Genomic DNA, 112,181 nt, shown 5'->3' on the forward strand with positions numbered 1-112,181 from the left:
GAGCGGTTGTTCCAGGAGCAGCTGGGCACCTCGCCGGTGCGCTATTACCTGGAGCTGCGCATCACGGAAAGCCGCCGCCTGCTGCAGCATTCGGACCTGTCGCTGGTGGAGGTGGCGTTGGCCTGCGGTTTCGTTTCGCCCAGCCATTTCAGCAAGTGCTACACCTCGTTCTTCGGCCATTCGCCGTCGAAGGAAATGCGCTTCGGTTGCGTGCGCTCCGCCAAGTAACGCAGGCGCCCGACGAGTCAGTCTGCGTGCCCGCAGTGCCTTGTCGATGGTGTTCCTCGCGCAGGTCGGCTGGTTAACTGGCCGGACGTGCAGAGAACAAGAGCGAGGAACAGGACGTGATCTTTCTTTACAACGCCGAACCCGAACACGCGGAAAAATGGCGGGCCCTATTGGCCGCCCAGGTGCCGGACCTGGAGTTCGTCGAAGGCTTCGAGGCGGTCGACCCGGCGCGTGTCACCTACCTGCTGACCTGGAAGGCGGTCGCCGATATCGAGCGTTACACCAGCCTGCGCGTGCTGTTCGCGGCCGGCGCCGGGGTGGACCAGTTCGACCTGTCGAAGATTCCCGAATCGGTGGCGCTGGTGCGCATGGTCGACGAGTCCCTGGCGGACATCATGGCCGAGTTCGTGGTGATGTCCGCGCTGGCGCTGCATCGCGAGATGCCGGCCTACCGCGCCGCGCAGGCGGCGCAGGTGTGGGAGCCGCTGAGCATCCTCCCGGCCTCGACCAGCCGGGTCGGCGTGATGGGCCTCGGCCAGTTGGGCCAGGCATGCCTTGCGCAACTGCGCCACCTGAAATTCCAGCTGCTTGGCTGGAACCGCTCGGAGCGGAGCATCGACGGAGTGAAGACCTACACCGGTCCCGAGGAGCTCGCAAGCTTCCTGTCCCAGTGCGACATCCTGGTCAACCTGCTGCCGCTGACCGACAGCACCCGCGGCATACTCAACCGCGAGACGCTGGCGCAACTGCCCAGGGGCGCCGGACTGATCAACGTCGGCCGGGGCGAACATGTGGTGGAGGCCGACCTGGTCGCGGCACTGGACGCGGGGCAGATCGGCGCGGCGATTCTCGACGTATTCCAGCAGGAGCCGCTGCCCGAAGGGCATCCGCTGTGGTCGCACGCGCGGGTGTGGGTCACTCCGCACATCGCCAGCACCATGCAGGTGGAAGGCGGTGCGGCGGTCGTGGCGAAGAACATCCTGCGGGATCTGCAAGGCAGCGAATTGCTGCACACCGTGGATCGCCAGGCGGGCTACTGAGGCGTTTCGCTTATCGCTGAAATAGCCGGCGTGCGCTGTTTGCCGTGGGCGGCACTTTCGATACTGGCGGCTCCCAACCGTCGTTCAGGAAGTGCCGTTCATGGACCAGGAACCGCTGCAAGCTCGTGACTTCGCCTTCATCCATTTCGCTGCCGTCGCTCTCTGCGGCTCGCTGATCGTCGCCCTGGCGCTGTTCCTGGCGCGGCTGGGCGTGCTCCTGCACTAAGGTTCAGGCAGTGATGGCCTGGCTCAGTGCGCCGATCAGCGCGCGCGTCTGGGCGTCGCGATGGGCGCAATAGAGCACCACGTCGCGGGGTGGCAATTCAGGCAGGCCGAAGCGTTCGCGTACATCGACGCAGCCCGCCGGCGCCATGCGCTCGACCATGGCGCCAATGCCGATACCAGCCGATACCGCCGCACCGATAGCCAGAATTCCCGAGCCGACAAAGGCTTCGCTCCAGTTGCGGTTCTGCCCCTGCAGCGCGCTGCTGACCATGCTGCGCATGCCGCAGGGCGCCGGCTGGATCGCCAGTGGCAGCGGTGCGCCATCGTCCAGTTCGAACGACTCGGCGGCCATCCAGCCGAAGCGTTCGCTGCCGATTACCTCGCCGTCCTGGCGGCGGTTGTCGTGGCGCAGGATCAGTGCGATATCCAGCGCGCCTTCCTCGTAGCTCTCCAGCATCTGCCGCGAAGTGCCCAGGCTGAAGGCGACGATCACCTCCGGATCGGCTTGCGCCAGACGCTGGAGCCAGTGGCTCAGGTCCGCCCCGAGGATGTGATGGCTTACGCCGATGCGCAGGGTACGGCGCGGCGCGTCGAAGCAGCGCAAGGTGTCGTCGTAGCTCTGCAGCAGGCGGCGTGCGCTGGCAATGAACACCGAGCCCTGGGCGGACAGGGTGACGCGGCGCGGTGTGCGCTCCAGCAGCGCGCGGCCGAGGGATTCCTCCAGGCGCTTGATCTTCAGGCTGATCGCCGCCTGGGTGGTGCCGGCGACCTCGGCGGCGCGGGTGAAGCTCTTCAGGTCGGCGACCAGCAGGAAGGCGCGGATGGCTTCTATATCGGGGGTTTTCATGGCAGCGAATCGTCCTTGGGGCTATCGCCAGTCTGGCAGCTGGGCCGACACAACCCAAGCCCCGGATGCGCTACAGTGCCGCCTTCGCCACTGACGAGGAATCGCGATGCTGACCCAGGCCTTCGCCTACAAGTGCTGGTCGGACCTTCGGGCACTGGACTCCATCGCCCAGATCGACGCCGGGCGCTTCCCCGAGGAGCATGCCTTCGCGCTCCAGCAACTCAACCACATGGCCATCGTCGAGGACCTGTTCCGCGCACGGCTGAAGGGCGAAACGGACCCGCATCCGGCCACCAATACCCAGGTGGTGCCCGGTTACGACGAGCTGCGCGAGCGCCTGCTGACCTCCGGCCAGTGGTACGTCGAGCAGCTCGCCGCGCTGACCCCGGAGCAGGGGCGCGAAGTCATTCACTTCCGCTTCACCGACGGCCGTAGCGGCAGCCTGACCCGCGAGGAGATGTTCTTCCACATCCTCAACCACGCGACCTACCACCGCGGCTCCATCGCCCGCGCACTGGGCCAGGCCGGCGTGGCGCACCCGGCTGACACCTACACGGTGTTCGTGCACGCTACGCAACCGGAGCGCCGCGAGAGCTGAGGGCTCAGCAGGCCACTTCGTCGATGATGATCTGCAGCGTCTGGCGTGAACAGCGCTCCACTCGTGCCTGTACGCCGTAGACGTCCCCGAAGAGTTGCGGAGTGAGGATGCTTTCTGCGCCGCCAGCGGCGACCAGCCGGCCCTGGTGCAGCACCGCCAGTTGGTCGGCGTAGCGAGCGGCGAGGCCGATGTCGTGCAGCACGGCGATGGCGATCAGGCCGTGGCGGCGCACTTCCTCCTGCACGCATTGCATGACCCGCAGCTGGTAGTTCAGGTCCAGTGCGCTGGTGGGTTCGTCCAGCAGCAATACCTGCGGGCGTTGCGCCAGCAACTGGGCCAGGCTGACCATCTGCCGCTGGCCGCCGGAGAGACGGTCCAGGCGCTGGTCGCGCAGGTGCAGGATGCCGACCCGGCGCAGCGCTTCGAGGGCAGCGGCCAGTGGATCGGCGCGGCGCAGTTCGGTGTCGAACGGGTTGACCCGCAGGCTCGCCAGCAGTGCATCGAGTACGCTCAGGGCGATGCCGCCGGGCAGGTGCTGCGGCATGTAGGCGATTCGCCGGCTGCGTTCGCCGACCGACAGCGATGTCAGGGATTGGCCGTCGAGACTCAGCTCACCGCGTACTCGCTCCAGGCCCGCGAGACCGCGCAGCAGGGTCGACTTGCCCGCGCCGTTGGGGCCGATCAGCGCGGTGAGGGTGCCGCGTTTCAGTTCCGGCAAGGTCACCTCGTGGACCACCGCATGGCGGCGGTAGGCGACCGTCAGATTCCGGGCGAGCAGGCTCATGCGTGGCGTCCTCCGCGGCAGACCAGCACGACGAATACCGGTACCCCGACCAGTGCGGTGACGATGCCCACCGGCACGATCAGCCCCGGCATCAGCAGCTTGCTCGCCACCGACGACAGCGACAGCAGCAGTGCACCGACCAGGGCACTGGCCGGCAGGTAGAAGCGCTGGTCCTCGCCGATCAGCAGCCGTGCGATGTGCGGGCCGACCAGGCCGATGAAACCGATGGTGCCAACGAAAGCCACCGCACAGGCCGACAGCAGGCAGATGCGCAGCAGGGCGAAACGGCGCAGGCGGCGCACGTCCACGCCCAGGCTGCGGGCGCGGTCCTCGCCCATGCGCAGCACCGTGAGCTTTGACGCGGCGGCCTGGGAGAAGGGCAGGCACAGGGCAAGCACCAGGGCCAGCGCGCCGGCCTTGTGCCAGTCAGCACGGGCGAGGCTGCCAAGTGTCCAGAACACCAGCTGTTGCAGCACGTCTTCGCTGGCCATCATCTGCAGCAGGGCGACCGCCGCATTGCAGCTGAATACCAGGGCGATGCCGAACAGCACCAGGCTTTCCACGCCGCCGCCACGCAGGCGCGAGAGCGCTTGCAGCACGACCAGCGACAGGCAGGCGAAAACGAAGGCGGCCAATGAGACGGCCGTGTTGGCCGACAGCCAGGCGTTGCCCAGGTGAAAGAAGATTGCCAGCGAAGCACCCAGCGCGGCGGAGGACGACACACCGAGGGTGAAGGGGCTGGCCAGTGGGTTGTCGAGGATGGTCTGCATCTCCGCGCCGGCCAGTGCCAGCGCGCCACCCACCAGCAGCGCCATCACCGCGTAGGGCAGGCGCACGTTCCAGATGATCACCCGCTGGCTCGGCTCCAGATCAGCCGGGTGAAGCAGGCCGTGGAGCAGGGCGGAAGGCGTCAACCCGGACGGCCCGCTGAGCAGGTCCCAGGCCACGGAGCCCAGCAGCAGGGCGAGCAGGACGACCAGCACCGCTCCCCGGCGGCGCAGTTGCAGCTGGCGCTCACGGCGTGCCAGCTGCAGGTCGATAGTGTCCACGGCGACGTTCATTCAGGCTTGCCAGCATCGACCCAGTAGGTGCCGTCCAGGCCGATGCGCAGGAAGTCCTGGTTGATCTGCGCCTGGGTCTGCGCCGGGTCGAGGCCGGCGAAGCGTTCGGGATGAACCCAGCGCGCCATGGCCTCGATGGCGAGGATGTTGAACGGCGAGTTGTAGAAGTCGTGCCAGAGGCCGTGGGCCTTGCCGTTGCGGATGGCGTCCAGGCTGGCGAACTCGGGGCGCTGCAGGACCTTGCCCAGGCTTTCGCGGGCCTGTTGCTGGCTGACACCGGCGCCGAGGATCAGCCCCGGCTGGCGGTTGCCGGTGGCGATGTACAGGTCCGGTTTCGCCGACAGTGCGTATTCCACGCTGATGTCGCCCAGCGCGCCGGGTACCACGCCGGCGGCGATGTTGCGACCACCAACGGCGTCGATCACGCTGCCCAGGCCGCTCTTGCCGGTGGTGTGCCCCGGTGCCTGCCAGACGCCGGCCAGCAGTTCGAGGAACACCGTCGGTTTGTGCGCCTCATCCAGCCCGGCCACGCCATCGCGGATGTACTTGAGGTGGGCATCGTAGAACTTCAGGTACTGGTCAGCCTCGGCCTGGCGACCGAGCGCCGCGCCCAGCGCGGTAAGGCTGGTGCGCACGCCCTCGATGGGGTGCACGCGGAAGTCGACGAATACCACCGGGACGCCGGCGGCGGCGAGGATATCGGCGATCGGGCTGTGCTGGGTCGGGCCTTCGCCGGCGATGCTGAACACGGCGAGGTCCGGCTTCAGCGCGAGGATCTGCTCGGCGCTGACGCTCTGCTCAGAGGCCTGGCCGATCAGCGGGATCTGCTTCACCTGGGGGAAGCGCTGGGCGTAGACGTCGAAGGTGTGCGGGTCGAGCAGGCGCACGTCGTTCTGCCAGCCGACCACGCGCTGGAAGGGATTGTCGCGGTCGAGCAGGGCGAGGGCGAAGAACAGGCGGCCTTCACCCAGCACGACGCGCTGGGCATTGCCACTGACTTCGACCTTGCGCCCCAGCACGTCGGTGACGGTCAGCGCTTCGGCGGGCACGGCGAGGCCGAGCCAGCCCAGGCAGAGCAGGGCGAGAGTGGCGAGGGAGCGGAGCAGACGGGAGCGGGACGACAGGAAGGGCATGCGGAACGACCTGAGCATGAAGTAGAATTAATCGCATTTGCAATCCACTCTACCGCTGCCGCCGCGGGCGAGCCGGGCGGCAATGTATCGGATCGGCGTGAAATCCCGCGCCACAACAATCCATTACATTTGCGCCGTGCAACCCGTGTCGCCAGCCCGTATCGATAGCGCCCCGCCGCGAGTTTTCCGATGTCCAGGCCAGACCACATCCTCGTCGTCGACGACGACCCCGAGATCCGCCAGTTGCTGGCCGACTACCTCAAGGGCATGGGCTACCAGGTGTCCGTCGCCGCCGATGGCCGCGAAATGCAGCGCCAGCTGGAGGTACAGCCGGTGGACCTGGTGGTGCTCGACCTGATGCTGCCCGGCGAGGACGGCCTGACCCTGTGCCGCGACCTGCGCGCACGCAGCGACGTGCCGGTGATCATGCTCACCGCGCGGGGCACGCTGATCGACCGCATCATCGGCCTGGAGATGGGCGCCGACGACTACCTGCCCAAGCCCTTCGACCCGCGCGAATTGCTGGCGCGGATCAAGGTGGTGCTGCGCCGGGTACAGAGCTTCCCGCAGCGCGCCCAGGTGGATGAGGCGGCGACGCTGCGCTTCGCCGGCTGGGAGCTGGATACCCGCGCCCGCCATCTGCGTTCGCCCGCCGGGCTGAGCATCGCCCTGGCCGGCTCCGATTTCCGCCTGTTGCGCCTGCTGCTGCAACATCCCAATCGCCCGCTGGGCCGCGACTTCCTGCTGCGCCAGGTGTTCGACAAGGAACGCCTGCCGTTCGACCGCGCCATCGACGTCTGCGTCAGCCGCCTGCGCCAGCACCTGGAAGACGATCCGAAGGCGCCGAAGCTGATCCGCACGGTACGCAACCAGGGCTACATGCTCACCGCCGAAGACGTGGTCAGCGCCTGATGCGCCTGTGGCCGCGCACGCTGTTCGGGCGGCTGGTGGTGATCCTGGTGGGTGGGATGATCGCCGCCCAGGTGCTCACCGGCAGCATCTGGTACGACGTGCGCCACACCCAGGCGCTGGAGATTCCGCTGCGCCTGGCGGCGGCGCGGCTGACCGACCTGCAGCACCTGCACCAGCGCCAGCCGGCGGATTTTCCGCAGGCGCTGAGTGCACTCGACAGGCCGGGATTCGAAGCGCGCCTGGTCGATGCGCCGGAGGACCCGGACGGCTCCTCCGACCCGGCGGCAGAACGGCTGTTGCGCCGTGCCGTGCACGACCAGGGCGGCGATGCCCAGGGCTTGCGCTTGTTGAGCGTGGAGTTGCGCGATGGTGCCGGCGAGCGCAGTGGGCTGAGCGGATTGTTCACCGGCAATGGAACGAAGGCGCATCTGTTGCTGGCGGCGCCACTGGGCGAAGGCCGCTGGCTGCGCATCTCGATGGTCGAAGGGCAGGGCTGGAGCAGCCAGTCGACCCTCGATGTGGCGCTGGATTACCTGCTGCGCCTGTACCTACTGCGCATCCTCGTCGTCGTGCTGCTGGCGTTGCTGGCGGTGCGGCTGGCCATCGGCCCGCTGGACAAGCTGGCCCGCGCCGCCGAAGCCCTGGGCAAGGACATCCAGCGCCCACCGCTGGCCGAAGAGGGCCCGCTGGAAGTGCGCCGGGCCGCCCGCGCCTTCAATGCCATGCAGCAGCGGCTGATCCATAACCTTGGCGAGCGCATGCGCTTCCTCGCCGCCGTGTCTCATGACCTGCGTTCGCCCATCACCCGCCTGCGCCTGCGCACCGAGATGCTCGACGACGACACTGCACGGCAGAAGCTGCGCAAGGACCTCGACGACATGGAAGGCATGGTCACCGCGACCCTGGATTTCATCAGCGGCAGCGACCTCGACGAGGCGCGGCAGAACCTCGATGTGAACGCGCTGCTGCAGAGCCTGCAGGCGGATTTCGAGGAGCAGGGCGCGACGGTTTCGGTTGCCGGGCGTGCGCTGCAACCGCTTCCGGGGTATCCGCTGAGCCTGCAACGGGCCTTGTTGAATCTGCTGGAAAACGCCGTGCGCTACGCCGGTGGCGCCGAGGTGCAGGTCGAGGACAGTGCGCAGGCGCTGCGTATCCGCGTGCTGGATCGCGGGCCGGGAATTCCCCCGGAGCAATTGGCGCGGGTAACCGAACCCTTCTACCGGCTGGAGCCGTCGCGCAATCGCTCCACGGGCGGCTACGGACTGGGCTTGAGCATCGCCCAGACCATCGCGGCGGCGCACCATGGCCGGCTGCAATTGCTCAACCGCGAGGGCGGTGGGCTGGAAGCGACGCTGCTGTTTGACCGCGGTGCCTGAGCGATAGGGTCTCTTTGTAGGAGCAGGGATTGGGTCGCGAGCCTGTCCGCCGGGTTTCCGGGGAGGGAGTCCTGTTGGTGGACAGGTTCGCGGTTGAACGTGTCGTGCCACCGCTCGGAATCATGCAGCGCCTGTAGGAGCGAGCTTGCTCGCGAACCACTTGGCACCGTGCCATGCCGGTTCGCGAGCAAGCTCGCTCCTACAAGGGAAACATCGCAAAGGGAAATATTGCAGCGGGGATTGGGGCGCGAACCTGTCCGCCGGGTTTCCGGGGAGGGAGTCCTGTGGGTGGACAGGTTCGCGGTTAAACGTATCGCGTCACCGCTCGGAATCATATGGCGCCTGTAGGAGCGAGCTTGCTCGCGAACCACTAGGCAGCGTGCCGTGCCGGTTCGCGAGCAAGCTCGCTCCTACGAAGAGCCGATCGGAGCGGCCGGTTGGTTAGAACGAATAATCCGCACTCAGTACCGCGCCGCGGCTTGCGCCCGGCACGCCGTAGCCGCGGCCGTTGTATTGGCTCCAGTAGTGCTTGTCGAACAGGTTGTTGACGTTCAGGCGCAGCTGCACGTCCTGGGTCGCCTGCCAGCTGAGCATGGCGTCATGCACCACGTAGCCGGGCACGGTGGTCTGGCCGGCGCGGGTCAGGGTGGAGCCCAGGCCCGGATAGATCTTCACATCGTCCACGTAGCGCACGCCGTAGCTCAGCGCCAGGTCGTCCGGCAGTAGCCAGGTGCTCCACAGGCTCAAGGCATTCTGCGGAGTGTTGGCCAGTTGCACGCCCTTGTCCGAGCCGTTGTAGGGCTTGATCAGCTTGCTGTTCTGGTGCACGTAGGCGGCGTACACCGACCAGTTTCGGGTGATGTTGCCGCTGGCCGACAGTTCGATGCCGCGCACCCGCTCCTCGCCGCCGGTGTAGGCGGAAAGCTCCTCGTCATCGATGTAGGTCAGCTGGCGCTTGGTCTCGAACACATCGCCATTGAGCGCCAGCTGGCCGTCGAGCAGTTCCCATTTGCTGCCCACTTCATAGGTCTTGCCGCGGTCGCCCTTGGTCGAGGCGATGCTGCCGGTCTGCGCCACGGCGAGCACGCCGGAAGGCTGCTTGGCGTTGGCGTAGCTGACGTAGAGGCTGCCGTTCTCCACCGGCTTGTAGGTGAGCGCGGTGTGCACGCTGGTGAGCTTCTCGTTCTGCGAGGAGCTGCCCTTGTCGACCCAGGCGGCACTCTGGCTGGCGCGGGTTTCGCTGTCCAGCACGCGGGTATTGAAGTGGTCCTGGCGCGCGGCCAGGTGCAACTGCCAGTGCTCGTCGAACTTCAGGGTGTCGAGCAGGTAGAAGGCCTTGTCGATCTGTTCCACCGACTGCTTGGCCGAGGTGTAGGTATCCAGCGCATAGGGGTACTTCGACCAGTCGTTGCTGGCCACCGGCAGGTTGCCCATGGCGGTGCGGCTGGCGGCGCTCAGGGCGCCGGTCTTCGAATCCAGCGTCTGCTTGCTCAGGTCGACGCCGCCGACCAGGGTGTGGCCGATGTCGAAGGTGTCGACGCGCCAGGTCAGGTTGGTCTGGTTGCTGTAGGTGTCGTTGGTCTGCTCGCGCAGCGGCGTATTGATGTTGCGCCGGTAGATGCCCTTGCCGGCCTGGATGCCCGGCGCGCCGGCGTTCGGGTCGCCGCCGGGGGTGGTGACGAAGAAGTCATGGTCCAGGTGGAACCAGGTGAAGCGGCTGTCCAGGCTCAGGGCATCGTTGAAGTCATGGGCGAACTTCAGGTTCACGCGGTGCGATTCGTTGTTCTCGTAGTCGAGATTGCGCCAGCCCCAGTAGCTGCTCCAGCTGGCGCCGCCGGCGCGGTGCGGCGAGCTGCCGTTGCTGCCGTTGACCGTGGGGATGCCGTAGTCGGGCGTGGCGTTGTCATGCAGGTATTCGTAGGCCAGGGTGACGCGGGTGTCGGTACCCAGGCCCAGCGCCAGGGACGGGGCGAAACCGTAGCGCTCGTCGCCGACCCAGTCGCGGCCATCGGTGCCGGTGTTGGCGCCCATCACGTTGACACGGAACGCCGCGCCTTCGCCGAGGCCGTCGATGCGGTGGTTCACGTCCAGCGTGCCGCGCTTGAAGTTGGCCGTGCCGACGCCGCCGCTGAGCAGGTTGAAGTCATCCAGCTGCGGGGTCTTGGTCACCAGGTTGACCGCGCCGCCGACGGCGCCGACGCCCCAGGCCGCAGTGCTGGAGCCCTTGAAGACCTCCACGCCCTCGGTGTTGAAGAAGTCGTCGCGCGAGTACTTGGCGGGGTCGCGCACGCCGTCGCGGTAGATGTTGCCGTCGGCATTGAAGCCACGGATGGTCAGGCTGTCACCCACACCACCGCCGCCTTCGCCGGAGTTGAAGGTGATGCCCGGCACGTTGCGCAGGGCGTCCTTCAGGCTCTGGGCGTTCTGCTCCTTGAGCAGCGTCTCGGAGAGCACGGTCACGCTCTGCGGGGTATCGCGCAGCGGTTCGCTGTATTTCGCCGAGCTGGCGTGGTCGACCTTGTAGGGCGACTCCTGGGTGGCCTGCACGGTGCTGTCGGGCAGGGCCAGGGCGTCCTGGTCGTCGGCAGTGGGCGGCTGATCTGCCCAGGCACTCAGCGGGATCGCCATGAAGGTGGCGAGGCCGACGATGGGGGCGAGGGTGAGAGGTGCGTCGGAACGGGTAACGGGAGTGAGGTTCAAGCGGGGCGACATGGACGGAAAGCTCTCCGGCAAATGCGAGTTATTTGCATTGCGGAAAGGCTAACAGTGATGGCCCGGTGCCCAGGCAGCGCAAATGTATCGCCGCCGAAGCGCCGGGCGCTTTACAACAATCCATTACATTTGCCCGGGCACGAACGGCCGGGCGAAGGGTCCGCCGCCGGCCCGGGGCCGGCGGCAGCGGTTGGTCAGGCCTTTTTCGCGGCCGGTTTTGTCGACGGCAGCAGGATGGTGATGCAGCCCATCAGCGGCAGGAACGAGCACAGCGTGTAGACGTACTCGATACCGTGGATGTCGGCCAGGTGACCGAGGAACGCCGCGCCGATGCCGCCGAAGCCGAACATCAGGCCGAAGAACACCCCGGCGATCATGCCGACGTTGCCCGGTACCAGTTCCTGGGCGTAGACCACGATGGCAGAGAAGGCCGAGGCGAGGATGAAGCCGATCACCAGGCTCAGCACGCTGGTCCAGAACAGGTCGACGTAGGGCAGCGCCAGGGTGAAGGGCGCAACGCCGAGGATGGAGAACCAGATCACCGCCTTGCGGCCGATTCGGTCGCCCACCGGGCCGCCGAAGAAGGTACCGGCGGCCACCGCGCCGAGGAAGCCGAACAGGTAGAGCTGCGAGCTGGCCACCGAGAGGTCGAACTTCTCGATCAGGTAGAAGGTGTAGTAGCTGGTGAAGCTGGCCATGTAGAAGTACTTGGAGAACACCAGCAGCGCCAGCACCACCAGCGAGGCGGTCACGCGGCCCTTGGACAGGCCATGGGTGGCCACGCCGCCGGCCTTGAGCTTGAACAGGCTGAGGTGGTTGCGGTACCAGCGGCTCAGGCCCCAGAGCACGCCGACGAGGAACACCGCGAACAGGCCGAAGTAGGCCACGTGGCCCTGGCCGTACGGGATGATGATGGCCGCCGCCAGCAAGGGACCGAAGGCGCTGCCGGCATTGCCGCCGACCTGGAAGGTGGACTGCGCCAGCCCGTAGCGCCCGCCGGAGGCCAGCCGCGCGATGCGCGAGGTTTCCGGGTGGAAGGTCGAGGAACCGATGCCCACCAGCGCCGACGCCAGCAGGATGGCGTGGAAGCTGCCGACGAAGGCCAGCATGAGGATGCCGATCAGCGTGCAGACGCTGCCCAGCGGCGCCAGCCAGGGTTTGGGGTGGCGGTCGGTGTGGTAGCCGACCCAGGGCTGCAGCAGCGAGGCGGTCAGCTGGAAGGTCAGGGTGATCAGGCCGACCTGGGTGAAGCTCAGGCCATAGTTGGCCTTGAGCACCGGATAGATCGACGGCAGCACGGCCTGGATCAGGTCGTTGGTCAGGTGGGCGAGGGCGCAGGCGCCGATCACGCGCATCACCAGTGGGCTGGCCTGGCTGGCCACGGTCGGCGTGGCCAGGGGGGAAGCAGTGGTAGACATGGGACTCCGGGGCAGCAAGGTAGGGCGCCAGGGCAGGGCGCCGGGTTCTTCGAATTGGGTGGCCTATGCTAGGCGCGCGGCTGGCAGCTGTCTCACGCGATCCGGACGACGAATATCGCGAAACGGCCAAATCGGCCCGTCGTGCGCCGGATCGGCTATGCTCGCAGCCCTTCCCGAGGTCCATTCCGCCAGGTCTGCTGCATGTCGTCACCCGTCCCTTTGCGTGTGCCCTTCCAGGGGCGCGAACTCCACGCCGATACGCTGAGCGGCGACTCGCCGCTGCACCTGTTCGGCATTCACGGTGGCGGTGCCAGCAACCGTTCGGTGTGGGATGGCCTGCGTCAGTCGTTGTGGCAACGCGGCGTAGGTTCGACGGCGCTGGACTGCGTCGGCCACGGCCAGACCGGCGGGGTCTTCGCCGAATCCTCCCTGCAACGTCGCAGCCACCAGGCTCGCTCGGTCATGGCCAGCGCCGGGGTACGTCCCACGGCGCTGGCCGGCATCAGCATGGGCGCCTACAACGCCCTGCGCCTGAGCGAAGAACTGGACGTGCAGGCGCTGATCCTCATCGTCCCCGGCATCTACACCCCCGAAGCACACGAGGTGCCGTTCGGGCCGGACTTCTCGGCGATCATCCGTCGACCGCGCAGCTGGGTGGACAGCGACGCCTGGGACATCCTCGGGCGCTTCCGTGGCCGCCTGCTGGTGATCGCCGGCGAGCAGGACAGCGTGATCCCCCTGGAAATCCCCGAGCGCCTGCACGCCGCCGCCACCCGCGCCAGCCGGCGCGAGCTGCTGGTGGTGCCGGGGGCCGGGCACAGCGGGTTGTTGCCGGTGCTGCTGGACAACCCGCAATGGCACGCATCGCTGCTGGAGTGCGTTGGTCTGGAGGCCTGAACGGCGCAGTCCGGGCTGCTAGGGTGACAGGGTCAACCCGGTCTCCAGAGGAGCAGCAGCATGGACAAGATCACCGGCGGCTGCCTGTGCGGCAGCGTGCGCATCGAAGCCTTCGGCCGGCCTTACCGGGTTGGCATCTGCCATTGCCTGGACTGCCGCAAGCACCATGGCGCGCTGTTTCACTCATCGGCAATTTTCCCCGAGAGCGCCGTTCGTATCGAAGGCGACACGCAGGAGTATCAGGGACGCTGCTTCTGCCCGCGCTGCGGCTCCTCGGTGTTCGGCCGCAGCGGCGACGAAGTGGAGGTGAGCCTCGGCGCGCTGGATGAGCCGGACCGCTTCCAGCCCACCTATGAGCTGTGGACCTGCCGCCGCGAGGCCTGGCTCCCGGCATTCCCCCTGCGCCATCGTTACGAGCGCGACCGTGAGTCGTCCGAGCGGCGCGAGGATTAGAGAAAAGCGTCGATCACGGACAGAAAACGCAACCCGCGGACAGATCGCGCCGGCATTTCCCTTTGCTGCAGGATTGTCATATTCGCGGTCGAAAACCCTGCCGATAGTAGCCCCGCCAACAAAGCTCAAAGAGGCTACATCGTGTTTCATCGTGCTCTGCTTTCCCTGTCCCTGCTCAGTCTGTCCATCGCCTGCGCCAACGCGGCCGAGACCTACACACTGGACACCCCACGGCTGACCGGCATCGACAACTTCCGCGACATCGCCGGTACCACCACTGCCTACACCACTGCCAACGACGGGGTGATGCGCTCTGGCGTGTTCTATCGCTCCAACGCGTTGACTCCCAAGGGCACCGACCTGGCGGTACTGAACAGCCTGGGCATCAGCAACGTCTACGACCTGCGCACGCCCGTCGAGGCGGCTGCCACGCCGGACACCCTGCCGGCCGGGGCGGTTTACCAGAACATCGACATCATCGGCAGCACCACCTCGGGCGCCAACATCACCAATGTCTCCTTCACCAGCGCGGCCCAGGCCGTGGCCATGATGGAGGAAACCAACCGCGCCTTCGTCAGCGACGCCGGCATGCGCAGCCAGTTCACCGTGCTCTTCAACGAACTGGCCGGTGCCGATGGCGCCGCGCTGTTCCACTGCACCGCCGGCAAGGACCGCACCGGCTGGACCGCCGCCGTGCTGCTGAGCATCGCCGGGGTGGACAGCCAGACCATCATGGAAAACTACCTGGCCACCAACGACTACACCGCCGCCCGCATCAAGGCGACCCTGGCGATGATGCCGGCCAGCATGGCGGCCATCTACGAGCCGCTGATCGGCGTGCAGGCCAGCTACCTGCAGGCGGGCCTGGACGAAGTCACCGCCCAGTACGGCAGCATGGACAACTACCTCAAGGAGGGCCTCGGCCTGTCCCAGGAAACCATCTACGTGCTGCGCGGCAAGATGGTCTACTACAACAGCCTGCCGGGCACTCTCGGCCTCTCGGGCAACGCCGCCGCGGGCGCGCAGCTGCTGACCCAACTGCAGAACAGCGGCCTCTCCGGCGCCTACACCGCGTACAACTACTACCTGCAGTCGGCCATCGATGCCGGCACGCTCGGTGGTGTCGAGTCCACCGTCGGCGGCCAGGTGCACGCCGACGCAGCCAGCTACCTGCTGCGCCAGGATGCGCTGATCGACCGCGCTGCCGCGCCCTACGCCAGTGGCGTCGACCTGAAGACCGGGCAGACCCGCCTGTGGACCACGGCGCTGGCCGGCTACCAGGGCAACTCCGCGACCTCCAACGCCGAAAGCAGCAACGAACACACCCAGGGCCTGATGGTCGGCGTCACCCAGCGCTTTTCCGAGCAGCTCAGCGGCAATGTGGGCTTCGGCTACAGCAAGGGCAGCGTCGGGGGGGCCGGCGGCGATGTCGACACCGACCTGACCTTCGTCCGTGGCGGTGCGCGCTTCGCCCTCGATGGCCTGGAACAGGGCCTGTTCGTCGACGCCGACCTCAGCTATGGCTGGCTCGACTACGACAGCAAGCGCGATATCGGTGGCGGCCTGGGCAAAGCCAAGGGCGACACCAGCGGCAACCTGAGCGGCGCCAGCGTTGCGCTGGGCTACCGCACGGCGGTGTCCACCGTGACCCTGGAGCCGAGCATCGGCCTGCGCTACAGCCACCTGGACCTGGATGGCTTCCAGGAAAAGGGCAGCGAGCTGGCGCTGGACGTCGACGATATCAGCGAGAACCGCCGCAGCGCCTACGCCAACCTCAAGGCCTCATTCGCCCCGGTGGCCCTGGGCAGTGGCTGGCAGATGGTGCCGGGCCTGGAGGTCGGCTACGACCATGCGCTGGGCGACTACAAGGTCGACAGCGATGGCCAGCTGCTGGGCTTCGACGTCTCCCAGCGCGCCGCCTTCGACAACCGCGACCAGTTCAGCGGTGCGTTCAGCCTCACTGTCAGCCAGGGCGAGTTCAGCGTCGGCGCCGAAGTCGGCGCGCTGGGCGGCAGCGGCAGCCACGGTGCCAGTGGCAGCCTGAAGGCCAGCTACCAGTTCTGATCGGCGTTGCCATGGGCAAACGGCCTGTCGCGGAATACGCGGCGGGCCGTTTTTCTGTCAAGAGTGGAGCGAGCACTTGCGGACTATCTGGTAGCACGACCGGACTATGGACGCGCGGAAATAACCGGACGCGTAGGAGCAACTGTCTTTCACAAGGTCTCTCTTCGCCAGCAGGTACCGTCTCTGGCCATGGCGTTTAGCCGCACGGTCAGCACGCGCATGCAAGCCACCAGCGCGACCTTGTCGCGGAAGCCCTGATATCGAAGAGCAATATCCTGCTGGTAGCGAATGACCAACCAGGTTGTCATGTGCAGGATGCGTCGAATCATGCTATGCCCCCCCCGGATACGGCGTTGCCCTGACTTCTGCCCGCTGTCGCTGTTGTATGGCGCCAAGCTAACCAGAGCAGCAATCTGGCGACGATTGAGCTGCCCCGGCTCAGCAGGCCGGCGACAGTCACCGGGCCCACGCCCTTGATCTGGCTCAGTTGCTCTGCCTGCTCGCCATGCACGACAACCATCGCTTTGGCAATGTACCTGTCAAAGCAGCGAATCCTGTTGTTCAGCTCCTGGATGGCGTCGCTCAGGCATTGGCGGACCAGGGCGACGCTGGCCTGCGGCAAGCGTCGATGCTCATCGTCGCGCTGACTGACCAATTGCTCCCGACCCCGCACCAATGAGCGCAGCCGTTCATGCTGCGGCGAAGGCACACGGTGCTGGGAGCTTCCTGCAGGGGTTGCGCCAGATGGGCCCGTGCTGCGGCATCGATCGGACCGGTCTTGGCCAGTTTGCCCATGGCTGTGGCAAAGGCCCTGGTTCGCGTGGGATTCACGTTAGATACGGCATGGCCGGCGCGGGACAAAGTGTGCAGGACGGCACGCTCATAACCGCCAGTTGTCTATAGCACGATGCGCTCAGGTTTCTACTCAGCGAAACGCCTGAGCAGTTGCTGATAGCCCTCGTCATCATTGCTAACGCTGAAGCTTTCCCCTTGTGGCCTCAGTCAAATTGCCAACGAGTCCTTGGCCACATCAATACAAACCCAACACGTCATGATGAGACCCTCGTGCACTGAAGGGTAAGAGCACTCCGTCTGCATACGTTTGTGGTACGAGTTCTGACTCGTTCAACTATTCGGCCTCGGTCGGAGGACGGTGGGAGGCAGCTTTGGGGCTTACTCCTGCTTGCCAACACTGCGGACCTGCAGCTTGCCTCCCGTCGCTCTCACCTCTGATCTTATCTAGCTGCGAAGACACAAGCTGACTCCGTCCGCGATCGGTTCCACATCGCGCCGGATACCATCGCGGATGGAGTCCGCTCCTACGAGATGCCTCTGCGCTTGGGCCGGCCCTCACCCTAACTCTCTCCCAGGGGGAGAGGGGATCGTTCGGTGCAGGTTGAAACAGTTGTGTAGCTCCCTCTCCCTTCGGAGCGGGGTGCGTAGCCAGGTCGGGGGGAGCGGGCCGAGGTGCGCAGGATTATCCCGACGGAGCCTCGGGGCTCGGTCGTACTTCAATCGGCGAAGGCCGGCTCGCTCTCCATCAGCATCTCCCGCAGCGCCGCGAAATGCCGCTCGGCGAAGCCCGGATACTCCAGCCACTGGCGCATGGTCTTGCGCGCTACCTCGTCGCTGGCGATGCGCAGCGGGCGGCCGGTGCCCAGGGCGGTGAGGTAGACCTCGCAGGCGCGCTCGAAGTAGTACAGGTCATCGAAGGCCTGGGCCACGCTGGGTGCGGCCACCAGCACGCCGTGGTTGCCCATCAGGAGGATCGGCTTGTCGCCCAGCAGGCGGCTGACGCGCTCGGCCTCATCGCCCAGGCCCATGCCGTCGAAGCCCTGGTCGATGGCCACCCGCTCGAAGAAGCGCATGCTGTTCTGCTCGATCGGCGGCAGCCGTGAGTCGGCCAGGCAGGCGAGGGCGGTGGCGTATTTCGAATGCACATGCAGGATGCAGCGTGCCTGCGGGTTATTGCGGTGCAGTGCGCCATGCAGCGCCCAGGCGGTGATATCCGGCGCGTCCGGACGATTCAGCGCATCGGGGTCGTCGGCGTGCAGGCGCAACAGGTCGCTGGCGCGCACCTGCGAGAAGTGCCGGCCGTAGGGGTTGATAAGGAAGTCGCGGCCATCGGCGGACAACGCCAGGCTGAAGTGATTGGCGATGGCCTCGTGCAGGTTCAGGCGCGCGGTCCAGCGGAAAGCGCAGGCGAGGTCGATGCGGCCCTGGCGTTCCAGACCGGTGTCGAGGGTGCGGCTGGCAAGCGTTGGCATGGCGGCTCCGGGAGCGATGCCCGTGCCGGGCTGGCCGGGCCTGGCTTCCGAGTCTAGGGGCGTAGCGCCGCTGGACTTGATGCGGAACGACCGGGCGTGCCGCTCGGTCGTCGAATGCGCTGCCAGCCCTAGACGAACTGCGCCGCCGCGTAGCCCGAGGCCCAGGCCCACTGGAAGTTGAAGCCGCCCAGGTGGCCGGTGACGTCCAGCACTTCGCCGACGAAGTACAGGCCGGGTGATTTCAGCGACTCCAGGGTCTTGGACGACACCTCGCGGGTATCCACGCCGCCCAGGGTGACTTCCGCCGTGCGGTAGCCCTCGGTGCCGGCGGGCACCAGTTGCCAGTCGCCCAGGCGCTCGGCAATCGCCTTGAGCTCGCCGGGCGTGTACTGCTTCATGGGCTTGGAGACGAACCACTGTTCGGCCAGCAGGCCGGCCATCTTCTTGGTGAACAACTCGCCCAACAGTGTCTTCAGCTCGCTGTTGGGGCGCTCGCGCTGCTGCTCGGCGAGCCAGACGGGCAGGTCGATACGCGGCAGCAGGTCGATGCTGATGGTGTCGCCGGGCTGCCAGTAGGAGGAAATCTGCAGGATCGCCGGGCCGCTGAGACCGCGGTGGGTGAACAGGATGTTCTCGACGAAGCTCTGGCCGTTGCAGCTGACGCGGCAGTCCTCCACCGAGGTGCCGGACAACTCCGTGCACAGCGCCTTGAGCTGCGGGTCGGTGAGGGTGAAGGGCACCAGGCCGGCGCGGGTCGGCAGCACGTTGTGGCCGAACTGGCGGGCGATCTGGTAGCCGAAGCCGGTGGCGCCGAGGGTCGGGATGGACAGGCCGCCGGTGGCGATCACCAGGGATTCGCAGCGAGCGAGGCCGAGGCTAGTCTGCAGCTGGTAGCCGCCTTCGTCGAGGCGGGCGATCTCGGTGACCGAGGTGTCCAGGCGCAGGTCGACGCCGGCCTGGTCGCATTCGTCCAGCAGCAGGCCGAGGATGTCGCTGGACTTGTTATCGCAGAACAGCTGGCCGAGCTTCTTCTCGTGGTAGGGCACGCCGTGCTTGGCCACCAGGGCGATGAAGTCCCACTGGGTGAAACGCGCCAGTGCGGACTTGCAGAAGTGCGGATTCTGGGAGAGGAAGTTGACCGGCTCGCAGTACATGTTAGTGAAGTTGCAGCGCCCGCCACCGGACATCAGGATCTTCTTGCCGGCCTTGTTGGCGTGGTCGATCAGCAGAACCTGGCGACCGCGCGCGGCGGCGCTCATGGCGCACATCAGTCCCGCGGCGCCGGCGCCGATGATGATGACCTGGGATGTGAGCACGATGGTTTCCTTCTGTACGGGGTAGCGGGCGCTTGAGGCGGCGCATCTTACCCGAAGCACGGGTGCGCCGGCTGCCGGCAGTCGACCGCGCGTCGACTGCACATCACCGGCCGGGCCAGGTTTCCCGACCGGCGCCGACCACGTCGGGATATCCCCGCGGCGCTTTTGTCCGGATAATGCCGGCCAGTTCGCTTTCTACTTTTTCGTGGTAATGCCCGCATGGAAATCAAGGTCAATTTTCTCGACAACCTCCGACTCGAAGCCAAGTTCGACGACTTCACGGTGATTGCCGACCAGCCCATCCGCTACAAGGGCGACGGTTCGGCCCCCGGTCCGTTCGACTACTTCCTGGCTTCCTCGGCGCTGTGCGCGGCTTACTTCGTCAAGCTCTACTGCCAGACCCGCGACATTCCCACGGACAATATCCGCCTTTCGCAGAACAACATCGTCGACCCGGAAAACCGCTACAAGCAGATATTCAAGATCCAGGTGGAACTGCCGGCGGACATCTCCGAGAAGGACCGTCAGGGCATCCTGCGCTCCATCGACCGCTGCACGGTGAAGAAGGTGGTGCAGACCGGCCCGGACTTCGTCATCGAGGAAGTGGAAAACCTCGACGCCGACGCCCAGGCGCTGCTGATGCCGAGCACCGACGCCGGCGCCAGCACTTATATCCAGGGCAAGGACCTGCCGCTGGAACAGACCATCGCCAACATGTCGGAAATCCTCGCCGGCCTGGGCATGAAGATCGAGATCGCCTCCTGGCGCAACATCGTGCCCAACGTCTGGTCGCTGCACATCCGCGATGCGCAGTCGCCGATGTGCTTCACCAACGGCAAGGGCGCCACCAAGGAAAGTGCGCTGGCCTCGGCGCTGGGCGAGTTCATCGAGCGGCTGAACTGCAACTTCTTCTACAACGACCAGTTCTGGGGCGAGGAGATCGCCAACGCGCCGTTCGTGCATTACCCCGACGAGCGCTGGTTCAAACCCGGCCCCAAGGACGCGCTGCCGGACGAAATCCTCGACGAGTACTGCCTGGAGGTCTACAACCCGGACGGCGAACTGCGCGGCTCGCACCTGTACGACACCAACTCGGGCAACACCGAGCGCGGCATCTGCTCGCTGCCGTTCGTGCGCCAGTCCGACGGCGAGACGGTGTACTTCCCGTCCAACCTCATCGAGAACCTCTACCTCTCCAACGGCATGAGCGCCGGCAATACCCTGGCCGAGGCGCAGGTGCAGTGCCTGTCGGAGATCTTCGAGCGCGCGGTGAAGCGCGAGATCCTCGAAGGTGAGCTGGCGCTGCCAGACGTGCCGCAGGAGGTGCTGGCCAAGTACCCCGGCATCCTCGCCGGTATCAAGGGCCTGGAGGAGCAGGGCTTCCCGGTGCTGGTCAAGGACGCCTCCCTGGGCGGCGAGTTCCCGGTGATGTGCGTGACCCTGATGAACCCGCGCACCGGTGGCGTGTTCGCCTCCTTCGGCGCGCACCCCAGCCTGGAAGTGGCGCTGGAGCGCAGCCTCACCGAGCTGCTCCAGGGCCGCAGCTTCGAGGGCCTGAATGACCTGCCGCGGCCGACTTTCGAAAGCCAGGCAGTGACCGAGCCGAACAACTTCGTCGAGCACTTTATCGACTCCAGTGGTGTGGTGTCGTGGCGCTTCTTCAGCGCCAAGGCCGATTTCGAGTTCGTCGAGTGGGACTTCTCCGGCCACGGCGACGATTCCAATGTGCAGGAAGCACAGACCCTGTTCGGCATCCTCGAAGAGCAGGGCAAGGAGGTCTACATGGCCGTGTACGAACACCTGGGCGCCACCGCGTGCCGCATCCTGGTGCCGGGCTACTCGGAAATCTACCCGGTGGAAGACCTGATCTGGGACAACACCAACAAGGCCCTGGCGTTCCGCGCCGACATCCTCAACCTGCACAGCCTCAACGTCGTCCGCCTCAAGTCGCTGCTCAAGCGCCTGGAGAGCTGCGAGGTGGACGACTACACCGACATCACCACGCTGATCGGCATCGAGTTCGACGACAACACGGTCTGGGGCCAACTGACCATCCTTGAGCTCAAGCTGCTGATCAACCTCGCGGTGAAGCGCTTCGAGAACGCCAAGGAACTGGTGGAGATGTTCCTCCAGTACAACGACAACACCGTCGAGCGCGGGCTGTTCTACCAGGCGCTCAATGCGGCGCTGGAAGTTCAGCTGGACGAGGAACTGGAGATGGCCGACTTCGAGGCCAACTTCCGCCGCATGTTCGGCAACGAGCGCATGGACGCGGTGCTGGGTTCGCTGGACGGCAGCGTGCGTTTCTACGGCCTGACACCGACCAGCATGAAGCTCGAAGGCCTGGACAAGCACCTGCGCCTGATCGAGAGCTACAAGAAGCTGCACCAGGCTCGGGCCAGGGCAGTGGCGCGCTGATCCGGCGGGGTATTCAGCGGATACCGCTCGGTTCCACGCCCCTGCCAGGAGTATGGCCGAGCGACGTTTGTAGGATGGGTGGAGCGTAGCGATACCCATGCTGTCCGTGCATTGGCATCGATGGGTATCGCTGCGCTCCACCCATCCTACCGATCCTACGCAAGAGGCACCTTCGGGTGCCTTTTCCACTTCCAGAACTCCTGATCCGCCAGACTGGTATGCCGCTCGACCGGTCGTCCGGTAAGGCGCGAAAGTCCGCCTAGACTTGTCGATTCCGTCGTCGCCCAGGCGACCAAGCTGCATGCCGGTCACGCCGACCGCGCGAGAATCAGGAGAGTCACCATGTCCAGCCTGCAACGCGTCACCCCCTGCCTGTGGTTCGACGGCAAGGCCGAGGAAGCGGCCAAGTTCTACACCGGGATATTCCCCAACTCGCGGATCGTCCAGACCGCCTACTACCCCGAAGCCGAGAAGGACCGCCACGGCGGCGTGCCCGGCTCGGTACTGACGGTGGAGTTCGAACTCGACGGCCAGACCTTCATTGCCCTGAACGGCGGGCCGGCGTTCAACTTCACCGAGGCGCTGTCGCTGCAGGTGATGTGCGACAGCCAGAAGGAGATCGACCACTTCTGGGACAAGCTCGGCGCCGGCGGCCCGGTGGAAGCACAGATCTGCGGCTGGCTGAAGGATCGCTATGGGGTGTCCTGGCAGATCTGCCCGCGCCACGTCGGCGACATGGTCGCCGACCCGGACAAGGCCAAGGCCAGCCGCACGCTGCAGGCGGTGATGGGCATGAAGAAGCTGGACATGGCCGCCATCGAGCGCGCCCACGCAGGTAATTGAGGCCGGCACGGAAGAAGAGGGCGCGCGACATGTTCAGCCATATCACCGTCGGCACCAACGACCTGCCGCGGGCCATTGCTTTCTACAGCAAGCTGCTCGAGCCGCTGGGGATCGCCCTCAAGGCGCACCGCCATGCGCCGGAGCGGGCGATCTACGCCCATCCGGACAGCGACGTGGTGTTCTGCGTCTACGAGCCCATCGACGGCCAGGCGGCGAGTGCCGGCAATGGCAGCCTGGTGGCCTTCGAGGCGCGTACGCGGCATCAGGTGGACAGTTTCCATGCTCGTGCCATGCAACTGGGCGGCATCGATGAAGGGCCGCCGGGCCTGCGTCTGCATTATTCGCCGACCTATTACGGTGCCTATGTGCGCGACCTGGATGGCAACAAGCTGTGTTGCGTCTGTCATCTGCCGGAGTGAGCAGCGTGCGAGGGCGCTAGAATGCGCACTTGCCATCCTGTCGACGAGAATGCCCATGACCGCTGCCAGCACCTTCGCTCCGCTGCTTTCCGTGGCCCTGTTGTGGGCCGTGGCGGTGGTCACGCCGGGGCCGAACTTCTTCACCACGGCGCGCATCGCCGCCGTGCATTCGCGCCGCCATGGACTCATCGCCGCCCTGGGAGTTGCCTGCGGCACGGTGATCTGGGGGCTTGCCGGCGGCCTGGGAATCAAGTCGCTGTTCAGCGCCGCGCCCGCGCTGTACATGGGCTTCAAGCTGGCCGGTGGCGCCTACCTGATCTATCTCGGCATCAAGCTGCTCAAGCGCAGGACGCTGGCCGAGAGTGGAGAGAGCCTCGCTGAAGTCAGCCGTGAACGCAGTGCCTTCTCGGCGTTCCGTCTCGGCCTGCTGGGCAACCTGACCAATCCCAAGACCGCGCTGTTCGTGGCGACCCTGTTCGCCACCGCCATGCCGGCTGCGCCCTCGGCTGCATTGCTGGGCATGGCTATCGCGCTGATGGTGACGCTGTCGTTCAGCTGGTACTGCTGCGTGGTGCTGGTCTTTGCCAGCGAGCGCATGGCGGGCGTCTACCGCCGCTTCCGCCGGGCGCTGGATCGCTTTGCCGGCTGCTGCTACCTGCTGTTCGGCGCGCGGATGGTAGCGACCCACTGACGGTCGCATCTGGCAGATATTTCGAACCTCAGTGCGTAGCGGCCCGTCCAACTCCCTGAGCGCCACAGTCAACCGGCACGCACCGTTCGCCCGACTGCGGCACCGCCAAGCGGCGAGGGTGCGCTCGCCGGACAGGGAGAATCTGCGATGGTCACTCATTACAAGGTCAAAGGCCACCTGGCTTGCGGGCATGCGGGCAAGCACCTGGAATCCACCACCGAGCTGAACCGGGTGAAATGCCGGAGCTGCCGTAACACCGACGTTTACAAGGAGGCCCGCCGCGATGCACGCAACGCCGCGCGCCGTGCCCAGCGCAAGGCTCGCGCAGAAGCCGTGCACAACGACTGGCGCAGCTTCTGGGAGAAACGCCTGGCCGCGATGCCTGGCACCCAGCGCCTGCCGCGTGGGTTCCAGGACCAGGCATTCGTGGGTGCTGCTGCCGGCGCTCCTGTAGCGGCTGCCGCTTGAGCCGGGCCTGAGGGGAGGGTTGGCCGGATGCATGTCCGAGCATTGCGCTCGGGCAAGTCGTGCTAGCATCTGCTCCGGCCCCGAATCCTCCTGCGGCGCTGGCAACCCGCCAGCGCCGCCATCCCTCACAGAAGGACCCAAGCAATGGCTCAAGTCACCCTCAAGGGCAACCCGGTATCCGTCGACGGCAAGCTGCCGCAGAAAGGCGAGCAGGCTCCGGCCCTGTCGCTGGTCGCCGGCAACCTGTCCGACGTCACCCTGGAAACCTACGCCGGCAAGCGCAAGGTGCTGAACATCTTCCCCAGCGTCGACACCCCGACCTGCGCCACCTCCGTGCGCAAGTTCAACGCCGAGGCGAGCAAGCTGGCCAATACCGTGGTGCTGTGCATCTCCGCTGACCTGCCGTTCGCCCAGGCGCGCTTCTGCGGCGCCGAAGGCCTGGAGAACGTGGTGAACCTGTCCACCCTGCGTGGCCGCGAGTTCCTCGCCAACTACGGCGTAGCCATCGCCGACGGCCCGCTGGCCGGCCTGGCTGCCCGCGCCGTGGTAGTGCTGGACGAGCAGAACAAGGTGCTGCACAGCGAGCTGGTAGGCGAGATCGCCGACGAGCCGAACTACGCCGCTGCCATCGCCGCCCTGGCCTGATGACGCTGCTGCTTTCGTAAGAAAGCCGGGCCGACCCGCCAGGGTCGGTCCGTCAGGTCGGGAACCCTTCCGGCCAATCCGGGTCGCAATGCCCCGGACTTTCGTAACTCCCAGTAAATCAAAGGTAAATAGCGGGTAAAGAGACTTTGCCTGTGACGCGGCTGTGCTTATCGTTCAGCCTCGCTATTCTCACTTTTTGCGTGAAGCCCTCTTTTCAACAAGACAGAGCCCCATGACTGCAAGCAACGGATCGCCCTCCAAACTCCGCAAACTGCGCCCCTGGCTTATCACGGCACTGCTGTTCGCCGCCGTGGTGGGGCTGATCATGTGGCTGCACTCGACCTCCACTGGCGCACCGGCGGCCCAGGGCGGGCGCGGCGGCCGGCCGGGGCCGGGGCAGATGGCCACGGGGCAGGGCGGTACGGCGGTGACCGTCAGCGTCGCGCCGGTGGTCAAGGGCGACCTGCCGGTTCACTACCATGCATTGGGCACGGTGACTGCCTACAACACCGTCAACGTGCGCGCGCGGGTCAGCGGCCAACTGGTCAAGGTGCCGTTCCAGGAAGGCCAGGAAGTGAAGGCCGGCGATGTGCTCGCGGTGATCGACCCGCGTCCGTTCCAGGCCGCGCTGGACCAGGCCCAGGGCACCCTGCTGCAGAACCAGGCGCAACTGAAGAACGCGCAGATCGACCTCGCCCGCTACAAGGGCCTGTACGCCGAGGACTCCATCGCCAGGCAGACCCTGGACACCCAGGAAGCCCAGGTGCGCCAGTACGAGGGCACCCTGAAGACCAACCAGGGCCAGGTCGCCGACGCCAAGCTCAACCTCGAATTCACTCAGGTGCGCGCGCCCATCGCCGGCCGCGTCGGCCTGCGCCAGGTGGACGTGGGTAACCTGGTCACTTCCGGCGACACCACGCCGCTGGTGGTCATCACCCAGGTCAAGCCGATCTCCGTGGTCTTCAGCCTGCCCCAGCAGCAACTGGGCACCGTCGCCCGCGAACTCTACAGCGGCAAGCCGGTGCCGGTGGAAGCGCTGGACCGCAACCAGAACCAGACCCTCGCTACCGGTGTACTGAAGACCCTGGACAACCAGATCGACACCACCACCGGCACGGTCAAGCTCAAGGCCGGTTTTGAGAACGACGACCACAAGCTGTTCCCCAACCAGTTCGTCAACGTGCGCCTGCTCGCCGAGACCCTGCCGGGCGTGCTGACCATCCCGGCCAACGCCGTGCAGCGCGGCAACGACGGCACCTACGTGTACCTGGTGGGCGAGGAGAACAAGGCCAAGCGCCAACTGGTCACCCTCGGCACCAGCGAGAGCGAGCGCGTGGTGGTTACCGAGGGTCTTAAAGAAGGTGACCGCGTCGTCGTCGAAGGCACCGACCGCCTGCGCGAAGGTACCCGCATGACCATCGCCGCCTCTGCCGAGAAGGCCCGCGCCGCTGCGGGAGAGGAAGCCGACAAGTCCACCGCCAAGCCGTTCGGCTCGGATGCTCCGGTCCAGGACAGCGGTAAGAGCGAATGAACCCGTCCCGCCTGTTCATCCTGCGGCCGGTCGCCACCACGCTCCTGATGGTGGCGATCCTGCTGTCGGGGATCATCGCCTACCGGTTCCTGCCGATCTCGGCGCTGCCGGAGGTGGATTACCCGACCATCCAGGTGGTGACTCTGTATCCCGGCGCCAGCCCGGACATCATGACCTCCTCGGTGACCGCGCCGCTGGAGAACCAGCTGGGGCAGATTCCCGGCCTCAACGAGATGTCCTCCACCAGCTCCGGCGGTGCTTCGGTGATCACCCTGCAGTTCAGCCTGCAGATCAACCTGGATGTGGCCGAGCAGGAAGTCCAGGCGGCGATCAACACCGCGCAGAGCCTGCTGCCCAAGGACCTGCCGAACCAGCCGGTGTACAGCAAGGTGAACCCGGCGGATGCGCCGATCCTGACGCTGGCGGTGATGTCCCCGGACATGCCTCTGCCGCAGATCCAGGACCTCGTGGACACGCGCCTTGCGCAGAAGATTTCGCAGATTTCCGGCGTCGGCCTGGTCAGCATCAGCGGCGGCCAGCGCCCCGCGGTGCGCATCCGCGCCAACCCCGGCGCGTTGGCGGCAGCCGGCCTGAGCCTGCAGGACCTGCAGACCACCGTCACCAACAACAACCTAAACGGCCCCAAGGGCAGCTTCGACGGCCCGACTCGCTCATCGACCCTGGACGCCAACGACCAGCTCAAGTCCGCCGACGCCTACCGCGACCTGATCATCGCCTACAAGAACGGCTCGCCACTGCGCGTGCGTGACGTGGCGAGCGTGGAGGACGACGCCGAGAACGTGCGCCTGGCTGCCTGGGCCAATACCTCGCCGGCCGTGGTGCTGAACATCCAGCGCCAGCCGGGCGCCAACGTCATCGAGGTGGTGGACAGCATCAAGAAGATGCTCCCGCAACTGCAGGCAACCCTGCCCGGCAGCCTCGAAGTGTCGGTGCTGACCGACCGCACCACGACCATCCGTGCTTCGGTGGCGGACGTGCAGTTCGAGCTGTTCCTCGCCGTCTGCCTGGTGGTGATGGTCACCTTCCTGTTCCTGCGCAATATCTCCGCGACGCTGATCCCCAGCTTCGCCGTGCCGCTGTCGCTGATCGGCACCTTCGGCGTGATGTACCTGGCCGGCTTCTCGATCAACAACCTGACGCTGATGGCACTGACCATCGCCACCGGCTTCGTGGTGGACGACGCCATCGTCATGGTGGAGAACATCGCCCGCTACCTGGAGCAGGGCGACCCGCCGCTGGAAGCCGCGCTCAAGGGCTCGAAGCAGATCGGCTTCACCATCATCTCGCTGACCTTCTCGCTGATCGCCGTGCTGATCCCGCTGCTGTTCATGGGCGATGTGGCCGGCCGACTGTTCCGCGAATTCGCCATCACCCTGGCGGTGGCGATTCTCATATCGGGCTTCGTTTCCCTGACCCTGACGCCGATGCTCAGCGCCAAGCTGCTGCGCCACGTCGAGCCGGAGAAGGAAGGGCGCTTCGCCCGCGCCGCCGGGCGCTTCATCGACAACCTGATCGAGCGCTACGCGGCGGCCCTGCGTGTGGTGCTGCGTCACCAGCCGCTGACCCTGCTGGTAGCCATTGCCACCGTGGTACTCACCGCGCTGCTGTATATCTTCATGCCCAAGGGCTTCTTCCCGATCCAGGACACCGGTGTGATCCAGGGCATCGCCGAAGCGCCGCAGTCGATTTCCTTCCAGGCCATGGCGGGCCGCCAGCAGGAGCTGGCGAAGATCGTGCTGCAGGACCCGGCGGTGGAAAGCCTGTCGTCCTTCATCGGCGTCGACGGCACCAACGCCACGCTCAACACCGGGCGCCTGCTGATCAACCTCAAGCCCCACGCCGACCGCGACGTGACCGCCAGCGAGGTGATCCACCGCCTGCAGCCGGAACTGGACCAGATCACCGGCATCAAGCTGTACATGCAGCCGGTGCAGGACCTGACCATTGAGGACCGCATCGCCCGGACGCAGTACCAGTTCACCCTGCAGGATGCCGACCCGGACGTCCTCGCCGACTGGGTGCCACGCCTGGTGGATCGCCTGCAGCAATTGCCGGAGCTGGCCGACGTGGCCACCGACTGGCAGGACAAGGGACTGCAGGCCTATATCAACATCGATCGCGACACCGCCTCGCGCCTGGGCGTGAGCCTGTCGAACATCGACAGCGTGCTGTACAACGCCTTCGGCCAGCGGCTGATCTCCACCATCTTCACCCAGGCCACGCAGTACCGCGTAGTGCTGGAAGTGGCGCCGGAGTTCCAGATCGGCCCGCAGTCGCTGGAGAACCTCTACGTGCCATCCAGCGACGGCACCCAGGTGCGCCTGTCGAGCCTGGCCAAGGTGGAGGAGCGCCACACCCTGCTGGCGGTCAACCACATCGCCCAGTTCCCGGCGGCGACCATCTCCTTCAACCTGGCTAAGGGCGTCGCCCTGGGTGAGGCGGTGCAGGCGATCCGCGACGTCGAGGCGCAGATGGAAATGCCCGTCAGCCTGCAGGGCAGCTTCCGTGGCGCAGCGCAGGCGTTCGAGGCCTCGCTGTCCAACACCCTGCTGCTGGTGCTGGCGTCCATCGTCACCATGTACATCGTGCTGGGCATCCTCTACGAGAGCTTCATCCACCCGGTGACCATCCTTTCCACGCTGCCCTCGGCGGGCGTGGGCGCGCTGCTGGCGCTGATGCTGTCGGGCCAGGACATCGGCATCGTCGCGATCATTGGCATCATCCTGCTGATCGGCATCGTCAAGAAGAACGCGATCATGATGATCGACTTCGCCCTGGACGCCGAACGCAACGAGGGCAAGCCGCCCCATGAAGCGATCTACCAGGCGTGCCTGCTGCGCTTCCGGCCGATCCTGATGACCACCATGGCCGCGCTGCTCGGCGCACTGCCGCTGATGCTCGCCGGCGGCGCTGGCGCCGAACTGCGCCAGCCGCTGGGCATCACCATGGTCGGCGGCCTGCTGGTCAGCCAACTGCTGACACTGTTCACCACGCCGGTGATCTACCTGTACTTCGACCGCCTCGCCGCGCGCTGGGCAGCCTGGCGTGGCCGTCACGGCCTCGACGTGAACAGCATCGACCCGGCGGAGCGCACCTGATGGGCGGCCTCTCGCGCCTGTTCATCCTGCGCCCGGTCGCCACCTGCCTGCTGACCCTGGCGCTGATGCTGGCCGGCGCGCTGTCGTTCAGCCTGCTGCCGGTAGCGCCGCTGCCCAACGTCGACTTCCCGACCATCATGGTGCAGGCCACCTTGCCGGGCGCCAGCCCGGAGACCATGGCTTCCACCGTGGCGACGCCGCTGGAGCGCTCCCTGGGACGCATCGCCGGGGTTACCGACATGACCTCCAGCAGCTCCCTGGGCAACACCACCATCATCGTGCAGTTCGACCTGTCCAAGGACATCGACGGCGCGGCGCGCGAGGTGCAGTCGGCAATCAACGCGGCGATGAGCCTGCTGCCCACCGGCATGCCGAACAACCCGACGTACCGCAAGGCGAACCCGTCGGACATGCCGATCATGATCCTCACGCTGACCTCGGACACCTACACTCGCGGCGAGATGTACGACCTGGCCTCGACCATCGTCTCGCCCAAGCTCGCGCAGGTGAAGGGTGTGGGCCAGGTGAGCATCGGCGGCTCATCGCTGCCGGCAGTGCGCGTCGATGTGAATCCGGACCAGCTCAGCCACTACGGCATCTCGCTGGATACCGTGCGCAACGCGATCAACAACACCAACGCCGACGGGCCCAAGGGCTCGCTGGAGTTCGGCGAGCGCCATTGGCAGGTGGATTCCAACGACCAGCTGCGCAAGGCCAGCGAGTACGCCCCGCTGATCGTCCACTACAACGCCGAAACCGGCGCGGCGGTGCGCCTGAAGGACGTCGCCAAGGTCACCGATTCGGTGGAGGACATCCGCAACGCCGGCTTCTCCGACGACCTGCCGGCGGTGCTGCTGATCATTACCCGGCAGCCCGGCGCGAACATCATCGAAGCCACCGATGCCATCCACGAGCAGTTGCCGATCATCCAGGATGTGCTCGGCCCGCAGGTGAAACTGTCGGTGATGGACGACCGCAGCCCGTCGATCCGCTCCTCGCTGGAAGAGGCCGAACTGACCCTGATCATCTCCGTGGTGCTGGTGATCCTGGTGGTCTACCTGTTCCTGCGCAACGGCCGCGCCACGCTGATCCCCAGCCTCGCGGTACCGGTGTCGCTGGTGGGGACCTTCGCGGTCATGTACCTGTGCGGCTTCTCGCTGAACAACCTGTCGCTGATGGCGCTGATCATCGCCACCGGCTTCGTGGTGGACGACGCCATCGTCGTGGTGGAGAACATCGCCCGGCGCATCGAGGAGGGCGACCCGCCGATCCAGGCCGCCATCCGCGGCGCACGGGAAGTGAGCTTCACCGTGCTGTCGATGACCCTGTCGCTGGTGGCGGTGTTCATCCCGCTGCTGCTCATGGGCGGCATCACCGGGCGGCTGTTCCGCGAGTTTTCGGTGACGCTGGCGGCTGCAATCCTGGTGTCGCTGGTGGTCTCCCTGACGCTGACGCCGATGCTCTGTGCGCGTCTGCTCAAGCCTGTCGAGCGAGGGCCGAAGAAGGCCTCGGTGGAGCGCCAGAGCAACCGATTCTTCGTCGCCTTCATGCAGCGCTACCGCGCCAGCCTGAGCTGGGCGCTGGAGCATTCGCGGCTGATGGTGGTGATCATGCTCGGCTGCATCGCGCTGAACCTCTACCTGTTCGTGGTGGTGCCCAAGGGCTTCCTGCCGCAGCAGGATTCCGGGCGCCTGCGCGGCTTCGCGGTGGCCGACCAGAGCATCTCGTTCCAGGCGCTGGACAAGAAGATGGCGCAGTTCCGCAAGATCCTCTCCGAGGACCCGGGCGTGGAGAACGTGGTGGGCTTCGTCGGCGGCGGCAAATGGCAGTCGAGCAACACCGGCTCGTTCTTCGTCACACTCAAGGACATCACCGAGCGCGACTCCGCCGAAACCATCGTCAACCGGCTGCGCAAGAAGCTGGCGCAGGTGCCTGGCGCCAACCTGTTCCTGGTCGCCGGCCAGGACGTGCGCATCGGCGGCCGCCAGGGCAACGCGCAGTACGACTTCACCCTGCGCAGCGATGACCTGAACCTGCTACGCGAGTGGGCGCCGAAGGTCGAGGCAGCGATGAACAAGGTGCCGCAGATCGTCGACGTGAGCAGCGACGCCCAGGACAAGGGCGTGCAGAGCCGCCTGGTGATCGACCGCGACCGCGCGGCAAGCCTGGGGGTGAACGTCGCCGAGGTGGATGCGGTACTGAACAACTCCTATGGCCAGCGCCAGGTTTCGACCATCTTCAACCCGCTGAACCAGTACCACGTGGTGATGGAAGTCGCCCAGCCGTACCAGGAGACGCCCGAGGAGCTGCGCCAGGTCTACGTGATCAACAGCGAGGGCGAGCGCATTCCGTTGTCGGCCTTCACCCACATCGAGCCGAGCCGTGCGCCGCTGGAGGTCAACCACCAGGGCCAGTTCGCCGCGACGACCTTCTCGTTCAACCTGGCCCAGGGCGCGCAGATCGGTCCGGCCCGCGACGCGATCCTGGCGGCGGTGGAACCCATCCACCTGCCGATGGAAATCCAGGCCACCTTCGAAGGCAACGCCGGCGCGGTGCAGGACACGCAGAACGACATGCCCTGGCTGATCCTGCTGGCGCTGGTGTCGGTGTACATCGTGCTGGGCATCCTCTACGAGAGCTATGTTCATCCGCTGACCATCCTCTCGACGCTGCCCTCGGCAGGCGTCGGCGCGCTGCTCACGCTGATGCTGTTCCGCACCGAGCTGTCGCTGATCGCGCTGATCGGGGTGATCCTGCTGATCGGCATCGTGAAGAAGAACGCCATCATGATGATCGACTTCGCCCTCGACGCCGAGCGCAGCCTCGGCCTGTCGCCGCGGGACGCGATCCTGGAAGCGGCGATGAAGCGCTTCCGGCCGATCATGATGACCACCCTGGCAGCCATCCTCGGCGCGCTGCCGCTGATCTTCGGCATCGGCGGCGATGCCGCGCTTCGCCGCCCGCTGGGCATGACTATCGTTGGCGGCCTGATCGGCAGTCAGTTGCTGACCCTCTACACCACCCCCGTCGTCTACCTCTACCTCGACCGCCTGCGCCATTGGGTCAACAAGAAGCGCGGCGTGCGCACCGATGGCGCCCTGGAGACACCCGTATGATCCGCTCCCGTTCCCTTCTTTCTCCGATGGCGGCCCTGGCGCTGGCCGTGGCCCTGGCCGGTTGCGCCATCGGCCCGGACTACCAGCGCCCCGAGCTGACGGTGCCCGCCAGCTTCAAGGAGGGCGAGGGCTGGCAGCTGGCGAAGCCGCAGGACGGCTTCAACCACGGCGCCTGGTGGGAGCTGTACGGTGATGCCACGTTGAATGACCTGCAGACCCGCCTGGTCGCCGCCAACCAGACCCTGGCGCAGTCGGTCGCGTCCTACCGCCAGGCCCAGGCGCTGGCCAAGGGAGCGCGCTCATCATTCTTCCCCACCATCAGCGCAGACGTCGGCAAGACCCGTTCCGGGCAAGGCACCGGCAGCGGCGGCAGCGTGCGGCTGCCGGACGGTTCCACCGTCAGCAGTGGCGGCGGCAGCAGTTCTATCAGCAACAGCTACTCGGCAAGCCTCGGCGTGAGCTGGGAGCTGGACCTGTGGGGCAAGTTGCGTCGCCAGTTGGAGGCAGACAATGCAAGCATGGACGCCAGTGCGGCGGACCTGGCCAATTCGCGACTTTCGCTGCAGTCGCAGCTGACCCAGAACTACCTGCAACTGCGCGTGATGGACCAGCAGATCAAGCTGCTCAACGACACGGTCACGGCTTACCAGCGCTCGCTCAAGCTCACCGAGAACCAGTACAACGCCGGCATCGTCACCAAGGCCGACGTCGCCCAGGCGCGCACCCAGCTGAAAAGCACCGAGGCCCAGGCCATCGACCTGAAATACCAACGTGCGCAACTGGAGCACGCCATTGCCGTGCTGGTCGGCGTGCCGCCGGCGCAGTTCAGCCTGGCTGCCGTGGATGCGGTGCCGAGCCTGCCGAATGTGCCGGCGCTGCTGCCGTCGGAGATACTGCAGCGCCGCCCGGACGTGGCCTCGGCCGAGCGCCAGGTGATCTCCGCCAACGCCAAGATCGGCGTGGCCAAGGCTGCCTGGTTCCCCGACCTGACCCTCACCGCCGCTGGCGGCTATCGCAGCGGCAGTTTCCAGAACTGGATCGAGACGCCCAACCGCTACTGGTCCATTGGCCCGCAGTTCGCCATGACGCTGTTCGACGGCGGGCTGATCGCCTCCCAGGTCGAGCAGGCCGAGGCGAGCTACGACCAGACGGTGGCCAACTACCGTCAGACCGTGCTGGACAGCTTCCGCGAGGTCGAGGACTACATGGTCCAGCTCAAGGTGCTGGAAGAGGAGAGTGGCGTGCAGCAGGAAGCGCTGGACTCCGCCCGCGAGGCGCTGCGCCTGACCACCAACCAGTACAAGGCCGGAACCATCGACTACAGCAACGTGGTCACCACCCAGACCAGCGCGCTGTCCAACGAAAGGACGCTGCTGACCCTGACCGGCAGCCGTCTGACCGCCAGCGTGCAGCTGATCGCCGCGCTCGGCGGCGGTTGGGATGCGGCGAAGATCGCCGAGGAAGGGCAGGCGACGCGGGACTGAGCCCGCGTCAGTCTTCGATCAGTGCGCTGAGGGGGATCCGGAAGCGGTTTTCCCCATCCAGCGACTTGATTCCACGAGGTTGGGCGGTGCTGACCAGGGCCGTGCCATCCAGGCGCTCCAGCACTTCGCAGTCGATCTGGCCCATGGCCGGGAGACGATCATCCTGGGCGGGCGTACGCAGGCGCGCCCGTGGTTTGAGAAAGCGCCAGTCGCGCCCGCACGCGTCGATCAGACGACATTCCGCCCATCCCGGAAAGCACTCTTCGGTGTAGCGCACTATTTCGACCAGCAGGCTGGGCATTGTTGTGGAGGTCCTGTGGTGGAAATTGAATGTCAACCGTTGAAGCGGCGGGCGGTGGTGAAGCTGCGTTCCCAGTAGTCGTTGTTCAGTGAGTCCATGCGGATTCGCTCGCCAGTGCTCGGGGCGTGGATGAACAGGTTGTTGCCGATGTACAACCCGACGTGGTTGACATCGCCCCGCCCGTTGCGGTTGAAGAACACCGCATCGCCGGGTTTGAGCTCGCCACGGCTGACCCGCTTGCTGCCACTCTCGATCATTTCACCGGTGGTTCGCGGCAGTTGCATGTCCGCCTCGGTACGGAACAGGTAGACCAGCAGGCCGCTGCAGTCGAAGCCGCTGGCCACGCTGGTGCCGCCCCAGCGGTAGGGCATGCCGATCAGTTCGCGGGCACGCGTGACCACACGGGAATTGGTGCTCACCCTGGCCTTGTACGGGCTGGCGCTGGGTAGCCGTTTGGCTCCCGTGTGCAGGCGAACGACATTGCGATTGGGCAAATTGCTGTGCGCGGCGTGAACGAGCTTCGCACTGGCTTTATGGGGTGGCGTGCTCTTGGCGTCGCGGGCCGAGGCCAGCGGAGAGGAGAGGGCGAACAGCAGCGCTGTGCTCAGGAGAATCAGGGGGCGCATGATGGGGCACGTCAGATGACTGGTAAGCGAAACGGGGCGCTATCTTAGGAATCTCCCTGAATGGATGAACGTGGGGATACTGCAAAGTGCCGTAAGGTTTTTCTGATTAGGTGATCCTGAGTGACTCGGTTCTGCAGTGCCACGCGTTACCCGCTGAAGCGTCGCGCAGTGGTGTAGCTGCGGCTCCAGTAGCTGTTGTCCAGTGAGTCGATGCGGATGGTCTTGCCGGTTCGCGGCGCGTGGATGAAACGGTCGTCGCCGATGTACAGGCCCACGTGGCTGGCGCTGCCGCCGCCGTTGTGGTTGAAGAACACCGCGTCGCCGGGTTGCAGTTCGTCGCGGCTGACTTCGTTCTGGCGCTGGGCAATCATTGAGTGGGTGGTGCGCGGCAGCTTGCGGTTGGCGATGCTGCGGTAGAGATAGACGAGCAGACCGCTGCAGTCGAAGCCGTTTTCCTCGCTTTCACCCCCCCAGCGGTAGGGCGTGCCGATCAGTTCGTGGGCGCGCTCGACGATGCGCGAGGTGTCTACCGGGCTGAATTGCCGGCTGCCCCTGTCGTGCGCACGGGAGGCCAGGGCCGCGGCGCTTCGTTGGTGCATCTGTGAGAATTCCCCGCTGCGCTGCAGGCGATGGACCACGCCGCGCTGCTCGTCGTCGCGCGAAGCGTGGCCCGCGGGCGAGAAGCTCCGGTCGATGGCGGCGTTTTCGTAGCGACGCCAGTCCGGGGCGTCGTACTCATCTGCCAGGGCGATGGACGCACCCAGGGTGCAGAACAGGTAAAACGGAAGCCAGCGGATGGGGCGCACGTCGGGTCACCTCAGGGTGATGCAGTGGAGACGGGCGTTATCCTAGGAACTGGCTGTCAGGTGCTATGTAGGAGATTTCCACATGGCATGAAGGCGATTTCCATGCCTGACCAGCGGTCAAGAAGCGAACAGCTGGCCGATATCCTTGAACGACTTGAACTCCAGGGCATTGCCGCAAGGGTCGAAGAAGAAGAACGTCGCCTGTTCGCCCACCTGCCCCTGGAAGCGCACGTGGGGCTCGATGACGAACTGCGTGCCGTGCTCGCGCAGGCGTTGCGCCAGGCGCTCCCAGTCCTCCCAGTCCAGCACCACGCCGAAGTGCGGCACTGGCACATCGTGGCCGTCCACGGCATTGGTGTGCGCGGCTGCCTGGCTGGCGGTGCGTGGGTGCTGGTGGATCACCAACTGGTGGCCGAAAAAGTCGAAATCCACCCACTGCGCACTACTGCGACCTTCGCCGAGGCGCAGTACTTCGCCATAGAAGCGCCGTGCCAGCGCCAGGTCGTAGACGGGGATGGCCAGGTGGAAGGGCGATAGGGCCATGGACGTGCTCCTTGTCGGGCTCAGGCCGGTACGGCCAGCAGGCGGGTGATGGTGGCCTTGGCCGCGCTTATCTGGCCTTCGCGGGCGAGGCGGGTGAATTCCAGCAGGGCATGTTCGTGCTCGGCGAGCTCATCGAGGATGTCGCGGTCATCGTCGTCGCCATCATCGGCCAGGCTGTCATAGCGCTGGACGTAAGGCTCCACCAGCACTTCGAGTTTCTCCAGGGTCTGCGTCCAGTCGAGCCCGAGCCAGTCGGCGGCGCGTTGCCGGCCCTGGGCGGCGGCGTGGGCGGTATCGCCCAGCGGCAGGCCGTGGCGCTGCAGCAGGCGCGCCATGCGCAGGCCGGTCTGGCGCTCCAGTCGCGCCAGCAGGAGCATCGAGGATGCCCCCTCCGGCAGTTGCTCGGCCAGGCCGAGGAAGAAGTTTTCGCCGCGGACTTCGCCCAGGTAGGCGGCCTGCAGTTCACTGGCTTGTCGGTGCATGCGTCGGTCCCCCTTTGCTGAATGGGGACCAGCCTAGACGATGTGTGCGGGGCATCGAACCCGGCATGTCGTGTCTGGGCCAGAACGGGTCGCTCAGCGTTCGAAACCGTACTCGCGCTCGACCCGGCTGATGCGCACGCGGAAGGCGCTGTACCAGTCGCGGCGGCCGGCCTGCTGCGCCATGCGGTGCTCACCCTGCTGCTTCCAGCTGCGGATGGCGGCTTCGTCGCGCCAGTAGGACACAGTGATGCCCAGGCCATCGGCACCCCGTGCGGACTCTACGCCGAGGAAACCGTCCTGCTGCGCCGCCAGTTCGAGCATGCGCTCGGCGGTGGCGCCGTAGCCTTCGTCCAACTCGGTACGGTAGGAAGTGAAGGTTACGGCGTAGTACGGCGGTTGCGGTGTGCTGGCGATCATGCGGGACTCCCGATTCGGCTGGATTGATGGCGGAACGCGGCGGACAGGAGCGCCTCGGCCAACGGTACGGCGATGCCGGCCAGGGCCTTGCGCTCGGGTTGGAACAGGGTGGCGACGAAAAACGGATGGTCGGCGGCTTCCAGCGCGCGGATGCTGTCGTCCTCGCCGTGGGCGCAGGCGCGTAGCGAGCCGCCGAACAGGGCGTCCTGGAACTCGGGGTTCACGCCGTAGCTGCAGCGGTAACCTTCACGAATCTCCGGCAGCCCATAGATGGCCGCCAGGTTCGAACCGGGCGTGAGACGAATGGTCTCGCTGACTTCCAGCAGGGAGCAGGGCAATGCATGCACTACCTGTTGCGCTGCCTCCGGCTCCAGTTCGCCATGGGCCGCGTCGCTCCAGCCCAGTACATGGCGAGCGCGCTCCAGCAGGGCGTGCTGGAAGCCACCGCAGGTGCCGAGGAAAGGCACCTCGCGTTCGCGGGCAAAGCGGATCGCACGCAAGGCACCTTCGGTATTCAGGTAGGGGCTGCCGGGGATGCACCAGAAGCCCGAGTACGCTTCCAGTTCCAGGCCTTCGGCGAGGCGCGGGGTATCCAGCCAGTCCACGCGCAAGGTGCCCGAGTGCGGCAGCAGCGATTGCTGCAAGGCCAGGGGTATCGCCCAGTGGGCAGTGACGCGGCTGTTGCGGTCGCCGATCAGGCCGATCCGCAGTGTTTTGCGACGTTTTCCCATCTGTTGTTCCCCCCGGCGTCGTGGCCCATTGGCGGGCCCATGGGAGGCAATTTATAGTTGCGCAGGCGCAATCGAAAATGGGCGGTTGCGCAACCTTGGAGTGCGTCGATGCAATACCGTCTGGAATACGCCGATCTCGCCCTGGTGCTGGCGCTGGTGCGCGGGGGCAGCCTTGCCCGTGCCTCGGAATTGCTCGAGGTAGACGTTTCCACCGTATTCCGTGCCGTGCGCAGGCTGGAGAAGGCGTTGGGTACCGCGTTGTTCGAGAAGGGCCGCAACGGCTACCTGGCGACCGCCACCGCACAGCAACTGGCGACCCAGGCGGAACTGGCCGAGCAGGCGCTGGAAGCGGCACGCCTGGGGCTGGAGCAGGGGCATGACGTGCTCAGTGGCACCGTGCGCCTGACCTGCTCCGACACCGTGCTGCAGGGCCTGCTCCTGCCTGCCCTGGCGCGCTTCATGAAGCGCTACCCGGCACTTAACCTGGAGCTGACCACCTCCAACGCCTTCGCCAACCTCAGTCGCCGCGATGCCGACATCGCCCTGCGTTTGACCAATGCGCCGCCGGAGCATCTGGTGGGACGCAAGCTGGGTGAGGTGCATTACGTCCTCTGCGCCCATCGCGATTACCTGGCCGAGCAGGGCGAACGTCCCTGGCAGGAAATGAGCTGGATCGCCCCGGATGACTTTCTACCCGACCACTCCAGCGTCGCCTGGCGCCGCCAGGCTTACCCCTCGGTGCTGCCGGCCTACCGCTGCAACAGCATGCTGTCGGTGCTGGACCTGTGCCGCGCGGGCCTGGGGTTGGCGGCGCTGCCGGCGTTCCTGCTGCGCCCGGACGACGGTTTGCAGGTGCTGGAGCCGGAACTGCCCGGCTGCAGTATCCATCTCTGGCTGCTGACCCGGCCGGACTGTCGCGCCTTGCGGGCGGTAGTGACGTTGTTCGAGGAACTGGCCGGCAGCATTCGCCTGCCGGCCTGAATGAAAGACCCCGCCAGGAGGCGGGGTCTTTTGTCTGTAATAGCCATTACCAGTGACGGTAGTGTCCCGGCGGGCCGTAGTAGCCAGGGCCGTAATAGCGTGGCGGACCATAGTAGCGGGGCGGCCCGTAGTAACGCGGGCCCGGAACCACCACCACCGGGCGGTAGACCGGCTGGTAGACGGGTTGGTAGACCGGCGCCGGTTGGTAGTACACCGGCTGCGGCGGGTAGTAGGCCACCGGGGGCGGCGGAGCGTAATAGGGCGCTGGCGCGGGTTGCGAGCCGGCAACCACTGCACCCCCGACAACGGCACCGACCACGGCGCCGATGGCGGCGGCATCAGTGTTGCTGTTGGCCGCGGCCTGACCAGCGAGGGCGAGGCCAGCGCAGAGCAGGGCGATCTGGGGGAGACGGTGAAGCATGATGCACCTCCTGAGGAACCCGGCGAGGATCCCGGTATCTATGAGACATCTGCCCCGAGAGTTTTGTAACGGCTCTGGTGTAAAGGTTGTGTAAATGGCACTGCGTGGCTCTGCGACGGGCTTTGCGTGCAGCAGCTTGCAATACATCCACGCGCCGCCTCGGCCTCACGGCTGGTAAGGTGGCGGTTTTTCGCGCTTAGAACAGAACAGGGAGACCATTCATGCCCTCGAACCCCAGATCCTTGAACCGCGCTCTGCTGGCGCTTCTGGCGGCAGCCGCGCTGGCCGGCTGCAGCTCCAAGGATGCTTCGTCCGATGCCGCGCAGCCGGCGGCGGACAATCCGCCGGCCCTGACCGGCACCTGCAACGCCAAGGCGGTGCAGTCGATCGTCGGCAAGGTCGTCACCCCGACCCTGACCGAGGAAGCCCGCCGTGACGCGGGCGCCAGCGTCGCCCGTGTGCTCACCCCGCACCAGCCGGTGACCATGGAATACAACTCGCAGCGCCTGAACATCGACGTTGATGACAACCAGGTGGTGAAGCAGGTCTCCTGCGGCTGATTGCATTCCAATGGGTTGTACCCATGAAAAAGCCCCGCCTAGGCGGGGCTTTTCGTTTCCGGCCGCGATCAGCGGTTGGCCGGCTTGTGGATCACCCGCAATGCCTGGGTGGTCTGGTTGACGCATTCCTCGTAATTGCCAGCCTTCTTCGCTTCCTCGGCCTTGGCAATGTACTCGTGGACCACGTTCACCTTGACGCCGGTGGCGTTGGTGCTGGCGGTCTTGAGGAAGTCGTTGAGTTGCTGCAGGTTGCCGTCGCACAGCGCGCTATCGGCGAATGCCGGGACGGAAAACACCATGGCCAGGAGCAGAGCGTACTTTTTCATGCAGGTTCTCCTTGCATCTCGAATGTCGAATCGAAGAAATTCGAAATTACGTTAGCTTGCTAACAATCGACAAGCGTTTACCCCGCGAATTCATTTCATTTCTGACGCTAGTCAGGAAAAGCCCGATCGTCCGTGTCGTCGGTCAGATGGCGCTGAACTTCCGCTCCAGGCCCTGGCTGCGAAAATGCTCGATCACGTAGTCGACGAATACCCGAGTCTTCGCCGGCAGCAACTTCTGGGCGGCGTAGTAGAGCGCGGTGTTGCCAGCGTCCACGTACCAGTCCGGCAGCACGCGCACCAAACGGCCGCTATCGAGGTACGGCACCGCGTGCTGCATGCTTACCAGGGTGACTCCCAGGCCCATCAAGGCGGCCACGCAGGCGGCTTCCGGGTCGCTGAAGGTCATGCGCTCCTTCAATGAAATCGGTGCCTGGGCCTGCTGGCGGTTGGTCAGTGGCCAGGGGCGCACGCGGCCGGTCTGCGGCGAGCGGATGCGGATGCCGTCATGGCTGGGCAGGTCCGAGGGGTAACGGATCGCCGGGCGTCCGTCGAGGTAGGCGGGCGCGGCCAGCAGCACCAGGTGTGCCGGGCACAGCTTGCGCGCCACCACGCCGGGCGGCAGCTCGAAGCCGCCGCCGATGGCTGCGTCGAAGCCTTCGGCGATGAGGTCGACCTGGCGGTTGTCGAAGTGCCAGTCCGGACGTATCGCCGGGTAGCGGCCGAGGAAGTCCCCCAGCAGCGGCAGGATGTAGTCGCGGCCGAACACCAGTCCCATGCTGACTTTCAGCGCCCCGCTGGGCTGGCCATCGGCGCTGGCCAGGTTGGCGATGGCGCTTTGCAGGCTGGCCAGGCCGCCGCTGGCTTCCTCGAGAAAACGCTCGCCGGATTCGGTCAGGGTCAGGCTGCGGGTACTACGCTGGAACAGCCGGACGCCCAGGTTGTTCTCCAGCCGCGCCACGTTCTTGCTCACCGCCGCCGGCGTGAGCCCCAGGCGTCGCGCGGCGGCGGCAAAGCTGCCGGCCTCGGCGCTGCGGACGAAGCATTCGATACTGATCAGGCTTTCCATGGGTGGTATTCCGGACGTTTGGTATCGACTGAATATAGCGATTACTGGCTACCGGGTCAGGAGTGCGAGCGCGAAACTGGCCCTGTCGAACTTACTCCCCCACTGATTCCTGGAGACACGAAATGACCACCACTCAAACCCTCGCCGGCAAAGTCGCTTTCGTACAGGGCGGCTCCCGCGGCATTGGCGCCGCCACCGTGCAGCGCCTGGCTCGTGAAGGCGCTGCCGTGGCCTTCACCTACATCAGCTCGGCGCAGAAGGCCGAAGACCTCGCCGCCAGCATCGAAGCCGCCGGCGGACGTGCTCTGGCGCTGCAAGCCGACAGCGCGGATGCCGCGTCCGTGCAGCAGGCCATCGACACCGCCGCCCAGCGCTTTGGCGGTATCGACATCCTGGTGAACAACGCCGGCGTACTGGCCATCGCCCCGGTCGAAGAGTTCAGCCTGGAAGACCTCGACCGCACCCTGGCGGTGAACGTGCGCAGCGTTTTCGTCGCCACCCAGGCCGCCGCGCGGCACATGGGGCAGGGCGGGCGCATCATCACCATCGGCAGCACCAACGCCGACCGCATGCCCTTTGGCGGCGGCGCCGTCTATGCCATGAGCAAGTCGGCTATCGTCGGCCTGACCAAGGGCCTGGCCCGTGACCTCGGCCCGCGCGGCATCACCGTGAACAATGTGCAGCCCGGCCCGGTGGACACCGACATGAACCCGGCCGACAGCGACTTCGCGGCATCCCTGATGGACCTGATGGCGGTCGGCCGTTATGGCCGTGCAGAAGAAGTCGCGGCCTTCGTTGCCTACCTGGCGGGCCCGGAAGCCGGCTACATCACCGGCGCCAGCCTGACCATCGACGGCGGCTTCGGCGCCTGATGGGCTCCTGGTCACCGCAGCGCGGCCAGGCTCAGGCCCGGTCGCGGCTCTGGATGTTCCAGTGTTCGGAGGTGCTGGCGAGTTTTTCCGAGAGCATCTCCACCTGTTCGTAGAGGCGCAGGGTCAGCCAGTAGAAGCCCTGCTTCTCGAAGGAGTCGGTCAGGTTGTGCGGCCGCGCCGGCAGGTTGTCCAGGCCCTGGCAGGCCTGGACCAGCTTGCTGGTGCGGCTGAACTTCAGGGCGTGGGCCGATTGCAGCAACAGGCGTCCGATGATCTGCCGGTGCGTGTCGAGGCTGGCAGGTACCGGTTCTATCTCCCCGGCCTGGGCCGCGAACTGCCGCGAGGCGATCAGCGATTCCAGGGTGCCCATGATGGCGCGATGGATGCGCTGGAGGATCTCCAGCTCGCGCAGTGGCATGCCGGTCTCCCGAGATACTGGCCCCAGGTGGGCACGCGAAGCCACGAGTCGATGGTCCAGCTCTTCCAGCTGGCGGGCGAAATGCTCGGCGGTAAAGTCGTGGTTGGACGATAACTGTCCGTACATCTGCGCGCAGGCGCGCAGGTTGTCCGAGAGCAGGTAGCGCCAGACGTAGACCGCCCGCAACGGGTAGATCTGCGAGAAGACCAGGGCCACCGCGACACCGATCAACACGTTGGCCGAGCGCCACAACCCTTCGGTAAAGCCGGTCTCGCCGGGGCCGGCGACAATGCACATGGTGATCCCCGCCAGCAGCGCGACGTAGCCGGGACGGCGGATCGCGTAGAAGGCCGAAGCCGCGCCCAGCACCGACATCACCAGGTAGGTGAGGGTGAGCGAGCGCGTGCGGTCGTAAACCGCGATAACGCACAGACCCAGTGCCGCACCAGCCAGGGTGCCGAGCACCCGTTCGTAGGACTTGCCGCGGATCGTCCCCTGGTGCACCAGCCCGCCCATCACCACCAGCACTGTCACCGAGGCCCAGAGTCCATGTGGCAGTTTCAGCGCGCTGGTCAGCAGCATCGAGGCGAGCAGGGCGAGGCCGACGCGCACGCAATGGATCCAGGCGGCGTAGCGATAGCGGGTGTAGGGATTGGCCAGGCGGCGGAACGGCAAGGTCAGGATCGAGGGTTGCTTCGCCAAGGGAAGCGGCTCCTGTGCGGACGGCGGCGATGCAGCAAGGTTAGCCGGTCCCGGCCGGAACGGCCGGCCCTGGGTCAATCATCTCGAGGACTGCTGGCCGACGAAGTAGTAGTCGCGTTCGCCCACTCGGAAGTGCTGCAGCACGCTCAGCGGCGCCTGTGGCACGGTTTGGCTTTCCAGCAGGGCGATGTGTTGGTCGGGTTGGCCGAGGAAGGTCGTCAGTTCCTCGCTGGTCTGCAGGGCCGGCAGCAGGCTGCGGCTGTAGAACACGCCGGCGCCGGCCAGGCGCTCGCTGGGCTGGTACAGCGCCACTTGGCGCCCGAGCATCTGGTACTGGTGAATCTGCTCGGTCAGCGGCAGGAAGGATTCCTTCAGATCGGCGCGGGGTTCGACCCATATCGCGTACCCCAGGTAGCAGGCGGGTACCAGCAACGCCAGGGACACGGCGGCACGGCGCATCCACTGCGAGGCCCGGGCATGCCAGCGCGTTAGCAGGAGGTGACCGAACTCGGCGGCGATCACCGCCGCTGCCGGGGCCAGCGCCATCAGGTAGACCATGCGCTTGCTGGAGGCGAAGCTGAGCAGGGCGAACTGTGCCGCCAGCCACAGGCAGAAGAATAGCAGGTAGCGGTCCCGCGCCAGGCGTTTGCGCAGGTGCCAGAGCCCGAGGTAGAGCAGGATGTTCCACGGCAGAAAGGCCTGCGGCAGACGCACCAGGTAGTAGTAGAAGGGTTCGAAATGCCCGGCTTCGCTGAACGAGCCGCTGAAGCGGCCGACGCTGTTGGTCCAGAGGATTTCCTGCAGGGCCGCAGACCCGCCATCGTGATAGAGGAACAACAGCCAGGCCAGCAGCGGAAGCAGGCCCGGCAGTGTCCACAGCAGCGGTCGCAGCCAGGTGGAAATTTCCAGGCGGCGCCGCGCCAGGCTGTCCCACAGCAGGCAGGCGAAGATCACCACCCCCGGCAGCGCCAGGCCCAGTACGCCCTTGCTCAGGGTGGAGAGGGCGATCCCCGCGGCGAACGCCAGCCAGTGCCCGGTGCGCCCCGGTGGCCTGAGCCAGGCCTGCAGGAAGGACAACAGCGCCAGGGTTACGCCCAGCGTGAGCAGGGCGTCTTCGCCCACCTGGCGTGCATTGGCCCAGAAACTCGCCAGGGTCATCAGCATCAGCGCGGCGAGCAGCGCGAGCGTCGCGGGCCGGCCGATGCGCCGGAGTGCGCCGTAGAGCAACAGCACGCAGAACAGCCCGGCAAATGCCGAGGCCAGCCGCACGGACAAGGTGGTCGGACCGAACAGTTGGATGGCGGCAACGTCCAGCCACAGGCTCAGTGGCGGCTTTTCCAGGAACGGCTGGCCGTTCAGGCGCGGCGTCACCCAGTCCTGATCCAGGTGCATTTCCATCGCGATGCCCGCCACCCTGGGTTCGGTGGAGCCCTGCAGCTGGTGGTTGCCCAGCGCGCAGAAAAACAGCAGGCCGCCCAGCACGAGCAGGAGGAGTAGATGGCGGCGCTGGTACATGGCGGATCCCGGGCAGGGGGTTTGAGCCTGCATGTATAGGCGACATTTCGTTAACGCGAAATTAACCTTCTCGGTGTTTCACTGCGCCCTTCACCCGGTACTCCCCTGGGGGGTCGCCATGTCCGCTCGCCTGCCTGGTTCCCGCGTTACCCCGGCCCCTCGTTTGCGCCGGCGTTATCTATTGCTGGCTTTGTTGGTGCTGATCGTCGTGGTCGGCTGCCTGGCCGGCTTCATGGTGCTGGTTCCACCGCCGCCCTATACGCCCCTGCCGGGCCAGAACCCTGCACAGGTGACCATGCTCGCTCTGGGCGACCAGGGCAGTGGCGACCTGCAGCAATGGCGCGTGGCCGAGGGCATGGAGCGTGTGGCGGAGAGTGAAGGCGGGGTGAACATGGTCCTGCTGCTGGGCGACAACTTCTACGGCAAGGCGTTGAGCGGTGTCGACGACCCGACCTGGCAACTCAAGTTCGAACGCGTCTACCACGGCCACTGGCTCAGCCATGTGCCGTTCTACGCGGTACTGGGCAATCACGACTACCCGGCCTCCGCCGCCGTCGAACTGGACTACGCCCGCCAGCGCGCGGGCTCCGGCCGCTGGCAGATGCCCGCTCCCTTCTATACGCGCGATTTCGGCGAGGCAGAGGGGCGCCCGCTGTTACGGGTCGCGTTCCTGGATACCAATGCCGACGCCGCCGGCCGCCAGCGCCAGGCAGATTTCCTGCAGGCGGCCTTCGCCCGGCCGGGGCCCGCACCGCTGTGGAAGATGGTGGTGGCACACCACGCGATCCGCAGCAGTGGCGGCAAGCACGGCGATGACGACGCATTGTTGCAGCAGTTGCTACCGGCGATGCAGCGCAGTGGGGTGGACCTCTACCTGTCCGGCCACGAGCACAACCAGGAGGTGATAGTCCGCCCTGGCGAGCCCGCCTGGCTGGTCTCCGGTGGCGGCGGCCAGACGCTCGACGGCATCAGGCCCGGTGTGCCGGCCGATGGCACCCTGTTCGCGGTCGAACAGCACGGTTTCGCACGGTTGGCCTTCAGCGCGGATCGGCTGCAGCTGGCCTACTACGACCCGCAGGGAAACCGCGAGCAGGGCTTCCTCTGGGCGCGGGCCTGCCCCTGGCTGGCCCAGGGCTGCCTGAAGCAGAACGATGTTGCCCGGTTGGCGACGAGCAGGGCCACTGGCCAGTAGTTGAGCCCTGGGGGTTTTCGCTAGAATCCCGGACTTTTGCGCGCATGGACCGCGTGCGGCCATCAGCGCTTGAGTCCATTAGAGAGCCCCCATGCTTACCGGTAGTTACGATCCCGCCCTCGTCCTGATCTCGCTGTGCGTCGCCATGCTGGCGTCCTACACCGCCCTGGACCTGGCCGGGCGCATCGCGACGACTCGCGGCTGGCCCGTGCTGCTGTGGATCGGCGGTGGCGGAGTGGCGATGGGCATCGGCGTCTGGTCGATGCACTTCATCGGCATGCTCGCTTTCAGCCTGCCGATCCCGCTGGGTTACGACCTCACCCTGACCCTGCTGTCGCTGGCCATCGCGGTGCTCAGCTCAGGCTTCGCCCTGGCGCTGGTCAGCCAGGACCGCCTGCCGCTCTGGCAACTGGTCTGCGGGGCGCTGGCCATGGGCGCCGGGATCAGCTGCATGCACTACCTGGGCATGTACGCGATGCTGATGCAGCCGGGCATCGACTACGCCCCGGCACTGTTCGGGCTTTCCCTGGCGATCGCCGTGGCGGCGTCCGGCGCCGCATTGTGGATCGCCTTCAAGCTGCGGCAGAACACCCCCTATGTGCGTCTGGCTCGCGGTGGCGCAGCGCTGGTGATGGGCCTGGCGATCGTCGGCATGCACTACACCGGCATGGCTGCGGCGCGCTTCCCCGAAGGCAGCTTCTGCGGCGCAGCCCCCAGCGGGCTGAACAGTGACTGGCTGGCATTGCTGATCATCATCGTGACCCTGGCGATCATCGGCATTGCGTTGCTCACCTCAGTGCTGGATGCGCGCCTGGAATCGCGCACGGCGCAGCTCACCTCGTCGCTGGCCCAGGCCAACCAGGAACTGACCCAGCTCGCCCTGCACGACAACCTCACCCGGCTGCCCAACCGCATCCTGCTGGAAGACCGCGTCGAACAGATGATCGGCAAGGTCCAGCGCAACGGCGGCTACTTCGCGCTGATGTTCCTCGACCTCGATGGCTTCAAGCCGGTCAATGATGCGTTCGGCCACCATGTCGGCGACCTGCTGCTCAAGGATGTGGCGCTGCGCCTGTGCGGCAACCTGCGCAGCGACGATACCGTGGCGCGCATCGGCGGCGACGAGTTCGTGGTGCTGGTGGAACTGGCCGAGGCCGAAGACGCGGTGACCGTCGCCAGCCAGCAGGTCAACCTGCTGGCCCAGCCGTTCCAGGTGGCCGGGCAGGAGCTGCGCATCGCCGCGAGCATCGGCATTGCGCTCTATCCGGGCGACGGCGGCAGCCAGCAGGAACTGCTGCGCAACGCCGACGCGGCGATGTATCACGCCAAGGGCAACGGCAAGAACGGCTACAGCTTCTTCGAGCAATCGATGAACACCAATGCGCGCAACCATCTGCAGCTATTGCACGACCTGCGCGCGGCCCTGGACCGTCGCGAGTTCATCCTGCATTACCAGCCCAAGTTCGCCGCCAGCGGCGAACCCATCGGTGCCGAGGCGCTGCTGCGCTGGCAGCATCCGCAACGCGGGCTGCTGATGCCCGATACCTTCATCGCCCTGGCCGAGCGCACCGGGCTGATCATCCCCATCGGCGACTGGGTGCTCGACGAGGCCTGCCGGCAGATGCGCGAGTGGTACCTGCAGGGCCACGAAAGCTGGCGGGTGGCGGTGAACCTCTCGGCCCTGCAGTTCTGCCATGCGGCGCTGGTGCAGTCGGTGGCCGATGCGCTGCAGCGCCACCACTTGCCGGCGCGCTGCCTGACCCTGGAAATCACCGAGACCACGGCGATGCGCGACGCCGATTCCAGCCTGGAAATACTGGGCAAGCTGTCGGAGATGGGCGTGGACCTGTCCATCGACGACTTCGGTACCGGCTACTCCAGCCTGCTGTACCTCAAGCGCCTGCCGGCCAACGAGTTGAAGATCGATCGCGGTTTCGTCCGCGACCTGGAGCAGGACAGCGACGACGCCGCCATCGTCTCGGCCATCGTCGCCCTGGGCCAGGCGCTGGATTTGCGCATCGTCGCCGAAGGGGTGGAAACCTCCGGCCAGCAGAACTTCCTCACCCGCCTGGGATGCGATTCGTTGCAGGGCTTCCTGCTCGGCAAGCCGGTGCCGGCCGAGCAATTCCTCGAGCGTCTCGGCGCTCCGGCCTGAGCGGCTCAGTACTCCGCTGGCAACGCTGCCAACTGCGTACACAGCTCACGCAGTTGTTCGCACAGGCGGCGCCCGGCGCTGCCCAGTTCCGGGCGTGCGTAGAGCGCCAGCTCCAGCCCCTCGATGGGCGCAAACCCCTCTTCGGCGGTCAATACGCGGTGGCCTTCGTGGCGCCCGCGCAGGGGCAGCAGGCTGACGCCCATGCCGGCCGCCACGGCCGCTGACAGGCTGGCCAGGCTCGCGCTGCTGTAGCTGATGCGCCAACGCCGGCCGCTGGCTTCCAGGGCGTGGATCATCTCCTGGCGGTACAGCGCGCCCAGCGGGAAGACCACCAGTGGCAGCGGATCACGGGCGGCGGCCGGAGTGGCGGCGCTGTCCTGCCAGGCCAGCGGTTCGGGCCAGTGCGCCAGGCAATCGGCATCGGCGCCCCATTGCTTGACCAGCGCCAGGTCCAGCTCGCCGCTGCGGTACTGGCGCAGCAGCTCCTGGCTGAGACCGCTGGAGACCTCCAGGCGCAGCCGCGGGCGCTCGGCGCTGAAGGCCGCCAGCAGCGGCATCATCCGCTCGCCGGCGAAGTCTTCCGGCATCCCCAGGCGCAGCACGCCTTCACTGTGCTCGCTGCTCAGCGCCTCGCGGGCCTCCGAGCCCAGCTCGAGGATGCGCCGCGCATAGCCCAGCAGCCGTTCACCCTGTTCCGTCGGCAGTACCTGGCGCTGGCTACGGTCCAGCAGGCGGCAGTCCAGGCTCTGCTCCAGGCGCAGGATCTGCTGGCTGACGGTGGACTGGGTCAGGTGCAGCAGTTCGGCAGCGCGGGTGAAGTTGCCGGCGTCCACCACCATCACGAAGCTGCGCAGCAGATTGGGGTCAAGCATTGCGATTCCCACTGAAACTCATGTTTCTATTTAATTTCAGCATAGAACATCCCTTTGTCATACTGCGACTGCTCATTGATCGAGAGTGATTCGAGGCACGACAGCCATCACGGGGGAGCGCCCATGGACATGCCAACCATCCAGACCGAGGACGTGCGCAGCCGCGCCGCTGCCGACGCGCTGCTCAGCGCCGCCAGCGATGGCCGCGAACACGATGTGGCGACGTTGCTCAAGCGTGGCGTACCGGTGGACGTCACCGACGGACAGGGCAACACGCCGCTGCTCCTGGCCACCGCGCACAACCGAGTTGCCGTGGCGCGCCAGCTGGTCGCCGCCGGTGCCGACGTCAACCAGCAGAACCGCATCCACGACAGCGCCTACCTGCTGGCCGGCGCTGCCGGGCGCCTGGAAATCCTCCAGCTGACACTGGCCCATGGCGCCGATCTGCGCAGTACCAACCGCTATGGCGGCACGGCGCTGATCCCGGCCTGCGAGCGCGGCCATGTGGACGTAGTGGCGACGCTGCTCAAGGCCGGTGTCGATCCGGACCATGTCAACAAGCTGGGCTGGACCGGGCTGCTCGAAGCCATCCTGCTCAGCGACGGCGGCCCGCGTCATCAGGCCATCGTGAAACAACTCATAGAAGCCGGGGCGAACCTGAACCTGGCCGACAACGACGGCATCACGCCGCTGCAACACGCCCGCCAGCGCAACCAGACCACCATCGCCAGGATGCTGGAAGTCGCCGGCGCGCATTGAACCGATTGATTTGCTGGAAACTGCCATGTCACACGAAGTCTTCATGCGCGAGGCCCTGCAACTGGCCCGCGACAACATCGAGGCCGGCGGCCGCCCGTTCGGCGCCGTACTGGTCAAGGATGGCCGGGTGATCGCCCGCGCCGCCAATTCCATCCACCTGGATTTCGACCCTACCGCCCACGCCGAGCTGCTGGCGATCCGCCGCGCTTCGGCCGTGCTGGGCATGTCGCGCCTGGACGGCTGCGTGATCTACGCCAGCGGCCACCCATGCCCGATGTGTCTGGCGGCCATGCACCTGTGCGGCGTGGAGGGCGCCTATTTCGCCTATTCCAATGACGACGGCGAGCCGTTCGGGCTGTCGACTTCCGCCGTGTACCAGCAGATGACCCAGCCGCCGCAATGGCAGGCGGTGCCGCTGCGCCCGTTGCGCCCCAATGGCGAAGAGGGCTTGTACCAGCACTGGCAGGAGCAGCGCTCGTGAGCCGGGGCATGGCCATGCCGGTCGAGGAGAGCAGCAGCCACGCCGGCTGGATCGGCCTGCTGGTGATCGTCGCGCTGGGCATCAACCTGCGGCCGATCCTTACGTCCATCGGCCCGTTGCTCGCGGATATCCACGATGCCACCGGCCTGGGCTTCCAGGGCCTGTCGATGCTGACCGTGCTGCCCGTGCTGTGCATGGGCCTGTTTGCGCTGGGCCTGCCCTGGGTCGGCCCGCGCCTCGGCGAGAGCCGAGGCATGGTGTTCGGCCTGCTGGCCATTGGCGCGGCGTGCTTCTGGCGGTTGCTGCTGGACAGCGGCATCGCGCTGATTGCCAGTGCGGTGCTGGCGGGCTGCGGCGTGGCGGTGATCCAGGCGTTCGTGCCGGGGGTGATCAAGCGCTGGTTCCCGCACAAGGTGCCCTCGGCGATGGGGCTCTACTCGGCTTCGCTGATGGCTGGCGGCGGGAGCGCCGCAGTCCTGGCACCGGTGGTTTCGGAGCACTTCCATCGCTGGCAGGACGGTCTCGGCGCCTGGCTGCTGCTGGCCATTGTCGGCCTGCTGCTCTGGGCCGTGGCCCGCCCGCGGGAGGCGCCGGTGGCGGCACCGCCCCGGCAGAAGGCGCAGCACTATTTCGGCAGCCGTCGCGCCTGGCTGCTGGCGCTGTACTTCGGCTTGATCAACGGCGGCTACACCAGCATGGTGGCCTGGTTGCCGGTGTATTACCGCCAACTGGGCTGGACGGCTCAGGCCAGCGGGCAACTGATCGGCCTGATGACCATCTTCCAGGTAATCGCTGCGCTGACCGTCCCCTTGCTGATCCGCCGTTCGCCGGACCGTCGCGGCTGGCTGTGCCTGTGCCTGCTGATTCAACTGGCTGGCTTCATCGGGCTGATCTCGGCGCCGCTGCACCAGCCGGGTATCTGGGTGGCGATGATCGGCTACGGCCTGGGCGCCTGTTTCGCCCTGAGCCTGACGCTGACCCTGGATCATCTCGCCGATGCCGGCGCAGCCGGTCGGCTGGCGGCCTTCGTGCAGGGCATCGGCTTCATCGTCACCGGCATCGTGCCCTACGTCACCGGCTGGCTGCGTGACAGCACCGGGAGCTTCCAGGCTTCGTGGATCCTGCTGGCGGTGTCGGTGGTGCTGATGCTGGGCGTGACGTTGCGCTTCTCGCCCAAGGGATACGCGCGCGCGATGCAGCGGTAGCGGGGATTCGGAGTGGCCGGAGGCCAATCGCGGACAGAGTCCGCGATCGTTTTCAGGCGGGTGGGATGGCTAGACCGACGTCGCGATGTAGATCCGGTAGGTGATGATCGACAGCATGCTCAGCACGCCGATCCACATGAGGAACACACCGACCGGACGATGGCGGATGGTGAAGCCGATCCCCAGCATGAACATGCCGAAGACGAGGATGCCGAGGGTGACGAAGAGGGACGTGGGGTCCAGGGGGATGAAATGAGCGGTGGCGTCCATGGCGAATCCTTGTCTGAAAATTCCGATATAGAAATTCTAGGCCAGGGCGAGGGCGAACTCTTTTGATCCCTGGCAAGTCGCGCCGGATCATAACGGCACAAACCGCCCAGCCCAAGGCTCAGCTCTGCGCCAGACGCTGCCCCTGCTTCGTCAGCACCAGTTGCAGGCCGCGGAACTCGGCCAGCCGCAGGTGCACGAGCCATCTTTTCAGCGCAGGGTGAAAGACATCGCCGCGCCGCACGCCTCGTAGGAGGTCGTGCAACTCGTTACCGCGGCGAGGGGCTGGGATTCTGGTTTCATCGGCGTCGGACACTGAGCGGTATTCCTTATACCTGGTGTCAGTGGATTCTGAATTCGAACAGGCTTCAGCTTATTTTCTATTGCTATCAGAAAATACTGATCGGCATCTGAGTATCTGACAGATTTCGGAACTTGCATGCCAATAGCTAGGAAGCGCCTCGGAAACACGGCCATAAAAAAGCCCCGCGGTCCGGAGCGTCAGACCGCAGGGCCAGAACGGTCGAGAAATTCTCGACCGGGGAGGACCGATCAGGCCGCCGGTGTCGGCTGCCAGCCGCCGCCGAGGGCCTTGTAGATAGCCACGATGCCGCGATACACGTCGACTTCCGCCAGGGCCTGGGCGTCCTCGGCGGCGAGTTGCTCGCGCTCGGCGTCCAGCAGGTTGAGGAAGTCCACGGTGCCTTCGCGGTACTGCAGGCCGGCTTGCTGTGCGGCATTGCGGCTGGCTTCGGACTGGCGCACCAGCGACACCAGGCGCTGCTGGCGCTTGCCGTAGTCGCTGAAGGCGTTCGACGACTCTTCCAGGGCCAGCAGGACCTGCTGCTCGTAGGTCGCCAGGGCGCCATCGGCGTCGGCCTTGGAGGCGCGCAGGCGGGCCCGCACGCTGCCCAGGTCGAAGGCCGCCCAGGTAATGCTCGGGGCGACGCCCCAGGCGCTGGCGGCGGACGAACCGATCTGCGAGCCACGGCCGGCGGTGTAGCCGAGGAAGCCGCCGAGGCTGACTTTCGGGAACAGGTCGGCGGTGGCCACGCCCACATCCGCGGTGGCCGCAGCCAGGCGGCGTTCGGCGGAGGCCACGTCCGGCCTGCGACGCAGCAGCTCGCTCGGATCGCCGATCGGCAACGCCTTGGCGATGGCCGGGAGTTTCTTCGGCGACAGGTCCACGGAGAGCGCGTCCGGGCGCTGGCCGAGGAGGGTGGCGATACGGTTGCGCTGGCGCACTTCCTCGGCCTGCAGTTGCGGCACGCTGGCTTCGGTGGAGGCCAGGCGCGCTTCGGCGCGCTGCACGTCCAGCTCGCTGCCGACACCGGCGTCACGCAGCTGGATGGTCAGGTCGCGGGATTCGCGCTGGTTCTCCAGGTTGCTCCTGGCGATGCTTTCGCGCAGTTGCGCACCGCGCAGCTGCCCATAGGCATCGGCCAGTTCGGCGATCAGGCTGACCTGCAACTGCTGCAGGTCGGCCACGGTGGCTGCGCTCAGCGCGTCGCTGGACTCCAGCTGGCGGCGCACGCGGCCGAACAGGTCGACTTCCCAGATCATGTCCAGACCCAGGTCGTAGCGCTCCTGGTTAACCCGGTCCTCGGTCTGGCCGGGCACCTGGCCCTTGCCGACCTGGCCTTCGGCGCGGCTGGTGACCGTGGGGAAACGGTCATTGGCGACGTCGTCGCGGATCGCCCGCGAAGCCAGCACGCGGGCATAGGCCACGCGCAGCTCGCGGTTTTCCTTGAGGGACTGGTCGACCAGCTGGGTCAGCACGGGGTCGTCGAACTGCTTCCACCAGGCGTCTTCGTAACGGCTGCGGTCGTAGTCCCTGGCCTGCGCGTTGGCGTCCAGTTGGGCCGGCGCGGTGTCCGGCTTCTGGTAGTCGGGGCCGACCATGCACGCGCTGAGGGCCAGCGCGAGCAGGGAGGGGACGAACAGTTTCACGGCACTCTTGCTCACAGCATTGATGGTCATGACGCTCATGCCTGATGGGCCTCGTTATGGTTCGTGTGGCTCAGGGCAGCACGCGCCTGCTTCTTCGCTTCACGGGCTTCCATGAAGCGGCGGATCAGCACATAGAAGACCGGGGTCAGCAGCAGGCCGAAGAAGGTCACGCCGAGCATCCCGGAGAACACCGCGACACCCATGGCATGGCGCATTTCGGCGCCGGCGCCGGACGACAGCACCAGGGGCACCACGCCCATGATGAAGGCGATGGAGGTCATCAGGATCGGTCGCAGACGCAGGCGGCAGGCCTCCAGCACGGCACTCAGGCGGTCCATGCCTTCGTCCTGTTTGTCCTTGGCGAACTCGACGATCAGGATCGCGTTCTTGCACGCCAGGCCCACCAGTACGATCAGGCCGATCTGGGTGAAGATGTTGTTGTCGCCACCGGACAGGATCACGCCCGCGATGGCCGACAGCAGGGTCATCGGCACGATCAGGATCACCGCCAGCGGCAGGCCCCAGCTTTCGTACAGCGCGGCCAGCACGAGGAAGGCGAGCAGCACGCAGAGCGGGAACACGTAGATCGCGGAGTTGCCGGCGAGGATCTGCTGGTAGGTCAGCTCGGTCCACTCGTAGGTCATGCCATTGGGCAGCTCCTGCTTGAGCAGGCGCTCGATGGCTGCCTCGGCCTGGCCGGAGCTGTAGCCCGGTGCGGCGGCGCCGTTGATCTCGGCGGTGATGAAGCCGTTGTAGTGCATCACGCGGTCGGGACCTGCGGTGTCGCTGATCTTGATGAAGGTCGCCAGCGGGACCATTTCACCCTGGTTGTTGCGCACCTTCAGCTGGCCGATCTGCTCGGGTTCGAGACGGAACTGCTGCTCGCCCTGGACGTTCACCTGGTAGGTGCGGCCGAAGCGGTTGAAGTCGTTCGCATACAGCGAGCCCAGGTAGACCTGCAGGGTGTCGAAGATGTCGCTGATTGCCACGCCGTGGGTCTTGGCCTTCTCGCGGTCGATGGCAGCGTCCACCTGCGGCACGTTCACCTGGTAGCTGGTGAACACCGACATGGGGTTCAGTTCCGGCAGCGCGCGGGCCTTGTTGAGGATGTTCTGGGTCTGTGCGTAGAGCTCCTCGTAACCGGCGTTGCCGCGGTCCTCGATCTGCAGGCGGAAGCCACCGATGGTGCCCAGCCCCTGTACCGGCGGCGGCGGGAAGATCGCGATGTAGGCGTCCTGGATATCCGCGAACTGCTTGTTCAGCTCGGCGGCGATCTCGTTGGCCGACATGCCCGGGCCCTTACGCTCGCTGAAGTCCTTCAGCGGGGTGAAGACGATGCCGCTGTTGGGGCTGTTGGTGAAGCCGTTGATCGACAGGCCGGGGAACGACACGGTGTGCTCGATGCCCGGGTGCTTACCGGCAATTTCCGACATGCGCTTGATCACCGCTTCGGTGCGGTCCAGCGTGGCGGCGTCAGGCAGTTGTGCGAAGGCCACCAGGTACTGCTTGTCCTGTTGCGGCACGAAGCCGGTCGGGGTGCTGGAGAAGCCCAGGTAGGTCAGGCCGATCAGGCCTGCATACAGCAGCAGCGCGATGGAGCTGCCGCGCAGCACGCGGGTAACGGTGCCGACGTAGCCATGGCTGGCGCGGTCGAAGAAGCGGTTGAACGGACGGAACAGCCAACTGCCCAGCAGCTTGTCGAGGATCACCGAGAAGCGGTCCTTCGGCTCGTGGTGCCCTTTGAGCAGCACAGCGGACAGCGCCGGCGACAGGGTCAGCGAGTTGAATGCGGAGATCACCGTGGAGATCGCGATGGTCAGCGCGAACTGCCGGTAGAACTGCCCGGTGAGGCCGGAGATGAACGCGGTCGGGATGAACACGGCGCACAGCACCAGCGCCGTGGCGATGATCGGCCCGGTCACTTCCTTCATGGCGCGCTTGGTCGCCTCGACGGGAGTGAGCCCCAGCCCGATGTTCCGCTCGACGTTCTCCACCACCACGATGGCGTCGTCCACCACGATGCCGATGGCCAATACCAGGCCGAACAGCGACAGCGCGTTGAGCGAGAAGCCGAAGGCGTGCATCACCGCGAAGGTGCCGATCAGCGAGACCGGTACGGCGGCCAACGGGATGATCGAGGCGCGCCAGGTCTGCAGGAACAGCACGACCACCAGCACCACCAGGATCAGCGCTTCGAACAGGGTGTGCACCACCGCTTCGATGGAGCCGCGGACGAAGATGGTCGGGTCATAGACGATGGAGTAGTCCACGCCCTGCGGGAAATCCTTCTTCAGCTCGGCCATCTTCTCGCGCACCAGGTTGGAGATGGCGATGGCATTGGAACCAGGGCGCTGGAAGATCGGGATGGCGACCGCCGGCTGGTTGTCCAGCAGCGAACGCAGGGCGTACTGGCTGGAGCCGAGCTCGACGCGGGCGATGTCCTTCAGGCGGGTGATCTCGCCGTCGGGGCCGCTGCGGATGACGATGTTCTCGAACTCTTCTTCGGTGACCAGGCGACCCTGGGTGTTGATCGACAGCTGGAAGCTGGTGTCGCTCGGCGCCGGCGGGGCACCGAGGGAGCCGGCGGCCACCTGGCGGTTCTGCTCGCGGATCGCCGCGACCACGTCGGTGGCGGTCAGGTTGCGCGAGGCGACCTTGTTCGGGTCGAGCCACACGCGCAGCGAGTAGTCACCCATGCCGAACAACTGCACGTCACCCACACCGTCCAGGCGCGCCAGCTCGTCCTTGATGTTGAGGATGGCGTAGTTGGACAGGTAGAGCATGTCGTAGCGGTTATCCGGCGAGGTCAGGTGCACGACCATGGTCAGGTCGGGCGAAGCCTTGTCGACGGTGATGCCGATGCGTGTGACTTCCTCGGGCAGCTTGGGCTGCGTACGGGTCACGCGGTTCTGCACCTGCACCTGCGCATTGTCCAGGTCGGTACCCAGGGCGAAGGTGATGGTCAGGGTCATCTTGCCGTCGGCGGTGGACTGCGAGGACATGTAGAGCATGTTCTCGACGCCGGTGATGGCCTGTTCCAGCGGCGCGGCGACGGTCTCGCCGATCACCTTGGGGTTGGCGCCGGGGAAGTTGGCGCGCACCACCACGGTGGGCGGCACCACTTCGGGGTATTCGCTGATCGGTAGCTGGAACAGCGAGATGGCCCCGCCGATCAGGATGATCAGCGAGAGCACGGCGGCGAAGATCGGCCGCTGGATGAAGAATTGCGAAAAGTTCATGGCTGGTTCCTGTCGCGAACGCTGCGGTTCGCCAAACCCGGGACAAAGGTCACCCAAGGCCCTGGTGGGACAGGGCCTGGTACATCAATCGTTTAAGACAGGGGGTGGTTCGGTCAGAGAGTGCTCAGCCGCGCGGCGCGCCCGGCTTGGCGGATTTCTCGGCCACCTTTGGCGCCTCGAAGCTCTCCAGCGCACGACGCTGGTTTTCGAGGTTGGCGAGGGTTGACTGGCTGGCCATCTCGACACCCTGGGCGTCGACCTGGGCGCCGGGGCGAACCCGTTGCAGGCCGTTGACCACGATGCGGTCACCCTTCACCAAACCGCTGCGGACGATGCGCAGGCCTTCCAGTTTCGGGCCCAGTTCGATGCCGCGGTACTGCGCCTTGCTGTCCTTGTCGACCACCAGTACGAACTTCTTGCCCAGGTCGGTGCCGACCGCTTCGTCCTTGATCAGCGCGGCGGGGTAGGTGCCGCTGCCGACCAGCTTGATGCGGGCATACAGGCCGGGGGTGAACTGGTTGGCGTCGTTGTCGAACACCGCGCGACCGCGGATGGTGCCGGTCTTCGGGTTGACCTGGTTGTCGAGGAAGTCCAGGCGACCCTGGTGGGGGAAGCCATCCTCGCCGGTCAGGCCCAGGTACACCGGGCTAGTGCCGCGCGCATCCGGGCCGCCCTTGCGGGCGAGGTCGACGTACTTCAGGTAGACGCGCTCGTCGGCGTCGAAGTAGGCGTAGACCTTGTCGGTGGACACCAGGGTAGTCAGCAGGCTCTGGCCGCTGTTCACCAGGTTGCCGGCGGTCACTTCGGCGCGCGAGACGCGGCCGTCGATGGGCGCGGTGATCTGGGTGAACGACAGGTTCAGCCGGGCGTTGTCCAGTTCCGCCTGGGTCGCGGCGACCACGGCTTTCGCCTCGGTGGCGGCGGCGGTGCGGGCGTCGGCCAATTCAGCGGAGATGGCGTTGGTGGCACGCAGGCGCACACCACGAGCATCTTCATTGACGGTACGGGTCTGGTTGGCACGGGCTTGTTGCAGCTGGGCTTCCAGGCGATGGACCTCGGCCTGGAACGGCCGCGGGTCAATCTGGAACAGCAGGTCGCCTTTCTTCACCAGGGCGCCTTCACGGAAGGCGACGCGGTCGATGTAGCCGGAGACGCGCGGACGCAGTTCGACGGATTCCGGAGCCTCCAGGCGGCCGGTGAATTCGTCCCATTCGTTGATTGGCTGTTCGATGACGTCCGCCACGCTGACCTTGGGGGCGGCCATGTTCTGTGCCGCCTCCTGGCCCTTGCCGCAGGCGCTGAGAACCAGCACGGCGGCCAACGCCAACGGAATACGCAAGGTGTTCAGATTTCGCTCCATGGAAAAGACTCCGGCGTTCTAATTGGTTTATGGATTTCTAATGGAGCGGAGTCTGCGTGCGCGGGGGGTTGGGAACTAATCGAACGAGAGAATTTTGATTATCACGTGGAGTGATAAAAGCCTTTGCACTATTCGTATGAATAGATAGATAGAAGAGCGCGCACCAATAGATTGAAGAAGTGAGTACGGCATATGCACTCGCCGACACGTTCAGGATGGGCGCTCGGTACCCCCTCACCTTAACCCTCTCCCAGCGGGAGAGGGGACCGTTCGGAGCAGGGGAACGCTGCAGTTTCAGCCGGCACGGTCGGCTCCCTCTCCCTCAGGGAGAGGGCTGGGGTGAGGGAAGGATCCCACTCCGATGCGTCGGCGAAGTGGCTCGCTCTTGCAGGGGTACACGCTATGGAACTCAGTGCGTAGGGCGCATAACGCCCTCGGCGTTATCCGCCATGGCGGATAACCCGTTCCGGGTTATCCGCCCTACAGGTGGGGAATGGGAGGGGGGTGCGTCAGAGACTGTCCGGATCACCCACGAACATGGTGATCCGCGAACGCAGCCAGCGCTCGGCCGGGTCCTGGTCCTGGGCGCCGCGCCAGACCATCGACAGCTCGGCCAGGCGGGTGGGGAAGGGCGGGTCTTCGGCGCGCAGGCCGCCGGCGGCGGTCAGGGCCAGGGCCACGTATTCGGGCACGGTGGCGATGATGTCGGTGCCGGCCAGCAACTGGGCGAGGCCGACGAACTGCGGCACGGCCAGCACCACCTGGCGCTTGCGCTCCATCTCGGCCAGCGTCTGGTCGACGAAGCCGTCCAGGTCGCCCGCATAGGACACCAGCGCGTGCGGGCGCGCGCAGTAATCATCGAGGGTCAGCGCACCGGGAATCGAATCGGCCCGCAGGATCTTCCAGGTGCTGCGGCGCAGGGTCTTGCGCTTGGCATTGGCCGGCAGCTCGTCGGTGTAGCTCACGCCCACGGAGATTTCCCCGGACGACAGCAATTGCGGCATCAACAGGTAGTTGGCGCGGCGCACCACCAGGGTGATGCCCGGTGCTTCCGAGCGCAGGCGGCGCAGCAGCGGCGGCAGCAGGCCGAACTCCACGTCGTCGGACAGGCCGATGCGGAACACCGCCTTGCTGGTGGCCGGGTCGAAGTCGGCGGCGCGGCTCAAAGCCGTGGAGATGGAGTCCAGCGCCGGCGAGAGGTGGCCGAAGATTTCCTGGGCCCGCGCGGTGGGTTCCATGCTGCGTCCGGTGCGGACGAACAGCGGATCGTCGAACAGGCCGCGCAGGCGCGCCAGGGCTGCACTGATCGCCGGCTGGCCGAGAAACAGCTTCTCGGCGGCGCGGGTCACGCTGCGTTCATGCATCAGCGTCTCGAAAACGATCAACAGGTTGAGGTCAACCTTGCGAAGGTCGTTGCGGTTCATGGGGACTCCCTGGCGATGGGGGAAAAGTGAGGCCGACCGTGTCCTGAGTCAAGTCTGTCAGATAAGTCCTTGATCAATTTCTACTTTTTTAAAGAGAATCACGCCCCGGATGCGTGGTCAGAGTTTGTAAGGTACCGACCTCCACGCACGGTCGCGCAGACCCGCCGCAGAGCCTCCGGGCCGCGCCGGACAAGCATTTCACCGCGTGCCGAATCATCGCCGTTTATGTCCATTATCAATGGCGAACGGTGGCGTCACCCGGAAAGCCCGGATAGAGTCCGTGGCTATGAAGCACTACAAAGGCGAGGTATGTGATGTCCCGCATGATCCGTTTCCACCAGTTCGGTGACGCCTCGGTCCTGAAGATCGAGGAAATGCCGACCCCGCAACCGGGGCCGGGTGAAGTACTGATCCGTACCCAGGCACTGGGCGTCAGTTGGCGCGACGTGCTCTGGCGGCAGAACCTCGCCCCGGATCAGGCCAAGTTGCCGGCGGGCATCGGCTATGAACTCTCCGGCATCGTCGAAGCCGTGGGCGAGGGTGTGGAAGACCTCGAGCCTGGCGTGGCGGTGGCCAGCTTCCCGGCGAACTCGCCGAACCTGTATCCGGCCTGGGGTGACCACGTCATCCTGCCGCGCACGTCGCTGACCCGCTATCCGGATGTCCTGACCCCGGTCGAGGCGGCGGTGCACTACACCGGCCTGATGTACTCCTATTTCGCCCTGGTGGAGCTTGCCCAGATCAAGCCCGGCCAGCGCGTGCTGATCACCGAGGCCGGCCATTGCCTGGCCCCGCAGGCGGTGCAGCTCGCCAAGGCTCTGGGCGCCCAGGTAATCGCCACCACCAGCCACGAGGAAACCCGCGAGTTCCTCAAGGGCCTGGGGGCGGACAAGGTCATCTATACCGAGGAACAGGACCTGGTACTGGAAGTCGAGCGCTTCACCAAGGGTGAAGGCGTCGAGATCGTCCTCGACCAGTGCGCCGGCCCGCAGATGAAACTGCTGGGTGACGTGGCAGCCCCGCGCGGCAAGCTGATCCTGTACGGCATCAACGGCGGCAACGATGCAGCCTTCCCGGCCTGTGCGGCCTTCAAGAAGCACCTGCAGTTCTTCCGCCACTGCGTGCTGGACTTCACCGGGCAGCCGGAGATCGGCCTGACCCGCAACGACGAAGCCGTGCAACGGGCGCTGACCGCGATCAACCAGATGACCGCCGACCAGTTGCTCAAGCCGAGCATCGACCGGGTGTTCGATTTCGCCCAGTACCTGGACGCCAACACCTACATGGAAACCTGCCCGGGCGGCGGCCGTGTAGTGATCAGGATGCCGGAGTGATCCTGCATCCATGAGGCGAGAAAGCCACTCTTCGGAGTGGCTTTTTTGTGCGCGCGGGATTCCCGGTATCCCTGTAGGAGCGTGCTTGCTCGCGAACAGAGTTTCCGGCCACACCAGCGTCAAGCGGGTTCGCGAGCAAGCTCGCTCCTGCAGACAATCACGCAGGACGCTCCGAGCGACCATCCTGCGCAGAATCAGGCAAGCCTCCAGAGAACCAGGCAAACCGCTCGGCGTCTTCCTCGCGTATCGTCGCGGCACAGGCCGGCGCTTGCGCCTAGGCTGAATCCATTGCGTGCCGAAGCCCGCGTGCTTCGCCCCATTCCATCACCCGCAGAAGAGGTGAAACCCCTGATGATTACCGTGAACCTGAACGGCAAGGACCACCAGCTCGACGCCCCCGGCGAGATGCCGCTGCTCTGGGCCCTGCGCGATGTCGCCGGCATGACTGGCACCAAGTACGGCTGCGGCATGGCGCTGTGCGGTGCCTGCACCGTGCATGTCGACGGCCAGCCGACGCGCTCCTGCGTCACCCCGCTGGCGGCGGTGGCCGGCAAGAAGATCACCACCATCGAGGCGGTGGCCGAGCAACCCGCCGGCAAGGCCGTGCAGGACGCCTGGCGCAAGCTCGACGTGGTGCAGTGCGGCTACTGCCAGTCCGGGCAGATCATGTCGGCCACTGCGCTGCTGGCTTCGAACAAGGCGCCCAGCGATGCCGATATCGATGCAGCGATGAGCGGCAACATCTGCCGCTGCGCCACCTATGCGCGGATCCGCGCGGCCATCCACGACGCCGCCCAGACCCTGGCCTGAGGACCGACACCATGCTCGAACCCCGTATCGACCAACTGCCGGCCGAGGCTGGCAGCATCCTCAACGTCAGCCGCCGCAGCTTCCTGCGCGGCGCCGGTGGCCTGGCCCTGGGCATCTATTTCGCACCGCTGCTGGGCAAGCTGGGAGATGCCCAGGCAGCCAGCGACTTCGAACCGAATGCCTTCGTGCGAATCGCCCCTGATGGCACCGTCACTGTGATCGCCAAACATGTGGAGATGGGCCAGGGCAGCTACACCGGCCTCGCCACCCTGGTGGCGGAGGAGTTGGATGCCGACTGGAGCCACGTGCAGGTCGAAGGCGCCCCAGCCGATGCCAAGCGCTACGCCAACCTGGCCTTCGGCAACCTGCAGGGCACTGGCGGCAGCAACGCCATGGCCAATTCCTTCGAGCAGATGCGCAAGGCCGGCGCCAGCGCCCGCGCCATGCTGGTGGGCGCGGCGGCGGAGCAGTGGAAGGTGCCTGCGGAGCAGATCGAGGTGCACGACGGCGTCGTCAGCCACGCGGCTTCCGGACGCAAGGCCGGCTTCGGCGAACTCGCGGAGGCGGCGGCGAAACAGCCGGTGCCGGCGGACGTGAAGCTCAAGGATCCGAAGGACTTCAAGCTGATCGGCCAGGTGCAGCTGCCGCGCAAGGACAGCCCGTCGAAGACCGACGGTACTGCGCAGTTCACCCAGGACGTGCACCTGCCGGACATGCTGGTGGCCGTGGTCGCCCACCCGCCGCGCTTCGGCGGTGTGCCGGCGAAGGTCGATGCGAGCAAGGCCAAGGCCGTGCCCGGCGTGGTGGACGTCGTGCAGTTCCCCGGCAGCGAGCGGCGTTTCGCCGGTGTCGCGGTGCTGGCGAAGAATACCTGGGCCGCGCGCCAGGGCCGTGATGCGCTGCAGGTCGAGTGGGACGAGAGCAAGGCCTTCAAGATGGGCAGCAAGGAAATCTTCGCCCAGTACCGCGACATGGCCAGCAAGCCGGGCCTGGTGGCGCGCAACGACGGCGATATCGCCAAGGCGCTGGAGAAGCCGGCGCACCTGATCGAGGCGGAATATCAGTTCCCCTATCTCGCCCATGCCGCCATGGAACCGCTGAACTGCGTGGTATTCCTCAAGGAGGACGGCTGTCAGATCTGGAACGGCGAGCAGTGGCAGACCGGCGATCAGATGTCGGTGGCGCAGTTGCTGGGCATGCAGCCCGAGCAAGTGAGCATCACCCAGTTGTACGCCGGCGGCAGCTTCGGCCGCCGCGCCAACCCGCACTCGGACTACGTGCTGGAAGCGGCGGCGATCGCCAAGGCTGCCCGCGAGCAGGGCGTGAAGGTGCCGATCAAGATGGTCTGGACCCGCGAGGACGACACCCGCGCCGGCTATTACCGCCCGGCCTTCCTGCACCGCGCGCGACTGGCGGTGGATGCCCAGGGCAACCTGGTGGGCTGGGAGCAGCGGCTGGTGGGGCAATCCTTTATCGTCGGGACGCCGTTCGAGAAGTTCATGGTCAAGGACGGCATCGACAAGATCGCCGTGGAAGGCGCCGCCGATCTTCCCTACGCCGTGCCCAACCTGCGCGTCGAGCAGGCGCTGGCAGACAATGTGACGGTTCCGACCCAGTGGTGGCGCTCGGTGGGCCATACCCACACGGCGTTCTCCACTGAAACACTGGTCGACGAAGCAGCTGTCGCCGCCAAGCAGGACCCCTACGAGTTCCGCCGCAAGCTGCTGGCGGAACACCCGCGTCACCGCGGTGCACTGGAACTGGTGGCGCAGCGCGCCAACTGGCTGGCGCCGCTGGAGAAGGGCAAGGAAGGCGAGCAGCGCGGCCGGGGTATTGCCGTGCACGAGTCGTTCGGCAGCTTTGTCGCCCAGGTAGTGGAGGTGACCTACAAGGCGGACAAGAGCTTCAAGGTGGACCGCGTGGTCTGCGCGGTGGATTGCGGCTTGGCGATCAACCCGGACGTGATCAAGGCGCAGATGGAGGGCGGCATCGGCTTCGCCCTGTCGGCGGCGCTGCACAGCGCCATCACCCTGACCGACGGCAAGGTCGACCAGTCCAACTTCCACGACTTCCAGGTATTGCGGATCAACGAGATGCCGGTAGTGGAAGTGCACATCGTGCCATCGGCCGAGCCGCCCACCGGCGTGGGTGAACCGGGGGTGCCGCCGCTGGCGCCGGCACTGGCCAATGCGCTGTTTGCGGCGACCGGCAAGCGTATCCGCACCCTGCCGATCGGCAATCAGCTACAGGCGTGATGCCCGGCTGGTAACACAAATGCCCCGCACGAGCGGGGCATTTGCTTGGCAGGGTCTAAACTTTCCCGAGATCAGGCAACCAGGGCCTGCTGTTCGTGCCCTTCGCAGATCAGCTCGCGCAGCACCCGGCGTTCTTCGGGCAGGGTGGCGGCGTTGTGCAGCGCCAGGCCGCCTTCGTCGTCGGGCACGGCGATCTGGGTCTCGAAGTGCAACTGCACTTCGTCCAGAGTGATGTAGGTGATGCGGTAAGCCGCCTCTGTGCTGTGCATGGTCGCAGGCTCGGTGTGGGAGGGCGCAGGCCCGATGGAGGCATCGTCGCGCCGGGCGGGCAAGGGCGGAAGTGAAACACCGTGATGGTGAACATCACCAAAGGCGATGGTGCCGGCGAGATTTTCCGGCATCTGTCATGCAGGACAGGTATCCTGCGCGGGCGTGCCCAAAACGGGCATTTTGTAAATCGAATTGGAGCAGTGACATGAGCCGCGACAAGCAGCTTTTCCCGGAAGACGAAATCGGCGATGCCCTGTGGGCCCTGCAGGAAGACGGCGAAGACCTCTCCCTCGAGCATGAGGTGGAGTTCGCGGTGATCTTCCCGGACGAGCAGTCCGCCCTGGACTTCGCCATCATGCTGCTGCAGAACGGGCAGAAGGTGGCGTACTCCGAGTACGACGGCAACGACAAGCTGCCCTGGCAGGTCCTGGCCTACCCGGTGATGGAGCTCAGCCACGAGCACATCAGCGGCTATGCCGCACTGCTGTCCGAGCACTCCGCCGACCTCGGTGGTCAGATGGACGGCTGGTCGGCGCTCTGATCGGCTGATGCCTCATGAAAAACGGCGCCTTCGGGCGCCGTTTTTCTTTGAGCGGGCGCTTCACGCCGTGTCGCTGGAATCTGCAGCTTAGAGGGCTTCCAGCGGATTCGGCTCCTTGCCGGGGGCAGATTTCTCGCGCTCGTGGAGATGTCGTACTTCTGCAATAGCCGTTTCCCGCGAGTACGCATTGGCTTTTCCCCTATGACGACCAGGCAAGGCGCGGCAATCATTAGTCTCCACTCATTCGATTGATTGCAGAGGTTACCTATGGGATTGCCGGTCAGGGAGGTTATCGACCTTGTGTCGTTTGAAAAAGCCGACATCAGGGTTGGGCAGATTCTGGCGATTAGTGAAGTGGAGGGTTCGCGGAAGTTGCTACGTTTCACGGTCGATTTTGGCAGTTTCAGTCGCGAGATCTTGTCGGCGATCAGGAAAGAGAGGGAGTCCTTCAGCAGTCTGGTCGGCAAGCAGGCGCTTTTTCTGATCAATCTGCAGCCCAAGGAGATTGCCGGGATCGTTTCCAACGGCTTGATTCTCGATCTGGGTTATTCCGAGGGTCTGCGCCCCACGGCCTTCATCGTCCCGGAATTCAATGTTCCCAATGGCACCCGCTTGGGGTGACGGGGACGCCGTAACGAAAAGGCCCACGCGAAGTGGGCCTTTTCATAAGAGCAGAAATTCACTCCGGCAACGGTGCCTGCCGCGCCACCTGGCGCAGTGCCTGCTCGTAGTAGTCGGTACTCTGCGCCCCGGAGATCAGCTGGCGGCCGTTGAGGATTACCGCCGGCACGGCGCGGATACCGTGGCTGGTGTAGAAGTCCTCCTCGGCCACTACCTCGTCGGCGTAGGCATCGCTGTCGAGGATTTCCCGCGTGCGCACGGCGTCCAGGCCGACGCTGACGGCCACTTCCAGCAGCACTTCCGGGTCGCTCGGGTTGCGCCCTTCGCCGAAGTAGGCGTGCAGCAGCGCCTGTTTCAGCGCCACGTCGCGGTGCGATTCCGCCGCCCAGTGCAGCAGGCGATGGGCATCGAAGGTGTTGTAGATGCGGTCGCGCTTCTTCAGGTCGAAGTGCACGCCGACTTCCTCGCCCATGGTGCGCAGGTGTTCCTGGTTGCGGGCAATGTCCTCGGCGCTGCTGCCGTACTTGCGCTGCAGGTGTTCCACCAGGTCTTCCCCTTCAGCGGGCATGTCGGCGTTGAGTTCGAAGGGCTTGATGCGCAACTCCACGGTCAACTCGCTGTCCACCCGGCGCATGGCTTCGAGCAGGCCGTTGAGGCCGATGGCACACCAGGGGCAGACCACGTCGGAGACGAAATCAACGGTAATGGCATCGCTCATGGGGGCGATCTCCGGCAAATGGGCGAGCATCAAGCATGGACCCGAATGGGTATTCCAATCCAGTAACGGGGCGGACGGAAGGCTCTGCGGCAACCCCAGAACCAGCGTAACCCGCTGATTCTGAAAGCTGATCGGCGTTTGTCAGGCCGACGGCGAGCCGCCAGGAAGGCCGGCGCCATCGGTGGAAGAGGGGCGACGTCCCTGTCGCGAAGGGGAAATCAGAAGTCCAGGGTCATCGACAGTTTCAGGGTGCGCGGGTCGCCCTGGGTCAGGTAGCCACCGATGGTGGAGGCCCAGTACGACTTGTTGGCGACGTTCTCCAGGTTGGCGCGCAGGGTCACGTCGCGCTCGTCCACCTTGAAGGCATAGCGGGCGCCGAGGTCGAAGCGGGTCCAGGCCGGGATGCTGAGGTCGTTGGCTGCGTCCAGGTACTGGCCGCCGGTGCGCAGCATGCGGCCGTTGATGGCTGCACCCTGGATACCCGGCACATCCCAGTCGGCGCCCAGGTTGTACTGGAAGGTCGGCACGCCGACGGCGCGGTTACCGTCGGTCTTGCCGCCAGCGGTGTTCTTCAGTTCGGTGTCGATCCAGGTGCCGCCGGCCAGCAGGCGCAGGCCGTCCACCGGCTCGCCGAAGACGTTCAGCTCGATGCCGCGGTTTTCCTGCTCGCCGTCGACGCTGAATATCTTCGAGTCCGGGTCGGTGGTGCTGAAGGGCTGCTCGATGCGGTAGAAGGCGAGGTTGCCGCCGTAGCTGCCGAAGTCCAGCTTGGCGCCCACTTCCACCTGCTTGGAGCGGTTCGGTGCGAAGACTTCACCGAAGTTCGCTGCGCTGCTGGGCGCGGTCGGGCCGGCGGCCAGGCCTTCGATGCGGTTGGCGTAGAGCGACAGGTACTCGGTGGGCTTCACCACCAGGCCGTAGACCGGCGTGGTGATGGATTCGTCGTAGGTGGCGGTGCGCTTGCCGACGTAGTTCCAGCCATCGGTGCCGATGCTCTGGCGGCGTACGCCCACGGTCAGCAGCACACGGTCGTCGAGGAAGCCAAGGGTATCGGCGGCGGCCAGGCTCTTGTTCAGTGTCTTGCCGACGATGCCGGGGTCGCTGTAGTCGCCGCCGGTGAGGGTTGGCGCGGGCTTGGGCGTCTGCACCGGGTTATAGATGTCGGTGGGGTAGCGCTTGGTGGTCATGGTATAGGCGCTGCGCTGCTCGGCCCAGATGCCGGCGACGCTGAGGTTCATCTGGTGGCTGACCGGGCCGGTGGCGAAGTGGCCGTTGAGGCCGGCCATGGCGCTCTTGTTGTCCTCGTCGTGGGTGGCATCCATCATGCCGCCGCCTGCGGCGCCATTATTGTCGCTGAGCGTCAGGGCCGAGTAGGCGCCATTCTCGCGGGTGTGCTTGGCGCCGCCGGAGAGGTAGGCGGTCCAGCTGTCATTGAGGTCGTACTCGGCGCGGAACATGCCGAAGGTGTCTTCCAGCTGGGAATAGCTCCAGGACTGGCCGTAGTTGTGGTCGGCGTCCGGGGCGTGGGGAATGCTGCTGACGCCGGTGCCGACGTAGACCACCGGGCGTCCCTGGTTGATGCGCTGCTTCTGGTAGCCGAAGTCAGTCATCAGGCGCAGGCGCTCGCCGCGGTAGTCGAGGTTGACGGTGGCCAGCTTGTAGCGCTGGTTCTCGTCGTCGACGCCGGTCTCGCCCTCGCGCTGGGCCAGGTTGACCCGCGCGCCGAAGCGGTTGTCCTCGCCGAAGCGCTGGCCGAGGTCAAGGTGCTCGCTGATCTGGTTGTCGCTGCCGTAGCCCAGGGTCACGCTGCGGGTGGGGTTGTCTTCGGCGCGCTTGGTCTGCAGGTTGACCGCGCCGCCGATGCCGCTGCCGCTGGGTGTCACGCCGTTGATGAAGGCGTTGGGACCCTTGAACAGTTCGACGCGCTCCAGCGATTCGGTGCCGATGATCTGCCGCGGGGTGACGCCGTACAGGCCGTTGAGCGAGACGTCGTCGGTACTCAGCGGCAGGCCGCGGATGACGAAGATCTGCGAGAAGTTGCCGTAGCCATTGCCCTGGCGCACCGAGGCATCGTTGAGCAGCACATCGCCGACGGTCTGTGCCTGCTGGTCCTGAATGGTCCTGGCGGTGTAGCTGGTGAAGCTGAAGGGCACGTCCTGCATGTCCTGGTCACCCAGCATGCCCAGCCGCGCGCCACGGGCGACCTGGCCACCGGCGTAGGCGGGCGGCAGCTCGCCGCGTTGCTGCGCGGCGCCGCTGACGGTGGTGGCGTCCATCTCCAGGGCGCCGCTGTCATCCGGCGCCGCTTCCACGCCGTAGCCGCTGCTCTTGCGCACCAGGCGGTAGCCGCTGCCTTCGAGCAGGTGCTCAAGGCCCTGCTCCGGCGCGTAGTTGCCTTTCAATCCAGCGCTTTGCTGGCGGTTCAGCGCCTGCGCCTCGAATGCCAGCGGCACGCCGGCCTGTGCAGCGAAGCGGGCCAGCACCTCGCCCAGCTGGCCGGGGGCGATGTCGTACTGGCGCTGCTGGCTGCTGGCTTCGGCCGCCAGGGTGGGCAGCACGACGCCGCCAGTCAGGGCCAGGCCGACGGCCAGGGCAAGGGAGTGGGGGCGGAGGCGGGAGCGGAGGAGCATGGAGTGTTCCTGTCGGCGAATAGAGGTTGTCTTCCTCTTCACCGGGCGAGATCGGAAAAGGTGTCAGGGGTGGGCGAAAAAATTTCAGGTTGTCTGTTCTGTAGGAGCGAGGGGGGCGCCCAGCTCTTGCTCGCGAACCGCCCAGCGCCAGCGCGGCCGGAGAATCTGTTCGCGAGCAAGCTCGCTCCTACAGGGCAATGGATAGTTCGGAGTGGTGGCATGCCCTCACCCCAATCCTCTCCCAGGGGGAGAGGGAGCAGATCGTGCCGGCTGACGCCGAGGGTTTCGTCCTGCACCACACGGCTCCCTCTCCCTGAGGGAGAGGGCTGGGGTGAGGGGGACGCCGTGGGCGCAGGAATAGCAGGAGGCACACTTTGCTCCCGGCTCACGCCGGCTCCACCGTCACCCAGTAGCGCGTCAGCCGACGCAGCTTCACCGGCAGCATGTCCGCCAGCAGTGCCAGCCCGGCGTCGCTGTCGCCGACTGGGATCGCCCCGGTGACGCGCAGGTTCGCCAGGCGCGGGTCGCAGCGCAGGAAGCCGCTGCGATAGCGGCCAAGTTCTTCCAGCAGAGCATCCAGGCGCATGCCCTGGGCCAGCAGCATGCCGTTCTCCCAGGCGCTGGCGTTGGCATCCGCGCTTTGCAGGGACTGGAAGCCCTGCGCCCCGAACACCAGTTGCTGGCCGGCGTTGACTACCTGGCTCGCGGCTCCCGGCAATTCGACGCTGACTTCCTTGTCCAGCACCGCGACCCGGCAGGCGTCGCCCAGGTCGCGCAGGCTGAAGCGCGCGGCCGGCGTGCGCAACAGGCCATGACGGCTGTCGACGAGGAAGGGGCGTGGATCGGGGAGGGCGTCGACGAGGATTTCGCCTTCCACCAGGCTGAGGCGGCGTTCGCGGGCGTTGAAAGCGACATTCACCGCGCTGCCGGTATTCAGCGTGATCTGGCTGCCGTCCGGCAGACGCAGGTGCTTGCGCTCGCCCACGGCGGTGCGCAGGTCGGCATTCCACTCCGCCCACGGCATCTGCCGGGCTACCAGCCAGGCAGCGGGCGCCACGGCCATCAGCACGCCCAGGCGGTTGAGCATCTGCCGGCGACTCAGGCCCGTGCGTTGCAGGCTTTGCCGGCCCAGGCCCGGCGGCAGCTGGCGCAGGCCCAGCAACGCTTCGGCGCGGCGCCAGGCTTCGGCGTGCTGGGCGCTGCGCGCGCGCCATTGCTCGATGGCCTGCAGGTCGGCGCTGCTGGCCGGGTGTTCGTTCAGGCGCACCAGCCAGTCGGCGGCTTCGCCGAGGATGCCGGGGTCCAGTGGTTGCTCGCGCATCAGGCGACGCTCAGGCAGGCGACGAAACCGGCACGCATGTAGCGCTTTACGCTGGCCAGGGAAACGCCCAGGCGCTCGGCGATCACCGGGTAGGTCAGGCCATCCAGTTGCGACAGCAGGAAAGCCTCGCGGGTCAGCACCGGCAATTCGCTCAGGGCGGCGTCGATGCGCTCCAGCGCCTCGATGATCAGCTCGCGGGTTTCCGGGCCGGGCACCAGCTCTTCGGGCAGCGCGGCGACGCTTTCCAGGTAGGCACGCTCGATCTCCTGGCGCCGCCAGCGGTCCACCAGCAGGCCCTTGGCAATGTGGGTGAGAAGGGCGCGCGGGCGTTCGCCGAGGTCTTCCAGCGGCCGCCGCAACAGGCGCAGGAAGGTGTCATGGGCAAGATCGGCGGCATCCCAGGCGTTGCCCAGCTTTCCGCGCAGCCACTGCTGGAGCCAGCCGTTGTGCTCGTTATAGAGAGTGTGCAGGTGCTGTGGGGAAGGGGTTTCGACGAGAGCCACGGTGCGTGCGTCAGATTTTCATTTGAGAATGTATATCATTTTAGGGTTTTCCCGCCGTGCAACGCAATGCCGGAGCGACGCAGCCGGTCGGACTGCGACACCAGCGCCCCCGCCATACTGGAATTGCCACGAAGACGCGCTACCTTGAGCCTGTTGCGCTCAGAAATTTCTGACGCCGCATTTCCTCCCGCCGTCCCGCGCAGGCAACGGACCCGCAGCAGCAGGCCCGGCAGTCAACCAGCAGAAACGGAGCACACCATGGCTCGCAATACGCCCATCGAGCTTTACCGCAATATCGGCATCGTCGCCCACGTGGACGCCGGCAAGACCACCACGACCGAGCGCATTCTTTTCTACACCGGTGTGAACCACAAGATGGGCGAGGTGCACGACGGCGCGGCGACCATGGACTGGATGGTGCAGGAACAGGAACGCGGCATCACCATCACCTCGGCGGCCACCACGGCGTTCTGGCAGGGCTCCACCAAACAGTACGACCACAAGTACCGCTTCAACATCATCGACACCCCCGGCCACGTCGACTTCACCATCGAGGTGGAGCGCTCCCTGCGCGTGCTCGATGGCGCGGTGGTGGTGTTCAGCGGCGCCGACGGCGTCGAGCCGCAGTCCGAGACGGTCTGGCGCCAGGCCAACAAGTACCACGTGCCGCGCCTGGCCTACGTCAACAAGATGGACCGCCAGGGTGCCGACTTCCTCCGCGTGGTCGCGCAGATCAAGCAGCGCCTGGGCCACACGCCGGTGCCGATCCAGCTGGCCATCGGCTCGGAGGAAAACTTCGCCGGGCAGATCGACCTGGTGAAGATGAAGGCCATTGTCTGGAACGATGCCGACCAGGGCACCAGTTACACCGAGGAACCGATCCCCGCAGAACTGCAGGCGCTGGCGGACGAGTGGCGCGCGCACATGATCGAGGCCGCTGCCGAAGCCAACGACGAGCTGATGAACAAGTACCTCGAAGGCGAGGAACTGAGCATCGCGGAAATCAAGGCCGGCCTGCGCCAGCGCACCCTGGCCAACGAGATCGTCCCGGCGGTACTGGGTTCCTCGTTCAAGAACAAGGGCGTGCCGCTGGTACTCGACGCCGTCATCGACTACTTGCCGGCGCCCTCGGAAATCCCCGCGATCAACGGCACCGACCCGGACGATGAAGAAAAACACCTGGAGCGCCACGCCGACGACAGCGAACCGTTCTCCGCGCTGGCCTTCAAGATCGCTACCGACCCCTTCGTCGGCACCCTGACCTTCGCCCGCGTCTATTCCGGCGTGCTGAGCAGCGGCGACGCCGTGCTCAACTCGGTGAAGACCAAGAAGGAACGCGTCGGCCGGATGGTGCAGATGCACGCCAACCAGCGCGAGGAGATCAAGGAAGTGCGCGCCGGCGACATCGCCGCGCTGATCGGCATGAAGGATGTCACCACCGGCGACACCCTGTGTTCCATCGACAAGCCGATCATCCTCGAACGCATGGACTTCCCCGACCCGGTGATCTCCGTGGCCGTGGAACCCAAGACCAAGGCCGACCAGGAGAAGATGGGCATCGCCCTCTCCAAACTGGCCCAGGAAGACCCCTCGTTCCGCGTCAAGACCGACGAGGAGACCGGGCAGACCATCATCTCCGGCATGGGCGAGCTGCACCTGGACATCATCGTCGACCGCATGCGCCGCGAGTTCAACGTCGAGGCCAACATCGGCAAGCCGCAGGTGGCCTACCGCGAGGCGATCCGCAGGAAGTGCGAGATCGAAGGCAAGTTCGTCCGCCAGTCCGGCGGCCGTGGCCAGTTCGGCCATTGCTGGATTCGCTTCGAGCCGGGCGACGAGGGCAAGGACGGGCTGGAGTTCGTCAACGAGGTGGTCGGCGGCGTGATCCCGCGCGAATTCATCCCGGCGATCCAGAAGGGCATCGAGGAACAGATGCAGAACGGCGTGCTCGCCGGCTACCCGCTGATCGGCCTGAAGGCCTCGGTATTCGACGGCTCCTACCACGACGTCGACTCCAGCGAGATGGCATTCAAGATCGCCGCCTCCATGGCCACCAAGCAGCTCTCGCAGAAGGGCGGCGCGGTGCTGCTGGAGCCGGTGATGAAGGTCGAGGTGGTGACGCCGGAGGACTACATGGGCGACGTGATGGGCGACCTGAACCGCCGGCGCGGGCTGATCCAGGGGATGGAAGATACGCCGGCCGGCAAGGTCATCCGCGCCGAGGTGCCGCTGGGAGAGATGTTCGGCTACGCCACCGACGTGCGCTCGATGTCCCAGGGGCGCGCGAGCTACTCGATGGAGTTCACCAAGTACGCCGAGGCGCCGGCGAACATTGCCGAGGCGATTATCAAGAAGTCCCACGGCTGAGGTTTCCCTGAGCCAACGACGGCGCCTTCGGGCGCCGTTTTCTTTGACAGGGCCCGGCGGAGCTTTTCGTAGGGCGCATAACGCGCCAGCGTTATCCGCCGCGGGCCTATCGGCGGATAACCCGTTTCGGGCTATGTGCCCTACGGTTCTGCCCCGGCTTTTGCTCTGGCTCATCAGGATTTCCAGAGAAACCTCCGCGCGCTCCGGAGTGCCCCTTTCAGGAGGCCGAAGGTGATCGGAGTTTCAGGGGTTGAGCGACATGGATGTCGCGAGAGCTGCGATGGGCCAGGGATGGCCCTTCGCAGCGGGCCCCTGAAGCTCCGAAGAACCGAGGGTATTTTTCGCGAAGCGAAAAACCGGATGCAGGGGCAAGACCTTTTGGTTCCTTTTGGGGCGTTTGCCAAAAGAAACTCGCCCGAGGGGGCGAAACAAGAAGTTCACGCGTACGCCGAAGCGGCGCATTAACACCCAACCGCAAGCAAGAACATCGCGTACAAAGTCTGCTGCTACGGGAGCCGGCCTGTGTGGCGCGCAATGTCCGCGATACTTCAAGTTCTGGTGTTTAGCACCGCATTTGAGTGTTCGGATGTATTGGGTTTCGCCCCCTCGGGCGAGTCACTTTTCCAAACGCCGAAAAGTAACCAAAAGGCTTGCCCCGGACATCCGGTTTTTCGCTTGGGGCGAAAAATGCCCTCGTTGAAGCAAAGTTTCAGGGGCACGCCGCGAAGGGCCATCCCTGGCCCATCGCGGCTCTCGCGGCATCCATGCCACTCGACCCCTGAAACTCCGCTTCAACGAGGCCTCCTGAACGGGGCACTCGGAGTGTGTGGGCGTTTCTCTGGAAGTCTTCGAGTGCCAAAAGCCGATCTTCCCGTGTTGGAGCGGGCTACGCCGCGATCCGCTGGCAAGGAAGGCGGCCGATCACTCCGCCAACGGCAACCCGAAACAGAACATCGCCCCGCAGGGCTCGACATTCTCCGCCCAGATGTCCCCGCGATGCCGCGAGACGATGCTCTGGCACAGTGCCAGGCCGATCCCGTTGCCGCTCACCTTGGACGTGAAGAAGCCATCGAACAGCCGCTCCTTGGCCCCGGCATCGATGCCACGGCCCTGGTCGAGCACGCACAGCCGCGCGCTGTCGCCCTCGCGAGAGGTGCGGATGCGCAGCAGGCGGCGCTCCTCGGGGAGGTTGAGCATCTCCTCGATGGCGTTGAAGGCGAGGTTGAGGATCACCTGGCCGACCAGCACCTTCTCGCAGCTCACCCAGAGGGGCTTGTCGCAGCGCTCCAGTTCCACGCGCACGTTGCTCGGTTGCGCCTTGAGGCTGATGAAGTAGAGCGTTTCGCCGAGCAGTTCATTGAGGTCGATGCGCTGCTCGGCCTGCTCCAGTTTCACCACGTATTCGCGCACGCTCTTGATGATCAGCGAGGCGTGCTCGATCTGCCGCACGGCGCTGTCCAGGCCCCAGGCGGCGGAGGCTTCGGCCTTCTGTTCGCGGTCCAGGCGGATCAGCGCGCCCTCGATGAAGTTGCGCGTGGCCGCCAGCGGCTGGCTGAGTTCGTGGGCGATGGCCAGGGCCATCTCTCCCATGGCGTTGTAGCGCGCCAGGTACTCCAGCTTCTGGTCGCTCTGGCGCTGCGCCTGGGCGGCGCGGACCTGTTCGGTGACGTCGCGGAACAGCAGCAGGTGGCCGACCAGGTCGTCCTCGATCTCGATGTAGCGGCAGGTCGCGTGGTGCCAGCGCCATTCGCCGTCCAGGCGTTGCAACTGGTAGCTGACGGAGTACGGCTCGCGGCTTGGCGGCTGCATCGCCAGGTGGTGTTCCAGGCGCGGGCGCGTGGCGCTGTCGCAGCGGCCGAGGAAGTTGTGCGCCATCCAGTCGTCCTGGCTGCCGCCCAGCAGGGGCAGGGCGGATTCGCTGAGGAAGCGCAGGTTGCCGTCAGCGTCGAGCACCGCCACGCCTTCGGCGAGGTCCTGCATGAAGGCCTTCAGGCGGCTCTCGAAACGCTGCAGGTCGCGCTCGACCTGTTTCTCCCTGGAGATATCGCGGAACTGCACCATCAGCACGTCGCGCTCCTGCAGGCGCACGCGGGTGGCGACGGCCTCGGAGAGGATTTCCACGCCCTGTTTGGAGCGGTAGCACCACTCGATGGTGCGCTGGCCGGTGCGCGCCGCGCCTTCCAGCCAGCGCAGGCCGACCGAGCGGCGGTACTGCGGGGCATTGGCGGTCATGTCCGGCGCCTTCAGTGGCACCAGCTCTTCCAGCGTGAAACCAAGCACGGCCAGTGCGGCGTTGTTGGCCCAGAGGATTTCCTTGGTCTGCGCATCGTGAAGGATCACGCACAGCGGCATGGCCTGGAGCAGGGCGAGGAAGTCGTCGGGCGTGGGCTGGAACATCGAAGCTCGCTCTCGATTGCAGGGACGGGTAAGCAGTGGCGCCTTTATACCGCGCAGCGTAGCGCGAAGGGACTGCGGAGTAACCCGGCGCCGACTAGGGGATTCCTTTAGACGCGGGGCTGCACGCCCCAATAGTTGGGCGGGCAGGGCGGTTCATACACTGGCCCCAACGACGACCGGCCCGCATCGAACGGGCCGATGGCCTACACGACCTGTTCCAGGTCTCGCCGAGCGCAGTTCAGGCAAGGTGGAGGCGCGCGAGGAAGCGCAGTTTGCATTTGCAAATGAGCATTCCGAGTGCGCCTCCAACGCAGCCTGAGCAAGCGCAGGCAGACCGGGAGCAGGTCGATAAGAACAAACGGAGATAATGCCATGCTGCGTGCCGCCCTCGCCGAACCGCTCGATGCGGACGGCCGTGCCCTCGAATTCCAGCGCGTGCTCGATGAAGTGCGCCAGCGCCGCGATGAGTTCGACACCCGCTCCCACGTTCCCCGCGACATGATCGAACGCTTCCGCGATGTCGGCATCTATCGCGCCGCAACTCCGCGCTGCTTCGGCGGCGACGCACTGCCGCCGGCGCAGTTCCTGAAGCTGGTCGAGCGTATCGCCGAAGCCGACGGCTCCGCCGGCTGGGTGGCCAGCTTTGGCAGCGCCAGCACCTACCTCACCGCGCTGCCGCGCCACACCCTCGCCGAACTCTATGCCGACGGCCCGGACCTGGTGTTCGCCGGCGGCCTGTTCCCGATCCAGCCGGCCACCCAGGTCGAAGGCGGCTGGCGCGTCAGCGGCACCTGGAAATTCGCCAGCGGCTGCAAGGGCGCCGACGTGCTCGGCGTCGGCATCGGCATCGGTGGCCCAGGCGGCAAGCCGCGCACTGCGCTGCTGCGCGCCAGGGACGTGGAGATCGTCGAGAACTGGAACGTGGTTGGCCTCAAGGGCACCGGCAGTCACGACCTGAAGCTGGACAATGCCTTCGTTGCGGACGACTGGACATTCATTCGCGGCGGCGAATCGAACATCGATGAACCGCTGTACCGCTACCCGACCATCGCCTACGCCGCCCAGGTACTGGCCGTGGTCAACCTCGGCCTGGCCCGCGCAGCGCTGGACGAGATCACCCGCATGGCGTCTTCCAGCGGTGTGACCGGCGCGCCCAAGCTTGGCGACCGCGCCTATGTACGCATCGAGATCGGCAAGGCCGAGGCTGAGCTGCAGGCCGCGCGCGGCTTCTTCTACGACGCCACCGAGACTGTCTGGGACTCCATCCTCGCCGGCAACGCCGTCAGCCCCGAGCAGGTCAGCCAGCTGCGCCTGGCCGCCGTGCACGTGTCCCGCGCCGGTGCCGACGTGGTACGCCGCGCCTACAGCCTGGCCGGCACCACGGCGATCTACCTGAACCACCCGCTGCAGCGCTACCTGCGCGACGCCATGGTGGTGACCCAGCACGCCTTCCTGAGCGATGGCATGTACGACGGCGCCGGTGCGGTGCTGCTCGATGTGCCGCCGTTCCCCGGATACATCTGATTCAAACCCATAAGAACAAGGACTCGAAGCATGACCCGTCCGACCACCGAACCCTTGCGCGTACTGTTCTGTATCGGCATCGCCCAGCCGTTCTTCGACCTGCCCACCGGTGAAGGCATCACCGTGTGGAAAGGCTTCTCGCAGATGATGAGCGACCTCGGCGCGCTGCCGGGCATGAACGTGCTCGGCGTGCTGGATGACGACCGCCTGATGGTCGGCCCGTCCACCACCTCGCCCTGGACCGTCTACATCATGGCCGACGTGGATTGCCACCAGACCGTGATCGACGCCTGCAACCTGTTCCGCACCACGCCGGTGGGCGAGTACAGCCTGTGGAAGTACGCCAAGGTCGAGGCGCGCATCGGCCGCCCGCTGACCATTCCCGAAGCCGCGCGGACCTGAGCCATGAGCAGCCTGAGCATGGCCGAGCTGAACCGCCGCCTGGAGGTCCTCGAAGGGGAAAGCCAGGTGCGTCGGTTGATGGCCCGCTACATGGACCTCTGCGACGTACCGCGCGCGCCGGTAGCGATCACCGAGCTGGCCGAGCTGTTCAGCGAGGACGCAGTGTGGGAAGGCATCGGCGCAACTACGGCACAGACCTTCGGCCATCACCAGGGCCGCGAGGCGATCGCTGCGTTCGTCTTCGGCTACCTGCCGCCGTCGCCGCACTTCGCGCTGAACCTGCATTTCCTTACCAGCGAGTCGATCCGCGTCGACGGCCGCACCGCGCGCGGGCAATGGATCATGCAGCAGCTCTCGACCTATGCCGAGGGCCACACCGAGCTGTTCGGCACGCGGCTGGACATCGATTTCCGCGAGATCGACGGTCGCTGGCAGATCAGCCATTTCCGCACGCAGCGCCTCTCGCAACGCGCGCTGGGTGGTGCAGGGGAGGGCCGTCCATGAGCACTTTCGTCAGCGAATTCATTCTCGGCGGCGACGGCAAGCGCGTCGCGGTCAAGGACAGCATCGACATCGCCGGCTACCCGACCCGTTGCGGCACTCGCGCGCTGGCCGACGCCGCGCCGGCCACGCGCAACGCGTTCGTGGTCGACGCCGTGCTGAACGCCGGCTGGCAGATCGTCGGCAAGACCAATCTTCACGAACTGGCCTTCGGCGTCACCGGCATCAATGACTGGACCGGCACGCCGATCAACCCGATGGCGCCGGACCGCGTACCCGGCGGTTCCTCCAGCGGCTCCGCGTCCGCCGTGGCGGCGGGCCTGGCGGACATCGCGCTGGGCACCGATACCGGTGGTTCGGTGCGTGTGCCGGCGGCTTGCTGCGGTATCGCCGGGCTGAAGCCGACCTTCGGTCGCGTCAGCCGCGACGGCGTGCACCCGGCGCAGAGCAGCCTGGATTGCGTTGGCCCGTTCGCCGCCAACATGGCCGACCTGATCGCTGCCATGCAGGTCATCTGCCCTGGCTTCGGCAACGTGCAAATGCCCGGTGACGGCGCCCATGTGGCCTTCCTCGAAGTGCCGTCCGCGCCGCACATCCAGGCCTGCCTGGGTGCCGCCGCGGACCGTGCCGGCTGGCGCCGCAGCCACCTGTTCCTCGGCGAGTTCGAGGCGGCCTTCCAGGCCGGGCTGGTGGTGATCAATCACGAGAACTGGGCCGCCTATGCGGCGCTGACCGGCAAGGGCCTGATCGGCGCCGATGTTGAGCAGCGCCTGCTGCTGGCCAGCCGCACCACCGACGCTGAGCGCGCTGAGGCGGAGAAAGTGCGCGAGCACTTCACCCGCGCGATCGACGCCGCGCTGGAGGACTTCGAAGTGCTCTTGCTGCCGACCATGCCCGACCTGCCGCCGCTGCTCAGCGATGCGCGCAACGGCAAATCGGTGGCCGGCATGACGCCCCTGGTGCGGCCTTTCAACCTCAGCGGACACCCGGCGCTGACCGTGCCGGTGGACCTGGATTGCGGCGGGCTGAAAGTCGGCCTGCAGATCGTCGGCCGCAAGGGCGACGACGAACGCGTATGCGCCTTCGGTGCGCAACTCGAACACAGCCTGGCCGCCACGCGGCCTGCGCAAAAACATAAGAAATCGGCATGAGGAGATGGGCATGAGCGCTCACGAATACCGGCTGATCGCCCGGTCGCGCAGCGTCGAAGAGCTGGTCGGCGACGACCGCGTCGATGTCTCGCTGTACAACGACCCGCAGCTGTTCGAAGCGGAGATGGACAAGATCTTCTACCGCACCTGGGTGTGGGTCGCCCACGAAAGCGAAGTGCGCAACGCCGGTGACTTCAAGACCACCAGCGTCGGCCGCCGACCGGTGATTGTGGTGCGCGACAAGAAGGGCAACATCAACGTCCTGGAAAACCGCTGCCGCCACCGTGGTGCCACCGTCTGCGAGAAGCACAAGGGCAACGCCACCGGCTTCACCTGCCCGTACCACAGCTGGTCCTACGCGCTGGACGGCAAGCTGCGTGCGCTGCCGTACCCGGATGGCTACGAGGACATCCTCGACAAGTCCGAGCTGCCGCTGACCAGCCTGCGCGTGGAAAGCTACGCCGGCATGGTGTTCGCCACCTACAACGACGACATCGAGCCGCTGGAAGACTTCCTCGGCGGGGCGAAGCACTGGATGGACCTGTTCATGAAGCAGGGCGCCGGCTACCCGATCAAGACCCAGGGCGAACACAAGTTCACCTTCCGCGGCAACTGGAAGATCCAGCTGGAAAACACCACCGACGGCTACCACTTCCCCATCGTGCACAAGTCGTTCATGTCCTCGGTGGATGAAGAGACCGAAGAGATGCTCTCGTTCATGAGCGACGAGCAGGCGGTGACTCACGCCCTGGGCAACGGCCACAGCGTGATGGTGATGGTCCCCGAACACGTCGACCTCGACCACGACGACGGCACCGAGCAGCTGCAGGAGCGCTTCGCCCACGTCACCGAGGAGCTGTCGAAAACCATGGAGCCTGCCCAGGTGCGCCGTATCGTCCGCTCGCTGCATGGCGCCGGCTTCAACCTCAACCTGTTCCCCAACGTGGCCATGTCCATGTCGTTCTTCCGCGTGCTGCGGCCGATCTCCGTCACCGAGACCGAGATTCGCCACGTCGCCCTCGGCATGGATGGCGGCCCGGAGATCGCCAACCGCGAGCGCATGCGCATCCACGAGCACTTCCAGGGCCCGTTCGGCTTTGGCAGCCCGGACGACGCCGAGGCCTGGGACCGCGTGCAGCGTGGCTCCTACGCCGGCGTCGACGCGCCGATCCTGGTCAACCGCGGCCTGAACCGCGAAGTGGTCGCCGAGAACGGCGACAAGGTCTCCCACGCCACCGACGAAGGCGGCATGCGCGAGGCGTACCAGATGTGGAAAAGGATGATGAGCCAATGAGCAACGACACCCTGAACGGCTTCTCCGGCCCGCTGGCCAAGGCCATCGAATTCGTCTGGCGCGAGGCCGAGCTGCTCGACCGCAAGGACTACGCACAGTGGTCGCAGCTGTGGAGCGAGGACGGCATCTACGTGGTGCCGATCGACGCCGAGGGCGACGACTTCGCCGCCAGCCTGAACTACGTCTTCGACGACGCGCGCATGCGCGCCCTGCGCATCGAACGCCTCACCGGCGGCCATTCGCCGTCGGCGGTGGACGCGGCGAAGACCGTGCGCACCGTCTCGCGTTTCACCCTGGTGGAAGCGGCGGGCGATGTGGTCGAGGTGAATTCGGCGCAGGTGCTCTACGCCTACAAGCGTGGCGTGGCGACGCCGTTCATTGCCGACCTGAACCACCGTATTCGCTTCACCGACGGGCAAGTCCGCCTGGAGCGCAAGGTGATCCGCCTGATCAACGCCGAAGACGCGCTCAACGCGCTCGGCTTCCTGCTCTGAGGGCCGCACCATGCAACGAGTTGCCTTGGTAACTGGCGCCGCACGCGGGCTCGGCGAAGTCATCGCGCGCCGCCTGCACGCCGCCGGCCTGCGCGTGGCGCTGGCCGACCTCAACGAGGACGCGGTGCAGCGCCTGGCCGATGAACTCGACCCGGAGGGCCGCACGGCCCTCGGGTTGAAGCTGGATGCGCGGGAGAAAGCCGATTTCGAACGCGCTCGCGATGTGATTGCCGAGCACTGGGGCGGCACCGACATCCTGGTGAACAATGCCGGGATGTCCAAGGTTGCCGGGCTGATGGACATCAGCCCGGAGGATTTCGACGCCTCCATGGCGGTGAACCTGCGCGGCACTTTCGTCGCCTGCCAGGTGTTCGGCACGCACTTCGCGGCACGCGGTTTCGGTCGCATCGTCAACATTGCCTCGCTGGCCGGGCAGAACGGCGGCACCGCCACCGGCGGCCACTACGCCGCAGCCAAGGGCGGCGTGGCGACCCTGACCAAGGTGTTCGCCCGCGAACTCTCGGCGCAGGGCGTGACCGTCAACGCCATCTCGCCGGGGCCGCTGGATTTGCCGGTGGTCTACGAGAGCGTAGCGCCCGAGCGCCTGGAACAGATCCTCAAGACCATCCCCGCTGGCCGCCTGGGCGACCCGACCTTCATCGCCGACAGCGTGCTGCTGCTGTGTGCGGAGAACGCCGGATCGGTGACCGGGGCGTGCTGGGATATCAATGGTGGGTTGTTCATGCGTTGAGGTTTGGGCTGGGCGGACGGCGGATAACGCTGCGCGTTATGCGCCCTACGCTTGGCCTGAGCTTGAGTGGGGTAGCTGAAGAGCCCCTCTCCCTAACCCTCTCCCGCAAGCGGGAGAGGGGACTGATCGGCAGGGCTGGAAACACCGCGCGTTCCAGACACTGCGAACCGCTCTCTCCCTGCAAAAGAGGGGACCGTACGGCGCAGGATGGCACTTCCGAATCAGCCGGCACGGACCACTCCCTCTCCCTTCAGGGAGAGGGCGGGGGAGAGGGAACAACCGTCCACTCCCAAATTTTCCGAGTGGGCCCCGGCCCGCTTCATTAACCAACCGAAACACCCGTCCGCTCGTAACAAAGAGGCCGGGAAAGGGGCCACAGAGCCCGCACCCAACGCCTTGCAGGTAACGCCATGATGAAGGTCAGAATCGAAAGGATCGTCGAGGAAGCGCAGGACATCCGTTCCCTGCGTCTCGTACGTTGTGATGGCCAGCCGTTCGACGCCTACGAGCCGGGCGCTCACGTCGACGTCACCGGGCCGACCGGGGTGACGCGCCAGTATTCGCTGTGCAGCCCGCCGGACGACCGCACCGCCTACCTGGTGGCGGTGAAGAAGGAGGGCGCGTCCCGTGGCGGCTCCAGTGCCCTGCACGACGTGCAGGAAGGCGCGGAGCTGGACATCGGCGCGCCGCGCAACCTGTTCCGCCTGGCAGCGGAAGCCCGCGAGCACGTGCTGTTTGCTGCGGGCATCGGTGTCACACCGCTGCTGAGCATGGCATACCGGCTGAACGCCAAGGGCGAGCCTTATCGCCTGCATTACTTCGCCCGGTCCGTCGAGCACGCGGCCTTTGTCGAGCTGCTGGCCAGCGAGGCGTTCGCCGGGAAGGTCGAGTTGCATTACGGTGTCGAACCCGCTGACCTCGACAGCGTGCTGGGCGAGTGCCTTGCGCGTGCGCCGCAGCACGCCCACGTCTACACCTGCGGCCCGGCGCCGTTCATGAACAAGGTGGTGGAGATCGCCGCGCGCAGCCGCCCGGAAGACGCCATCCACCTCGAACACTTCCAGGCCGACCTGGCCGCCAACGCGGCGCCGGCGGGTTCCTTCGAAGTGGAACTGGCCAGTTCCGGCGTGGTGCTCCATGTGCCGGCGGACTCGACGCTGGTGGACGTGCTGCAGGCCCACGGCTGCGACATCGACACGGAGTGCCGCGAGGGCATCTGCGGCACCTGCATCGTCGAGGTGCTGGACGGCGAGCCGGAGCACCGCGACAACTGCCTGTCGAACAAGGAGAAGGCCTCCAACAAGCAGATCTGCGCGTGCGTTTCGCGGGCCCGGTCGGCGCGGTTGGTGCTGGACCTCTAGTCCGGATCGGCCCTTGTAGGATGTGTGGAGCGCAGCGACACCCATCAATCCGCCTGCGCGCCAGCAGCATGGGTATCGCTGCGCTCCACCCCATCCTACGGACATGGACCATGTAGGAGCGAGCTTGCTCGCGAACCCGCTTTATGCCGGCGTCGCAGGGGTACTCCGTTCGCGAGTAGGCTCGCTCCTGCAACATCAGATCGGCGGGTGATGGCAGCGCTGGCAATTCGTCTGGCAGACAGCGACACTCGCGCGCCGCCGGCAATTGCTAGCCTCCGGCGATAGTCCCCGTTCGGAGTCCCCCATGCCTGCGCTGATCGCGCGTCTGGCGCTCGGCTGCCTGCTGCCGGTCGCCATCCTGCTCGGCCTCGGCGCCATGCCGGGGCTCGGCTATGCCTGGGATTTCGCCAATGCCGCCGGGCTGCTCGGCGCCTGTCTGCTGGGGCTGCTGTCCGTCATCGGTGGGCGCCCGCAGCCGCGCCCGCTCTATGAGGGCAAGTTCTTCCTGCGCCTGCACCGCGACCTGGGCTTCGCCGCCGTTGCGCTGCTGCTGGTGCATATCGGCGTGCTGCTGGTCGATGAACCATTGCTGATCGAGGACCTGCTGCCATCCGCACCCGGCTACATGCTCGCCGGGTTGGCTTCGGCGGTGCTGATGCTGGTGCTCGCGATATCCAGCCTGAACCGCGTGCGCCCACGCTGGAGCAGCAGCGCTGCTTCGTTCCGCCGCTGGCATTACGGCGGCAGCCTGCTCGCCCTGTTGCTGATGGCCGTGCACGTGCTTGGCGCGGGTTACTACAGCGGTGGCATCTGGAAAGGTGCACTGCTGGTGACGCTGATGCTGGCGGTGGCGATCTGGCCGCGCCTGCCCAAACCGGCCAACGGTATCAGCGGGCGCAAGCGGAACACGGCGCAGCGCGCCACCTGGTTTGCGCTGGCGGCAAGCGGCGTGATCATCGGACTTTCGGCGCTCTACAGCCTGCTGGCGAACCTGGAGCTGCCGCTATGAGGCGAGTCTGGATCGGGCTTTCGCTTGTTTTGGTCGTGGCGCTGTCGGTGGGGGCGTGGTTCGCCCACGGGCATTGGCAACGCGGCCGGCCGCTGATGCCGCTGGCCTTCCCCCATGAGCCACACGCCTCGGTGAACTGCATCACCTGCCACCACGACTACAAGGACCAGTCGCCTTCGGTCTCCGGCAACCGCACCTGCATTCTCTGCCACAAGCAGAGCCCGGCGCTGGCGGTGCGCATCGAGGCGGATTTCCATCAGCTGTGCCAGAGCTGTCACCTCGAACGATTGCAGGCGTTTCACGCCAGCGGGCCGGTGCGTAGCTGCCAGGCGTGCCACCGCAGAGGGAACCTGTAGGAGCGAGCTTGCTCGCGAACCTGCCTGACGCCGAAGCCGCGGGGGAATCTGTTCGCGAGCAAGCTCGCTCCTACAAGGGAAGTTGCAGCACCGATGGAGAAAGCCCGGCGTGATGCCGGGCTTTTCGTCAGCTGCGATACAGCACTGGCCGCCGCAGGTGCACGTAGCTGTACCCTTCGCGCGCCAGGGCGATGCGCTGCGGGTCCAGTTCGGCGACCAGCAGTTCCTCGCCGTGCTTGGCCTGGGTCATCACCTGGCCGTCGGGGGCGACGATGCTGCTCAGCCCGCAGTACTCGATCTCGCCTTCGCTGCCGACGTAGTTGGCGTAGGCCAGGAATACCTGGTTCTCGAAGGCGCGAGTCGGTACCAGCACCTGGGCGACGAACTCGTAGGGGCGCATGTTCGCGGTGGGCACCAGCACCAGGTCGGCGCCGGCCAGGGCGAGGGTGCGCACGGCCTCGGGGAATTCCACGTCGAAGCAGATCAGCAGGCCGATCTTCCAGCCGTCCAGCTCGAAGATCGCCGGTGGCTCGTCGGAGGCGCTGAACTGGCTGCGGTCCAGATCGCCGTAGAGGTGGGTCTTGCGGTAGTTGGCGCGGCGTTCGCCCTGGCGGTCGATCAGCTGCACGCTGTTGAAGATGGCGCCGTTGGCGTCACATTCGGGGTAGCCGTAGAGGATGCCAAGCTTGTGCTGGCGGGCGATCTCGGCGATGCGCAGGGCGGACGGGCCATCGCAGCTTTCCGCCAGCTCCGCGACACGTTTCGCGCCGATGTTGTAGCCGGACAGGTACATCTCCGGCAGCACCAGCAGGTCCGCGCCGTTCTGCACCGCTTGCCGCGCTGCCTGTTCCAGACGCTGCAGGTTGCCGGCGACGTCTTCGGGGCCGGGAGGGCACTGGTAGAGGGCGAGGTACATGAGGGGTCTCCTTGAAAAAAGCACGAGCGGGTCAGGCAGTTTGCACCCGATCCCACTCGTGCGCGAGGCGGTTTTCGTCAGCCGGGCTTCAGTCCGGCAGCGCCATCGGGCCCAGCTCGGCGAAGCGATCGCCCGGACCAGGGTTCTCCGGATGAGTCGCGCCGCCGAAGTGCTTCATGATGCCCCACACGGCGTTCAGCGAGGTCTGCACCGCGCCTTCCACCCAGGCCGGGGTCCAGGACACATCGTCGCCGGCAATGAAGATGCCGCGCTGCTCGGCGGGCATGTCGTCCTGCATGAAGTGCGCGTACATGCGCTGGTTGTATCGGTAGTGGCCCGGCAGCGCGCCCTTGAAGGCGCCGAGGAAGTGCGGGTCGGCCTCCCAGGACACGGTGATCGGATTGCCGATGATGTGCCCGGCGATATCGACCTTCGGGTAAACCTTCTTCAGCGCGTCCAGGGCCAGCTGCACGCGCTTTTCCACCGGGTGCGGGAGCATCTTCATGGCGTCGCTCATCCACGAGTAGGACAGGCAGATCACGCCTGGCTTGTCGTCGCCGTTGTCGAACAGGTAGGTGCCGCGGGTCAGGCGGTCGGTGAGCGTCATGCTCATCACGTCGCGGCCGGTCTGCGGGTCCTTGTCCTTCCAGAACGGCCGGTCGACCATCACGAAGGTCTTCGAGGATTGCATGTAGCGGGTGCGGTCCAGGGCCATCCACATCTTCTGCGAGAACAGCGCTTCCTCGCATTCGATCTGGGTGGTCAGCAGCCAGGTCTGGCAGGTCGCCAGGACGGCCGCGTAGTGGCGGGTATCGCCCCAGTAGTCGGTGACGGCGAAGGTGCCATCGGTGGCGCGGGCGATCTTCTTCACGCCCGGGCGCGGCGCGCCGTTGTGCAGCGAGGCCAGGGAGGTGCCGGCCGGCCAGTGCGCGCAGTTTTCCGGCACATGGCTCCAGATGCCGCGCGGCACCTGCTCGACGCCGCCCACGACCAGGTGCTGGTGGTCGTCGCAGTTGGTCATCACCACGCGGAAGATTTCCAGCATGGAGTTGGGGAAGTCCGAGTCCCAGCCGCCGGTGCCGAAGCCGACCTGGCCGAAGATTTCGCGGTGCTGGAAGGACAGCCGGGAGAAGGCCTTGGAGCTGGCGACGAAGTCGTAGAAGGTGCGGTCGTCCCACTTGGGCACCAGTTCGTCCCACAGGGCCTTGAGCTTGGCCGTGTCGCGCTCGCGGATGGCGTCCTGGATCTCGGAGAAGCGCGCGCCGTCTTCCAGCGCGTCGGCCCAGGCCTGGGCGACTTCGCGGAAGATTTCCGGCAGGTCGTCGATCTTCTCCGCGTAGTGGCTGGTGCCTTCCAGGTCGACCACGGTGCTGCCCGACGCCGGGGTCAGCGGGTTGGGGAAGGGTCTGGTTTCCAGGCCGAGCTTGTCGACGTAGTGGTAGAAGGCGGTGCTGGACACCGGGAAGCGCATGCCGCCCAGCTCGGCGATGATCCCGTCGGCGCCTTCGAAGGTCTCCGAGCGCAGGCGACCGCCCATCTTCGAGGCTTCGTAGACGACGGGCTTCAGGCCCATTTTCATCAGCTCGTAGGCCGCCACCAGCCCGGAAATGCCGGCGCCGACGATGGCCACTTCCTGGCCGTGCTGCTCGGCGGGGATGCTACCCAGGCCGGCGGGGTGCTCGATCCAGTCGTCGAAGGCAAAGGGGAAGTCCGGGCCGAAGATGGTCACCGGTTTCTTGCCGGGGGTGTGGGGATGGCGGTTCTTGTGCATTGGAATCTCCCGGTTATCAGTCTGCCGGTCTGTCTCGACCAGCTTGGCAAGGCATTGCGTGGCCCGCAGGAGCCAGTCGATGAGCGGCGCGCGGGCAAAGAAATGGCGAGCTGGTGGGCTCGCCTTGACGATCACTATTGCAAAGCTTGTCGTTGAAATGAATCCGGCAATCTGCAAGATTGGCGAGAGCTTTCAGGCAGATTGATCAATCCAATGAGCAATATGACGAAAAACGCTGATGCGGCCTTGTTGAACCTGTTGCGCGCCAATGCCCGCGAGTCGATTTCCGAGCTGGCGCGCAAGCTGGGGGTGTCCCGCTCCACGGTGCAGAGCCGTATCGAGCGGCTGGAGCAGCAGGGGATCATCAGTGGCTATTCGATCAAGGTGTCGGACAGCTACGCCCAGTCGCTGGTGCGCGCCCACGTGCTGGTGACGGCGCTGCCCAAGCTGTCGCACCAGGTGGTGCAGGCGCTGGAGAAGATCATCGAGGTGAAGACACTGCACTCGGTGAGCGGCAACTTCGACATGATCGTGATCGTCGAGGCGCTGTCGATCCGCGACCTGGACGCCGTGCTGGACCGCATCGGCGCGCTGGACGGGGTGGAGCGGACGATGTCGTCGATCATTCTGTCGACGCGCATCGATCGGTGAGGGGGCTGTTGTCCTTGTAGGAGGACTTCGCCCGCTCCTCGCCGGCGGAGCCAGCGTGGAGCGGGTTCGCGAGCAAGCTCGCTCCTACGAAAAGCACTCCGAAACCGGGATGGAACTGTAGGAGCGAGCTTGCTCGCGAACCGCCCAGCGCCAATGGCCTCTGTAATGGGCCACGCCCGCAATCAGCCCAGCTCTTCTTCCAGCGCCAGCAACTCTTCCACACGTTGGCGGCGGCGGATCAGCCTGGCTTCGGTGCCTTCCAGCAGCACTTCGGCGATCAGCGGACGGCTGTTGTAGTTCGACGACATGGACGCGCCATACGCGCCGGTGTCCTCGATCAGCAGCAGGTCGCCGACCTGGGCGCGCGGCAGCGCGCGGGGGATGACCACGCCGCCGTCACCCTGGGTGAACACGTCGCCGGACTCGCACAGCGGGCCGGCCACCACGGTGTCGATCACCTCGCGGCTGGCCACGTCGCCGGCCAGTACGCGGATGCCGTGGTAGCTGCCGTACATGGACGGGCGCATCAGCTCGTTGAAGCCGGCGTCCACCAGCACGAAGTGGTTGCGGCCGGCGTCCTTGGTGGCGCGCACTTCGCTGAGCAGGCAGCCGGACTGGGCGACTAGGTAGCGGCCCGGCTCGATCTCCAGGTGCAGCGAGTGGCCGACCACGGCTTCGGCGGCCTTGCGCGCCTTGTCCCACAGCTGGAAATAGTGCGTGGTGTCCACTTCCGGGTCGCCGGCGCGGTAGGGGATGGACAGGCCGCCGCCGGCGGAGATGCCGGACAGGTCGTGGCCGGCGTCTTTCACCTGCTGCACCAGGCCGAGCATGGCTTCGCCGACCTGGGCCAGGTGACCGTAGTCGACGCCCGAGCCGATGTGCATGTGCAGGCCGACCAGGCGCAGGCCGCGTTCGCGGATCACGTCCAGGGCGGCGCGCAGGTCGCTGTGCCAGATGCCGTGCTTGGAGTGCTCGCCGCCGGTGTTGGTCTTGTTGCTGTGGCCGTGGCCGAAACCGGGGTTGATGCGCAGCCACACCGGATGGCCGGGAGCGACTTCGCCCAGTTGGCGGAGCATGTCGATGGAGCCGGCGTTCACCGGGATGCCGTGCTCGACCACGGTTTCCAGGGTGGCGCGGTCCAGCAGGTCGGCGGTGAAGACGATCTCGGATTCATCCTCGCGGCACGAGTAGCCAGCGGCCAGGGCGCGCAGCAGTTCGCCCTGGGAAACGGCGTCGACCTTCACGCCCTGTTCGCGCATCAGGCGCAGGATGTGCAGGTTGGAGCAGGCCTTCTGGGCGAAGCGGATGATGTCGAAGCTCTTCAGACGCTCGATCTGACTGCGGATGGTGGCGGCGTCGTAGATCCACAGCGGGGTGCCGAATTGCAGGGCGAGCTGTTCGGCGCGGGGCAGGGCGAGGAAAGTCATGAATGGGCTCCGAAGATAGATGGCGCTAGTCTACCGGGCCTTTGTCTGGCTGAATAATGCCGCTTGTTATTTGGTCAATTCATTTTTGATATAGGGTGCAGCCCACGCCGGCTTCGCGCAGGCGCTGTACCAGCACGCCAGCTTCTGCCTGAAGTGCCGCGACGAAGCGCTCGCGCAGTGGCGTAGCGGGGCGGTACAGCGGCTTCGCCACGCTTACCTGGAACGGCAGCGAGAACGCCAGTGGCCGCAACTGGATGCCCTGGCCCTGGAACATCAGCGCGGTGATCGGGTTGACCACGGCAAGGCCCAAACCAGCGCGGACCATGCTGCACACCGAGACGGCGCTGTGGGTTTCCACCTGCATCTGCCGCTGCACGCCGGCGCCGAGGAAGACGGCATCGATCAGGTGCCGGTAACGGTCGCTGGTGGCGAGGCTGACGAAGGGCTGGCCGGCGAAATCCGCCGCCTCCAGGCGCTCGCGGGCCAGCAGCGGGTGGCCCTCCGGGAGAATGCACACCTCGTCCACCGCTAGCAGCGGCTGCAGCTCGGTGCCACGCGGGGCGTCGTCGTTCTCGATCAGGCCGATGTCGTGGTGCTGGGCGCTGAGGGCCTCTTCCAGATGCGGCGACTCCAGCGCCGCCACTTCCAGGCTGATGGCCGGGTTTTCCCGGCTGAAGCGCTTGCAGGCTTCCGGCAGCAGCGCCTGGGACAGCGCCGGCAGGCAACCGATGGAGAACTTGCCCTCGGCGAACTGCCCCAGGCTACCGGCGAAGGCGACGATACGGTCAAGCCCGGTGAAGGAGCGCTCCACTTCCTCGAACAGCATCAACGCCCGCGCCGTCGGCGCCAGCCGCCCGCGCTCGCGCAGGAACAGCTCGAAGCCGACCAGTTGCTCGAGCCGAGCCAGTTCGCGGCTGACGGTGGGCTGGCTGGTATGCAGGAACGCCGCCGCGCGGGTGACGCTGCCGGTAGTCATGACCGCGCGGAAGACTTCGATGTGGCGGAGGGTGATCATGCTCGGGGCCGGAGGAAGGAATGGCGGCAGCGTAAGGCGTCCGCGCGGTCTCGGCAAATCGGCCGGGGTTGTGTAGTGTCGGGCCGTCATGCAAAGGAGCGGCAAGGCTGATGGAAGGCGAACAATCCGTACCCGCTGAGCCTGGGCTCACACGTCTGGCGTTCTGGGTCCTGGCGGGCGCTGTGCTGGCCCTGGCAGTCGGCGCGGCGGGCATGGCGCTGGCGATGTACCTGGTGCTGGGCAGCGATATCGGGGCGCTGAGCGACTATGGTCGGCTCCACGCCATCTTCGTTCCCGCCGTCCTGTGCGGCGCATTGTTTGCACTGGGGCAGATATTCTGGCTGATGCTCCGCAGCCGTCGCGCCCGCGTGGTGCTGGTAGTGCTCTACACGCCTTTCGCGCTGCTCATCTGGGCGGGTTTCACCGGGCCGTACCTGTTCTCGCTGTCGGTCGCCGAGTTGGTCATCTACCTGCTGGGAGGGTGAGTCCTTTCGTACTCCGTGATTCCCCTGACCTGCTCGGCGCCCGGCGGGTTCGCGAGCAAGCTCGCTCCTACAGGTCCGGCTTTGCGCCGTGCGCTCCTTGTAGGAGCGAGCTTGCTCGCGAACCGCACAACACGTCGAATTTTGCGGCAGCTCGGTAGGGTGAATCACGCCTCAAGCGTTACCCGCTGTAATGGCGGATCACCCGTTCCAGGTTATGCGCTCTACGTTGCGAATCAGCCGCCGGCGCGTTCGCACCAGCCGAGGTTGGTCTTGGCGGCACGGACCTGTCGCAGGTAGCCATCGCAGTCCGCCGGGGGCAGGTAGCGATCGCCGCTGTCGCAGATGGCCGTGTTGTCCTCCTGGGGGCCGCTGTAGCGCTGGGCATCCTCGATCATCGACTCCAGCGTGCTGCGGCACGCCTTGCCCTGGCCGAGCTTGGCCTGGGTGAGGGCGAGGTCGTTGCGGATGCTGAGTTCTTCCAGCCAGAGCAAGGTGGCCTTGCAGTCGCTCAGGACCGGGTTGAGCACGCGCTCGGCGCCTGCATAGTCCTTGCTATCGTAGAGCTTCTTGAAGCGGTCTCGCGTCTGCCGCAGCGCCTTGCTCCCGCAGCCCTGGGCGGGTTTCAGGTAGCTGCCGTCGAAGCCGGCCCGGGCTCCGCAGTAACTTCGGCAGTTTTCGTTCTGCTCGTTGCTGACTTCTATTGCGCTGTCCTGCAGCTTGAAGGTGATGTGGCAGGTGCCGTCCTGCCAGTCCTCGCGAAGGTCGGCTTCACCGTTGCGAATGCTGCCATCCAGCGTGCAGGAGTGACCGTTGGCGCCAAGGGAATCGAGGCTGAACTGCTGCTCGCCCTCTCTGGCCGGCTGGATCACCAGGGTGCCCCAACCGCCCTTGGCCAGGTATTCCCCGGCGGGGAGCGTGGTGTCGGCGGCGTGGGCGGTGCAGCCCAGTGCAATGAAAAGGAGAAGGAGTGGCTGAAGTCCGTTCGAGTTCATGGGTTCCATCCAGGATTTGCGTGATGCCTTGAATGATACCGTCGCGAGCGGCCGGCAGCTTGCGCTTCTAATGGAAGTCCCGACTCCGCACATCCAGCCCTTCCAGCAATCCGCTCAAATCCGTCAGCCGCCCGGCGATCACATGGCGCACGCCGTCCTTGGCTTCCAGGGTGCCGTCCACCTGCATCAGGCGGGCGCTGAGGAAGGGGCGGCGCTGCTGTTCGGCAAGGTCGCGCCAGACGATCACGTTGATCATGCCGAACTCGTCTTCGAGGGTGACGAAGGTAACGCCGCTGGCCGTCCCCGGCCGTTGCCGACCGACCACCAGGCCGGCGACGCGCACCGGGCGATCAGCTTCGAGCTTGAGCAGGTCCCGCGAGCTGCGGCAGCGACGGGCCTTGAGGGCGCCGCGCAGCAGGGTCATGGGGTGCGGGCCGAGGGTGGTGCCCAGGGTCGCGTAGTCGGTCAGCAGGTCTTCGCCGCGGCTGGGCAGCGGCAGGCTGACGGGCGCTTCCTCGGTGACCTGGCCGGCGAACAGCGGCAGCTGCGGCTCGACCCCGGCAATCGCCCAGCGCGCCTTGTGCCGGTGGCCAGCGAGGCCGCGCAGGGCGCCGGCGTCGGCCAGTTGCTCGCGGGCGCGGTTATCCAGGTGGGCGCGCAGGCAGAGGTCGGCGGCATCGGCGAAGGGGCGTTGCTCGCGGGCCTGGGCAAGGGCATCGGCGACGTCTTCGCGCAGCCCGCGCACCATGCGCAGGCCGAGGCGGATCGCCGGCTGGCGTTCGGCGATGGGCTCCAGGGTGCAGTCCCAGTGGCTGTGGCGCACGTCCACCGGGCGGATCTCCAGGCCGTGGCGGCGAGCGTCCTGCAGCAACTGGTCGGGGCTGTAGAAACCCATCGGCCAGCTGTTGATCAGGGCGCCGGTGAAGGCCGCCGGCTCGTGGCATTTCAGCCAGCAACTGGCGTAGGTGAGCAGGGCGAAGCTGGCGGCGTGGGATTCGGGGAAGCCGTAGCTGCCGAAGCCCTTGATCTGCTCGAAGATGCGCGCGATGTACTCCTGCTCGTAGCCCTTGGCGGTCATGCGCTCGAACAGACGCTTGCGGTGCGGTTCCAGGCCGCCGTGGCGTTTCCAGGCGGCCATGGAGCGGCGCAGGTGGTCGGCTTCGCCGGGCGTGTATTCGGCGGCGATGATCGCCAGTTGCATCACCTGCTCCTGGAACAGCGGCACGCCGAGGGTGCGCTCGAATACTGGCTTGAGTTCCTCGGAGGGGTAGATGACCGGTTCTTCCTTGTTCCGCCGGCGCAGGTAGGGATGGACCATGTCGCCCTGGATCGGACCGGGACGGACGATGGCGACTTCGATCACCAGATCGTAGAAAGTCTCGGGCCGCAAGCGCGGCAGCATCGCCATCTGCGCGCGGGACTCGATCTGGAACACGCCCACGGTGTCGGCGCGGCTGATCATGGCGTAGGTCTCCTTGCACTCCTGCGGTAGCGTGGCGAGGGTCCAGTGTTTGCCGCGATAGTCGGCGATCAGGTTGAAGCAGCGGCGCAGGGCGCTGAGCATGCCGAGGGCGAGCACGTCGACCTTGAGCAGGCCGACGGCGTCGAGGTCGTCCTTGTCCCATTGGATCAGCGTGCGCTCGGGCATGGCGGCGTTTTCTACCGGCACCAGGGTTTCCAGCGGTTGCTGGGAGATCACGAAACCGCCGGGGTGCTGCGACAGGTGCCGGGGGAAACCGACCAGCTGGCCGGTCAGCGCCAGGACTCGCCGCAGGATCGGGCTCTCCGGATCGAAGCCGGCTTCGCGCAGGCGGTCGGGGTGCGGCGCTTCGCGGCTCCAGGCGCCGCAGCAGTCGGCCAGTGCGCCGACCTGATCCGGCGGCAGCCCGAGCGCCTTGGCCACGTCGCGCACCGCGCCGGCGCCGCGGTAGGTGCTGGCCACGGCGGTGAGCGCAGCGCGCGTGCGGCCATAGCGGCGGAATACGTACTGGATGACTTCCTCGCGGCGGTCGTGCTCGAAGTCGACGTCAATGTCTGGCGGCTCGTTGCGTTCGCGGGAGATGAAGCGTTCGAACAGCAGGTGTACGTGTTCGCGGGTCGGGTCCAGCTCGGTGATGCCAAGGGCGAAGCAGACCACCGAGTTGGCCGCCGAGCCGCGTCCCTGGCAGAGAATGCTCTGGCTGCGGGCAAAGGCGACGATGTCGTAGACCGTGAGGAAGTAGCTGTCGTACTCAAGCTCGGCGATCAGCGCGAGTTCATCCTCGACACGCTGGCGGACGGCGGCATCGGCGCCGTCTTTCCAGCGGCACAGGATGCCTTCCTCGGTCTTCTCCCGCAGCCAGGTGGTGGGCGTATGACCTTCTGGCACCAGCTCGCGCGGGTACTGATAATCCAGTTGACCGAGATTGAAGCTGCAGCGCTCGGCGATCTTCACCGTCTCCGCCAACAACTCGGCCGGATAGATCGCCGCCAGCGCTTCTTTCGGCCGCAGATGCCGCTCGCCATTGGGATAGAGGTACTGGCCGGCCTCGTGCACCGGCAGGTGCTGGCGGATGGCGGTCATGCAGTCCTGCAGGGCGCGGCGGCCGCGGATATGCATGTGCACGTCGCCGCAGGCCACGGCGGGGATGGCCAGGCGCGCGGCCTGATCGCGCAGGCGATGCAGCTTGCCGGCGTCGTCAGGGCCCTTGTGCAGCTCGACGCCCAGCCACAGGCGCTCGGGGAAGCGTTCGCGCAGCCACAGGCCGTCATCGTCCTGGTTGTCTCGCGGCAGCCAGATCGCCAGCAGGTGGTCGAGGTTGCCGTCGAAGTCCGCGCGCACCAGACGGTAGCTGCCTTTCTCGGCGCGACGCCGGGCGTGGGTGAGCAGGCGGCAGAGGTTTTCGTAGCCAGTGAGGTTCTCCGCCAGCAGCACCAGCTTCGGGCCCTGCTCGATGCTCAGTTCGCTGCCGGTGATCAGGGGAATCTCGGTTTCCTTCGACGCCTGCCAGGCGCGGACGATGCCGGCCAGGCTGCATTCGTCGGTGATTGCCAGGGCGCGGTAGCCCAGCTTCTTCGCCCGCTCGAACAGCTCGGCCGCGCTGGAGGCGCCGCGCTGGAAGCTGAAATTGGACAGGCAGTGCAGCTCGGCGTAGTCGGGGCCTTCATCCGGCGCGTTCATGCGAACCAGCCGTGCAGCAGCAACGGGCCGTCGTCGCCTACCGGGCGAAACACCCAGGCGCGCTGGCCGCTGCGGGTGCGCACCTGATAGTAGTCGCGGCGGATGTCCTCGCCGTCCCACCAGCCGGACTCGATGCGCTCCGGGCCGGCGAGCAGGGTCGGGGCGAATTCGCGCAGCGGTTGCGGTTCTGCCAGCAGCCAGCCGGGGCGCGGGGCCTCGGTAGTGGGCAGGTGCGGCGTGGAGTTGCCTTGCCAGGCACGCTCCGGGCGATGTTCGGCGAGGCCGCCGAGGCCGTGCACGGCGTCGTCGCCCAGGCGTGCGCGCAGGCGTTCACGCAGCTGCTCCCAGGGCTGGGATTGCTGCGGGCGGTCGTCGAACAGCTCGCGGTGTTGCGGCACGAAGGGCGGCAAGTCGTCGGCGATGAGCCGCACGCTGTGCACCGGGGCGCGCAGTTGCAGTTGTTCCAGGCGGCCCCGGCTCAGCTCGAAGAGCATTCCCGCCTCGCGCTCGGCACTGAGCAGGCCCACCGGCATCTGTGTGTCCGGGCCATCGTGGTGCTCCAGATGCAGGACGAAGCGCTGCACGCCGCTGTCGCGCCCGGCGAGGAAGGCGCCCAGGTCGGCGGTCAGGCGGCGCAGCGGGAAGAGCAACGCCTGGGTGGATTCCACGTCGAAGTTCAGCTCGATGCGCGACTCGAAGCTGTCCGGTGGCCGGTAGAACTCCAGGGCCAGCGGGCGCTGGCCGAGCAGGGTGTCGACCTGGCGCAGTACCTGCGGCGGGAAGCGCCGGGCCAGGCTCTCGCGCGGCAGGGCGAGCAGTTGCTGCAGGCTGCGCAGGCCCATGCGGCCCAGCGAGGTGGCGGCGTCGCGCTCCAGGCCCAGGCGTTCCAGCGGCATCCTGCCCAGGTACTGGCGCAGTTGCTGGTTGTCGTGGATCGCCACGCCATCGTGGCCATTGGCGAGGATGCGCGCGGCGGCCGGATTGGGCGCAGCGGTGATGCGGTGACGAAAACCCAGGGCGTTCAACTCCTCGCGCAGGCGCGCCTCGAAGCGTGGCCAGGGGCCGAACAGTTGCAGGCTGGACTGTACTTCCATCAGCAGCGCACGCGGGTAGTGCTGGCTGACCTGCGAGCTGAAACCGTAGCCCCAGGCTGCCAGCAGGTCCTGCCAGCGCTGCACTTCGCGCAGGTCGTATTCGGCGGTTTCGAAATCGCGGCTCAGGGCCTGGGCGGCGGTGAGCGACTGGCCGGGCTTGAGCCCCAGCGCCCGTGCCGCCGGGTTCACCGCTTGCAGCACGCGGCGTTGCGCTGGTCCGGTGAGCAGTGCCAAGGCGGCGCCCGGCTCGGGACGGCCACGGAGCGCGCCGTCCATCGCCAGCTGTGGCAGGAGAATGCAGGCCCAGAGCATGGCGGCCTCAGTGCCAGGGCAACGGGATGGGCCGCGCCGGCGCCAGCCCACCCCGGCACTTGAGTACGCGCAGCTGTGCCGGGGTGGCGTCCAGCGCCAGGCGCAACGCAGCGGGCGACGGGTTGAGCGCTTCGCGCTGCGAGCGGTAGGCGATGGCCAGGGTCTGCCCGGCCTCGGCAGCCACCTGCAGGCGGCGCAGGGCGCGGTCGTCAGCCTGCTGCGGCCAGCACAGCACGGCGCCGCAACTGCCCGAGCGCAGGCACTGTTCGGCGGCCCAGAGGGCATCGCGGCCTTCGGCGCGGACGATGGCCAGTTGGTCGAGCATCACGCCGGCCGCCTGCCAGGCGGCCGGGTAGGGTACGTGGGGCGGGGCGACCAGCACGATGCGTTCGCCGGCTGCACTGAGCCGCGCGAGGGTTGGCCAGACCAACTGAAGCTCGCCGACGCCTTCCTGGGCCAGGAGGATTTCGCTGAGGCCGGCTTCCGGCCAGCCACCGGTGGGCAGGGCCTGGTCCAGCACGGCGTGGCCAGTGGGTTGCTGGCTGGGTGGCAGGCCCTGGGGCTGGCCTTTCCAGACCTGGCGCTGGTGGAACAGGGTGTCGAGCGCAACCACGCTGCCCATCACGGCCTCCCGGCCGGCGAGCGGCGACAGTCATGCGCCCGGCAGGAGGGCCAGGGGAGGAGGATGGGTGGGTGTCGCATGGGATTGCTCGGAAATAACTGTATGGATATACAGTTTATCTGAAGGGATGGTGTCGTCAATGGCGGTTGGTCTGACGGCCATTCGGACGCGACGGAGTCCTTCGATAGATCGACCCCAGTCTTTCTGTTCTCGTAGCAGCGGAGCTTCTCCGCGATCAGCCGGCAAGGCTGGCGCTGAGCGGGTTCGCGAGCAAGCTCGCTCCTACAGGTAAAGCCAGTGGACCCTTCGTAGGAGCGAGCTTGCTCGCGAACCGCACGGCACAAGGCCATTCCCCAAGTGAAAATCCGCGCAATGCGTTACAGCAGCAAAAAACCTTGCGGCTCTTTCGAGCGCGGCGGATCGGCAACGAACTTCAGCCGCTCCGGCTTCCACCACCCCGGCAACAACCGCCGCACCGCTGGCTGGTTGAATCGGTCATCGAGCAGGTAGATCACCCCCGAATCCGTCGGCGTGCGGATCACCCGGCCGGCCGCCTGGACGACCTTCTGCAAGCCGGGGAACAGGTAGGTGTAGTCGTAGCCATCACCGAACATGCCTTGCATGCGCTGCTTGATCTCCTCGTTGACCTCGTTCACCTGCGGCAGGCCCAGCGTGGCGATGAAGGCGCCGATCAGGCGGTCGCCCGGCAGGTCGATGCCCTCGCCGAAGGCGCCGCCGAGCACGGCGAAGCCGATGCCCTGCGAGTGCGGGGTGAAGCGGTCGAGGAAGGCCTGGCGCTCGATCTCGTTCATGCTGCGCGACTGTACCCAGCGCGGAATGTCCGGGTGCTCGGCGGCGAAGCGTTCCAGCGCCTGCTGCAGGTAGGCGTAGCTGCTGAAGAAGGCCAGGTAGTTGCCGGGGCGGGCGCGGAACTGCCGGGCCATCAGCGTGCTGATTGGCGACAGGCTGGCCTCGCGGTGCTGGTAGCGGGTGGACAGGTTGCTCAGCGCGTGGACTTCCAGTTGCTCCGCGCGGAAGGGCGATTCCACTTCGCGCCAGGTGGTGTCTTCCGGCAGGCCGAGCAGGTCGGCGTAGTAATTGGCCGGGTTCAGCGTGGCGGAGAACAGCGTAGTGCTGTGGGCCGCCTCGAAGCGTGGTTCGAGGAAGGGCGCCGGCACCACGTTGCGCAGGCACAGGGTGGAGAGCGTGCGCTGGCCGCTGCCGTCGTGGCGGGTGATGTCGAACAGCGAGTGTGGTCCGTAGGCTTCGGCCAGCCGGCAGAACAGCATGGCGTCGAGGTAGAAACGCAGCAGTTCGGCCTCGTTGCCGGTGGGCTGGTCCGTGAGGTGGTCGGTGATGGCGCTGACAGCTTTCTGTAGCGCGGCGATGAACAGGTCCGGCACCGTCGGGTAGATCTGGTAATCGACCTCCTGGTCGCGGTGCATCTGGTTCCAGTGGCGGCCGACGCGCTCCAGCACGCCTTTCAACCCGGCCGGGGCTACCTTGCGCAGGGCGTTGAACTCGGACTGGTCCAGCTCGGCGCTGTACATGCCGCGGCCGCGCTCGATGAGGTTGTGCGCCTCGTCCACCAGCAGGGTGACCTTCCAGTCGTTGAGCACGGTAAGGCCGTAGAGCAGGGCGCTCATGTCGAAGTAGTAGTTGTAGTCACCCACCACCACGTCGGCCCAGCGGCACAGTTCCTGGCTCAGGTAGTAGGGGCAGACCTGGTGCTGCAGCGCCACGTCGCGCAGTGCTTCCTGGGTCAGCCAGCGATGCTTGAGCGCGGCCTCGCGGGCGGCGGGCAGGCGGTCGTAGAAACCCTTGGCCAAGGGGCAGGAATCGCCGTGGCAGGATTTGTCCGGGTGCTCGCAGGCCTTGTCGCGGGCGACGTGTTCGAGCACGCGCAAGGGCTGCGCGGCGTCCTGCTGGCGCAGGGTCGCCAGGGCGTCGAGGGCCAGGCGCCGGCCGGGAGTCTTGGCGGTGAGGAAGAACAGCCGGTCGAGCTTCTGGCCGGGGAAGGCCTTGAGCTGCGGGAACAGGGTGCCGAGGGTCTTGCCGATGCCGGTGGTGGCCTGGGCCATCAGCGTCTGGCCGTCGCGGGCGGCGCGGTAGACCGATTCGGCGAGCATGCGCTGGCCCTGGCGGAAGTCCGCGTAGGGGAAGCGCAGTGCTTCCAGGCCCTGGTCACGCTCGATGCGGTGGGCGCTTTCCTGCTCGGCCCATTTCACGAAGCGGCTGCATTGCAGCTCGAAGAAGGTGCGCAGGTCATCGGCGGCGAAGCGCTCGCGGAATACCGTTTCCTTCTGGGTGATGACGTTGAAGTAGACGACGGCGAGATCGATGGCGTCGATCTCCAGTGTCTGGCAGAGCAGCCAGCCGTACACCTTCACCTGCGCCCAGTGCAGCAGCCGGTGGTTCTGCGGGATGCGCGCGACGTCGCCGCGGTGGGTCTTGATCTCTTCCAGCAGGTTGGCGTCGGGGTCGTAGCCATCGGCGCGGCCGCTGACCACCAGCCCCGGATACTCCCCGCGCAGCGGTAGCTCGGCGATATAGCCCAGGCCCCGGCGCGAGACCACCGTGGCGTGCCCGGCCATGCCTTCCTGGGCAGTGGGCGCGGGGGTGAAGCGCAGGTCGAGGTCACCTTCCTTGGCGGTGAATTCGCACAGCGCGCGCACGGCGACGGCGTAGCTCATTGGCTTTCGTCCGCCTCGCCCTGCCAGCGCACGTAGCAGACTTCCACCGGCATGCCGTGCTCGGCGCAGAAGGCCAGCCAGCGCTTCTGATTATCCTGCAGGCGGTCGCCGGGGCCTTTCACTTCGATCATCCGGTAGCGCGCCTCGCCGGGCCAGAACTGGATCAGGTCGGGCATGCCGGCGCGGTTGGCCTTCGGGTCGGCCAGCAGGCGCGCGAACCACAGCTTCAGGTGCGCGGCCGGCAGGCAGTGCAGGGCCTGTGCCAGCAGACTCTCGTCGAGCAGCTCCCAGTGCACGAAGGGCGAGAGGATGCCGTGCTTGGCGGCGTAAGTCTCACGGATCGCAGCCAGATAGGCGTCGCTGTCCAGCAGTGCCAGGCGCGCGGCGAAGGCCTCGGCGCGGCGGCTGACGAAATCGCCGCGATACAGATCGCTCGGCCCGGCCTGGAAGGGGTGGAAGAAGGCGCCGGGCAGCGGAGCGAAGATCACCCCCCAGCAGAGCAGGCCGAACAGGCTGCAGACCAGCGCGTTTTCCACGTAGTGCACTGGCGCCTCTTCCTCGTGGAGCACGGATTGCACGGCGAATTCGACGTTGACGTCGGGGCGCGGCAGTTCCAGGTCGATACGCAACGGCGGTACGGGCTTGGCCGCTTTTTCCTTCGGCAGCCCGAGTTGGCGGACCAGTCGCGCCAGCGCGCGCTCCACAAGCTGCAGCTCGCCGTCGCTTTCCGGCGCGGTCAGTGCGGCCTGGACCAGTGCATGCGCTTCATCGAAGCGCTGCAGGCGTTCCAGCACGCGGATCTGCCGCTGCCGCGAGCCACCTGCGGAGGTTTGCCGATAGAGCGCCAGGGCGGCGTCCAGCTCGCCTTCACGCTCCAGCTGATAGGCCATGCGGTACAGCAGGCGGGCGTGGCGAGCTTGCAGGTAGGCGTTGTCGCTGCGGAACTCGCCCAGTTCGACCAGCAGCTCGGCGATGGATTCGCCGGCGTCGAAGCGGACGGCGCCATTCCACAGGTGGATGTAGGCCTCCAGTTCATCGCGGCGGCGGAAGGCGCGGGAATCGGGGGTGAAGGGGACGGTTTCGTAGCGGAAGATGCCGAGGTCGGCAAGGACGAATTCGGACCAGTCCTGCTGCAGGTTGCCGAAGAACAGCAGGCGCAGACGGTCGCACAGCGGCGTCGCCATGAGGGTATAGAGGCGGTCGAGGTCCGGGTACCAGCTGTCGAATGGCTGCACCTGCTCGTGATGGGCGTGCAGGTGCTCGTACAACTCGGCCTTCTTCAGCGAGCCGCGCGGCAGGTCGTCGCGGAAGCGCGCGAGCAGTTCGTCCTTGAGCAGCAACGGCAGCAGTTCGTCCAGTGCCAGCGGGTAGTCATCGCTCAGCCAGCCCAGCTCCAGCAGCGGCGCGGCGGCCTTGGGGATATCGCCGATCTCGGCATAGCTCAGCTTGCCGGCGCGAAAGTGCGGCCCCTTGCGCATGACCAGCCGCACCAGCAGCGCCCGCGAGGGCAGCGGCAGCGCGCGGAAGTCCGCGATGAACCGGGCTTCCTCGGCGTCGAGCAGGTCGGCGTAGCGCTCGTCGATCCAGTCGAGGGCGCGGTGGAAGTTGGTCAGGTAGTAGAGGCTGAGGTCGAGCGGCGCAGACATCGGCGGGCACTGGTTTTACATACAGTTCCAAGGATGGCGCGATGGGGGCTTGGCCGCAAGGGCTCTGGCGGCCTTTCATCGGAGATTGCCTGCGTGCTGGCTGCTGTCTGTAGGAGCGAGGGGGACGCCTGGTTCTTGCTCGCGAACGCTCTGCACCAGATGTTCCGGCGTGAAGCGGGGTTCGCGAGCAAGCTCGCTCCTACAGGGAAATCATGCCCGTCGTGGTTGGCGGATAACGCTGTAGGCGTTATGCGCCCTACGGGTCAATTCAGTCGGAACACCAGCGCCTTGAGGCCGCTGTCTTCCTCGATGTCGGCAAATTCCGGCGGATTCTCCAGGCGCTCGATGAAGCGCAGCTGCGGCGCCTCTGCGGCCATGCCCTGGAGCAGGAAGTCGACGCCAACGGCCGGGTCGTTCACGCAGGCCAGTACGGTACCGCTGCCGTCCAGCAGTTCCGGCAGGCGGCGCAGGACGCGGGCGTAGTCCTTGTCGAGGACGAAGCTGCCTTTCTGGAAGCTCGGCGGGTCGATGATGATCAGGTCGTAGGGGCCGGACTTCTTCACCTTGCCCCAGGACTTGAACAGGTCGTGGTCGAGGAAGCTGACCTTCGACAGGTCGTGGCTGTTCAGGCGGTGGTTGTCGCGGCCACGGCTGAGCGCGGCGCGGGCCATGTCGAGGTTGACCACCTTCTGCGCGCCGCCGGCGATAGCCGCCACGGAGAAGCCGCAGGTGTAGGCGAACAGGTTGAGTACGCGCAGGCCGCTGGCGTTGGCCTGTACCCACTGGCGGCCGTAGCGCATGTCGAGGAACAGGCCGTTGTTCTGCTTGCGGCCCAGGTCCAGTTGGTAGCGCAGCCCGTGCTCGGTGATCTGCCAGCCGTCGAATGCCTCGCCGTGGAGGACTTCCATCGTGCTTTCCAGGGTGTAGCGGTGCTGCAGCATCAGGCTGCGGGCGCCGGTGGCGCGCCAGGTTTCGCTTTGCGCCAGTTCGACCAGCATCGCCCTGAGTGCCGCCAGCTCGTCTTCGGCAGGCTCGCGGAACAGCGAAACCAGCAGCACGCCTTCCAGCCAATCTGCGGTCACGTGCTCCAGCCCCGGCCAGCGCCGGCCGCGGCCGTGGAACAGGCGGCGGGTCTCCGCGGGGGCGGGGTTCAGGGCCGCAAGCAGTTGCTCGCGCAGGGTGGCGATGGCGTCGGTGTTCATGCTTCGGGTCTTTCTACACAGGCTGATTCGGCGGATCGGGGCGGCGATTCTACGCGCTCAGGCGCCATGGCGCTGCACCCGCAGTTTTTCCTCCGGGCGCGGGGCGACGAAGTAGCGGTTGAGCGCCTCGTAGCCGGCCGGGTCCAGCGGCGCCGCCAGGGGTGCAATGGCATGGCGCGCCAGCAGGCGGCTGCGGCAGGTGGCCGGGTCGACGTCGAGGAAGTGCAGGCAATGCACCGCGCCGGCCTGTTGTGCCAGGTCGATCAGCCAGCGGCGGTCGGCCAGGGTATTGGCGGGAATATCCAGCACTACGCTGGTGCCGGCGCGCAGCAGGCCGACCACGTGTGGCCCCATCACCTTGCGTACACGGCGGGCGTAGAGCTGGTAGTCGTCGGGGCTGCTGATGCCCCAGGGGAACAGCTCGGCCAGCCACTGTTCCTCGGCCAGCATCACGGTGCCCGGTGCTTCGGCCAGTTGTCGCGCCAGGCAGGACTTGCCCGACGCCGCCTTGCCGCACAGCAGGTGCAATGTGCCTGTACTCATGTCGTGGCCTCCAGCAGGTCGGTGCCGTAGGAGTTGTCCACGGCGCAGCGCCAGGCGCCATCGGCCTCGCGGCGAAAGACGTAGGTGGCGCGGCGGGTCAGTTTGCCGTGGCTGGTGTCGAGCAGGGTCTGCGCCACGACCAGCACGGTGTCGTCGGTCTCGAGGACTTCCAGGCGGCCCTGGCGCACCCGCAGGTTGTGCCCGAAGTGCTCGGCGATGGCGACGAAGGCCTGGCGGATCTGCCCCTTGCCGCGTGCGAACAGGCCGGGCTTGACCACCAGCAGGGCGTCGTCGGTGTAGAAGTCGATCAGCGCGTCGAAATCCTCGCGGCCGATGGCTTCGTCGGCGGCCTGGATGAGCGCTTGCAGCGGGTGCTGTTGTGGGGGGAATGCCTGATCCATCAGTGTCTCCTTGTTCGGGAGCCTCGGACGGCGAGCATTAAAAAACCCGCCGGGAGGCGGGTTTGGTTGTTCGCGGAATGCGCTAACCCACCATCGGAGCGATGGTGGTAATAATCTGCTGGAAGGTGCGGTTGGCGGCATTCATGGGTCAGAAGCTAGCAGAAAATTCCCGCGCTGCGCCAGTGCTCTTTTTTCCTCGCGCCGTGGCATGATCGCGCCGCGCCGTGGTCCAAACGCCAAGTCTTTCTCCACGCTGTAGCGGAGTCTTCCATGCCATCCTTCCTACCGACCCGCCTCCTGCGCGCGCTGACGCTGCTGGCCGGGTTGGCCGTCTGCGCGTCTGCCTCCGCCGTCGCGCCCAGTTGCCCGACGGGGCAGCGCCAGGTCTGCCTGGACAGCTGCGTGTGCCTGCCCGACCTGGGTGCCGTGCTCGGGCCGGTCCTCTCGGACACCCGCAAGGTCGCCGCCCAGGCACTGGGCGTCTGGCTGCAACAGTCCCGCGAGCAGGCGGAGCAGGGCGGTACCGAGCCGATCCCGCTGGAAATCCGCGCTCAGCTGCAGGGCTACTTTTCCGATGACGTGCTGATGGGCGCGCGCTACTCCACCGGTGCGCTGGACCAGCTCAACGCCGCCCAGGCGATGATGCAGAACCCCGACACCGAGGCCGTCACCCTGGTCGACGTGATCGTCTTCCGCCGCGAGGAAGACGCGCAGAAGGACGTCGCGCTCTGGGCCCATGAACTGTGGCATGTGAAGCAGTACCAGGAGTGGGGCGTGCAGGGCTTTGCCACGCGCTACACCGATGACTTCGACGCCGTAGAGGCGCCGGCCTACGAAATGGCGCGGCGAGTGGCGAAGGACCTGCGCGATGGCAAGCTGACCGCTCCGGCGCCCTGAGTCAGCGTTGGTCCGGCGATTGGCGGAAGTGCCCTGAGTTCTCTGGCTTTGGCAGCCTATCGGCCACTGAGGTGCCCTTGTATTCTTCCGGCCGAAATGACTGCGCTGAAGAACATGGAACGGTGCAGTGCAATGGTCGATGGGCACGCGATAGTGCCGTGGCTTTTGAACAAAAACAAACAAAGGGAAGTGTGATCATGGCGCGAATTGAGCCTGTACTAGGTGGTCTAGGGGGCGGTGCTGAAAACCCCTATCAGGTCGGCGAGGCTGCGTTGCTCGAAAGCGACGCTCCGCGGTTTTCCAAACCGGGAATTCTGGATTTTCACGGGCGCATTTCCCTGGCGCGTTACTGGCTGATCCATGTCGGGTTGGTAGTCTGGGTCCCGACCTTGCTGCTGATCTTCTTCGTATACGGCTTGCGCCAGGAGCCCGTGTTGCTGCTCCTGGTGGCGTCGATGGTCCTGGTTTCCTCGCTTCTGCTGTCGATCTCGCTGCTCATGCGGCGCGCGCGGGATATCGGCTGGAGTCCCGCCTGGGGGCTCGTATCCGTGCTGGTTCCAGGTATTGGCGCGCTGGTGATGTTGCCTCTGGTCATTCTGCCGGGGCAGAAGAGCACCAATCGCTACGGGGCGCCCAATCCCTTCTTGTCAACTCGGGCCAAAGCGCTGATCGGGCTCCTGGTCGTGCTCAATTTCGCTGGAATGATCGGGCTGTTCGTCTATTTCCCCGAGTACGGTGCACCGGTCTTCGCAGAGTTGTTCAGCCACTTCCAGACCTGGCTCATGGGGCGCTGACGCCCCGGCTTTCAGCGCTTGGCGCTGGCTTCCTGCATCGGCGTACCGCCGCCCAGGGCCTTGCACAGGGCGATCAGCGTCAGGCGCAGCTGGGTATCGCTGTCCACTACGTCGCGGCGTGATTGCAGGTAGGCGCGCTGGGCGTCCAGTTCCACCAGGAAGTCGGTCATTCCGCCGGCGTAGCGCGCCTTGGCCATGCCGTAGGCGGCGTCGCTGCTGTGCAGTTTTTCCTGCAGGCGCTGGTTGCGCTGGCGTTCGGCGCCGTAGTGGCTCAGCGCGTCGTCGACTTCCTGCCAGGCCTTGAGCACGGTCTGCTGGTAGGACACGGCGGCTTCCTGCTGTTCCAGCTTGCGCAGGTTGATCTGCGAGCGGCGCCGGCCGTTGTCGAAGATCGGCAGGGAGAGGCTCGGGCCGACCGTCCAGGTCCGGCTTCCCCAATCGCCGAATTTGCTGTCTTCCACCGACTCGTAGCCGAAATGCGCGCCCAGGCGGATGGTCGGATAGAGGTCGGCCACGGCCACGCCGATGTTCGCGGTGGCGGCGTGCAGTTGGGCTTCGGCGGCGTGGATATCCGGGCGCCGGCGCGCCACTTCCGAGGGCAGGCCGAGGCTCAGGTCCGGTGTCTGCGGCACAGTCTGCGCGACAGGCTTCAGGTCCTCGCGCAGGCTGCCCGGTTCGGCGCCGATCAGTACGCCGATCTGGTTGATCGCCGCGCTTTCGCTGGCCTGTAGTTGCGGCAGGCTGGAACGCAGCTCGGCGAGCTGGCCGCGCTGGCGTTCGACATCGAAATCGTCCACCAGGCCGCCATCGGCGCGCACCTGGATCAGTTGCATGGACTCCTCGGTGGCGGCGATGTCCTGCTGCGCCACGGCGATCTGTTGCTGCACGCCGCGCAGCTCGAAGTAGCTGCGGGCCAGTTCCGCCGAAACGCCCAGGCGGGTTTCCTCGAACATCGCCTGCTGCGCATCGACGCTGGCATCGGCGGCCTCGATGGAGCGACGGATGCGGCCCCACAGGTCGGGCTCCCACGAAGCGTCGAAGCCAGCCTGGTAAAGCGTGAAGGGCTCGGCCAGGACCTTGGCGATCTGGCCGCTGTCACCGGTCGGTGCGATGCGCTGGATCATCAGGGCGTTGGAGCCGTTCTCGCTCAGGCGCTGGCGATTCACTGCCGCCGAAGCGTTGACGTCGACGCCGCGCTGGGCCGCCACCATCTGCCGCTGCATGCGGCTCTGGGCGAAGCGCAGCACGGCAGTCTTGAGGTCCGGGCTGGCCTTGTCGGCGCGGCGTTGCAGGTTGTTCAGCACCGGGTCGTTGAACAGGGTCCACCAGTCCTCGCTGAGCCGGGTACTGCCCTCCACCGGGTGCAGTTGTCCGGCGCCGGCGTGGGCGGCCTGCCAGCTCGCCGGTGCCTGGGTTTTCGGCGCTTCGTAGTCGGGGCCGACGGCGCAGCCGGCGAGGCTACTCAGCAGGGCCAGGGAAACGAAACGGGAAGTGAGGTTCATGGGTGACACCCTCTTGCAGACCTAGTCATCCGAAGTGCCCTCGAAGCGTCGCGCGACATAGCCCATCAGCAGGCCGCCGACGATGCCGATCACTCCGCAGGCCAGACCCATGGAGCGGTTGGTCACCATGCCGACGTTCTTCACGTGGGTGGGCAGGCCGAGCAGGCCGATGAAGAACAGCATCGCCACCGACAGGGCGATCAGGTAGATACCGCCCGCGCGCCAGGACTGGGTGGGAATGCCTTTCCTGCGGCAGTACCGGTGGCCCAGCCAGAACGGCAGCAGAAACTGGGTAACGAGGAAGACGATGAAGCTGCTGGTGTCGCTCATGGCTGTCCATTTCCAAAATAGGTCCTCGTCAGGGTATTGCATTCGCTTGCCATGCCGGGTGATCCGTTACGCAAGCCGGTGGCGGAACAGCCACGAGGCAAGCGGCAAGGTGACGGCCGCGACCACCAGCATGGGGATCAGGTTGAGCCCCACGTCGGCCAGGGTCGCGCCTTCGAGGTACACCCGCTGGATCAGGTCGATGCCGAAGCGCAGCGGGTTGGCGTAGGTCACGATCTGCAGGAACTCGGGCATGTTGCGTACCGGCGTGGCGAGGCCGGAGAGCAGCGTCAGCGGCATGATCAGCACGAAGGTGTAGAGCATCGCCTGCTGCATGTTCAGCGACACGGCGGAGATCGACATGCCCAGCCCGACGCAGGCGATGGTGAAGACCGTCAGCCCGCCGTAGAGGTTGAACAGCGAGCCGGCCATGGGTATTCGGAACCAGAACAGCGCCATCAGCAGCACCAGCGTGGCCTGCACCAGGCCGATGAGCAGCGGCGGGATGGCTTTGCCGAACATGATTTCCAGCGGTGTGTAGGGCGTCACCAGCAACTGATCAAAGGTGCCCTGTTCGCGTTCGCGGGCAACCGAGAGGGCAGTGAGCATCAGCGTCTGCATCATGCTCAGGGTGGCGATCAGCGCGGGGATCAGCGGCCAGCGGGTTTCCAGGTTGGGGTTGTACCAGGAGCGGCTGACCACGCTGATCGGCGCCGAGGCCAGGCCCTGTTCGCGGTTGAACTGGTCCACCACCACGGCGAGCCCGGCAGCGGCGGAGCCAGCGGTGTTGGAGTTGCGGCCGTCGAGAATGACCTGGATCGGCGCCGGGTCGCCCTGGGCGAGGCGGGTCTGGAAATCCGAGGGGATGTGGATCACCAGCAGCGCTTTCTGCTCGTCGATCACCGTCTGGATTTCTTCCACGCGGGTCAGCGTCGCTACCCGGTGGAAGATGCCGCTGCCGTCCAGGCGCGAAATCAGCCGCGTGGAGGATTCGCTATGGCTCAGATCGAGGATGGCGTAGGGCGCGTCGTTGAGGTCGAAGGTCACGGCGTAGCCGAACAGCACGCTCTGCATCAGCACCGGCGCCACCAGCACGATGCGGTTGGCCGGGTCCTTGAGGATCACCAGCAGTTCCTTGCGCCACAGGTTGAGGATGCGCCAGAGAAATTCCATGCGAGTCAGTCCAGCCGCTTGCGCGTTACCAGCCGCGCCAGGCCCAGCAGGGCGACGGCGTAGGCGGCGAGGATGGCGCAGTTCTTGAAGATCATCGGCCAGAAGTCGCCGGCCAGGAACAGGGATTTCACCAGCTCCATGAAGTAGGTCGCCGGCAGCAGGTTGCCGATCACGCGGATGGCGGTCGGTACGTTGCGCAGGTCGAAGATGAAGCCCGAGAGCATCATCGCCGGCAGGAAGCTGGCGAGCAGGGCGATCTGGCTGGCGAGGAACTGGTTCTTGGTCACCGCCGAGATCAGCAGGCCAATGCCCAGCGCCACCAGCATGTAGAGCATGGAGGAGATCACCAGCACGATGAAGGAGCCGTAGATCGGCACGTCGAACAGGAAGCGTGCGGCGAGCAGGCACAGCGCCAGGCCGATCATGCCGATGCCGAAGCAGGGGATGATCTTCGCCAGGAGGATTTCCACCGGCCGCACCGGCGTGACGAACAGTGCCTCCAGCGTGCCGCGTTCCCACTCGCGGGCCATCACCAGAGCGGTGAGGAAGGCGCCCACCAGCGTCATGATCAGCACGATCAGGCCCGGCACCAGGTACCAGGTGCTGGTGTTGGCGGCGTTGAACCACATGCGCTGGACGATGGTGACCGCGCCAGCCTGGCTCGCTGAGCCGGCGCCACGGTCGGCCTGCTTCTCGGCGTAGCCCGCCAGCGCGCTGCTGACGTAGGTGGAGACGCTGGCGGCGCGGGTGGCGTCCGAACCCTGCACCAGCACCTGGATCTGCGCGTTGCCGTCGTTCAGGCGGCGGGTGAAATCAGAGGGGAACTGCACCACCGCATCCACCTCGCGGGCTCGCATCAGCTTCTCGCCCTCGGCGTAGGAGCGCACCAGGTGCGGCTCCAGGTATTCGGTGCGGCTGATCCCGGCGGCCACATCGCGGGCCACGGGGGAGGGATCGTCGAGGACGATGGCGACGATGGCGCGTTTCACGTCCAACGACAGGCCATAGCCGAAGATCAGGATCAGCGCGATGGGCAGGCCGATGCCGATCAGCAGGTTGCTGCGGTCGCGTACCAGCTGCCGCACTTCCTTGCGGGTCAGCGAGGCCAGGCGCCGCCAGAAGCCGCCAGCGCTCATGCGGACTCCACCTTGGCGTGCCCGTGGCTGGCCTCATGCCGGTTGGTTTCGACGATCTCGATGAAGGCCTGCTCCATGTTCAGCGTGCTGCCCTTGCCGCCGGCCTGTTCGCGCACTTCCCGCGGCGTGCCCATGGCCAGCAGCTTGCCGGCGTCCTGGATGACGATGCGGTCGCAGTACTCGGCCTCTTCCATGAAGTGCGTGGTGATGATGATGGTGGTGCCGGACGCCGCCAACGCCGTGATGCGCTGCCAGAAGCCGCGGCGGGCGAGGGGATCGGCACCGCTGGTGGGTTCGTCGAGGAACAGAATTTCCGGCTCGTGGAGCAGGCCCACCGCCATCGCCAGACGCTGCTTGAAGCCGCCGGGCAGCTGGCCGCTGGGCGAGTCCTCCTGCCCGGCGAGGTCGAACTGGTGGGATACCTCGGCCATCCGCTGCTTCAGCTGCTTGCCGCCCAGGCCATAGGCGCCGCCAAAGAAACGCAGGTTTTCCGCCACCGATAGGTTGCCGTAGAGGGAGAACTTCTGCGACACGTAGCCGACCTTGCGCCGTGCCTGGGCCCGAGCATTGCGCAGGTTGACCCCGGCCACCTGCAGCGTGCCGCTGGTGGCGGGCAACAGCCCGCAGAGCATGCGGAAGGTGGTGGTCTTGCCGGCGCCGTTGGGGCCGAGCAGGCCGAAGATTTCCCCACGGTGCACGCTGAAGCTGGTGCTGGCCACGGCGGTGAAGTCGCCGAACTTGCGCACCAGGTCCTTCACTTCGATCACCGTTTCGTCGCTGTCGGCGTGGCCCTCTCCGTGGCGACGAGTGCCGGCCTTGAGCGATTCCATGTCGACTTGCTCGGCATCGCTGCGGGCGCGCAGCAGGAACATGAAGCCGTCTTCCAGGCGCGCATCCACCTGGCGTACAGGGGCGCCATCGAGTAGCTGGTCGAGCTTGCCCTGATCCGCATCGGGCTGGCGGATGAAGCGCACTTCGCCCGATTGCGGTACGGCATCGACGATGTTCTGGTGGTCGTCCAGCAGCCGCGCCTGCAAGGTGCGCGCAGGTTCGTCCTGGGGCGGGGTGGCGATGAAGCAGAGGTTGTCGGCGTGCTCGCGGATCGATGCCGGGTCGCCCTTGGCCATCAGTTGGCCCTGGTGCAGCAGGAAGACTTCGGCGCAGCGCTCGGCCTCGTCCATGTACGAGGTGGAGACCAGCACACTGAGCTGCTCCTGCTCGATCAGCTGCTGGATGATCTCCCACAGCTCGCGGCGCGACAGCGGGTCGACGCCGACGGTGGGTTCATCGAGCAGCAGCAGGTCCGGCGAGCGAACCAGCGTGCAGGCCAGCCCGAGCTTCTGCTTCATGCCGCCGGAGAGCTTGCCCGCCGGGCGGTCGGTGAAGCGCGCCAGGTCGGTCATTTCCAGCAGGCGCTGGTAGCGCTCCTGGCGTTCCTTGTGCGGCACGCCGTGGAGGTCCGCGTAGAGGTCGAGGTTCTCCTGCACGCTCAGGTCTTCATAGAGACCGAAGCGCTGCGGCATGTAGCTGATGCGGTCCTGGACCTGCTGCGGGTGGGCGTGGACGTCCAGGTCGAGCACGGTCAGCGTGCCGGCGTCGGCCTGCAGCAGCCCGGCGACCAGGCGCAGGAAGGTGGTCTTGCCGGCGCCGTCCGGGCCGACCAGCGCGGTGAGCTGGCCGCGCGGGATTTCCAGCGAGATGTCCTTGAGTGCCTGCACGGTCTTGCCCGACTCCTTCACCAGGAAGTGCTTGGCCAGGCCCTCGGCGCGGATGACCGGGCCTTCGGGGTGGGTTCCCTGAGTCGAGGCCATCAACGCGGCTCGTCGGCGAAGCGCACCGTGGCCGGCATGCCCAGGCGCAGGCGGTTGTCCGGGTCGGCGACCAGCACGCGCACTTCGTACACGAGGCTGGTACGCAGCTCTTCGGTCTGTACCGATTTCGGGGTGAACTCGGCCACCGAGGAGATGAAGCCGACATGGCCGTCGATGGCCTGGTCCGGGTGGCTGTCGGTGAACACCTGCGCCTTCATGCCCGGCTTGATGCGGCCCAGGTTGGTTTCGCTGACGTAGGCGCGAATCCATTTCGGGTCGGTCAGCGCCAGTGAATACACCGGGCGCTGCGGCGAGGCCATGTCGCCGGGTTCCAGCAGGCGCGAGCGCACGGTGGCGTTCTGCGGGGCTTTAAGATCGGCCTCGTCGAGGTTGTGCTGCAGCAGCGCCACATCGGCGTGGGCGGCAGCGAGCTGGGCGTCGGCCTGGGCGATGTCTTCCGCCCGCGGGCCGATCTGCGCCAGGCGCAGGGATTTCTGGCGGTCTTCCAGCTCGGCCTGGGCGACCTTCTGCTGCGAGGTGGCGCTGTCGATGTCCTGCTGACTCACGGCGCGGCCGCCGGGGCTGTTGGCACGGATGCTCTCAAGCCGACGCAGTTGGGTGTTGGCGAGGTCGAGCTGGGCGCGGGCGGCCTTGTCCTGGGCTTTCGCGCGGTCGACGTCCTCGGGACGCGAGCCGTTCTTCAGGCGCAGCAGGTTCTGCTCCTGGGCGGCGATCTGCGCCTGGGCCTTGTCGATCTGCAGGCGCAGGGTTCGGGTATCGAGGCTGGCGAGCACATCGCCGGCCTTTACCTGGTCGCCTTCCTCGACATTCATCTTCGCGATGCGCTCGCTGCCGATAAAGGCCAGCGACACCTGGCGGATGTCCACGTTGCCGTAGAGCACCAGGCGTTTGTCATCACCCTCGCGAGAGTGCAGGTACCACCACACTCCGCCCCCCAGCAGCAGCGCCACGAGCGCTACCAGCACCAGCTTCTTAGGCATGCAGGCCTTCCCTGTTTCATGACAGCCCGATGAAGGATAGACAGTTCCACGCCAGGCATGAGGACCTGTATCAATGTCGAAACGCTCTGGCCTGCAGGCCCGGCCGTTTCGATGACCATTCGGCAGCGACAGGGGATGAAGGTTTCAATTCGATGGCGCCGCCGTACGGGCTGACCTTGTGCGTTTCGTCAGCTCCCGCGTCATCGGCCGGATTGCCTGTTAGCGTGGAGTAACACCCCTCATGGAGATGCCGCCATGGGCAAC

103 protein-coding genes (2 of these 103 only partly in view) are annotated in these 112,181 nt (G+C 66.3%); 49 read left to right on the forward strand and 54 right to left on the reverse strand.

Features of this window, described 5'->3' with window-relative positions:
- From A6723_RS07635 to A6723_RS32350, 3 genes are all read left to right on the forward strand, one after another.
- Positions 1 to 228: the 3' end of a GlxA family transcriptional regulator gene (locus tag A6723_RS07635; RefSeq protein WP_256233809.1), read on the forward strand. It extends 795 nt beyond the left edge of the window; 228 of the gene's 1,023 nt are visible here — the last part of the coding sequence; the start codon falls outside the window, past its left edge; the stop codon is at positions 226 to 228.
- Positions 229 to 344: 116 nt separating this feature from the next.
- The gene (locus tag A6723_RS07640; RefSeq protein ID WP_054908910.1) at positions 345 to 1,268 is read left to right on the forward strand and encodes a glyoxylate/hydroxypyruvate reductase A; all 924 of its coding nucleotides are present in this window, start codon (positions 345 to 347) and stop codon (positions 1,266 to 1,268) included.
- A gap of 100 nt (positions 1,269 to 1,368) precedes the next feature.
- The gene (locus tag A6723_RS32350; protein WP_256233810.1) at positions 1,369 to 1,494 is read left to right on the forward strand and encodes a hypothetical protein; all 126 of its coding nucleotides are present in this window, start codon (positions 1,369 to 1,371) and stop codon (positions 1,492 to 1,494) included.
- A gap of 3 nt (positions 1,495 to 1,497) precedes the next feature.
- Here the strand turns inward: A6723_RS32350 and A6723_RS07645 are convergent, their stop codons facing one another.
- Positions 1,498 to 2,340 carry a LysR family transcriptional regulator gene (locus A6723_RS07645; RefSeq protein WP_054908911.1) on the reverse strand — a complete coding sequence of 281 codons (843 nt, stop codon included), beginning with the start codon at positions 2,338 to 2,340 and terminating at the stop codon, positions 1,498 to 1,500.
- A 106-nt stretch (positions 2,341 to 2,446) separates the two neighbouring features.
- Here A6723_RS07645 and A6723_RS07650 point away from each other — a divergent pair, with 106 nt between their 5' ends.
- Positions 2,447 to 2,938, forward strand: coding sequence for a DinB family protein (locus A6723_RS07650; RefSeq protein ID WP_054908912.1), 492 nt, complete (start codon positions 2,447 to 2,449; stop codon positions 2,936 to 2,938).
- A 4-nt stretch (positions 2,939 to 2,942) separates the two neighbouring features.
- Here the strand turns inward: A6723_RS07650 and A6723_RS07655 are convergent, their stop codons facing one another.
- From A6723_RS07655 to A6723_RS07665, 3 genes are read right to left on the reverse strand one after another with little or no spacing between them, the layout of a single operon-like run.
- On the reverse strand, positions 2,943 to 3,722 hold the full coding sequence (locus A6723_RS07655; protein WP_054908913.1) for an ABC transporter ATP-binding protein: 780 nt from the start codon (positions 3,720 to 3,722) through the stop codon (positions 2,943 to 2,945).
- On the reverse strand, positions 3,719 to 4,783 hold the full coding sequence (locus tag A6723_RS07660) for an iron ABC transporter permease (protein WP_054908914.1): 1,065 nt from the start codon (positions 4,781 to 4,783) through the stop codon (positions 3,719 to 3,721). The genes A6723_RS07655 and A6723_RS07660 overlap by 4 nt, the downstream gene beginning before the upstream one ends.
- On the reverse strand, positions 4,780 to 5,916 hold the full coding sequence (locus A6723_RS07665) for an ABC transporter substrate-binding protein (RefSeq protein WP_054908915.1): 1,137 nt from the start codon (positions 5,914 to 5,916) through the stop codon (positions 4,780 to 4,782). The genes A6723_RS07660 and A6723_RS07665 overlap by 4 nt, the downstream gene beginning before the upstream one ends.
- 189 nt (positions 5,917 to 6,105) lie before the next feature.
- On the opposite strand from A6723_RS07665, the gene A6723_RS07670 reads away from it, so the two are divergent.
- Positions 6,106 to 6,828, forward strand: coding sequence for a response regulator (locus A6723_RS07670; RefSeq protein WP_054908916.1), 723 nt, complete (start codon positions 6,106 to 6,108; stop codon positions 6,826 to 6,828).
- Positions 6,828 to 8,204 (forward strand): ATP-binding protein, encoded by a 1,377-nt coding sequence (locus A6723_RS07675; RefSeq protein WP_054908917.1) that lies wholly within the window; start codon positions 6,828 to 6,830, stop codon positions 8,202 to 8,204. Before A6723_RS07670 ends, A6723_RS07675 begins: the two co-directional genes overlap by 1 nt.
- A 441-nt stretch (positions 8,205 to 8,645) precedes the next feature.
- On the opposite strand, the gene A6723_RS07680 is transcribed toward A6723_RS07675, so the two are convergent.
- Positions 8,646 to 10,916, reverse strand: coding sequence for a TonB-dependent siderophore receptor (locus A6723_RS07680; protein ID WP_054908918.1), 2,271 nt, complete (start codon positions 10,914 to 10,916; stop codon positions 8,646 to 8,648).
- A 194-nt stretch (positions 10,917 to 11,110) separates the two neighbouring features.
- The gene (locus A6723_RS07685) at positions 11,111 to 12,334 is read right to left on the reverse strand and encodes an MFS transporter (RefSeq protein WP_054908919.1); all 1,224 of its coding nucleotides are present in this window, start codon (positions 12,332 to 12,334) and stop codon (positions 11,111 to 11,113) included.
- 201 nt (positions 12,335 to 12,535) lie between these two features.
- Here A6723_RS07685 and A6723_RS07690 point away from each other — a divergent pair, with 201 nt between their 5' ends.
- From A6723_RS07690 to A6723_RS07700, 3 genes are all read left to right on the forward strand, one after another.
- Positions 12,536 to 13,231 (forward strand): alpha/beta fold hydrolase, encoded by a 696-nt coding sequence (locus A6723_RS07690; protein ID WP_082450690.1) that lies wholly within the window; start codon positions 12,536 to 12,538, stop codon positions 13,229 to 13,231.
- A 60-nt stretch (positions 13,232 to 13,291) separates the two neighbouring features.
- Positions 13,292 to 13,684 (forward strand): GFA family protein, encoded by a 393-nt coding sequence (locus A6723_RS07695; protein WP_054908921.1) that lies wholly within the window; start codon positions 13,292 to 13,294, stop codon positions 13,682 to 13,684.
- A 141-nt stretch (positions 13,685 to 13,825) separates the two neighbouring features.
- Entirely contained in the window at positions 13,826 to 15,748 is a 1,923-nt protein-coding gene (locus tag A6723_RS07700) for a tyrosine-protein phosphatase (protein WP_054908922.1), read from the forward strand.
- A gap of 149 nt (positions 15,749 to 15,897) precedes the next feature.
- Here the strand turns inward: A6723_RS07700 and A6723_RS32355 are convergent, their stop codons facing one another.
- The 4 genes from A6723_RS32355 to A6723_RS07715 all read right to left on the reverse strand — a co-directional run bounded on the left by A6723_RS32355 (position 15,898) and on the right by A6723_RS07715 (position 19,331).
- Positions 15,898 to 16,143: a transposase gene (locus A6723_RS32355; protein WP_256233811.1), complete on the reverse strand. Its 246-nt coding sequence runs from the start codon at positions 16,141 to 16,143 to the stop codon at positions 15,898 to 15,900.
- Entirely contained in the window at positions 16,074 to 16,457 is a 384-nt protein-coding gene (locus tag A6723_RS32360) for a hypothetical protein (RefSeq protein WP_256233812.1), read from the reverse strand. Before A6723_RS32360 ends, A6723_RS32355 begins: the two co-directional genes overlap by 70 nt.
- Before the next feature lie 802 nt (positions 16,458 to 17,259).
- Positions 17,260 to 18,015: a class II aldolase and adducin N-terminal domain-containing protein gene (locus tag A6723_RS07710; RefSeq protein WP_054908923.1), complete on the reverse strand. Its 756-nt coding sequence runs from the start codon at positions 18,013 to 18,015 to the stop codon at positions 17,260 to 17,262.
- A 128-nt stretch (positions 18,016 to 18,143) separates the two neighbouring features.
- Positions 18,144 to 19,331 (reverse strand): NAD(P)/FAD-dependent oxidoreductase, encoded by a 1,188-nt coding sequence (locus tag A6723_RS07715; protein ID WP_054908924.1) that lies wholly within the window; start codon positions 19,329 to 19,331, stop codon positions 18,144 to 18,146.
- A gap of 219 nt (positions 19,332 to 19,550) precedes the next feature.
- On the opposite strand from A6723_RS07715, the gene A6723_RS07720 reads away from it, so the two are divergent.
- From A6723_RS07720 to A6723_RS07765, 10 genes are all read left to right on the forward strand, one after another.
- A complete protein-coding gene (locus A6723_RS07720; RefSeq protein WP_054908925.1) occupies positions 19,551 to 21,749 on the forward strand; it encodes an OsmC domain/YcaO domain-containing protein in 2,199 nt (732 codons plus the stop codon).
- A 342-nt stretch (positions 21,750 to 22,091) separates the two neighbouring features.
- A complete protein-coding gene (locus A6723_RS07725; RefSeq protein WP_054908926.1) occupies positions 22,092 to 22,592 on the forward strand; it encodes a VOC family protein in 501 nt (166 codons plus the stop codon).
- Positions 22,593 to 22,621: 29 nt separating this feature from the next.
- Positions 22,622 to 23,011 carry a VOC family protein gene (locus A6723_RS07730; protein ID WP_054908927.1) on the forward strand — a complete coding sequence of 130 codons (390 nt, stop codon included), beginning with the start codon at positions 22,622 to 22,624 and terminating at the stop codon, positions 23,009 to 23,011.
- Between the two features lie 55 nt (positions 23,012 to 23,066).
- Positions 23,067 to 23,702, forward strand: a complete 636-nt coding sequence (locus A6723_RS07735) for a LysE family transporter (protein ID WP_233298738.1) — start codon at positions 23,067 to 23,069, stop codon at positions 23,700 to 23,702.
- A 147-nt stretch (positions 23,703 to 23,849) separates the two neighbouring features.
- Positions 23,850 to 24,170, forward strand: coding sequence for a hypothetical protein (locus A6723_RS07740; RefSeq protein WP_054908929.1), 321 nt, complete (start codon positions 23,850 to 23,852; stop codon positions 24,168 to 24,170).
- Between the two features lie 144 nt (positions 24,171 to 24,314).
- Positions 24,315 to 24,815: a thiol peroxidase gene (tpx, locus tag A6723_RS07745; RefSeq protein WP_024762304.1), complete on the forward strand. Its 501-nt coding sequence runs from the start codon at positions 24,315 to 24,317 to the stop codon at positions 24,813 to 24,815.
- A 232-nt stretch (positions 24,816 to 25,047) separates the two neighbouring features.
- A complete protein-coding gene (locus tag A6723_RS07750) occupies positions 25,048 to 26,346 on the forward strand; it encodes an MdtA/MuxA family multidrug efflux RND transporter periplasmic adaptor subunit (protein ID WP_054908930.1) in 1,299 nt (432 codons plus the stop codon).
- On the forward strand, positions 26,343 to 29,465 hold the full coding sequence (locus A6723_RS07755) for an MdtB/MuxB family multidrug efflux RND transporter permease subunit (RefSeq protein WP_054908931.1): 3,123 nt from the start codon (positions 26,343 to 26,345) through the stop codon (positions 29,463 to 29,465). Before A6723_RS07750 ends, A6723_RS07755 begins: the two co-directional genes overlap by 4 nt.
- Positions 29,465 to 32,581 (forward strand): multidrug efflux RND transporter permease subunit, encoded by a 3,117-nt coding sequence (locus A6723_RS07760; protein ID WP_054908932.1) that lies wholly within the window; start codon positions 29,465 to 29,467, stop codon positions 32,579 to 32,581. The genes A6723_RS07755 and A6723_RS07760 overlap by 1 nt, the downstream gene beginning before the upstream one ends.
- Positions 32,582 to 32,607: 26 nt before the next feature.
- On the forward strand, positions 32,608 to 34,065 hold the full coding sequence (locus A6723_RS07765; protein WP_371914047.1) for an efflux transporter outer membrane subunit: 1,458 nt from the start codon (positions 32,608 to 32,610) through the stop codon (positions 34,063 to 34,065).
- Between the two features lie 7 nt (positions 34,066 to 34,072).
- Here the strand turns inward: A6723_RS07765 and A6723_RS07770 are convergent, their stop codons facing one another.
- The 7 genes from A6723_RS07770 to A6723_RS07800 all read right to left on the reverse strand — a co-directional run bounded on the left by A6723_RS07770 (position 34,073) and on the right by A6723_RS07800 (position 37,971).
- A complete protein-coding gene (locus tag A6723_RS07770) occupies positions 34,073 to 34,366 on the reverse strand; it encodes a hypothetical protein (RefSeq protein WP_054908934.1) in 294 nt (97 codons plus the stop codon).
- Between the two features lie 32 nt (positions 34,367 to 34,398).
- Positions 34,399 to 34,992: a C40 family peptidase gene (locus tag A6723_RS07775; RefSeq protein ID WP_054908935.1), complete on the reverse strand. Its 594-nt coding sequence runs from the start codon at positions 34,990 to 34,992 to the stop codon at positions 34,399 to 34,401.
- 146 nt (positions 34,993 to 35,138) lie between these two features.
- A complete protein-coding gene (locus A6723_RS07780; protein WP_054908936.1) occupies positions 35,139 to 35,798 on the reverse strand; it encodes a C40 family peptidase in 660 nt (219 codons plus the stop codon).
- A 117-nt stretch (positions 35,799 to 35,915) separates the two neighbouring features.
- Positions 35,916 to 36,341, reverse strand: coding sequence for a VOC family protein (locus A6723_RS07785; RefSeq protein WP_054908937.1), 426 nt, complete (start codon positions 36,339 to 36,341; stop codon positions 35,916 to 35,918).
- Between the two features lie 20 nt (positions 36,342 to 36,361).
- Positions 36,362 to 36,823: a hypothetical protein gene (locus tag A6723_RS07790; RefSeq protein WP_054908938.1), complete on the reverse strand. Its 462-nt coding sequence runs from the start codon at positions 36,821 to 36,823 to the stop codon at positions 36,362 to 36,364.
- Positions 36,824 to 36,916: 93 nt separating this feature from the next.
- A complete protein-coding gene (locus A6723_RS07795; protein WP_054908939.1) occupies positions 36,917 to 37,240 on the reverse strand; it encodes an antibiotic biosynthesis monooxygenase in 324 nt (107 codons plus the stop codon).
- Positions 37,237 to 37,971 (reverse strand): hypothetical protein, encoded by a 735-nt coding sequence (locus A6723_RS07800; protein WP_054908940.1) that lies wholly within the window; start codon positions 37,969 to 37,971, stop codon positions 37,237 to 37,239. Before A6723_RS07800 ends, A6723_RS07795 begins: the two co-directional genes overlap by 4 nt.
- Before the next feature lie 108 nt (positions 37,972 to 38,079).
- Here A6723_RS07800 and A6723_RS07805 point away from each other — a divergent pair, with 108 nt between their 5' ends.
- Positions 38,080 to 38,952, forward strand: a complete 873-nt coding sequence (locus A6723_RS07805; RefSeq protein ID WP_024762292.1) for a LysR family transcriptional regulator — start codon at positions 38,080 to 38,082, stop codon at positions 38,950 to 38,952.
- A gap of 46 nt (positions 38,953 to 38,998) precedes the next feature.
- Here the strand turns inward: A6723_RS07805 and A6723_RS07810 are convergent, their stop codons facing one another.
- The gene (locus A6723_RS07810) at positions 38,999 to 39,373 is read right to left on the reverse strand and encodes a hypothetical protein (RefSeq protein ID WP_024762291.1); all 375 of its coding nucleotides are present in this window, start codon (positions 39,371 to 39,373) and stop codon (positions 38,999 to 39,001) included.
- Positions 39,374 to 39,594: 221 nt separating this feature from the next.
- Here A6723_RS07810 and A6723_RS07815 point away from each other — a divergent pair, with 221 nt between their 5' ends.
- Entirely contained in the window at positions 39,595 to 39,933 is a 339-nt protein-coding gene (locus A6723_RS07815) for an I78 family peptidase inhibitor (protein WP_054908941.1), read from the forward strand.
- 68 nt (positions 39,934 to 40,001) lie between these two features.
- Here A6723_RS07815 and A6723_RS07820 read toward each other — a convergent pair whose 3' ends face one another.
- Complete coding sequence (locus tag A6723_RS07820) at positions 40,002 to 40,259, reverse strand: hypothetical protein (RefSeq protein ID WP_054908942.1); 258 nt, start codon at positions 40,257 to 40,259, stop codon at positions 40,002 to 40,004.
- 142 nt (positions 40,260 to 40,401) lie between these two features.
- Positions 40,402 to 41,325, reverse strand: a complete 924-nt coding sequence (locus tag A6723_RS07825; protein WP_054908943.1) for a LysR family transcriptional regulator — start codon at positions 41,323 to 41,325, stop codon at positions 40,402 to 40,404.
- Positions 41,326 to 41,447: 122 nt separating this feature from the next.
- Here A6723_RS07825 and A6723_RS07830 point away from each other — a divergent pair, with 122 nt between their 5' ends.
- Positions 41,448 to 42,197, forward strand: a complete 750-nt coding sequence (locus A6723_RS07830; protein ID WP_054908944.1) for a 3-oxoacyl-ACP reductase family protein — start codon at positions 41,448 to 41,450, stop codon at positions 42,195 to 42,197.
- Positions 42,198 to 42,228: 31 nt separating this feature from the next.
- Here the strand turns inward: A6723_RS07830 and A6723_RS07835 are convergent, their stop codons facing one another.
- Entirely contained in the window at positions 42,229 to 43,317 is a 1,089-nt protein-coding gene (locus tag A6723_RS07835) for an FUSC family protein (RefSeq protein WP_054908945.1), read from the reverse strand.
- Positions 43,318 to 43,395: 78 nt separating this feature from the next.
- Complete coding sequence (locus A6723_RS07840) at positions 43,396 to 44,832, reverse strand: glycosyltransferase family 39 protein (protein ID WP_064979600.1); 1,437 nt, start codon at positions 44,830 to 44,832, stop codon at positions 43,396 to 43,398.
- Between the two features lie 118 nt (positions 44,833 to 44,950).
- Here A6723_RS07840 and A6723_RS07845 point away from each other — a divergent pair, with 118 nt between their 5' ends.
- Both A6723_RS07845 and A6723_RS07850 read left to right on the forward strand, forming a co-directional pair.
- On the forward strand, positions 44,951 to 46,024 hold the full coding sequence (locus tag A6723_RS07845; protein ID WP_082450810.1) for a metallophosphoesterase: 1,074 nt from the start codon (positions 44,951 to 44,953) through the stop codon (positions 46,022 to 46,024).
- A 91-nt stretch (positions 46,025 to 46,115) separates the two neighbouring features.
- On the forward strand, positions 46,116 to 48,179 hold the full coding sequence (locus A6723_RS07850; protein ID WP_054910131.1) for a bifunctional diguanylate cyclase/phosphodiesterase: 2,064 nt from the start codon (positions 46,116 to 46,118) through the stop codon (positions 48,177 to 48,179).
- Between the two features lie 5 nt (positions 48,180 to 48,184).
- On the opposite strand, the gene A6723_RS07855 is transcribed toward A6723_RS07850, so the two are convergent.
- On the reverse strand, positions 48,185 to 49,051 hold the full coding sequence (locus tag A6723_RS07855; RefSeq protein WP_054910132.1) for a LysR substrate-binding domain-containing protein: 867 nt from the start codon (positions 49,049 to 49,051) through the stop codon (positions 48,185 to 48,187).
- Between the two features lie 123 nt (positions 49,052 to 49,174).
- Here A6723_RS07855 and A6723_RS07860 point away from each other — a divergent pair, with 123 nt between their 5' ends.
- The 3 genes from A6723_RS07860 to A6723_RS07870 are packed head-to-tail and all read left to right on the forward strand — an operon-like array spanning position 49,175 to position 51,496.
- Entirely contained in the window at positions 49,175 to 49,810 is a 636-nt protein-coding gene (locus tag A6723_RS07860) for an ankyrin repeat domain-containing protein (protein WP_054910133.1), read from the forward strand.
- A 25-nt stretch (positions 49,811 to 49,835) separates the two neighbouring features.
- Positions 49,836 to 50,291, forward strand: coding sequence for a nucleoside deaminase (locus A6723_RS07865; protein ID WP_054910134.1), 456 nt, complete (start codon positions 49,836 to 49,838; stop codon positions 50,289 to 50,291).
- The gene (locus A6723_RS07870; protein WP_139092930.1) at positions 50,288 to 51,496 is read left to right on the forward strand and encodes a CynX/NimT family MFS transporter; all 1,209 of its coding nucleotides are present in this window, start codon (positions 50,288 to 50,290) and stop codon (positions 51,494 to 51,496) included. Before A6723_RS07865 ends, A6723_RS07870 begins: the two co-directional genes overlap by 4 nt.
- Before the next feature lie 69 nt (positions 51,497 to 51,565).
- Here A6723_RS07870 and A6723_RS07875 read toward each other — a convergent pair whose 3' ends face one another.
- From A6723_RS07875 to A6723_RS07900, 6 genes are all read right to left on the reverse strand, one after another.
- Complete coding sequence (locus A6723_RS07875; RefSeq protein ID WP_054910135.1) at positions 51,566 to 51,766, reverse strand: hypothetical protein; 201 nt, start codon at positions 51,764 to 51,766, stop codon at positions 51,566 to 51,568.
- 118 nt (positions 51,767 to 51,884) lie between these two features.
- Positions 51,885 to 52,079 (reverse strand): hypothetical protein, encoded by a 195-nt coding sequence (locus tag A6723_RS07880; RefSeq protein WP_054910136.1) that lies wholly within the window; start codon positions 52,077 to 52,079, stop codon positions 51,885 to 51,887.
- A gap of 236 nt (positions 52,080 to 52,315) precedes the next feature.
- Positions 52,316 to 53,743, reverse strand: a complete 1,428-nt coding sequence (locus tag A6723_RS07885) for an efflux transporter outer membrane subunit (protein ID WP_054910182.1) — start codon at positions 53,741 to 53,743, stop codon at positions 52,316 to 52,318.
- 5 nt (positions 53,744 to 53,748) lie between these two features.
- Positions 53,749 to 56,952, reverse strand: a complete 3,204-nt coding sequence (locus A6723_RS07890; protein ID WP_054910137.1) for an efflux RND transporter permease subunit — start codon at positions 56,950 to 56,952, stop codon at positions 53,749 to 53,751.
- Positions 56,953 to 57,076: 124 nt separating this feature from the next.
- Positions 57,077 to 58,312: a multidrug efflux RND transporter periplasmic adaptor subunit MexE gene (mexE, locus tag A6723_RS07895; protein ID WP_054910138.1), complete on the reverse strand. Its 1,236-nt coding sequence runs from the start codon at positions 58,310 to 58,312 to the stop codon at positions 57,077 to 57,079.
- A gap of 509 nt (positions 58,313 to 58,821) precedes the next feature.
- The gene (locus tag A6723_RS07900) at positions 58,822 to 59,736 is read right to left on the reverse strand and encodes a LysR family transcriptional regulator (protein ID WP_054910139.1); all 915 of its coding nucleotides are present in this window, start codon (positions 59,734 to 59,736) and stop codon (positions 58,822 to 58,824) included.
- Between the two features lie 314 nt (positions 59,737 to 60,050).
- On the opposite strand from A6723_RS07900, the gene A6723_RS07905 reads away from it, so the two are divergent.
- The 3 genes from A6723_RS07905 to A6723_RS07915 all read left to right on the forward strand — a co-directional run bounded on the left by A6723_RS07905 (position 60,051) and on the right by A6723_RS07915 (position 64,135).
- Entirely contained in the window at positions 60,051 to 61,070 is a 1,020-nt protein-coding gene (locus A6723_RS07905; RefSeq protein WP_054910140.1) for a zinc-dependent alcohol dehydrogenase family protein, read from the forward strand.
- Between the two features lie 351 nt (positions 61,071 to 61,421).
- Positions 61,422 to 61,880, forward strand: coding sequence for a (2Fe-2S)-binding protein (locus tag A6723_RS07910; protein WP_054910141.1), 459 nt, complete (start codon positions 61,422 to 61,424; stop codon positions 61,878 to 61,880).
- 11 nt (positions 61,881 to 61,891) lie between these two features.
- Entirely contained in the window at positions 61,892 to 64,135 is a 2,244-nt protein-coding gene (locus A6723_RS07915; protein ID WP_054910142.1) for a xanthine dehydrogenase family protein molybdopterin-binding subunit, read from the forward strand.
- A 71-nt stretch (positions 64,136 to 64,206) separates the two neighbouring features.
- On the opposite strand, the gene ptrC is transcribed toward A6723_RS07915, so the two are convergent.
- Positions 64,207 to 64,404 (reverse strand): type III secretion system co-regulatory protein PtrC, encoded by a 198-nt coding sequence (gene ptrC / locus A6723_RS07920; RefSeq protein ID WP_054910143.1) that lies wholly within the window; start codon positions 64,402 to 64,404, stop codon positions 64,207 to 64,209.
- Positions 64,405 to 64,610: 206 nt separating this feature from the next.
- Here ptrC and A6723_RS07925 point away from each other — a divergent pair, with 206 nt between their 5' ends.
- Together A6723_RS07925 and A6723_RS07930 are read left to right on the forward strand one after the other, a co-directional pair.
- Positions 64,611 to 64,946, forward strand: a complete 336-nt coding sequence (locus tag A6723_RS07925; protein WP_024762270.1) for a ribonuclease E inhibitor RraB — start codon at positions 64,611 to 64,613, stop codon at positions 64,944 to 64,946.
- A gap of 267 nt (positions 64,947 to 65,213) precedes the next feature.
- Positions 65,214 to 65,567, forward strand: a complete 354-nt coding sequence (locus tag A6723_RS07930) for a hypothetical protein (RefSeq protein ID WP_054910144.1) — start codon at positions 65,214 to 65,216, stop codon at positions 65,565 to 65,567.
- 58 nt (positions 65,568 to 65,625) lie between these two features.
- On the opposite strand, the gene A6723_RS07935 is transcribed toward A6723_RS07930, so the two are convergent.
- The 4 genes from A6723_RS07935 to A6723_RS07950 all read right to left on the reverse strand — a co-directional run bounded on the left by A6723_RS07935 (position 65,626) and on the right by A6723_RS07950 (position 70,739).
- Complete coding sequence (locus A6723_RS07935; protein ID WP_054910145.1) at positions 65,626 to 66,285, reverse strand: DsbA family oxidoreductase; 660 nt, start codon at positions 66,283 to 66,285, stop codon at positions 65,626 to 65,628.
- Between the two features lie 218 nt (positions 66,286 to 66,503).
- Positions 66,504 to 68,915 carry a TonB-dependent receptor gene (locus A6723_RS07940; protein WP_054910146.1) on the reverse strand — a complete coding sequence of 804 codons (2,412 nt, stop codon included), beginning with the start codon at positions 68,913 to 68,915 and terminating at the stop codon, positions 66,504 to 66,506.
- A 385-nt stretch (positions 68,916 to 69,300) separates the two neighbouring features.
- Positions 69,301 to 70,236, reverse strand: coding sequence for a FecR domain-containing protein (locus tag A6723_RS07945; RefSeq protein WP_054910147.1), 936 nt, complete (start codon positions 70,234 to 70,236; stop codon positions 69,301 to 69,303).
- Positions 70,236 to 70,739 (reverse strand): sigma-70 family RNA polymerase sigma factor, encoded by a 504-nt coding sequence (locus tag A6723_RS07950; protein WP_054910148.1) that lies wholly within the window; start codon positions 70,737 to 70,739, stop codon positions 70,236 to 70,238. Before A6723_RS07950 ends, A6723_RS07945 begins: the two co-directional genes overlap by 1 nt.
- A gap of 258 nt (positions 70,740 to 70,997) precedes the next feature.
- Here A6723_RS07950 and fusA point away from each other — a divergent pair, with 258 nt between their 5' ends.
- Complete coding sequence (fusA, locus tag A6723_RS07955; protein ID WP_054910149.1) at positions 70,998 to 73,106, forward strand: elongation factor G; 2,109 nt, start codon at positions 70,998 to 71,000, stop codon at positions 73,104 to 73,106.
- Positions 73,107 to 74,027: 921 nt separating this feature from the next.
- Here the strand turns inward: fusA and A6723_RS07960 are convergent.
- On the reverse strand, positions 74,028 to 75,503 hold the full coding sequence (locus tag A6723_RS07960) for an ATP-binding protein (protein ID WP_054910150.1): 1,476 nt from the start codon (positions 75,501 to 75,503) through the stop codon (positions 74,028 to 74,030).
- Between the two features lie 372 nt (positions 75,504 to 75,875).
- Between A6723_RS07960 and A6723_RS07965 the strand changes: the two genes are divergently transcribed.
- From A6723_RS07965 to A6723_RS08010, 10 genes are all read left to right on the forward strand, one after another.
- Positions 75,876 to 77,027 carry an acyl-CoA dehydrogenase family protein gene (locus tag A6723_RS07965; RefSeq protein ID WP_054910151.1) on the forward strand — a complete coding sequence of 384 codons (1,152 nt, stop codon included), beginning with the start codon at positions 75,876 to 75,878 and terminating at the stop codon, positions 77,025 to 77,027.
- Positions 77,028 to 77,057: 30 nt separating this feature from the next.
- Positions 77,058 to 77,429: a hypothetical protein gene (locus A6723_RS07970; RefSeq protein WP_017516776.1), complete on the forward strand. Its 372-nt coding sequence runs from the start codon at positions 77,058 to 77,060 to the stop codon at positions 77,427 to 77,429.
- 3 nt (positions 77,430 to 77,432) lie between these two features.
- Positions 77,433 to 77,933 carry a nuclear transport factor 2 family protein gene (locus A6723_RS07975; RefSeq protein ID WP_371914046.1) on the forward strand — a complete coding sequence of 167 codons (501 nt, stop codon included), beginning with the start codon at positions 77,433 to 77,435 and terminating at the stop codon, positions 77,931 to 77,933.
- A complete protein-coding gene (locus tag A6723_RS07980; protein ID WP_054910152.1) occupies positions 77,930 to 79,081 on the forward strand; it encodes an amidase in 1,152 nt (383 codons plus the stop codon). Before A6723_RS07975 ends, A6723_RS07980 begins: the two co-directional genes overlap by 4 nt.
- A gap of 10 nt (positions 79,082 to 79,091) precedes the next feature.
- The gene (locus A6723_RS07985) at positions 79,092 to 80,375 is read left to right on the forward strand and encodes an aromatic ring-hydroxylating dioxygenase subunit alpha (RefSeq protein ID WP_054910153.1); all 1,284 of its coding nucleotides are present in this window, start codon (positions 79,092 to 79,094) and stop codon (positions 80,373 to 80,375) included.
- Positions 80,372 to 80,869: an aromatic-ring-hydroxylating dioxygenase subunit beta gene (locus A6723_RS07990; protein WP_054910154.1), complete on the forward strand. Its 498-nt coding sequence runs from the start codon at positions 80,372 to 80,374 to the stop codon at positions 80,867 to 80,869. Before A6723_RS07985 ends, A6723_RS07990 begins: the two co-directional genes overlap by 4 nt.
- A 10-nt stretch (positions 80,870 to 80,879) precedes the next feature.
- Positions 80,880 to 81,620 carry an SDR family NAD(P)-dependent oxidoreductase gene (locus A6723_RS07995; RefSeq protein WP_054910155.1) on the forward strand — a complete coding sequence of 247 codons (741 nt, stop codon included), beginning with the start codon at positions 80,880 to 80,882 and terminating at the stop codon, positions 81,618 to 81,620.
- A gap of 410 nt (positions 81,621 to 82,030) precedes the next feature.
- Positions 82,031 to 82,981, forward strand: coding sequence for a PDR/VanB family oxidoreductase (locus A6723_RS08000; RefSeq protein ID WP_054910156.1), 951 nt, complete (start codon positions 82,031 to 82,033; stop codon positions 82,979 to 82,981).
- A 304-nt stretch (positions 82,982 to 83,285) separates the two neighbouring features.
- Positions 83,286 to 83,990 carry a ferric reductase-like transmembrane domain-containing protein gene (locus tag A6723_RS08005; RefSeq protein ID WP_054910157.1) on the forward strand — a complete coding sequence of 235 codons (705 nt, stop codon included), beginning with the start codon at positions 83,286 to 83,288 and terminating at the stop codon, positions 83,988 to 83,990.
- Positions 83,987 to 84,346, forward strand: coding sequence for a cytochrome c3 family protein (locus A6723_RS08010; RefSeq protein ID WP_054910158.1), 360 nt, complete (start codon positions 83,987 to 83,989; stop codon positions 84,344 to 84,346). The genes A6723_RS08005 and A6723_RS08010 overlap by 4 nt, the downstream gene beginning before the upstream one ends.
- Before the next feature lie 127 nt (positions 84,347 to 84,473).
- Here the strand turns inward: A6723_RS08010 and A6723_RS08015 are convergent, their stop codons facing one another.
- Both A6723_RS08015 and A6723_RS08020 read right to left on the reverse strand, forming a co-directional pair.
- Positions 84,474 to 85,262, reverse strand: coding sequence for a carbon-nitrogen hydrolase family protein (locus A6723_RS08015; RefSeq protein WP_054910159.1), 789 nt, complete (start codon positions 85,260 to 85,262; stop codon positions 84,474 to 84,476).
- Positions 85,263 to 85,350: 88 nt separating this feature from the next.
- On the reverse strand, positions 85,351 to 87,033 hold the full coding sequence (locus A6723_RS08020; protein WP_054910160.1) for an NAD(P)/FAD-dependent oxidoreductase: 1,683 nt from the start codon (positions 87,031 to 87,033) through the stop codon (positions 85,351 to 85,353).
- A gap of 79 nt (positions 87,034 to 87,112) precedes the next feature.
- On the opposite strand from A6723_RS08020, the gene A6723_RS32365 reads away from it, so the two are divergent.
- Together A6723_RS32365 and A6723_RS08025 are read left to right on the forward strand one after the other, a co-directional pair.
- Positions 87,113 to 87,238: a hypothetical protein gene (locus tag A6723_RS32365; protein WP_255302811.1), complete on the forward strand. Its 126-nt coding sequence runs from the start codon at positions 87,113 to 87,115 to the stop codon at positions 87,236 to 87,238.
- A 17-nt stretch (positions 87,239 to 87,255) separates the two neighbouring features.
- Entirely contained in the window at positions 87,256 to 87,684 is a 429-nt protein-coding gene (locus A6723_RS08025; protein ID WP_037006486.1) for an Lrp/AsnC family transcriptional regulator, read from the forward strand.
- A 182-nt stretch (positions 87,685 to 87,866) separates the two neighbouring features.
- Here the strand turns inward: A6723_RS08025 and lysA are convergent, their stop codons facing one another.
- Both lysA and A6723_RS08035 read right to left on the reverse strand, forming a co-directional pair.
- Entirely contained in the window at positions 87,867 to 89,111 is a 1,245-nt protein-coding gene (gene lysA, locus A6723_RS08030) for a diaminopimelate decarboxylase (RefSeq protein ID WP_054910161.1), read from the reverse strand.
- A gap of 79 nt (positions 89,112 to 89,190) precedes the next feature.
- Positions 89,191 to 90,126, reverse strand: coding sequence for a LysR family transcriptional regulator (locus A6723_RS08035; protein WP_054910162.1), 936 nt, complete (start codon positions 90,124 to 90,126; stop codon positions 89,191 to 89,193).
- Between the two features lie 110 nt (positions 90,127 to 90,236).
- Here A6723_RS08035 and A6723_RS08040 point away from each other — a divergent pair, with 110 nt between their 5' ends.
- Positions 90,237 to 90,611: a hypothetical protein gene (locus A6723_RS08040; RefSeq protein WP_054910163.1), complete on the forward strand. Its 375-nt coding sequence runs from the start codon at positions 90,237 to 90,239 to the stop codon at positions 90,609 to 90,611.
- Between the two features lie 233 nt (positions 90,612 to 90,844).
- Here the strand turns inward: A6723_RS08040 and A6723_RS08045 are convergent, their stop codons facing one another.
- The 9 genes from A6723_RS08045 to A6723_RS08085 form a co-directional block, all read right to left on the reverse strand.
- A complete protein-coding gene (locus A6723_RS08045; RefSeq protein WP_054910164.1) occupies positions 90,845 to 91,603 on the reverse strand; it encodes a hypothetical protein in 759 nt (252 codons plus the stop codon).
- Positions 91,604 to 91,670: 67 nt separating this feature from the next.
- Positions 91,671 to 94,763: an error-prone DNA polymerase gene (locus tag A6723_RS08050; RefSeq protein WP_054910165.1), complete on the reverse strand. Its 3,093-nt coding sequence runs from the start codon at positions 94,761 to 94,763 to the stop codon at positions 91,671 to 91,673.
- Positions 94,760 to 96,169 (reverse strand): DNA polymerase Y family protein, encoded by a 1,410-nt coding sequence (locus A6723_RS08055; protein WP_054910166.1) that lies wholly within the window; start codon positions 96,167 to 96,169, stop codon positions 94,760 to 94,762. The genes A6723_RS08050 and A6723_RS08055 overlap by 4 nt, the downstream gene beginning before the upstream one ends.
- Positions 96,170 to 96,176: 7 nt before the next feature.
- Positions 96,177 to 96,791 (reverse strand): translesion DNA synthesis-associated protein ImuA, encoded by a 615-nt coding sequence (imuA, locus tag A6723_RS08060; RefSeq protein WP_054910167.1) that lies wholly within the window; start codon positions 96,789 to 96,791, stop codon positions 96,177 to 96,179.
- A 377-nt stretch (positions 96,792 to 97,168) separates the two neighbouring features.
- The gene (locus A6723_RS08065) at positions 97,169 to 99,484 is read right to left on the reverse strand and encodes an ATP-dependent DNA helicase (RefSeq protein WP_054910168.1); all 2,316 of its coding nucleotides are present in this window, start codon (positions 99,482 to 99,484) and stop codon (positions 97,169 to 97,171) included.
- Complete coding sequence (locus A6723_RS08070) at positions 99,481 to 101,130, reverse strand: VRR-NUC domain-containing protein (RefSeq protein ID WP_054910169.1); 1,650 nt, start codon at positions 101,128 to 101,130, stop codon at positions 99,481 to 99,483. The genes A6723_RS08065 and A6723_RS08070 overlap by 4 nt, the downstream gene beginning before the upstream one ends.
- A 263-nt stretch (positions 101,131 to 101,393) precedes the next feature.
- Entirely contained in the window at positions 101,394 to 102,332 is a 939-nt protein-coding gene (locus A6723_RS08075; protein ID WP_054910170.1) for a class I SAM-dependent methyltransferase, read from the reverse strand.
- 57 nt (positions 102,333 to 102,389) lie between these two features.
- The gene (locus A6723_RS08080; RefSeq protein WP_054910171.1) at positions 102,390 to 102,875 is read right to left on the reverse strand and encodes an ATP-binding protein; all 486 of its coding nucleotides are present in this window, start codon (positions 102,873 to 102,875) and stop codon (positions 102,390 to 102,392) included.
- Positions 102,872 to 103,276 carry an SgcJ/EcaC family oxidoreductase gene (locus A6723_RS08085; protein ID WP_054910172.1) on the reverse strand — a complete coding sequence of 135 codons (405 nt, stop codon included), beginning with the start codon at positions 103,274 to 103,276 and terminating at the stop codon, positions 102,872 to 102,874. Before A6723_RS08085 ends, A6723_RS08080 begins: the two co-directional genes overlap by 4 nt.
- A 270-nt stretch (positions 103,277 to 103,546) precedes the next feature.
- Between A6723_RS08085 and A6723_RS08090 the strand changes: the two genes are divergently transcribed.
- Both A6723_RS08090 and A6723_RS08095 read left to right on the forward strand, forming a co-directional pair.
- Positions 103,547 to 104,173: a DUF4157 domain-containing protein gene (locus A6723_RS08090; protein WP_054910173.1), complete on the forward strand. Its 627-nt coding sequence runs from the start codon at positions 103,547 to 103,549 to the stop codon at positions 104,171 to 104,173.
- Between the two features lie 158 nt (positions 104,174 to 104,331).
- Positions 104,332 to 104,967, forward strand: a complete 636-nt coding sequence (locus A6723_RS08095) for a DUF805 domain-containing protein (protein WP_139092931.1) — start codon at positions 104,332 to 104,334, stop codon at positions 104,965 to 104,967.
- 11 nt (positions 104,968 to 104,978) lie between these two features.
- Here A6723_RS08095 and A6723_RS08100 read toward each other — a convergent pair whose 3' ends face one another.
- The 6 genes from A6723_RS08100 to A6723_RS08125 form a co-directional block, all read right to left on the reverse strand.
- On the reverse strand, positions 104,979 to 106,469 hold the full coding sequence (locus tag A6723_RS08100) for an efflux transporter outer membrane subunit (RefSeq protein ID WP_054910175.1): 1,491 nt from the start codon (positions 106,467 to 106,469) through the stop codon (positions 104,979 to 104,981).
- Between the two features lie 21 nt (positions 106,470 to 106,490).
- Positions 106,491 to 106,799, reverse strand: coding sequence for a hypothetical protein (locus A6723_RS08105; RefSeq protein WP_054910176.1), 309 nt, complete (start codon positions 106,797 to 106,799; stop codon positions 106,491 to 106,493).
- A 66-nt stretch (positions 106,800 to 106,865) separates the two neighbouring features.
- Positions 106,866 to 107,969, reverse strand: a complete 1,104-nt coding sequence (locus tag A6723_RS08110) for an ABC transporter permease (protein ID WP_054910177.1) — start codon at positions 107,967 to 107,969, stop codon at positions 106,866 to 106,868.
- A 5-nt stretch (positions 107,970 to 107,974) separates the two neighbouring features.
- A complete protein-coding gene (locus A6723_RS08115; protein ID WP_054910178.1) occupies positions 107,975 to 109,105 on the reverse strand; it encodes an ABC transporter permease in 1,131 nt (376 codons plus the stop codon).
- Entirely contained in the window at positions 109,102 to 110,916 is a 1,815-nt protein-coding gene (locus tag A6723_RS08120; RefSeq protein WP_064979601.1) for an ATP-binding cassette domain-containing protein, read from the reverse strand. Before A6723_RS08120 ends, A6723_RS08115 begins: the two co-directional genes overlap by 4 nt.
- Positions 110,916 to 111,917, reverse strand: a complete 1,002-nt coding sequence (locus tag A6723_RS08125) for an HlyD family efflux transporter periplasmic adaptor subunit (RefSeq protein WP_054909792.1) — start codon at positions 111,915 to 111,917, stop codon at positions 110,916 to 110,918. The genes A6723_RS08120 and A6723_RS08125 overlap by 1 nt, the downstream gene beginning before the upstream one ends.
- 255 nt (positions 111,918 to 112,172) lie before the next feature.
- Between A6723_RS08125 and A6723_RS08130 the strand changes: the two genes are divergently transcribed.
- On the forward strand, positions 112,173 to 112,181 hold the 5' end (the start) of the coding sequence (locus tag A6723_RS08130) for a hypothetical protein (protein WP_054909791.1). 222 nt of this gene lie beyond the right edge of the window; only the first 9 of its 231 coding nucleotides appear in the window; its start codon is at positions 112,173 to 112,175; the stop codon falls past the right edge of the window.

It is taken from the genome of Pseudomonas sp. AU11447 (assembly GCF_001672555.2).
Taxonomy (GTDB): domain Bacteria; phylum Pseudomonadota; class Gammaproteobacteria; order Pseudomonadales; family Pseudomonadaceae; genus Pseudomonas; species Pseudomonas nitroreducens.

Excerpts from the sequence above, each read along its gene's own strand:
- A6723_RS07735 (WP_233298738.1), top strand. The coding sequence starts at position 23,067 with ATGACCGCTGCCAGCACCTTCGCTCCGCTGCTTTCCGTGGCCCTGTTG.
- A6723_RS08120 (WP_064979601.1), bottom strand. The coding sequence starts at position 110,916 with ATGGCCTCGACTCAGGGAACCCACCCCGAAGGCCCGGTCATCCGCGCC.
- A6723_RS07960 (WP_054910150.1), bottom strand. The coding sequence starts at position 75,503 with ATGTTCCAGCCCACGCCCGACGACTTCCTCGCCCTGCTCCAGGCCATG.
- A6723_RS07810 (WP_024762291.1), bottom strand. The coding sequence starts at position 39,373 with ATGCTTCACCGTCTCCCCCAGATCGCCCTGCTCTGCGCTGGCCTCGCC.
- A6723_RS07900 (WP_054910139.1), bottom strand. The coding sequence starts at position 59,736 with ATGAACCGCAACGACCTTCGCAAGGTTGACCTCAACCTGTTGATCGTT.
- A6723_RS07655 (WP_054908913.1), bottom strand. The coding sequence starts at position 3,722 with ATGAGCCTGCTCGCCCGGAATCTGACGGTCGCCTACCGCCGCCATGCG.
- A6723_RS07965 (WP_054910151.1), top strand. The coding sequence starts at position 75,876 with ATGCTGCGTGCCGCCCTCGCCGAACCGCTCGATGCGGACGGCCGTGCC.
- A6723_RS07980 (WP_054910152.1), top strand. The coding sequence starts at position 77,930 with ATGAGCACTTTCGTCAGCGAATTCATTCTCGGCGGCGACGGCAAGCGC.
- A6723_RS07775 (WP_054908935.1), bottom strand. The coding sequence starts at position 34,992 with ATGCGCCCCCTGATTCTCCTGAGCACAGCGCTGCTGTTCGCCCTCTCC.
- A6723_RS08040 (WP_054910163.1), top strand. The coding sequence starts at position 90,237 with ATGGAAGGCGAACAATCCGTACCCGCTGAGCCTGGGCTCACACGTCTG.
- fusA (WP_054910149.1), top strand. The coding sequence starts at position 70,998 with ATGGCTCGCAATACGCCCATCGAGCTTTACCGCAATATCGGCATCGTC.
- A6723_RS07815 (WP_054908941.1), top strand. The coding sequence starts at position 39,595 with ATGCCCTCGAACCCCAGATCCTTGAACCGCGCTCTGCTGGCGCTTCTG.
- A6723_RS07865 (WP_054910134.1), top strand. The coding sequence starts at position 49,836 with ATGTCACACGAAGTCTTCATGCGCGAGGCCCTGCAACTGGCCCGCGAC.
- A6723_RS07755 (WP_054908931.1), top strand. The coding sequence starts at position 26,343 with ATGAACCCGTCCCGCCTGTTCATCCTGCGGCCGGTCGCCACCACGCTC.
- A6723_RS07975 (WP_371914046.1), top strand. The coding sequence starts at position 77,433 with ATGAGCAGCCTGAGCATGGCCGAGCTGAACCGCCGCCTGGAGGTCCTC.
- A6723_RS07890 (WP_054910137.1), bottom strand. The coding sequence starts at position 56,952 with ATGAACTTTTCGCAATTCTTCATCCAGCGGCCGATCTTCGCCGCCGTG.
- A6723_RS07730 (WP_054908927.1), top strand. The coding sequence starts at position 22,622 with ATGTTCAGCCATATCACCGTCGGCACCAACGACCTGCCGCGGGCCATT.
- A6723_RS08110 (WP_054910177.1), bottom strand. The coding sequence starts at position 107,969 with ATGGAATTTCTCTGGCGCATCCTCAACCTGTGGCGCAAGGAACTGCTG.
- A6723_RS07680 (WP_054908918.1), bottom strand. The coding sequence starts at position 10,916 with ATGTCGCCCCGCTTGAACCTCACTCCCGTTACCCGTTCCGACGCACCT.
- A6723_RS32350 (WP_256233810.1), top strand. The coding sequence starts at position 1,369 with ATGGACCAGGAACCGCTGCAAGCTCGTGACTTCGCCTTCATCCATTTC.
- A6723_RS07845 (WP_082450810.1), top strand. The coding sequence starts at position 44,951 with ATGTCCGCTCGCCTGCCTGGTTCCCGCGTTACCCCGGCCCCTCGTTTG.
- A6723_RS08035 (WP_054910162.1), bottom strand. The coding sequence starts at position 90,126 with ATGATCACCCTCCGCCACATCGAAGTCTTCCGCGCGGTCATGACTACC.
- A6723_RS07765 (WP_371914047.1), top strand. The coding sequence starts at position 32,608 with ATGGCGGCCCTGGCGCTGGCCGTGGCCCTGGCCGGTTGCGCCATCGGC.
- A6723_RS08055 (WP_054910166.1), bottom strand. The coding sequence starts at position 96,169 with ATGCTCTGGGCCTGCATTCTCCTGCCACAGCTGGCGATGGACGGCGCG.
- A6723_RS07720 (WP_054908925.1), top strand. The coding sequence starts at position 19,551 with ATGGAAATCAAGGTCAATTTTCTCGACAACCTCCGACTCGAAGCCAAG.
- A6723_RS08085 (WP_054910172.1), bottom strand. The coding sequence starts at position 103,276 with ATGGATCAGGCATTCCCCCCACAACAGCACCCGCTGCAAGCGCTCATC.
- A6723_RS07985 (WP_054910153.1), top strand. The coding sequence starts at position 79,092 with ATGAGCGCTCACGAATACCGGCTGATCGCCCGGTCGCGCAGCGTCGAA.
- A6723_RS07695 (WP_054908921.1), top strand. The coding sequence starts at position 13,292 with ATGGACAAGATCACCGGCGGCTGCCTGTGCGGCAGCGTGCGCATCGAA.
- A6723_RS07925 (WP_024762270.1), top strand. The coding sequence starts at position 64,611 with ATGAGCCGCGACAAGCAGCTTTTCCCGGAAGACGAAATCGGCGATGCC.
- A6723_RS07855 (WP_054910132.1), bottom strand. The coding sequence starts at position 49,051 with ATGCTTGACCCCAATCTGCTGCGCAGCTTCGTGATGGTGGTGGACGCC.
- A6723_RS07685 (WP_054908919.1), bottom strand. The coding sequence starts at position 12,334 with ATGTCTACCACTGCTTCCCCCCTGGCCACGCCGACCGTGGCCAGCCAG.
- A6723_RS08115 (WP_054910178.1), bottom strand. The coding sequence starts at position 109,105 with ATGAGCGCTGGCGGCTTCTGGCGGCGCCTGGCCTCGCTGACCCGCAAG.
- A6723_RS07760 (WP_054908932.1), top strand. The coding sequence starts at position 29,465 with ATGGGCGGCCTCTCGCGCCTGTTCATCCTGCGCCCGGTCGCCACCTGC.
- A6723_RS08045 (WP_054910164.1), bottom strand. The coding sequence starts at position 91,603 with ATGAACTCGAACGGACTTCAGCCACTCCTTCTCCTTTTCATTGCACTG.
- A6723_RS07885 (WP_054910182.1), bottom strand. The coding sequence starts at position 53,743 with ATGACCATCAATGCTGTGAGCAAGAGTGCCGTGAAACTGTTCGTCCCC.
- A6723_RS07790 (WP_054908938.1), bottom strand. The coding sequence starts at position 36,823 with ATGCACCGACAAGCCAGTGAACTGCAGGCCGCCTACCTGGGCGAAGTC.
- A6723_RS08100 (WP_054910175.1), bottom strand. The coding sequence starts at position 106,469 with ATGAACCTCACTTCCCGTTTCGTTTCCCTGGCCCTGCTGAGTAGCCTC.
- A6723_RS07750 (WP_054908930.1), top strand. The coding sequence starts at position 25,048 with ATGACTGCAAGCAACGGATCGCCCTCCAAACTCCGCAAACTGCGCCCC.
- A6723_RS07840 (WP_064979600.1), bottom strand. The coding sequence starts at position 44,832 with ATGTACCAGCGCCGCCATCTACTCCTCCTGCTCGTGCTGGGCGGCCTG.
- A6723_RS08010 (WP_054910158.1), top strand. The coding sequence starts at position 83,987 with ATGAGGCGAGTCTGGATCGGGCTTTCGCTTGTTTTGGTCGTGGCGCTG.
- A6723_RS08080 (WP_054910171.1), bottom strand. The coding sequence starts at position 102,875 with ATGAGTACAGGCACATTGCACCTGCTGTGCGGCAAGGCGGCGTCGGGC.
- A6723_RS08065 (WP_054910168.1), bottom strand. The coding sequence starts at position 99,484 with ATGAGCTACGCCGTCGCCGTGCGCGCGCTGTGCGAATTCACCGCCAAG.
- A6723_RS07910 (WP_054910141.1), top strand. The coding sequence starts at position 61,422 with ATGATTACCGTGAACCTGAACGGCAAGGACCACCAGCTCGACGCCCCC.
- A6723_RS07665 (WP_054908915.1), bottom strand. The coding sequence starts at position 5,916 with ATGCCCTTCCTGTCGTCCCGCTCCCGTCTGCTCCGCTCCCTCGCCACT.
- A6723_RS08090 (WP_054910173.1), top strand. The coding sequence starts at position 103,547 with ATGCCATCCTTCCTACCGACCCGCCTCCTGCGCGCGCTGACGCTGCTG.
- A6723_RS07785 (WP_054908937.1), bottom strand. The coding sequence starts at position 36,341 with ATGGCCCTATCGCCCTTCCACCTGGCCATCCCCGTCTACGACCTGGCG.
- A6723_RS07820 (WP_054908942.1), bottom strand. The coding sequence starts at position 40,259 with ATGAAAAAGTACGCTCTGCTCCTGGCCATGGTGTTTTCCGTCCCGGCA.
- A6723_RS07905 (WP_054910140.1), top strand. The coding sequence starts at position 60,051 with ATGTCCCGCATGATCCGTTTCCACCAGTTCGGTGACGCCTCGGTCCTG.
- A6723_RS07830 (WP_054908944.1), top strand. The coding sequence starts at position 41,448 with ATGACCACCACTCAAACCCTCGCCGGCAAAGTCGCTTTCGTACAGGGC.
- A6723_RS07670 (WP_054908916.1), top strand. The coding sequence starts at position 6,106 with ATGTCCAGGCCAGACCACATCCTCGTCGTCGACGACGACCCCGAGATC.
- A6723_RS08050 (WP_054910165.1), bottom strand. The coding sequence starts at position 94,763 with ATGAACGCGCCGGATGAAGGCCCCGACTACGCCGAGCTGCACTGCCTG.
- A6723_RS07675 (WP_054908917.1), top strand. The coding sequence starts at position 6,828 with ATGCGCCTGTGGCCGCGCACGCTGTTCGGGCGGCTGGTGGTGATCCTG.
- A6723_RS07945 (WP_054910147.1), bottom strand. The coding sequence starts at position 70,236 with ATGCGCGAGCAACCACTGGACCCCGGCATCCTCGGCGAAGCCGCCGAC.
- A6723_RS07940 (WP_054910146.1), bottom strand. The coding sequence starts at position 68,915 with ATGCTCCTCCGCTCCCGCCTCCGCCCCCACTCCCTTGCCCTGGCCGTC.
- A6723_RS07935 (WP_054910145.1), bottom strand. The coding sequence starts at position 66,285 with ATGAGCGATGCCATTACCGTTGATTTCGTCTCCGACGTGGTCTGCCCC.
- A6723_RS07710 (WP_054908923.1), bottom strand. The coding sequence starts at position 18,015 with ATGCCAACGCTTGCCAGCCGCACCCTCGACACCGGTCTGGAACGCCAG.
- A6723_RS07770 (WP_054908934.1), bottom strand. The coding sequence starts at position 34,366 with ATGCCCAGCCTGCTGGTCGAAATAGTGCGCTACACCGAAGAGTGCTTT.
- A6723_RS07725 (WP_054908926.1), top strand. The coding sequence starts at position 22,092 with ATGTCCAGCCTGCAACGCGTCACCCCCTGCCTGTGGTTCGACGGCAAG.
- ptrC (WP_054910143.1), bottom strand. The coding sequence starts at position 64,404 with ATGCACAGCACAGAGGCGGCTTACCGCATCACCTACATCACTCTGGAC.
- A6723_RS08015 (WP_054910159.1), bottom strand. The coding sequence starts at position 85,262 with ATGTACCTCGCCCTCTACCAGTGCCCTCCCGGCCCCGAAGACGTCGCC.
- A6723_RS08025 (WP_037006486.1), top strand. The coding sequence starts at position 87,256 with ATGACGAAAAACGCTGATGCGGCCTTGTTGAACCTGTTGCGCGCCAAT.
- lysA (WP_054910161.1), bottom strand. The coding sequence starts at position 89,111 with ATGACTTTCCTCGCCCTGCCCCGCGCCGAACAGCTCGCCCTGCAATTC.
- A6723_RS32365 (WP_255302811.1), top strand. The coding sequence starts at position 87,113 with ATGAGCGGCGCGCGGGCAAAGAAATGGCGAGCTGGTGGGCTCGCCTTG.
- A6723_RS07875 (WP_054910135.1), bottom strand. The coding sequence starts at position 51,766 with ATGGACGCCACCGCTCATTTCATCCCCCTGGACCCCACGTCCCTCTTC.
- A6723_RS07645 (WP_054908911.1), bottom strand. The coding sequence starts at position 2,340 with ATGAAAACCCCCGATATAGAAGCCATCCGCGCCTTCCTGCTGGTCGCC.
- A6723_RS07930 (WP_054910144.1), top strand. The coding sequence starts at position 65,214 with ATGGGATTGCCGGTCAGGGAGGTTATCGACCTTGTGTCGTTTGAAAAA.
- A6723_RS07850 (WP_054910131.1), top strand. The coding sequence starts at position 46,116 with ATGCTTACCGGTAGTTACGATCCCGCCCTCGTCCTGATCTCGCTGTGC.
- imuA (WP_054910167.1), bottom strand. The coding sequence starts at position 96,791 with ATGGGCAGCGTGGTTGCGCTCGACACCCTGTTCCACCAGCGCCAGGTC.
- A6723_RS07660 (WP_054908914.1), bottom strand. The coding sequence starts at position 4,783 with ATGAACGTCGCCGTGGACACTATCGACCTGCAGCTGGCACGCCGTGAG.
- A6723_RS07690 (WP_082450690.1), top strand. The coding sequence starts at position 12,536 with ATGTCGTCACCCGTCCCTTTGCGTGTGCCCTTCCAGGGGCGCGAACTC.
- A6723_RS08075 (WP_054910170.1), bottom strand. The coding sequence starts at position 102,332 with ATGAACACCGACGCCATCGCCACCCTGCGCGAGCAACTGCTTGCGGCC.
- A6723_RS07995 (WP_054910155.1), top strand. The coding sequence starts at position 80,880 with ATGCAACGAGTTGCCTTGGTAACTGGCGCCGCACGCGGGCTCGGCGAA.
- A6723_RS07805 (WP_024762292.1), top strand. The coding sequence starts at position 38,080 with ATGCAATACCGTCTGGAATACGCCGATCTCGCCCTGGTGCTGGCGCTG.
- mexE (WP_054910138.1), bottom strand. The coding sequence starts at position 58,312 with ATGGAGCGAAATCTGAACACCTTGCGTATTCCGTTGGCGTTGGCCGCC.
- A6723_RS07970 (WP_017516776.1), top strand. The coding sequence starts at position 77,058 with ATGACCCGTCCGACCACCGAACCCTTGCGCGTACTGTTCTGTATCGGC.
- A6723_RS07650 (WP_054908912.1), top strand. The coding sequence starts at position 2,447 with ATGCTGACCCAGGCCTTCGCCTACAAGTGCTGGTCGGACCTTCGGGCA.
- A6723_RS08000 (WP_054910156.1), top strand. The coding sequence starts at position 82,031 with ATGATGAAGGTCAGAATCGAAAGGATCGTCGAGGAAGCGCAGGACATC.
- A6723_RS07795 (WP_054908939.1), bottom strand. The coding sequence starts at position 37,240 with ATGATCGCCAGCACACCGCAACCGCCGTACTACGCCGTAACCTTCACT.
- A6723_RS07860 (WP_054910133.1), top strand. The coding sequence starts at position 49,175 with ATGGACATGCCAACCATCCAGACCGAGGACGTGCGCAGCCGCGCCGCT.
- A6723_RS08125 (WP_054909792.1), bottom strand. The coding sequence starts at position 111,917 with ATGCCTAAGAAGCTGGTGCTGGTAGCGCTCGTGGCGCTGCTGCTGGGG.
- A6723_RS07990 (WP_054910154.1), top strand. The coding sequence starts at position 80,372 with ATGAGCAACGACACCCTGAACGGCTTCTCCGGCCCGCTGGCCAAGGCC.
- tpx (WP_024762304.1), top strand. The coding sequence starts at position 24,315 with ATGGCTCAAGTCACCCTCAAGGGCAACCCGGTATCCGTCGACGGCAAG.
- A6723_RS07740 (WP_054908929.1), top strand. The coding sequence starts at position 23,850 with ATGGTCACTCATTACAAGGTCAAAGGCCACCTGGCTTGCGGGCATGCG.
- A6723_RS07825 (WP_054908943.1), bottom strand. The coding sequence starts at position 41,325 with ATGGAAAGCCTGATCAGTATCGAATGCTTCGTCCGCAGCGCCGAGGCC.
- A6723_RS07915 (WP_054910142.1), top strand. The coding sequence starts at position 61,892 with ATGCTCGAACCCCGTATCGACCAACTGCCGGCCGAGGCTGGCAGCATC.
- A6723_RS08105 (WP_054910176.1), bottom strand. The coding sequence starts at position 106,799 with ATGAGCGACACCAGCAGCTTCATCGTCTTCCTCGTTACCCAGTTTCTG.
- A6723_RS08070 (WP_054910169.1), bottom strand. The coding sequence starts at position 101,130 with ATGTCTGCGCCGCTCGACCTCAGCCTCTACTACCTGACCAACTTCCAC.
- A6723_RS08005 (WP_054910157.1), top strand. The coding sequence starts at position 83,286 with ATGCCTGCGCTGATCGCGCGTCTGGCGCTCGGCTGCCTGCTGCCGGTC.
- A6723_RS07800 (WP_054908940.1), bottom strand. The coding sequence starts at position 37,971 with ATGGGAAAACGTCGCAAAACACTGCGGATCGGCCTGATCGGCGACCGC.
- A6723_RS08020 (WP_054910160.1), bottom strand. The coding sequence starts at position 87,033 with ATGCACAAGAACCGCCATCCCCACACCCCCGGCAAGAAACCGGTGACC.